Below are 115,343 nucleotides of genomic sequence, written 5' to 3'. Positions count from 1 at the left end.
TTATCATCTTGTGGATGGTTCATGATAACGAATCTCCTTCCAATTCGGCTTGCGCCTTGCTGAGAGCATTGGAAAGATCCGCAATCAGATCATCAATATGCTCGATGCCAACAGAGAAGCGTAAAAGACGGTCATCTACACCGATTTGCTGACGAATTTCAAGTGGAATATCCGCATGTGTTTGTACAGCTGGATAGGTCATAAGTGATTCGACACCGCCTAAGCTTTCCGCGAAAGCAATGAGCTGGATGTGACGAAGGATCGGTTCAACCAGTCTTGCATCCTTTACTTTAAAGGAGAAAATACCCGTGTTTCCACTGGACTGCTTATTCTGAATCGCATAACCAGGGTGTGTTTCCAACGCAGGGTAGTAAACTTCATCGATCAGCGGGTGTTCCAATAAGAATTGCGCGATCGCCGTTGCATTCTGTTCATGACGCTCCATGCGAAGCGCAAGCGTCTTCATTCCCCTCATAAGGAGCCAGCTGTCTTGCGGTCCAAGCACAGCACCAATGGAGTTGTGCAGGAAAGCCATCTGCTCCGAGAGCTCTTTGCCCTTGGTCACGATGAGACCAGCCAGTACGTCATTATGACCGCCGAGGTACTTGGTCGCGCTATGAATGACGATATCAGCACCAAGCTCAATTGGACGTTGAAGATACGGCGTTAACAAGGTGTTATCGACAATCGATACGATGCCCTTCTTGCGAGCCCATGTGCACACAAGCTCAAGGTCTGTAATCATCATCAGCGGATTCGTCGGTGTCTCAATGACAAGCCCTTTGGTATTCGGCTGGTACGCCGCTTCCAACCCATCTAAATCATTCGTGTCAACATACGTAGCGGACACACCGAAGCGCGACATGATTTTCTCAAGCAGCCGGTACGTTCCGCCATATAAATCCAAGGAAACAATCAGATGATCTCCTTGGCTGAAATAAGCAAAAATGGTTTGCAGCGCAGCCATTCCTGAGGAACAAGCAAAGCCCGCATCTCCAGACTCCAGCTGAGCAATAGCATCCTCGAGCACCTTGCGTGTCGGGCTTTTCGTACGTGCATAGTCGAATCCTGTACTTTGCCCAAGCTTTGGATGACGGAACGCAGTAGCTTGGTAGACTGGGAAGCTGATAGCTCCAGTAACGGGTTCTTGAATAGAGCCAATTTGGGCGAGACGACTTTCGATTTTCAACAAAGGGAGTTCCTCCTCAGGATATGGGTTCGAATTACAATTGTGAGCTTGCCAAGCTTTCGTTGATGTTAGCGTTCAGTTCAAATGGTGTTTCTTGATATACATAATAATTCAACCAATTGGAGAAAAGAAGATTCGCATGCGCTCTCCAAGTATTATAAGGCAGTCTGCTCGGATCATTATTCGGGTAATAATTTTTGGGGATCTCGATTGAAAGCCCTTTACTCACATCCCGATCGTACTCCCATTTCAATGAACAAGCATCATATTCCGAATGCCCTGTTACGAAAATATGCTTCCCATCACGCGTTGCGGCAATATAAACACCTGACTCTTCAGATTCTGATAAAATCTCCAAATCCGGACATTGTTCAATGTCTTCACGACGAATGTCGGTATGACGCGATTGCGGTACATGAAAGACTTCATCAAAGCCGCGCAGCAGCTTCGTATTCGGCACCTGAACAGTATGAGGAAATACACCGAACATCTTGTTCTCGAGCGCAAACTTTCGCACACCGAAATGATGATACAAGCCCGCTTGAGCTGCCCAACAAATATGCAAGGTAGAAGTGACGTTGTGCTTACTCCAATTCAGGATTTGCGTCAATTCCTCCCAGTAATTCACATCTTCGAATTCCATCTGTTCGACAGGAGCACCCGTGATAATCATGCCATCCAGCTTTTCATCTTTAATATCGTCAAATGTTTTATAAAACATTTCCAAGTGCTCGACGGACGTGTTCTTAGAAGTATGAGTTTTGGGATGCAGAAGCACGAATTCCACCTGCAATGGCGTATTCCCGATTAAGCGCAGCAGCTGCGTCTCCGTCGTTTCTTTGGTTGGCATCAGATTCAATAAAGCAATTCGAAGTGGACGTATATCCTGGTGATACGCGACAGATTCGTCCATGGTGAAGATGTTCTCTTGGTTTAAAATTTCTTTGGCAGGCAGGTTGTCAGGAATCTTGATCGGCATCCTGTTCACTCCTCTTCATAAGTTTTATTTGGAAAATAAATGCAAAAATGACCTTCTCTGGAATCAGAGAAAGGCCATAGAAAATCAAAGTCAATGTCCTTCTCTTATCTCCCAGATTCGCTTTAACAGCGTTTCCGCAAGAATTAGCACCGTGCATCCCTTTGCTTGCAAAGGTTTGTCGGTTGCCGCGGTGTCATAGGGCTAGTCCCTCCACCTACTCTTGATAAGAAAATGTAACGTATGCGATTAAAATTATCATACTATAAATTCAACCAAAGTCAAGGCATGAAACACTTGTCAAGAGAAATTAGGGCAAAGAAATTACATCGGTTTGTCCCCTTACGATTCAATTAATACAAAATGTATCGAATAAATATGTTTAAGCCATCTTAAAAACGGGTTATATGTTAGTAAAACAACGAAATATATAACAACACCCTATTTATCAATCATATTTCATGAAAAGAGGTCATTTATGTCAACCCAAACGATTGATAGCTTCTCCGCTTTTGCTTCGCTAAATCGGTTTTTCGCCCTGATTGAAACCACAAAACCAACGATTCAACAAGTAGAGGATGCTGCGGCCCTGTTATGCCGTATCTACGGTGCTAACAGTGAAGAAGAATTGCTGCAGCGCGGTGACCCTGAATTAATTGAGATTTACAAAGAAATTAAAAATAAAATTTTAAAAGCCGCCATGTAAATCATGGTGGCTATTTTTTTGACACCTACTGAGCATTATTTCCATACTTTATCTAAACAACAATCTACCCGTTTCAGCAAACTTTTATGGCTTGAAACGTGATATATGAAGGGTTATACTAGACAAGTATTCGACACGGATGAAAAAGGAGGGCATACGTTTGGACGGAGAACCGAGGAGTAGAACCTGCAAGGATCTTAAACAATTTAATAGCGTAGGGATGCAGTCGGTTATTCCTTCATCCGGAGCCTTGCTCTAAATGATGAACTAACCGACTGATTCCATTCAAAGGGGTGGATCAGATGAAAACACGGTGGGTTCAGAATGGCATTTTTACGTTGGTTGATGACGTATCTGTCGCCCTAACACCTCCAGAAAGAGGCTTTTATTGGATTGATGCAGGGGTAGAGGACTTAGAGATCCTTCAACCTTTGTTCCATCTTCATGATTTGGCCGTGGAGGATTGCTTAAGCGAAGAGGAACAACGTCCAAAAATTGAATTCTACGATTCCCATTATTTTATCGTTATTAATAGTATTCGATTTGATGATGAAGAAATTTTTCTTCGCGCACTTAATCTATTTCTAAGCAAACATGTCATTATCACCGTTACTAGACAAAAAATTAATGAACTTCGAGCTTTGAAACCTTTTCTCTGGGAAGAGGAAGTAAACAGCGCCGATCGTTTCCTATATCATCTGGTCGATCTTGTCGTCGATAATTATGTGGCGGTCGGTGACCGTATCGAGGCCAAGATTGAAAAGCTGGAAGAAGACATCCTGGTGGCAACGAAGAAGTCGCATTTGAATGAAATTATCGGTCTTCGTTCCGAGATTCTATGGCTCAAAAAGGTGCTAGTTCCTCAGCGTGATGTAATTGGAACACTTGGCAAGAAAGAGCTTAGACTGATTGACCATCAGCTGCAAAAATATTTCGGAGACATTTATGAAAATGCCGTAAAGATCGTGGATACGTTTGATACGCTTCGCGATCTCATGGGCAACTTACGAGAAGCCTATCAGTCTAGCGTCGCTAACCGTGCGAATGAGATCATGCGCGTCTTCACGGCAACCTCGACGATATTCATGCCCTTGACGTTCATTACCGGTGTTTTCGGGATGAACTTTGATAATGTTCTCGGCATGCAAATCGCACACGGTGATTCGATCGTGCTGGTCTTTATGGCGGCATTAGGCATTGGCATGTATGTGCTATTTCGTAAGAAAGAATGGCTGTAGATACCTTATGAACGCAGAAAGAGTGAGGGCTTCTTGAAGCAGTACGCTGCTATCAAGGAGCCCTTTTTGTCCTGTTTAAATCAGCTTAATTTTAACGAATTTCCGTTTTCCCACCTGAATAATATCCCCATCCTTTGGGGTTATTTGTTCATGAATATGTGAGATTTTCTGTTCATTGATTTTCACTGCCCCTTGTTCCACACTTCGTCTTGCTTCCCCGTTGGAAGCTTGCAGTTCTAGTAAAACGAGAAGCTTAATGATGGAGATTTGACCATCTTCCAGTTGGCTGATGCTTAGAGTCATTTCTTCGATGTCTTCGGGCAAAGCTCGCTTTTGGAACACGGTTATAAAATGCTGTTCTGCTTCTTCTGCCGCCTGCACACCATGATACATTTGCACATATTCCTTGGCCAGAGTCATCTTGGCATCTCTTGGATGGATGGCACCTGCTTCTAGCCCTTGTTTTAGATCAATCAGCGATTCATTTGAGATGGTCGTTGTTAACTCGTAGTATTTGGTCATGAGCGAATCCGGAATCGACATCGTCTTGCCGAAAATTTCGCTAGGAAGCTCATCGATGCCAATGTAATTTCGCAAGCTTTTGCTCATTTTTTGAACACCATCCAATCCTTCGAGCAGCGGCATCAGAATCGCTACCTGACTATCTTTCATCTCATAAGCACTTTGGAGCGTTCGGCCCATCAAAATATTGAAGGTTTGATCCGTTCCGCCCAGCTCAATGTCACTTTCAAGAGAAACTGAGTCATAGCCCTGCATTAAAGGGTAGAAAAACTCATGAACATGAATCGGCTGGTTAGCCGCGTATCTTTTTGCAAAATCATCCCGCTCTAGCATGCGTGCAACCGTTACTTTACCTGCTAGCTTCAGCACATCATCGAATTTAAGCGCTCCAAGCCAAGATGAGTTGTAGTAAAAGGTCGTCTTGGTCAAATCCAATATTTTGGATAATTGCGTCTGATACGTTTGCGCATTGTGCTTAACATCTTCCTCTGACAGCTGCTTGCGTGTCTCTGACTTTCCGGTCGGATCCCCGATACGTCCTGTGAAATCTCCGATAATGAGTTGAACCTCATGTCCTAAATCTTGAAATTGACGCAGCTTCTGCAAAACAACGGTGTGTCCAATATGAATATCCGGTGCAGATGGATCTAAGCCAAGCTTCACTTTTAACGGCTTTCCTGTAACCACTGCGTGCATGATCTTTTGCTTGAGAGCTTCCTCGGGCACAATTTCGGCAGCACCTCGTTTAATGATAAACAGTTGGCGTTCCACTTCCTGCTGCTGTTCTTCAGTAAGCTGATCCCATATCAACATCGTATTAATCCTCCTCATCATGATAAATACAAAAAAGACAACCTGCACGTCCACAAAGGGACGAGAAGGTTGTCTCGCGGTACCACCCTAATTAAAGAGAAGGGTTCGCGGTCTCAATCGCAAAATTCTCTTTCACTTAGATACATAACGACAAATGAATGCCGGGTAAAAGCTACTGATGCCCTGACGAGCATGTTCCCTTAACCAACTCAGAACTGTAATTCGGAGCCATACTTGCATCGGTTTGCACCCTACACCGACTCTCTGCAGCAGCGGCATTACTCCTACTTCGGGCATAGCCCATGTTCGTCATCGCTTTAATTGATATTTAGATTATTGACCATTTAATCATATAATCCTAATCAATGTCAATACTAGCTAGCTTGCAGCTTGAGAAGCAAACCTTTCCTTCTCCCTGCGGAAGCGCAAACGAAGCAAGCGCAGCCACTCATAGGCACGGTCAAGTTCTTTGCCTTTGAGCTCCTCCGTGCCGATGATGCGCTGCAGCACCGGCTTCAGGTAACGGTCACCTTCCGATTCGAAGGCATTCCAGGCTTTGATCTGTTCTTCTTCCAGGATCGAAGCAAGCTCCGCTTCCACAAGCGGATCCATATCGTATCCCTCTCGCTCCAAATCCTCGACCCAAAGCAGCAGTTCCCTGCGCGGCATAGTTAGCACTGCTTGCAAATCCGCCAAGCTTCCTCCGCCAGCAACAATCTCAAGAAGCTTGCGCTTGCTAACTTCACGGTCAAGCTCTGTACGCAGCTTTTGTTCCTTCTGTGCGTGGAGCCAAGCCTCAAACTTTACTGTATCTACGCTTTTAGCTACCCAATCTAAAGGAAAGCCATTCGAACGTGTATACTCAGTTGTGAGATTGAGCACATCTGCCGCGTACATGGTCGTCTTCTGCTCACCGAAGCCAGGAATTTGCTGCAGCTCTTCCTTGCTCTGGGGTAGAAAGACGGAGATCATGCGAAGCACACGGTTCGTGGCGAGAATATACGGTGCTTTCCCCTCACGAGCAGCTTGTTCACGCCTCCACGCGCGGAGCGTTTCGTACACTTCCTCACTTGGATTTTCTTCGCAGTAGTAAGTCAGCATCTGTGTCATTCTGGCTTTGCCTGACAGTCCCTGCGCTGATTCCAAATCCGTACTAACAAGCGGACGGTAACCGGAACGTACTTTATCCCGCAGTCCCTGACGGAAAGCACTCAGCATCTCATCCCAGCTCACCCCTTGATACCACTGATCTTGCTGAATTTTTCCAGCGCTATCAGGCTCATTCCAATAGACATTCCAAATGCCTTGTTCTTCCCCAATCGATACTTGGGCTGATGTAACGCGATGATCCCCCGCTTCTTTCTCCAAAGTGTTCAGAAATACAATGTTCATACCTTCTCCTCCAAACGATAACTAAAAATGGTTCAGAAAAACGAAAAAGCACCTCTTCAGCTTGTTAGCTGAAAAGGTGCTTCCCTTTTTCTAATATCCAAATCATACCATGTTTGTCAGATGGGCGCAAGATATGTTTTGTTGACGAGCATTTTTCGGTTATAATGAGTTGCATACTAGAAAGAGAATGGAGGGCCCTCATGTCTGATTATGACTTTTTATACGACCATCAGGAAGAAACAACAACGCGTTTCGTTTGTTTCGTTGGCAACGCACTGCACCGATTTGATCTCGCAATTATGACTACATCCCGTTATTTCGGCAAAAAGCTTGTTATTGATTTGCAATCCGGACGCAGCGCTGTTATTGGTCCAGATGATCTGGCTGAAGAAGGATATTTGGAACATGTGTATAAACTGAATGAGGAACAAGCGCTAGAACTTAATGAATTCTTGTCGCAAATTATAGGTTCCATTCATTTTACGGATATTTAAGCTGTCTGCGGGGGACACTGGAAAAAGCATAGCAACCTTATAAGGAGGCTTTATCCATGAGTGATAAGTTCCCTAACGACAAGTATAGTCACGCTAAAGGCTTTATTCCTGAGTACCGAGACGCTTTCACCGATTTGGAGACAGTCGAGTCCCAGCGCAATGACTTAATTCCCGAAGAATTTCCCGAGGGTCCTTATGGCACAAGCCTAAACACAGAATCACTCGGAAAAAGTAAACCATGGCGAGAAGATCAACGTCCGCCTAACCAATTCTCTTACGAAAATCGGGAGCTGCATGAAGGTATTAAGCGGGACTATCCAGGCGAAGACGATTATCGGAACGAACCGACGAATCAAGAATAAATCGTATAAAATTGAGCGAGCCAAACGTTTGATACTACAAACGTTTGGCTCGCTTATTGTTTATTGTTTTTGTAGATGTGAATAGAACCCATCATGTTGCAAAACGTACAACAATTTTCTTCACTTTCGTGTTTAAAGCGATCCAGAGTTGTAGAAAGTGCAACATATTTGCTTAATTGGGGCTTATTTGACTCTATTTAATGGAAATTGTTGTATGGTGTACAACATCTTCACCATCTATCCTTCTGAAGGGGGTTATTGTTGTATTTACTACAACAATCATACCTATTTACTTGTAAGAAGGGAAGTATTGATCCAAATGGAGATTCTTATTCTTATAGACTCCTAAACTCCTAGTGACCAAGAGGTTTAATCTCTTGGTCTTGGGTTCTTCGGTTCTTCGGTTCTTCTGTTCTTCTGCTCTTCTGCTCTTCTATTCCTCTGTTCCTGCACTTCCTTCTGCTTCCCAATTTTCTAGACTGCCTGATAATTATCCTCTAACAGCCAGAGGATACTAGTTACACCGCGTGGGTAATATTTACTTCCTTGAATTTCCCCGGATATGATTTGATCACTCCAGCTCCAAAACGACAACTGCGGATGCGTGAGCCAGGTGACATGCGCAGCATCAGCTGCAGTTCCTTGCGCTTCCCAGGGAAGCCCCAGAATTTGCCGTGCTACAAACTGACACAAATATATTTTACTCAGCCATGAGTTGTTGCTTGTGGATGAAAGTTTCCAACCGCCATCAGGGAACAAGCACACATCAGCTACGAGCACCGTTGTGAGATGCTTCTTCAGCGCTTGAATGTAAAAGCCATAGCGGCCATTTTCATCGAGTGCTTCTTTACAGCCAGTAAAGTAAGGGAAGACAAGACCTTCAATAGCCGGGATGATGCGAGAATCATTACCTTCACCAACAACAGCCGGAATGTACCCATCCTCGGTCACATAACCAACAAGCGTGGTTGCGCACTTCAGCGCTTGGTCTCCGGCAATTCGCGCGATTTTATCACGGCCATAACGGTTGAAAATACGCTCCATAGCCAAGTAAGACGCCCAACACTTACCAGCCAAATAAATGTTGTTACGAGCTTGCCCCAAGGATACGTCCAAACTATCATACGTGGTAATCTCCGCTCCCCCCATCGTACGCGTGCTATCCAGCGCCATGATGCCGTTACGCAGACTAGGATCAGGGTTATCCCTATTCAACATGCTTTGAAGGCATTGTTCGAGAATAGCTATATTTTGCTCCAACCATAGTTGGTCACCGGTCTGTTCTGCATAAGTAGCTGCGCATAAAACCCAATTCACAAGCTGTTCATGGGTCATATGTGAGAAACAGCCTTGCAGTCCGTACAGCTCATACGAAGAATAATTGGGTCTTGAGAGGGTATTGGCAACACCCATATCATGTGTAAAACTAATGCCACCCGGATATTCTGTAGAATCTCCAGGGAATCGTACTCTATCTTCATAGCTGTAGCGCTTAACGAACATATCCAGTTCATTTTTTACAGTCCACGGATTCAATTCAAGCTCATAAAATAATTGGTCAACGGTGAGATCAAAGGTGTTCATCATGCGGTATTCCCCTTCGTTCACGACCCAGAACGGCTCACCGTCCATATCCAGCAGCTGCGAGCTGCCATAATAGCTGCGAATCGCATGCGATAGCATGAACTTCTGGTCATTTGAAAGTTTGGATGCCCCGATGCGATCATTACTTTGATCCGCTCGTGCAGCTAGCTCATCGAAGTGATCTAATGCAAAGCGTCCTACCGCTTCAATGTCCTTAAATAAACGTGCATACATATACGAAGCATCATGACCGGCTGTCACAATGCCAGAACGGTGGAAACATATCGCGAAGCGATAAGTCCGTTTCTCGCCAGCAGCTGTGTCGGCAAAAAGTGCGCCTACGGCCCCCAGACCGAAAGTCAAATTTTCGATGGGATATACAGTCAAAATGTCCTCGATACTAAAATGCAGTGCCGAGCGCACATCAGGATCCTTAGAAACGATTGCGGTAATCCGACCTTGCCCAATGCCAGCCACCTGATCCATCGTATCGTCTAGTCGGCGCATCGAGCTGTATGGATCTGTCCCTTGATAACCAAAGAACATTCTTCTGGAAGAGGTTCCTTTCGTATTGTCCACAGTAATCTCAGCCAGCACAGCCGGAACTAAGGCAAGACGCAGCTCCTCTTCGGAACTAGCAGTAGGATCCGGTATAGATTGTGCTTGAGAGTATAGTCGAAAAGCCAGATCTCCCGCTGACCACGTATCTGTCCCCACTTCAAATTGTCTGGTGATCCCACTTTGTGCGAAAGGAAATACAATTTTAGGCTTATTCGGATTCGGGTCGGGATTCTCAATGTCATAACGTTGACTTTCAGTTTCGCCATCCGCACTATATTCAAAAAAAGGTAGAGCCTCGTAAGTACCTCCCTGATTGGTTTCCAAACCTATATAGATGTTTTGTTCAGGCGGACGGCCTTGTTCGAGGTCGAAGCCCCCTTTTTTCCCTGGGAATCCAAGTGTGAAACTTGCGAACGCTCCCATAGGTGAATGATGGGCATTAAAAAATAGATTTTTCGGCATAAATGACGCTCCCTTCAAACTTCATATGCCCTAATCATACATTCAGTTAAATCTTTATCCCATGGGCAAAACTTTCTTTCATTTGTGCAAAAAACACCTCATTCCAAGGCATCATATGGTACAATAAAGAGCAATTCGCTGTTACCATGAAGGAGAGAATTTCCAGATGCAGCCATTCCGTTCAGCATTGCCTTCTGGGCATGAACATAGCATTAGCGGCAGTATGCTTCCCGATTTGCAAGTTTCGTTTCGCGTTTTTGCTGCACATCGCAGAAAAGTGAATGCTCATTGGTCTTTCCCTGAACATAAGCATAGCCAATATGAAATTAATGTTGTACTCGAAGGCAGTCAGCATATGCGTGTAGAAGGTAAAGACTATCAACAGACTGAAGGGGAACTGTTATGGCTGACGCCCAACCAACGCCATAGCAGCTTAGGTGCACTGGATGGAGCTACGATGGAATATGTATGCATCCATTTCGAAGTGGACGACCCTTGGTTGCGCCAGCGGTTAAACCAGCTAACCCTTGTGCGATATCCAGTCGGCAGTACACTAGAGCAAGCACTTCGCCCTGTCATACAGGATGTTGGGTTAGCTGCCAAGGAGAGTGAAGGAACACAACTGAAGTTGTTGACCTTGCAGGCTTCTTTCCGTTTGTTTGGCGTTTTGATTGAGCTTCTGCTTCAAGAAGAGCAGCACATCTCCTCTCTTACTGCAACCACAGAGCTGGCTAAACAAATTGCGGCCTATATTGAACGTGAGTGTGCGCAATCAGATGAGGACAATAAGGAAGTTCAGGAACCGCTCCGGATTGAGCGGCTCGCTGAACAATTGGGTTACAGCTCCACTTACTGTAATCGCGTATTTCACAAAGCATACGGCATCTCTCCGCGTCAGTATGTCAGTATGATCAAACTTCGAAAGGCGAAACTGCTGCTCATGGATCCTACACTCACCATCGAGCAAATATCCGAGCAGCTCGGTTACAGAGATTTATCTCAGTTTAGTAAACAATTCAAACGCTGGACGAATATGTCTCCCACTGCTTATCGGCAGCTCTCCTATTAGTGCAGGCTCTAGAGAGCCAAAAAAGCCGACCTCCGTATAACAGGATGTCGGCTTTACCGTTTATTTATCTAGCATTTGCCAACTCTCATTCAAATCCGCACCAATACCGTCAACCACAACCTCCCTACCGTGTAAAAGAAAGTACAGGAAGCATTCTGGATAACATAACCGCACTTTGTGCACGGGTCGAAACGTCCGAAGGAGCAAAGCTGCCGTTCGAAACGCCTTCCATCAGCTTCATTCCAGTCAATCGGTTTACTGCCTCTTGCGCCCAGTCCGCAATTATGTCTTGATCCATAAATATGGGCTGTTGGTTGGCTGGCTCTTGATCTTTGCTGCCTGCGAATTGTATGGCTCGATAGATCATAAGCGCCATCTCCTGCCGACTAATGGTTCCATCAGGACGGAATGCGTTATTTTCATAACCGCTCACAATTCCCGATCCTACAGCCGCTGCAAGGGAATCACGATACCAAGCATCGCTCGGGACATCTTCAAAGCTGATCTTGCCTGATAATCCTGCGGTTTTCTCCAAACCTAGAAAACGGGTAAGGAGCACAGCGAATTCAGCACGTGTAACAGGTACATCCGGATGAAATTCCTCCGAAGACACTCCTTGAACAATTCGTCTATTGGCCATTTTCTCAATGTCATCCTTGGCCCAATGCCTCTGGGTATCCTTGAATGAAAGATGATTTTTAAGCAGCAAGTAAGTACTGTTCGTTCTACTGTAAATAATCACTTCATTGCCCTTTACAGAAAAGGGAACCGGTTCGTAACTAACACTTCCACTGCTATCAGTAGAAACGCGGACGGCAGCCAGATTCCCTTCCATGACTGGGATCTCCGTTTTGATTGCCCTAGCTACATAATGGGTAAATGAATCAATATCCATCATTTTCCCATCCGCCATAGACACTTGTATTGTAAAATCGATGGCAGCAAGCACCTTAAATCCAGATGATTCAGCATGCTGCTTAGCGCTATCATTCCGACTAATAATGATCTCAAGCTGCATGTTCTCCAGATAGACGTTCAATTGTGCAGCCCACTGGATGATGTCAATTTGCTGAATCGGCAGCAGATACGTCCCCAGCTTGGTATCAACCGAAATCGTCTGAATCGATTTAGCGTCAATCATTTTTTGAAGCGCTTTACTGCTCAGCTTTACATTTACCTGTTCGGCGTCTCCGCTTTCTACCGAGATGGCAAGCAAACTTGAGTCTGTGTTTTGCAATGCCTTGTCAATCTGTTTTTCATTTACAAATGTAAACGCTACCTGCTTGTCACCCACCGTTTTGATTTCCGTAACGCCTATATCAGCATTGCTTTCTTGTGTTCCCGTACTGAGCGTAAGATCGCTCAGGTCAGTATTGGAGGAAGGTTCATCTCCAATTGGCGGTTCCACTTCCTCCACGGTTGTCACACCCGGAGCCTTCAAGTAGTTCGTACCGCTGTTTTCCAGTATATTTCCTCTGAGCACAATATTAGTCCCCGCTTGAAGATGAATGCCATTTGCGTTCCCAGTAATCGTATTATTCAAAATCTGCACGTTCAGCGGATCGCCTTCACCGATATAGTTCGCTTTTTCATCCCCTTTGTCATGCTCTAAGAGGATAGCCCAATAATTGGTCGCCGTATTATTGCGAATTATGTTATTTCTAATCATCGTTCCTGGCCCGTTCAATACATTAATACCAGAAGCCCCATCTATATTCGTCGTGTTTTCAATGATATTGTTCGCAATGATCGTATCCGGTGTACCCATCGTAACCACAATACCTTCTCGAGAGTTTCGGATGATATTATCATGGATATGGTTTTTGGGACCGGACTTACTATGATTACTTGGCGCTGTACCCCCTGTATTACCAAGACCAACAGCTCCACCCGTGATAATATCGGTAATCAAATTTCCGTATATATCATTTAAATATTCCAGTTCTCCATGAAGATCAATCGCATCCAGCTTGGTCCTAGTAAACTGATTGTTGCGTATGGTGTTGTTATGCGCGACAAATTGAACGAGCGCTCCATGTCTTAAGTAAGGCCCCTCAAAAGACGAATTTTCCACCAAGTTCCATTTTGTATCATTGTCATACCCTAGCCGATTTACCTTCGCCATACCTTGGATTGCGACTCCATACCCTGACCCGCCTGGCCCTACATCAGTGGCATTGCGGAAGGTGCTGTTTCTTACAACGACATCATGACTGTTATCAATGCGAATTCCCATACGAGTAAATTTTTCAACCGTTACGTGATCTATGGTGATGTTGTAGGAAGGATATTCGCCATAGTTCGAAATAGCGATCATGCTGTCCGGTCCGCCATTTGCCGGATTATTTACCGTATGATCTGTTGTATAAGCGCCCGCCCAAGTGGAGGTTAGTGTCAGATTGGAAATAACCAGCTCATGCTGATTGGCTGCTTTTAATACCGTGCTGTTTTTAACTTTGTTAAGAGCCGTTTTCAACACTGCACCGGATTCACTTTCACCACGGAGGTTGACCCCCGTTTTCAATAATAGATTTGTAGTTCCGTCAGGAGCTGTATTCAAATTGTACGTTCCATTCGGCAGATAGACTTCGCCACCTTCAACAGCTGCGTTGATAGCCGCCTGAATGGCAGAACGGTCGTCAGCAGCGTTGTCTGCAGGATCCGCACCATAATCCAGCACATTTATAACCCTGCCTGATGTTACATGGGGCATATGAATAGGATGGTTCGTGCCATCCGCATTTGTCATCCCCGGCTCGGTAAAGGGCACAGCCCCCGGTGGAGGTCCGGGTACCACATAAGGAATATGGGCAACCGGCGTATCCCCGTTAGCGAATGGAGGATACACATGAACGTCCGTTATGCTTGTGAATGTGCTGCCATCCGAATTGCCATGGCCTGAAATTCGCACGTATCTGGCATCCGTATCAGGAATATCAAAGGCTTGCATAGTCGTAGTAGTGCCCTTACTGGAGCCGCTGAATCGCTGTGTCCAAGTTGTTCCGTCTTCAGAGGTCTCGATTTCGAAATTCGTTGATCGTACATCCCCCTTATAAAATCCAATACCAACATATCCGACGCGTTTGATGTCGTCCAAGTCGTACATAATCCATTGCCCATCACCCGATGAAGACCAGCGTGTGTACGAATTGCTGTCTATCGTGTTAATCTCGATGTTTCCATCGCTGCCGCTCGCGGTTACACCGATAACCGTTAGGGGTGTCAGCGGTGCCGAAAGCGTTGTTCTGCTAAAAGTCAGCGGAGACGTACTGATATTCCCTGCTGCGTCTACTGCTTCAACTTTGAACGTATACACTGCTCCTGGACTCAACCCAACAGCGTTATAAGAAGTGCTTCCATTTACCGCTGCCAGCAACGTATTATTTTGGTAAATCCGATATTCAATAACTTTCGTATTATCTACTGCAGCAGGCCAATACAAGTTGATGAAATCAGTCCCAAGGTTAGACACTGCTAAATGACTGGCGCTCAGCCATGAGGGCGGTGTGTTATCGTTCGAGATATCGACGACCTCCTTAACAACTAATCGAGGTCTTGGATTACTCGTGCCGTTAGCTTCCTTCGAATAGAGGTTTAAGGAAATACCCGTGTTTTCCGGATCTCCCACTACAAAGGCAACCTTGCCTTGGGTCAAATGGCTTCTGACATAATCGGATACATCCACACTGTACAATTCCGGGCTGGATCCTTTATCGGTCGACACCGTGAATTTGCCAATAAAAGCGGCATCAGCCAGATTATTGACCGGCGAGTTGCCCCATGTTAGACCTGTTTCCATCCATTCCGTATTCTCGATCCCATAAAGTGAAAGCTCCACATTGGTGTTGGAGCTGCCTCTTTTCCCGGCCACTTGAAATATATATTTGTAATCAGGATCGCTCAAGCCGGACAAATCATATTTAAAATAAACGTATTTTTTATTTGTGCTTCCTGAGGAAACACTGAATAGTCCGGCGCTTGTGCCCGTGGCTGAATTAAAATTCATACCTGCTTTGCTGCTGTCAATGAGTGCATCATCCGTTGGTAGTGGACTGCCTATTTCATTTTCAACCACCGTTCCAGGTCCAGAAGGTCGCTGTGGTACCACTGTTATTTCACTATCCGCATATACCTGCTGATTGACGGAGGTTGTCACGTTTGCCCGTATTTTCGTTGTACCCGGACCTACAGCTGACACCAATGCGCTTGTCAATCCTGACGAGGATACGGTTGCAACACTACTGTCATACGTTATCCATGTCACCGTTTGTGTTACGGCATCATTAGGCGTAAGCGATACAGTCAATTCCTTTGACCCGTTAACCTCCATTGTGAAAATGGAAGGATCCAAAACAGCTGAAACATTCGGTCCAGTCGGAGCAGGAGGATTAGGATCTTTTGGATTGCTGGGTGTATGGCCGTCTTTATATAAGATATGTTCTGTCACGGTCCTGTTCTTAACATGCTGATCCATAAATGCCCATGCCTCCGCATTGGCTGTTTCTGACGCTGTTCCTGTAAATCCGTGGCCTTGCCCAGGAACAACTTTGAAGTCAACAACAGGAACACCCGCTGCTGTTAGTTGATTAGCAAACGTAACACTGTCCGTATAGGGAATCGTAGAATCCGCGTCCCCATGCCGGATCCAGAATGGCGGATCATCCGGAGATGCATACGTACCGGGCATCGCAAGTCTCGCTTGATCTGGCACAGTGAAGGCTTTGTTCCCGCCTAGAAGCGCCGTTACTGAGCTATAGTTATTCGCAAAAGCAGTCGTGAAATCAGCAGGCCCAAACCAGTCAGCCACTGCCTGCACTTTATCTGAATATTCCTGCCAGCCTCCTGAGCCTTCCAAATCTGGCACATGTACCGTATTTCCATTATCGAGAACCACCTGATCACTCGTTAAGAGATCCCCCGAAGTTCCGAGCAGCGACGCAAGATGGCCGCCCGCCGATGAACCCCAAACACCGATACGGTCAGGATCAATATGATATTGAGAAGCATTTGCCCGCAAATAGCGAATGGCCAGCTTCACATCCTGGATCTGAGCCGGGAATGGCGCTTCAGGCGTAAGGCGGTAGTCAAGCGAAACGCCGATATATCCTCGCTTGGTCACATATCCGCATATGTTAGCTAACGCTTGTTTCCTGTCCCCGTGATTCCAGCCTCCGCCATGGATATAAACAACGACTGGCAATGGAGCAGCAGGCAGTGTATCTGGCACGGCAATCGAGGTATACAAGGGGCGGCTGCCGGCTGTTCCTATTTCAACATCTTCATACAAAGTTACACCTTTTGGTACAGGGAAAGGTACCGGGTCCGTGGATGGCGGAGGTGTGGGCACCGGTGTTACAGCAGGCGGGATTCCTGGAATAGCTTGCCCTTTAATTGACACACTGTCCATGTACATATTCGCCTGCATGGGATCCCCCACTCTGAATCTTATCTTCAGATTAGCGTTGTTGTTGGTAGCCCCCCCTAATACCCACGTTTTCAGTTTGTTGGATTCGCTGTTCTTTTGCTCAGAAGTGCCTGGGGCCAGCTTGAATTCTTCTAAAGTAGACCAACTGCTCCCTCCGTTCCCCGACCACTCCACGATCATACTTCCGCTAATATAAGATGACGCCCTTGTAAAGTAACTCAGCTTGATGTTTCCGTAACCAGTCGTATTGAGCGGTAAGGCTAGCGCATCATTAGCATCAATTTTGACAAAATTGGGCAGCGATGGAGCGCTCGTTGAAGTTGACGTTTTGGCGACGCTCCCCCCAGCACCTTCCTGTACCCATTGTGACGGTATGGTTACACTCCCGGCTGAACCGTAATTGTCAGGATCATCGAAATTGTCGGAGAAGAATTCGATCTCCGGTCCTTCAGGCTGTGGGGTTGAGGGCTCATCCGGTGCAGAAATGGCTGTGCCTCTAACTACCACATCATCAATATAGATGTTGCCTGTTAGCGTTGAGTCCACGCTGAATCTCACTCTGACATCCGGAAGATTATCAATAGGTGTGTACGTTGCTGCCGTAATGGTATACGTTCTTTGTTCAAAGGAGCCTTGCGCACTATTAATGGGATCCAAAGCAAACCAAGTGGAACCTCCGTTTGCGGAATACTCCACCTTTACGCTACCTGCTGTGACACTTGATTTGTACCAATAACTCAACTGAATATGTTGATATCCAACCGTACTTAGATGTAGGCTTAGCGAATCGGTCGCATCTATTTTTATGCCATAGGTACCCGTATGCATGCCGCTGGTTGTCGTCTTCACCAGACTTCCATTCAGACCGTCTTGCGTCCATAGCGATGGCGATGTTGTCGGGACTGCAACGCCATTACCATATTCAAAACTATCATAAAAGAGCTGTGTGTCTGTCGCCTCAGCCGAAAGCGTTTCCATTTCAACCATTGGTGAAATAACGCTCAGCAGCAGCATGATGCATACAACTATCCGTATCTCAATACTTCGCAGTAAGTACTTCATTTTATCTCCTCGCTTTACCTTGTTACTTATTCTTCGTTCTCGATAAGTTAACGCCATCATTTTTGTTAAATCTCTCCGTAGCTTCTTTGATGACATCATTGCCGCCTTTTTGCTTCCACTCTTCTAAAACTTTCGGATAGTCCGAGATCGGTTCCTTTCCATAAACCATTTTCAAAACATGAGTAAGAATAACAGGTGGAAGCTTATCTCCCGTTGGCGCGATATCAGGATTTTTCAAATATCCCTTCAGCTGCGGATCGAACTGGATACCGTCACGTCCTTCTTTGGCCAATACCGTATCATACAGCTTCATCAAACCTTGCCCCTCAGGCGTAAGACTCAAAGTTCCTTTGTTATAAGTTGTATCTTGAACTAACCAGAGTAAAACTTGTCTATAAGTCTCCTCATCAACATCCTTTGCGTTCGTTGGCGCTTTATAAGTAAGTTTTCCATTCTCTTCCGTGTAATTCTCCCCTTTAATACCAAAGGTAAAAAATTTCTCCGCCTCGTCACTAACCATCCAATCGAAAAATGTAATGATAGCCGCTGGATCCTTTGCACTTTTATTAAGCAAATAAGCTCTAGTCACGTTACCGACAAGCCTCAATCCGCCCTTGCCGTCAGGTCCAGTTGGAGATGAAATCAATTTCATCTTCCCGGTTGCCACACTTTCTCTCAACTGCTGATCCCATTGAATCAACAAGTTGGCATTCATGTTCCATATTCCTGCTTTTCCGGCTAAAATATCGTTTTTGAACTTGGTCGGATTGGTGGTTTCAAACTCTTTATTCATCAAGCCTTCATCCACCATCGTTTTATAGGTTTGAATGGCTTTTTGCATATTTTCTACGTTAAAAAACTTAGGAACGATTTGATCGCCCTGCTTCATAAAGAAGTTACCGAAAACATCATAAGCCCCGAAGAAAGCATCCGCGTACACGAAATCTTCTCGTCCCATATAGGGATTCTCAACACCAAGTTTCTTGAACGCACGCATAACGTTGAGATAATCTTCAACTGTTTTAGGCTCGGGCAGGCCCGTTTTTTCTAATAAATCTGTACGGATCCAGGTCGCTCTTCTGGACGGATTCGATAACCACTCTGGTATAGCGTATATATTCCCTTTGGCGTCCGTTTCTTTCTCCCATGCTTCTTTCGGTATTTTTTTCAAAAGGTTCTTGCCGTGCTTTTCCAATAAATCGTTTAAAGGCAGAAATACACCAGCCTGCACCGACCCCGCCAATTGCGGATTCGTCAAGCCCGAGCTCGCCTGAACAACATCGGGAATATCATGGATGGCGAACATCTGAATCATCTTCTGATCGAATTCTTTGTGTGACATTAAGCGGATGTCCAAATCCGTATTCGTTAGCTCCTCCAGCCTTTTTACCCATTTCTCTTCGTTAATGTTCGGATGATTTTCCGCGTACGAAATATTTCCGGACCGGAAGGATATCGAAAAGGCCGCCTTCCCACCCTCAGGCTTGCCTGCTGTTTCCTGCTTCCCTGCCTGCGAGCATCCTGCTGCGGTTGCTGCAAGCAAAGATGCACTAATTATGGATAAAAGCCATTTCTTTCTCATATCAATCTCCTCCTATTTGGAAATAACGCTATGTTTCAATTGCGATTCTCGCAGCTTATTTACAGTTGGAAGCATGAAACCTGCCAACTTTTCCCCCATTCGAATATGGCCATAATCAGAAGGATGAATGAGGTCACTTGTCAACGAAGTAAAGTCATCCATGATCTTGCTCCCGTCCAACAAGTGTAGGAAAGGGTGGCTTCTATTGGCTGTATATTGCGCTAAAATTTCGTTATAGCGTCTTTCAGATTCGCTGTAAGCATGGTTATAATCACTGAAATACGAAGCCCGATTTGGATAAATATAGGTTAGAAATACAGGCTTCTCCGGGTGCCGTTCAATGATGTAGTCCAGCAAATAGGAGGAGCGTCGTTCAAATTCCTCCGTAGAAACTACCGCTCGCATGTTGACACCGATCTCAAGATAGATCATATCCCAGTCATTGCGCTCCGCAATATGATCTGACAGTTCCTTTTCACAAAAGCAGGATCCGCTAAGACCCAAGTTAAGCGCATCAATTTCTAGACGTCGGGCCGCTTGCTGCACATAACCGTTGTAATGGCTTAAGGCCCCTGCCCCTTGCGTTATCGATGAGCCGTAAGCTAGAAGTGTCAACTGAGGCATCTCATGCTTATGAGGAGGCCTCACTTCAAACCCGAACGCATCGATATCATAGAATACTGCGCTAAACCGTTCGAAGAAAATACGCCAAACATTAGAAGAGAACGCCCTATTGTTCAGTTTCTCCGGGATCACTTGAGCAAACCTTTCAGGCTCTTCCAACTGGATGGTTGTTGCAACCCCCGCCTCTAACTCGTGAGAAGAATGGAAGAAGTCGCCTTTGAACACCAGCACTGAACCGTTCATATCCTGCGAAGCCAGCACCACTTGGACATACTTTGCTTCTGTAACAAATCGAAGCTCGCAGCCGTTCGACTGCACCGCCTTCGTTCTGCCCTTCTCCGTTAAACTGTGACGAACCTGCTTCGGAAACCGGTGTAACCGAAGTCCTGGCAGGTATGGCAGCTGTTCAAGTTCCGTGACATTGTGAAAATAAACACCATTATGCTGCATGTTAGTTACCCCACCAATCATTCCACATTATTTCTGACTCGTATCTAACTCGTATATTTATGATATCATCAATGTAAGCGCAGCCAATGTGGTTTTCTTTAGTTCGACTTGTGATTTTATGGGGTAGAAACAAAAAAGTACAGGCTCTTTTGGAAGAGCCTGCACCTGTGTTTACCTATGAAAAACCGTTAGGAGGAATGAATGATGTTACTTTCTTTAGCTTCAATCAACAATTGTTCCAATCTAGTGCTAAGCGCTGCACTATTTTGCAGACCAGACAAAAATAGCATAATATCACGCTGGATGCTTTTTAATTGGTAATTGCTGAGGCCCAATTCCGTAATTAACCGAAACGTCGGGACCATTTCTCTGTATGAAAAAAATTTAGATGGACGATACCCCGACTCCTCCCCCTCCCACTCCATGGCACGTCGGTGAGCGGTAATATTCAACGTTTTGCGTCGAAGCATTAATTGAATCTCATATGAGGTCAAAAAGTCGATTAACAGCTTTGCTGCCTCTTTGTTAGAAGACCGGCTGTTAACAGCTAGTCCATTAATTATGAGCAGCGTACTCGAATCCTGCAAACCTGGCAATGGGGAGACCTCAAAGGAAATGTTAGACGTTCGCAGCTGATTTAAGAAAAAATAGGTTGTCATAATAACCGAAACTTTTTCTTCCAGAAAAAGCGCTTCCGCATCAGCATTGCTTTCCGAAAGAATTCTTGGAAATACATCTGTCATTGCCAGCAGATCTCTGCATGCTTCTAGGCTTTCTATGATCTTGCTTCCGTGCAATCGGTAATTTCCGCTGTCATCGGTTTGAAAGCTGGTTCCACTCTGCAGCATAAAGATCGGCCAGCGGTTACGGGAGGGCAAATAAAAATAAAAGCCGAACCGTTCATTCTTCACAGATAATTGCTGACCATATGTAAAAAGATCACGCCATCCCCAACTGCTATCCGGCAGTGGAACTTGAGACTGTTCGAAATGCTTTTTGTTATAGCACAAAACGACAGGCGAATAATTAAACGGCCGAACGAGCGTGTGACCTCCTTGTTGAAACGGTTCCGTCAAAAACGGATACAAATCATCCATTTGCGTAATCGGCTCCAATAAATGGGTACAGTCATTTTCCACGAAATCCTGAAAATTATTATTATTAATCATTACGCAATCGAGGAGCTCCGCTTCCATATATTGCTTCAATGACTTGGAATAGCTACCCGAAGGCAGTTCTATTGGATGTACAACAATATGCGGATATTGCTTAGCAAACTCAACCAGCAGCTCTTCCATCTCGACAAGTCCGGCAAATGTTTGGACATATCCAAATTTAATAACCGTCTTTTGTTCGGAGGAGGGACTTATTACCCTATTTCCTACCCTGGCAATTTTCTCTATAAATCCTTCCTCTACGAGAATCTTGAGACCGTTGCGAACGGATGCATTACTGAGCTCGAATCGCTTTTCCAGATCACTTTCGGAAGGTAAGTAGCTGCCAATAGCCGCTTTACCAGACAGGATTTCTTGTCGCAGTGTAACAATCATATCTTCCAGCCGAACCCGAAAATGTTTACGGCTTAATCTCTTTTGCATCCAGGTACCTCGCAATCTTACTGTCTTTCTCTAACTTGTTTAATCATACTTAAATCCTTACGGGTCTACAAGCGATGGACGAATAGGTCTCACATAATAAAAAGCCGACCTCCGCATATCTGGAGATCGACTCTATAATTATTTACCTAGCAGCTCTAAATGTCTGCCAATATGAGAGCGAAGACCTTCAGCAAAGGCATCTTCTTGCTCAGCTAGTGTTTGGAAGAATTCGTCCGCAAATTGTTTGCTGCCATCGGCGTTCTTGGATTGAAGTAGCAAGCCGTAAGTGATGTGCAGCAGTTGGCGAGCATTATTTTCTTCCATATAATCCGGCAGATCGGCATCGCTCACTTCACCCAGTGTGACGATAGCGTTAATGTCAGTTGTTACATGATAGTAAGCTGTAGCCTCACTGAAATGATCAAGCGCATACTGATGCATGCGGCGGTATAGGGAAGGATTTACCTTCGCTACGACACGTACGGCTTCGAGCCAGTTCGTTCCAGCTGTTTTGATATGGAACAGGCCGTTCGTGTACTGCCCGATGAGCGGGAATACGCTGAATTTATCGCTGCCGGAATGAATGCTAAGCTTGTATTCGAAATGCACAGCAATCGCGGCATGGCTAGCTAATTCACGTTCAAACTGAGCGATATCGCCGATATAGTCAATTCCTTTCTGGAATTCACCACAGAAGCGCGGCGCCATACTGAAAATTGTAACCCCGCGATCACGAAGTTCGTTAGCTACCAAGTAGTGCGCTTCAGGAGATGTCGGCGTAGCCGTTTCATCGATAGAGATTTCAAAATCAACTGCGCGATCAAGCGTCGCGATATACTTACGGAAGATAGCTTCCATGAAATTAATCGCTGCATCATAGATCAGGACATCTTTCTGTAGAGCTTGACGTGTATAGTGGAGCGTTGCTCCAGGAACATTAGCTGCAGTCTCTAAGTATCGCTTTTCATAATGATTGCGCAAACTAGCTGGTAGCTGCTCGTATTTTGCAGCGATATCCGCTTCAGACATGGATTCAATGGTATTGTCGATATTTTCCGAGCAATCCAGTGTCAGCATTGTAAAACCAAGACGCAGCGCATACTTGATGTCTTCTTCTTTCTTCAAATGGTCGCCGTCTGCACCATACCCATCTTTGTAGCCTTCTTGAAATACAGCATAAGCAGCCGCATCCAAAACATCCTCATAGGTTCGGCCTGTTAGCGCGAGCTCACGAATACTTTGCTGTGCTAGGACAGGGCGAATGTCTCTGCCGCGAATCGTTTGAATATGTCCTGGGCTTGCAATCCCAAGTCGATCCCCTAAACCCATTGTAGCTACTTGTGTACCAAATGCTTGCGGAGCCGTATATGGAAGAAACTGGTTAAGTATCAGACGATTTTCGTGAGATAGAGATGCCACTTTGCCGCCGTCCACGTTTTCACCAATAAGTTGGTCGTATAGTTCGCCCTCGCCGGCAGCGATAAGCTTCTTTCCTGCCGTTGTTCGCACCATTAGAAGGGACGTATTACCTACTTGCGTGTAGGATGATGCATACACTTTCACATCTGGTGAAGAAAATGCCGTTATATTTCCTGATTTTATAGCTTCGATAAGCTGTTTCATTGTGTAAATCCTCCCTTGTTTTGCAAGCGTTTACTCATTTCTCATAGCTTAATCATATCGCAAGGTACGAAAATTTTCTCATCATCTCTTCTTATTTTTTATTAAAACTATTCATATTTTTCACTAAAATCATGGTATACTTCAAATAATCATAGAGAACCAAAGGAGTCCTACCTATGTCACGAACTGTCACCTTCGGCAATGAAGATGAAGGTCCATTTTATATCCAACATATTCATCGTTCTGGATCCTTCGAGAGGACTCAACACATGCATGACATGTACGAGCTTTACTATTTGTACGAAGGTGAGCGTATGTACTTCATTCGTGATCGTTCGTATCTCATTCTTCCTGGGGACCTTGTGCTTATAAATCGGCGTGAGCTTCATGCGACATCAGACTCGGACAACTTAGGACATGCGCGTGTAGTGATTAATTTTGATGATAGCTTTTTAGCAAATATCAAAGAGGAGGCTCCATTTCTTCTCGATGCTTTCACGTATGCTACACCCGTTCTGCGATTGGATCTGCCTACTCGGCGCTTGGTCGAAGACATTCTTGGTAAATTGATTCATGAATCGAAGGAGGCTCAGCTTGGGCAAAATTTCGCATTGCGGCAATATTTGACCGAGCTTCTGCTATTCACAGCACGCTTCGTCCTTATGCATCCGTCCACATCTCCTGAACACGTTTCACCTCTGCATCGGAAAATTTCCACCATCGTGAGATTTATCAATATTCATTATCCTGAACCTATCCGTCTGGAAGAGCTAGCTGAGCGATTCGAAATCAGCCCGGCCTATTTAAGCCGGATGTTCAAGGAAATCACCGGATTTTCGCTTGTTGAATATGTGAATCTCGTTCGTGTGCAAGAAGCGCAGCGACTATTGACAACTACGAAACTTAAAGTGATTTTGATCGCTGAGCAGGTAGGGTTCGGGTCACTTGTGCAGTTCGGACGCGTCTTCCGTCAAATGACCAAAACGACACCTCTTCGCTATCGGAAGGAATGAAATCGCAAGAGTTCAGTTTCACCTTAATCTAAGCATTACCAATAAACGCGGCTAACTAATTTCCAAAAAAGGTGCACTATTATCGATCCATTCTTTGGGCAAACTGCCGCACAGATCAGGCAATAAAAACAACAAGACCGCCCTCCTTCGGAAAAGCGGTTCCTGTAGTCTTATTTCAACCTGCTGTTTCTATTTCTCTAGCATACGTATGATTACCGTTACGGCTTCAGATCTGGTTGCCGTTTCCATCGGTGCAAACCGGTTGTTCTCCCGTCCATCGACGAGACCCAGTGCTACTGCATGAGATACATCTGAAACCGCCCAAGATGGAATTTGCGATCTATCGCTGAAGGATGGGGCAACAGACATATCTTCCCTTTGCGGATACGCTCTTAAAAGCATGATGACCATCTCAGCCCGGTTAATTGGTACATTGGGACGTAAGGAATTATCTTCATACCCTTGAAGAATTCCCGCATCAAGCGCTGCAGCCACTTCACCCGTTGCCCAATCCGGGATATCTGCCTGGTCAGCGAACTCACGTCCTGAAGATTTAATATTCAAGCCCAATGCGCGAACCAGCATTGTAGCAAATTGCATTCTTGTCGTTGGTTCGTTCGGCTTGAAACTGCCATCTTCATAACCGTGTACAATACCCCTTGCAGTAGCTTTGGAAACTGCTTCTGACGACCAATGGGAGACAACATCGACAAAGGTTTTCCCTGTCCTCGGCGGAGTCGGAGGTGTTGGTGTTGGCTGCGGTGCAGGTACTTGTATCGGCACAGGAGCTGGTATCGTTGGCAACGTTGATGATCCTGTTGACCCTGACGATGAAGATGAATGATCCATCTGGCGTCTTGCAAAAATAGTGTACACTTTGCTTTTCCCAGAAGTCAGCGCTACTTCAATCAGGATAACGCTCCCATTTTGACCAATGTCCAACGAATTGCTTTCTTCCCCGTTAGAGACAGATTGACGTGCATTGCCATCCAAACTTACCATCACAACTGAATCATTTGTTAGCGTGGCAGGGATGAGCTTCAGGCTGTTTGTTCCTGAAGGAACTGTTACCGTGTAGTAGGTTACATTTGAAGTGAAATTTGGACTCAGCGTGAGATCCGGCTTCAGCTGGAGATCGCTCAAACCTGGCTCGGTTTCTTCAATTGGACCCGTCAAACCTACATTCGGTCCGACAGCAGACGCTGTCAGCGGTCTATTGGTTGGCGTGATTCCAGGTGCATATTCGTCAGCTCCTGCATCGGAAATCATACGTCTCGTTTGTCCGTCCATGTCCTCCAGGGCAACATACATGCTCTGCGACGCATCGATGGCCGGACTGAGCCCTGATAGTCGGATTAAACCATCGCTATTGCGAACCAGCTTTAGATCTCCTTTATATGTCGAGCCGATAACGGTTGCATTAGCGGATACCGCTGCAATTCCGTCCACCATGTTGCCGACATAAGTCGGTCGATCTATATCCTTTATTAAGGATGTTTCATTAAATATCGTGCCTGCGTTGCTAAAGACCAGATTGTTGTAGATCTTCGTTCCAACTGGCTGGAAGGTTCTTCCGCCAATATAGAAGCCGTTCGTGTTGTTTCCGACATTTACCATTGTATTGTTAAATATTTGTACGTTGTACTGGCGCCAGTGCCCACGTAAAAGCTCTGTCTGGCGCTCTTCCGACAGCGTTCTTAACAACGCTGACTGATCCGGTCCTTCTCCCCATTTAACAGTTGGATTGATGCCGCCGTCCAAACCTGCGTCTACGGTGCCCCCGTCAAGCTGAATAATTCTGTTGGTAAGCCCTTCCATATAGTTGTTATAAATTTTATGATCATTACCATAAATACGAAATCCGCTCATTCCAGCCTTCTTACCATCGCCGATAATGAAATTGCCATAAAAGCTGTTGCGATGCCCGTGTCGTGCGACGATACCTCCGAACGAATTTCGAACCGTATTGTAGCGGATTATATTATCACTGCTCTTCACGGAGATAATCTCATCTTCAGCATTGAGCCCGTCGAACAAATTATACTGAATGATCATATGACCAGAAGCCAGAGACAACCCGGATAATCCGAGGCGAATTGCTTCCAAGCCATTTGACACGCGTGGACCAATGTCGTGGAAATGATTGTACTCGATCACATCGTACTCCGAAACCGTATACCCCGGCTCTCCGTTATATGTGATCACTGCGCCGAACCCTTTCTTAGGACCAATATCATTGTAAGCAATCCGGTTATGGCTGCTTATGCCCTCAACACGGATATAATGTCGGTTGGTTCCGTTGTCGGTCTCCAGAGTGGGATTTGTATGAGGGGTATCTCCGACATATACAGCTCCGTCAGGCGTGTATGTGCTTCCGCCGCCATATCGACAGCTATATTCAACCCCAATTAAACACCAAACTGTTTTGCTTATCGTATTTTCAGTAATGGTAAATCGGAAAGGCTGACCAGTCTCGTCAAGTGCAAAGGTGTTGCGCAGAATAGTCACATTGCTAGAGTTATGCAGTTCAACACCCGGGTGTACACCCGTCAAAGTAGAAACAAGGTCAGGGTCCACTCCTCTGTAATTCAGCGTCTGGTCTTTCACGGTTGTCCCAATTCCATTTCGGAATGTAAGTCCCGATACTTCAATATAGTTAGAATTTTCAATGTGCATATAGCTATTACCTGTAATAACTGCCTTACCCTGCTCCGCCGCAATAATACGAATCGGTAGTACAGCCGTACCCTGCTTATCTTTCACTACAAACGGTCCGTTCTGTTCATAAATCCCGTTTTGAAGCTCGATTACCGTTCCTTTAGCAGCTTGTTCAAGCCCATTCTGCAGTTGCTCAGCAGTACTCACTTTCACAACTTTCATCGGTGGCAAATCGCCCACAGGTTTATCGCCTGCTTGCAGAGGTCCACTTGGTTCCACAGGTTCAACAATATTTGGGGCTATTCCCGTAAATAGTGCAGTTTCTATAATACTATTCCAGTTACCCGAACTCCCACTGGCGGTGTTACCATATCCAACAATTCGCAAATAACGTGCAGAAATTGGGTTTGTCAAAACATAGGATTGCATAGCTGCATCCGTAGGTAGAAGAGCTCGACTCTTTCTTTTTGGTAATAAAATTTCGCTCGTCGCAAATTCAGGATCATTTGAGCCTAATATTTCGAAATTGGACTGCCGTTCTCTTGCGCTTAAGTAAGCAATATCTAAGTACGTAACTGTCTCAGGTTGTCCCAAGTCGAATTGTAGCCATTCTCCTTGACCGGAGGCCGACCAACGGTTATCATCTGTCAAAATACCATCCACTACATTGGTAGGGATATTAGTCGTATTCGGCTGATACGAACTAGCCGTGACAGTTCCTGCATAAAGATCGATTTTGCCGTTCTCCCCTTTAGACAAACGGCGGATCAAGTCAACATGATACTCATTTATTGCATCATCCTTTGACAGACTGATGGTTAGTTTGTTTACTCCCGGCACTAACGGTATTTGGGTGGGATCCGTCACCGACATCCCAGAGTTTACATAATTGTTCAAAGTTATCTTCACTGCGGCTCCAGCTTCCGCTTGTGCAGTTACTCGGATGTTCTCCGTGTTTTGCGAAACAACAGCCTCGTACCCGTTTGACTTGAATGGAACGAATGGTGTGTTCATTGTAATTTGTTGGGTTCCAACCCATAGTTCGAGTGAGGAAAGTTGAATTTCCGGTAACTTCTCAGCGAAGGTGAAATAGGTGCCATTGGATAAAGTTGCTTCGGCAACGTAATAATCTGCTCCCCCAACTTGAGCCAAACTCATTGGAATTGGCGTCGTATTCGCGAAACCGCTGCTATCGCTTTTTAACAGCACACCTCCTAGTGGAATTACACTTTTGGGAATGGCTATTTGCACTTGCCCGACATTTCCAGTATTCTGTACCTTCCATGTACGTGCCAACTTCTTAAAGCCCTGCCCATAGGATGTTGATGGGCTTGCACTTTCATTATCGCCCCAGAGCAGATATTGCTTATCCGTTAACGCTTGCTTCGCGCTGATTAATACTTGAGATGCAGCAGGACCATCACTGCTTCGGCTTTGCTTTTGGTCCAGCGCTCCCATTTGATCAAGCCCTATGCCAGCTACATTGTTTCCGAATTCAGCATTAACGGCTGCATCCCAAACAACCTGCGGTGAGAAACCAGCGGACAAGTAATTACCCTCTTTAAGAGGAGTACCGAACTTGATGGCCAAATACGATTCTACCTGACGCCTCTGCGTCGTCGTGAGTGGATTGGTGAAAATGATCATTTCACCGACTTGTCCATCGTAGCCAAAACCTCCAGCTCCTGAGCCATTGGAACCGAGAACCATAGGAGTAATCGCTCCAACAATCGGAAGACGGGGGCTAGTCGACTCAGCTACCACCTTACCATCGAGGGAAATAGACTGATAGACCGCGTTCCCGACCGCCCTATTCGCATCAAAATTGAATCCCCATACGTTATAATTCAATAAGGGAATTTGATAAGCTGCACTTATTCTCGGATCTCCAGTTCCCGATGCAGTAGCACCCGCATCAAAATAAGACGTACTCAATTTGGTATTTGTGGAATAATTCGGGATAAACGCCCCTAATTTCATGTTATTTTTTAAGGTTTGATAAAAAACAAGAGAGCTCTGGTCTGACCTAGACAATCCCCCCGTTACGGCGTAAACACTCGCATTATTAACTATTTCATTGTCTGCGAACAGGCCGTCAACATCTTGTAAAATACTTGACCCGCTACGGCCAAATTTAATTGTGGGTTGAAAATTTATGGCTTTAGGGTCAATAGAGCTTACAAACTTTGGTTTAGGACGAATCGCGGTTCCGACGATTGTACCGTCATTTATAAATTTATTTCCGTTCGAACTGCTGTCTCTCCATTCTGTAACATCGCCATTGGCATTATGAGTTACGCTGTCCGGATTAGCTTTAAGCCATAATCTTAATGCACTGGCATCCACCCCACCTGGCGTTCCTGTTGCTGCTGCACCTGCACCAGCACCGTCTTCTTCAGCATGTACTGGGGACCATAGCGGTACCCAGGCGATGATCAAAGTCATCGCGAGTACGATGTTAAGTACGCGAATTAATCGTAAACTGTTTTTTTTACCAAACGCTCTCGTCACAACAACAACACCTCTTCTCAATTGTCACTCCCACCAAGTTCGCTGCTTTATTCTGCTGTAGAGTGAATCCTCCTCCTATCGTATGGAAGCCCTTTCAAAAAATAAATCATTAAAAATTAAAATCATCATTAAATTGGCAACTAACAACCTGCATTTTCCAAAATGGATCATCATTTTTGGGTTTTTACATATGAAGGAGTGACTAACCTGAACGTAAAAAAAACAGGGACAACGGCTCATTCTTATGCCCTGTCCCTGCTCTATTTGTTTAACCAATTAATCTCATCAAACCTTTGAATTCCAATTCCTCGAACTTGCTAATAACCTTCTCCCGCTCCATCGACCAGCCGCATTCTTCCAGCGCACAAGCGACAGGCGCATCCAAACGAATCGTAGCCAAATCACGTGATAAATGCAGCATGTCGATCTCGGCTTCAATTTTGGCGCGAACACCTTTCGGCAGTAGCGCTAAATTTTCCAAAATCCCGGCGATGTCCTGATATTCCATGAGCAGTTTGGTCGCTGTTTTCTCACCAATTCCTTTTACCCCTGGATAGTTATCCGCCGTATCTCCTGTTAAACCCTTTAGATCGATAATTTGAGCAGGTGTTAAACTTTTCTCTTCCATCAAGGTCTCGAGTGTATACACCATATAGTTGGATTGACCTTTTTTCATAATAATAACTTCCGTATTCTCATTTACAAGCTGAAGCATATCGTGATCGCCTGTTAGAATCTGTACCTTCGTAGATGGACTATATGTACTTGCCAATGTGCCTATGCAATCATCCGCTTCGTATCCGATAACACCCACGTTTGGAATGTTGAAGCTGGCCGTTACTTCCTTCACTAAATCAAACTGAGGAATCAACTCCTCAGGAGCAGGTCCGCGATTCGCTTTGTAATTATCAAATTTCTCGGTACGAAACGTCTTACTTCCCATATCCCAGCAGCAAACAACATGTGTAGGTTTGAACGTCTGAATCGCATCTAGGAAATATTTAAGAAAACCATAAACCCCGTTAACCGGCATGCCGGCACTTGTTCTCATAATGTAACCACTGGAAGAAGTGGCGTAATAACCACGAAATAATAAAGCCATGCCATCGACAAGCAGCACAGATTCAGATGATGTTTCGGACAAAATAATCGCTCCTATTCTATAAATCATAACGTATAAGTTCTACGACTAGTATAGCATGGGAAGGGTTGGTCCGAACACAAAAAACCACTACTAGTAAAAGGTACCAGCAGCAGTTTTCCATTATTTATTTGTTTTTATCTGCTCGTATGCCATTTAATTTCTTGAATAAATTCAGTCACGGATTCTTGCAATCGATCTGCAATTTCATCGTCCAAGATGGCCTGTCCTCGATCACCCCACGTCACTTGCTTATCAAGTACACATATACACCTTGCAGAATGTTCCGCGCACCTAAAGCAGAAAGTACTGGTTTGAGCGCGTAATCTATCGCAAGCAAGTGAGAAATCGTCCCTCCAACAGCTAATGGAAGCACGACTTTGCACTCAAGGCCTTTTTGCGGGAGCAGGTCGAGGAAAGCTTTTAAAACGCCTGTATATGAGGCTTCCACTTTAGCCATTTGAATCACTCTCCATTAGGGTTGGGATGAAAAAAAGACTATGAACGTCAATACTTTTTGTTTAAAAGAAATTCCAACCCGGCAGCCACCGGAGGAAGAAGGAATATTTAGATGGAATGATCATCCCCGAAAGAATCGGATAGAAGAGAACAAATAGAACGAATACGGCAATTAAATATCCGTAAACCCATCTACTCTTATGAAGCGGTCCTTCTTCTAAATACTCTTTGATGTAATAGGTCAAGATCAGCACAAGGAATGGCACCATCGCAAAATAGTGATAAATAAATGTGAGCCTTGGCACTAATATCCATGGTAAATATTGTGAGCAGTAAGCGATTAGCAGCATCCGCAGCAACTTATCTTTACGTGTAATTGCAACATAAAACGAAAGGATGACGGCAATGAAGCCAGGCCACCAAACTAGCGGATTCCCGAATGAGACGATGCTCGAAAGCATGCCTTGCGGCATCAGTTTAGCTTGATAATACCAGATCGGGCGGAGCATCATCGGCCACTCCCACCATGGGGAAGAGAATGGATGCGTGGCGACCAAATCTTTATGATATTTGTACATGTGGACCTGATAAGTGACCACATCCTTCAGATTGTGCCCTGGCCCGGGAACCATCATGAACGGAATATAGGATAACGTATAAACACCTAGAGGTACAATGACGAACATGAGTACGCACCAGAGTAAAGTAAACAGCGTGTTTCGTATGAAAAGCTTCTCTACAAGCTGCAGTCGGCTGCGCTCCGGTTCTGTAAGTGGTGGCTCATTCTCCGCCTCACGCAGCAATCTTCGTGCGAATCGATATTCGTTGAATCGCTCTAATAAGGATAATAGCAGCAGTACCGCAAGTCCTGCACCGCCATAGATAACAATCCACTTGGATGCAGCTCCAATTCCGAAGAAAAGACCTGATAGCCCTAAAGGGATTAACGTAGTCCAAAGCTTTTCCCTGAAAAAGCTAAGCGTTGTGTAACGATGCATGAAATAGAACATCAGCATGATGAAGAATACGCCGTAAACATCTATCGTCGCGATTCGTGTCTGCGCAAAGTGCATGAAATCAAAGGTAAGCAAGAAAGCAGCAATAAAGGCGTATTCCGAACGGCCGAACATACGCTTAGCGAACACATACATAATTGGAATCATGCCGACGCCGAACAGCGTTCCGATGATTCTCCAACCAAACGGATTCAATCCAAACACATAAATGCCAATAGACATTAGTATTTTACCAAGTGGTGGATGCGTGCTTTCATACGGCTCTATTTGGTGAAGATGCTCATAGGCGGTTCTTGCATGATAGATCTCATCAAAGTAGGACCCATTCATATATGTAGGCGTGTACGGTACTATGGTAGACTCATCGAACAAATTAGCTGTCTTACCTTCATCAGCCGCGTTTACATCTTGTTCGGATACCTTAGCAATCGGTAAGATAGCTGGGCTGCCATCTCCAAAAATACCAATTTCATGAAGATGCAGCGCCGCCCCTTCCTGGGCATCAATAACCATTTTAACGTAACGCGCATCTTTCTTAGGCTCGACTGTGTTCCAAGTGAATACCTTGGTGTGGTCGGATTTCACCGCTATTTGATCCTGCCACTGCGTACCGTCCTGTGAAAACCAGAATGAATAAGACCCTTCACCTACGCCTGCAAAGGTGTTAATTCTCGTAATGTTGTGCGAGCCTCCAAGGTCAGCAATGACCGTTTCTCCTGCGCTTGTTGGCTTCCAGAACGTTGTAGGAGCCTTATGCCCACCTAGATGGAACAAAGCAATTATCGTATAGACCAATACTAAAGCGCCAAGATAAAGCGCATCCTTTTTCGTAAAAAAACGTCCCCTTGTGCTTCTATCCACCTCATCCCTACTTGGTTTGAAAATCGCATTCCACCGTTCGGACTCTGTGTGAATTTCTTGCTCTGTTGGCAGCGGAACTGGCTCCTCCACCTTCTGTGCTTGTTGTGATACCACGAAAAGCCTCCATCCCAATAAACATGCATAGGCAAACATCATAACATTGATGGCCGAAACAGCCAACATCAAAGGATCATATCGCGGAATGTGATAATCCTGATGAAAACTGCGTAAAAGCACATCGGCTATATTTATAAAATGAGTGATGCTAAAACCAATAAAAAGCCACAGAATCCGGCGATCCTTTAAGTATATGAAGCTGGTCAGCGCGAGTAATAACCCATAGTGCAAATAGCGCTCGTGCATTTTGGTCATACATATGAAAACGGCCGTGATAAATAAGAAAGCCACATACAGTAAGGCGCCACGACGTCCTTTGCTGCGAACATATAAATAGCACACATAGACGATGGATAACACCATCAGCACCCACCCAATCAATTGGTAAGAGATGTGCAGGATACTGCTATTCATATCGATAAAATTGCCACCTAATAGTGCCATAAGATTGAACGCGTTCAAAGAGGCATACGGATATGAAGCTAAGGTGCCTGAGTATAGTGCAATCAACCAGCCATACCCTCTGCCAATGGCAAAAGGGAGTGAAATCACGGCCATCGTTGCAGCTCCACTTAGAACACTCAACAACAATACCATCATGCTGCGCTTTCGTAAAACGTCGATAAGTAGAAAAATACCGAAAAGAAGTGCCTGTGGCTTAAGAAGAAGCGCTAGTGCTATAAAAACCGCAGCTTGTGGGAGTTTCCCCCGCTGTTGTAGTAACAAAGTTGCAAGAATAAATAACATAAAAAAGGAGTCAACCTGTCCCCATATCGCGGAGTTCGACCAAATCGCTGGATTGAAGGCAAATAAAGCAGCAATTAGAATGGCTTGTATCCATGTTCGTGCCCCGCCCGAGCGACTAACCGCTAGCTGAAACAAGAGGTAAGCCGTGACTAGGTCAGCCAGTATGGCAGGAAGCTTCAGAATGATCAATGACCCTGCACTCTCCCAGGGAATCGACAGCTTGTGGTGCAATAAGCCAACGAGATATAGCACATACATATACCCAGGAGGATAATCGAGAAAGTAGTCTTTGGCGTTCGTGTACAATCCGGATAAACCTACTGAATATGCGCGATCCGACCACGCTAGGAACGTCCGTACGTCAGTATCATAGCCCACCCAGAGGGGAGCTAGATATAATCTTAGTAATAACGCGGTTAATAGCAGTAAACCCAGAAGAAAGAATTTATTATAGGGAGCCCCCCACAATTGCTTGAACCAGCTTACCATGTCACATCTCCTTAGATTTAGACTACTACCATTATACCCGTCCACTCTCTTGCAGAAAAGGAAAAAAGCACCGACCCGGATAGGTCAGTGCTTGGGTTCAAGCTTTTCGATGCGCTCGCAAATTTCATGCAGCCAATCATAGTCTCCAGTGAGCGAAGCACAGAGCGATAAATTTTCCAGCTTCAAACGGTTCCATACATATGTCGCGTTAGCTTCCATACACAGCAGTAATTCATCTTGCTCTGCTCGTGTTAACTCTCGCGCTCTGCGTAATGTCCATAACTCCGCCATACGTTGATGAACGGCCAACATGGTCTGGGATACCCTCCTGCTAGTTAAGTAGCTACATTAAGCAGTATGGTCAAAAATGGAAGGAATGAAACACAGCAAAAAGACAAATGAGATCCATCTCTCATTTGTCTTTTGTTGGTTTTTATGAAGCTGACGAAGCCACATCTTCCTCATCCGTACTTCCGCTATCCGTGCCTTCAAGGAAGAATTGAACAAGCTTCACATGCTTTTTCAGCGATTTCTCGTGGATAAGATTGATCTTACCATTATCCAACGCACCAAAAACGTAGATCAATTCTTCATTGTCATGCGACCAATCGAAGCCTTCCAGAAGCTGCAAAGAATTCGTCCACTCCTCGTTATACTCTCCATTCGGGAATAAGAAGCGATTGGCATACAGCGCAATACTTTCTTGAATCACACGATTTGCAGATGTATACTGCGCCAAGCCCGGCTGCTCTGGCATCATCGGAAGGACCGTATTAAAAAATTGGTGCAATATTTCTACATACGTCGATGGATCGTGGCGAATTTTACGCTGAAGCTCATACGATGGCTGCATTCTGCCTGAAAAAAGCATCGTTGCTGTCGCATATAACCAACTAAAACACGTAAAGTTACGATTAAACGAAGTCAAATTGTTGCGACGCTCAACACCCGCTGCTTTAAGATACACATTATGATCGACAACCTGTTGAATAACCAGATTTAACGGATCAATGGAATCGAAGGAATGACCAAGCTCTTTACTCACCAGCTGTACTTTGGAGTTAATATCGCCGAACAACTGCTGCTCTTCTTCTTCAGTTAAGCCTATATAGATTTGCACAGCAAGCTGTGTTTCCATCAAATCTAGACGTCTTCCCTCAAGCTGATTAATTGTACCTTCAGTTTCCTCAACCTCTTGCCTAATTTCAGCATCCTCTGGAAACTTCCGTTGTTTGATCTTTAGCACCACTAATTTCTTCTCATACCGTCTAACTTCCTTTTGCATCTGATCATTCACATAGCCTAGGGCTAGGATACGATGCTGGCCGTCTAAAATAGACAGCTTGGATCCATGCTTCAGAAGGAATTCCTTCTCACCCTTGGACAGTTGATTCACTTCACGCAATGACAGCGTAACAGGTCCGAAGAACACATGATCGAGTTCGCGCTCCTGCAAATAGGTAGAGATTTTGCGTCTTTGCATATTGCTCAGCTTACGCTGAACCATAGGGTCAATCATCGTATAATTCAACAGATCCTGAACGCGTAAAGCTACAGTTGAAAGTCCGAACTTATCGCAAAAAGGATGAATGGTCATCTTAAGGCGTAATCCTTCCATTAGCTCACGTCCTCCTTGGAATTGTAAGAATCGGCATCGCTGATTAGAAATGCATTTTGATCTTGATAAAAGTTTTTGATATGGTTGTAGGCTTTCATAATGCGAGTCCGTCTCGGCAACCGATCCTTCTCTTCACCCGCGTAAATGTTGTTAAAATTCACATGAGGAAGTATTTTCAATACGTGCTCAAGTGCATAGCGATTAAATTTACCTGGTTTCGTAGCTTCTTCATGCATAAACATGGCTAGTGCAATTTGGATGTTCTCAGACCATACAATTTCACCCTTAGCTGGTTCAGGCAAGTAATTCAGTAAACCATTGAAATAGGTTCCCGCCAAGGATACAAGATCTTGCAGCTCTTTATCCTCATATTGATAGCCATTATTACGCGCTGCTGATTTCATTCTGCCTTCAAACAAAGCAATCAATATTTCGATCAGCAAGTGATAGGAGAACAAATACTCAGGTGACTTCCCGCGTTCAGAGAACATATCTACGGTCAATTTCTGCATAGCTGGCGCTTTGGCTGCAAGCTCCGACGCAGCCACGTGATAGAATCTGCGCTGATCGCGAAGTACCGCCAGGTTGCCGCCAAGCTTGCGCGGAAGCTTATTGATGTCGGAGAACAACTGACGCTCTTGACGAGCATTAATGTCCAAATAGGTCATGGTTGAGATAGGGAAAGCGTATAGACGGCGCAGCTTCTCTGTGATCTCTTCCATCTTGTCGTACTCACGACGATCCTTGGCACGAGCCATTTGACTTTGTAACGTCTCCATAATGCGTTGGAAAGCGGCCAAACGATGCTGACCATCCACAACATACAATTTCTCAATAGGCTGCAAACGAAGCGATTGTTGATCTTCGTCATAATGACCTGCACCTCTTGCCGAGAAAATGATTCCCGGGAAATAAATAGGTTGGCGATCTTCTAAATACAAATTAACGTAATCAATTAGTTTAGAAAGATTACGCGGAATAATCGCACGTTGAACTTCTAAATCAACTTCATAGATTGAAAATAGTTTGCTCATAGGCAGTGTAGCTGCAATTGTCGCTTGCCCAAAAGTTTGCCCCAAAATTCCGGGAATTTCTACGAACGATGAAGGCTTCTGCTCAGCTAAAAGCTCCGATAATGAGGAAATGGCATCCATATGCTTACCCCTTTCAACAAATAAGTTTTATTTCATTACGTAAACATCTATATGTCTCTCATTCTCCTATTTTTACCAAAATCTCTAATTTTCATTCTAATGTACGAAGCCAATCTCTTATTCGCTTTGCCGCCTCAAGTAATCGACCCTCTTCTTGTACCAATGCGATTCGTACAAAGCCTTCTCCCTCAGCCCCGAAAGCGTCTCCAGGAATAACGACAACACCAGCATGATATAACATTTCCCGGGAAATTTGTCGAGATGTCCATCCTTTTGGAATCGGAGCCCAGATGAACATGGTTGCCTTGGGTGGTGGTATGATCCAACCCGCTTCCGCTAGTGCCGAGATCAACACATTTCGTCTTCTTTCATACACATGGGCAACGGAGTGATTATGCTCCATGTCTTCCTCTAATGCTGCAATTCCAGCCGCTTGAATGGCACTGAATACACCGTAATCGATGTTTGATTTTAGTGTTTTAAGAGCATTCACTGCGCCTGCATTTCCGGTTAGGAAAGCGATTCGACAACCTGCCATATTAAAACTTTTTGACAGTGAATGAAACTCGACAGCAACCTCCTTAGCGCCTTCAATCTCCAAAATGCTGATAGGCCGGTAGCCGTCAAAAGCCATTTCGGAGTAGGCAAGATCGTGTACGACAAGCAAGTCATGCTTCTTGGCATAGGTAATCAAATGCTCAAAGAAAGCGCGATCTGCAACAGCAGACAATGGGTTGCTTGGATAGTTAAGCAGGATGAATTTAGCCTTAGCAGCCACGTCTACTGGAATGTCCTCTAATTGGGGTAAAAAGTTATGTTCTGCGCGCAGCGGCAACAAGTAAGGTTCGACTCCCGCCAGCACGAGACTTGCCGAATATATGGGGTAACCTGGATCAGGGACAATAGCAATGTCCCCAGGATCACAGAGTGAAAGCGCTAAGTGAGCAAGACCATCTTGTGAGCCCATCAGAGTTAATATTTCACTTTCCGGACTCAGCTCCACACCGAATCTATAGCGGTACCATCTGGCAACCGTTTCTCGAAACGCTAAACTCCCTTCCGATGTTGGATAACCGTAATGCGCGGGGTTACGAACGGCTTCAGTAATCGCTTCAATAATTCGATCAGAAGGAGGTAGATCAGGGCTTCCTATACCTAAATCTATGACGTCTACCCCTTGGTTCATAACCTCTCTCTTCCAATCTGCTACTTCTGAAAAAATAGCCGATCCTAGTTGACCAAGTCTCTTTGATCCTGTAATTTTCATGGTTTATATCCTCTTTATGATGAATTCACTTCATATCAGTAATTAATAGGAGTAGAACTTGAAACTTTAGTCGATAATTCCCACTTGATGAACAAGTCTTATCATATAAAGCAAAAACAAAACGAGCGCAAGATAAGCGATTCCGAATTTCCAGCGTGTTTTCGCAGGAACATCATAGTAACGCTCCTGTATCCCTAGAGGTGAATAATCCACTTTTATTTGTAACCCTAAATTAAACCCATTTTCTTTCTGCATACGTTCCACTTTGATTAACTGCACTCTTTTAATGATGGATTGCTGAGGCAATAAAGCATGACCCTCGAATCCGATCCCCTGCCAGTACATCACTATGGTTTGTCTACTTTCCCCCGGGCCCTGCAAATCCGAGTAAGTCGTATATTCTAAATCTCGTGTGTGATTTTCACCTGGAATGATATATCCCTGCTGGAGCAGATGATCAGCCGCAAAATCAAACCGAGTCGAAACCGAAAGAAGCTCTTCTCGATTTCTGAATTTCACGTATTTTTTATACAAATCCCAAGCAAACATGGCCCATATGGCAAAGAAAATAAGTTGACTTACACGGCTATTTATATAGAAAATAAATACCAAACCGCCGATTAAACCTAGAATCCATAACCAACGAGTTACTGCTGTAGAAATTCGCCCACCATCTAAAGGATGAATAGGGAGTAAATTAATTAAGTTTAAATAGAATGCGGCATAGGCAACCGAAACAATGACAGGAGAATCGGTATATACACCCAAACCAAAAGCGGCCACGCCACCAACGGTCCCAAGAATAGGGCCTCCTATGCCAATAAACGCTTCTGTTGCTGCATCGGTAGGATTCTTTTTCATTGTAATCAGTGCTCCAAGAAAAGGAATAAATACTGGCGCTGACACTGGAAGCCCCTTCATCTTGGCAGCGAAAACATGACCGAGCTCATGAATCAGAATCATCAGAACAATACCAATCGCAAAGGGCAATGGGGCGAGATAGGCATAGGCCCAAATTGTAATGAACATCGAGATGATGGCTCCGCCAGCTTTACCAAGCTTTAGTAAGCCTAAGAGCAGCTTCCCTTGGGATAATAGAACAGCTATGAAACCACCAATGGCTAGTGGTGACTTTTTACCTGACCGTTTCTTCTTCTCTTCCAACCTAAGATCACCCCTTCGCCCATACTTCGTCATACACTGCTTCCTTGAAGCCTACTGTTACTTTATGGCCATCGGTTACGATTGGACGCTTAATCAACCTGCCGTTCGAGGCAAGCAATGCGAGCATTTGCTCTTGCGACATGTTTGGAAGTTTGTCTTTCAGACTCATCTCTTTATATACTTCTCCGGACGTATTAAAAAACTTTTTGATTTCCAGACCGCTATCACTAAGCAGCTTAGCCAATTCCTTGGCAGAGGGCGGCGTATCGAATAAAGCGACATTTTCTGTAATATCTACATGATGATCTTTCAACCACTTTACGGCACTACGGCATGTCCCGCATTTATCGTAACAAAATACTTTTACTCCCATGATGTTTAAAGCTCCTTTAAGTCTAAGTTGATATGAAACGAACTACTTAAAATTCTGATCGAATTGATAAGGAAAGTCAAGTTATAACAAAGAAAAACCATCCTACACAAGGGATGGTTTCTGTTTATCTAGTTGCTTTCTTTCAGCCATGCCTGTAAAACAGATAAATCTGCAGGCAGTGGAGCATTAAACTCCGTCCACTCCCTTGTTCCTGGATGCACAAAGCCCAGTTTATAAGCGTGCAAAGCCTGACGACCCAGTCGTTCATTGACTTCTACTGCTGATAAACTCTGCTCAAACTCTGGAAGTGTGTACATTTTATCTCCGAGCAGCGGATGTCCCAAATGGCGCATATGCACACGAATTTGATGTGTCCGACCGGTTTCAAGCCATATTCGAACTAAAGCGGCATGCGCGAATTGTTCCACGACCTCATAATGAGTTACTGCCGAATAACCGCCCGGGGTAACGATACGAACATGCGGCAGTTCAGGATCGCGATCAATGGGTTCATTGATTGTTCCGCTTTTCGCTGTGACGAAGCCCCACACAAAGGCCAGGTATTCTTTTTTTACCTGATGCTGAATCATCTGCTCTGATATTTGCTGGTGCACATAGGGTGTCTTTGCGATTGCCAAAACACCTGAGGTTTCTTGGTCAAGCCTATGCACGGGACGGAAACGGCACGTAATACCCGCTTGCTGCCAGTGATACACGACGCCATTGGCGATCGTGTTCAAATAATGCCCATGCGTCGGATGTACGATGATACCGGCATCTTTAGCTAGTATCAATAGATGCTCATCCTCATGCAGAATGTGCAGAGGGATATCCTGCGGCAAGATATCCTCAGACTGCTCTTCTTCCATACGAATCTCTACACGATCGCCAGCCTTCACCTTAATATTGATATATTGTCTAACCCCATTCACCGTTATGCCCTTCTCGGTTAATTTAATGCGGGATAGCAATTTGCGAGAGACCATCAACCTTTTTTGCAGCACCGTTTTGAGAATGAAGCCCTCTTCCTCCGGCGGTACGATGTATACTAACGGTTCATAATAACTCATGATTTGCGTCTAAACACCTCAGCGCTGCGCACATACTCCACATCTGTAATACCTTCACGGTGATTCGCAGTGCGGGCAATGGTGAAGAACAAATCGGACAGTCGGTTCAAGTATCTGCGCACTTCTGGATTAATTGCTTGTGTTCGCGCAAGCGTTACCACCCTGCGTTCTGCTCTACGGCATACGGTACGGCAAACATGAAGTGTGGATGATACAGTACCTCCGCCCGGCAAAATGAATCGTGTAATATCCGGTGTTTCGGCATCGTATTTATCAATCCAAGTCTCCAGCATATCGACCATTTCTGCGGTTACTTTATAAGGGCGCAGCTCTTGCTTCAAGAGAGCGAGGTCTGAACCGCAATCAAACAACTCATGCTGCACCTGCAGCAAATCCGGGAGTAAATCGGGGTACTTCTCAGGATCCATAAAGCTCATCGCCTGACCCACATAACAATTCAGTTCATCCGTTGTGCCATAAGCCTCAACACGATCATCATCTTTATCCACACGGCCACCGATTACGCCTGTTTGCCCCGCATCGCCAGTTCGAGTATAAATTTTCATTTTAAACATCCTCCCTTTTCCAAGGCTTTGATATATCCATCATCTCATAAACACGATTCATATCCAAGTGACATCTAACGTGGTCAGCCAATCTATCGAAAGCAGCTTCTCGACGTTCTTTAAAACGAAGGCCACCCTCGATTAGGGATAATCCTTTATGCTTGCGAATACGATTTAACCAGGCTCTGCGGAAGTCATCATTATGTAAAATCCCGTGTAAATACGTCCCCCAAACACGCCCATGATCCGCAGCTGCCCCGTCTCCGTGCAGCACATTATCAGAGCTTTCATCATCGAAGCTGGTAAGAGCCTTAATCTGGAAAGGCGTTACCATTTCTTGCAAATAACGCGTCCGCCCCATGTGGATTTCATAGCCATCAATGGCAATTCCAGAGCTATTTTCAGTAAAAAGTGTGCTGCTTCCCTGAACTTGAACGGTCCGTTTATCGGAAGTAAAGACAGTCTCCGTTGGTAAAAGCCCTAGTCCCTCTAGCTCAGGATGATCTGATTCGTAGCCATTTGGATCAAGCAGCTTGGCGCCTAGCATCTGATAGCCTGCACAAATACCAGCGACCCAACCATTCTCTGATTGCGCGAAAACCTTCACTCGCTCTGCCAGACCAGATTCGTTCAAATACCGTAAATCGTCCATGGTATTCTTGCTGCCTGGGAGCAAAACGACATCCGGTTCACCCCATTCGGATAGGTGGGTAATATAGCGGAAATGGACATCTTTCTCCTCTTGCAGGGGATCGAAATCCGTAAAATTTGAGAGACGAGGCAAGCGAATAACCGCGATATCCAGCTGATCTGCCTGTTTCCCTTGAGAGCTCTCATTCCGTTTACTCTGCATGCGCTTAGAATCTAGTGACGCTGAGTCCTCATCCTCAATGCCTAACTGCGGCAGATAAGGAATAACCCCAAGAACCGGTTTCCCCGTCCTCTCCTCTAGCCAATCCAAGCCCGGTTTCAGCAGACTAACATCTCCACGAAACTTATTAATAATAAAGCCCTTAACACGGTCTCTTTCCTCCGGTGTCAAGATCTCCAAAGTGCCTACGATGGATGCAAATACGCCTCCACGATCAATATCAGCAACAAGAAGCACAGGAGCGTCCGCCCAACCCGCCAGCCGCATATTTACAATATCGCGGTCCTTCAGATTAACCTCAGCTGGACTTCCCGCCCCCTCTAGCACCACTACATCATATTGACTGCGCAGCCGGATTAAAGCTTCCTTCACGATCACTTCAGCCTGCGGCAAATAGGACTCTCTATACGTCCTTGCATCTAAATCAGAGTACGGTTTACCGTGAACAACAACCTGAGCAACCATGTCTTGCTTCGGCTTAAGCAGGATCGGATTCATATCCGTTGTGGCTAAAATACGACAGGCATCCGCCTGAACTCCTTGTGCTCGGCCAATCTCTTTGCCATCAAAGGTAACATAAGAATTAAGAGACATATTTTGCGACTTAAATGGTGCCGTTTGCCAGCCGTCTTGAACTAGAATGCGGCACAGTGCTGCTGTTAAAATGCTTTTCCCCACGTCGGAAGCTGTGCCCTGGACCATCAATGTTGCAGCTTGCATAGTCTTATTCGTCATCAGCTTGCCCCCGGTTCTGCATGAATTCTGCCAACATGTGACGTAACCCAGATATTAACCGTTCGTTGTCTTCGCGAAGACGTACCGCAACCCGGCAATAGCGTTTATTGAGACCTTCAAATAAAGACGCATCTCGGATTAATATCCCTTGGTGCCCCAAATGCTTCTGCGCCATCTTCACATCGATACCCATCCGCTCAGGAAACGAAAAAAGCAAAAAATTCACATCACTAGCCACGACCTCAAGACCCAATTGCTCGAGCTGCTGAGTGAGCCATGGCTTCTCTTCTTGCAGCCACTGCCAGCTGGACTGCTCAAAATCCAAATCATCAAGCACAGCAGTTCCGATGCGCTGCGCTAAATAGTTTACGCTCCACTGCACCTGAAGATGTTGAATTTGCCGAATCAGATCAGGGTGAGCCACCATAAAGCCTAAGCGTATACCCGGGATGGAATAAAATTTCGTCATCGAGCGGATGACGACAAGCTGCTGACTCGTGGAAGCAAGCTTGAGTAAAGTGTGTTCCTGTTCATTCGGTACAAAATCCATGAAGGCTTCATCAAGCACCAATCTACGGTTACTCTGCATAAGCATGTCCAACACTTGACGAGGGACCAGCTTTCCTGTTGGATTATTCGGATGCCCTAGAAAGAACAAATCCACAGCCGAATAAGAGGCTTCGATATCTTGCTGCTGCAATTCAAAATTGTGCATGTGCGACAGAGAGATGTTGTAAATACCGCCACCTGATTTATGGATCGCTTCTTCATACTCGCTAAAAGAGGGCCTCGCTAATCCTGTTACAGAGGGCTTTAACACTCGCGCGATCAGGTCAATCAGCTCCGCTGCTCCGTTGCCAACCAGTATGCATTCCACTCCGATATCATATTTCAACGATAGCTTGTTTCTAAGTTCACGCACGGCGGGGTCGGGATATTTGACCATATCACGCCACTCGTCTCTGAGAATATGCTTAACAACCGAAGGAGGACCTAACGGATTCATATTCGAGCTGAAATCCAAGAATTGCTCCTTTGGACGGCCAAAGGCTTCTTCTGCCGTCCAAAGGTCGCCTCCATGTCCATAGCGTTCTAGCATGATATTCACTCCTTTCTCTGAGTTGGAAACATTGGACAAACACTGAATAAATGAATCCTATTCTTGGTTGAATATGTTGTAGAAAGTGCAACAATTGCGGTCTAGATCGCACCTTTCTCCCTTCGTTGTTGCATAGTGTACAACAATCTGGCCCTATACAGGCCATTTCGCGACAAATGGGTTCGAATTGTTGTACAAACTGCAACTTCACCTTGGAAAATAGCCTTTAGGCGTGTGAATTGTTGTAGAAAGTACAACATTGGTAACCACCACTTTAGACTATTTACACTCACAAATCTGTTACGAAAATGGTTATGCCCAACAAAAGTAGCGTTTCGAGGAGTTCATTCAAAGCACCATATGTATCTCCGGTTAAACCGCCTAATTTACGGCTTATATACGTGGCCAAAATCCAACCTGTTAAAATCGTGCCTATAGCAAAGCTAAAAATGATAGTTATACCATAGGTTAAAGAGAAAGTTATCACATGAGAATCAGCTAGCCATGTTGAAAACAAAGCGACTATAAGCGTAGTAGTAAAGAGGGCTACTAATGCAGACATAATCACATGCCATTTGGTAACTCCGCGAAAAAAACTCCCTAATCCTGAGTCTCGCCGTGCATAGGGCCACCCTTGAATTGCTGCAACCATAAACCAACGACTCCAGATGGGAACGATGGCAAGTAAGAAGCATACACGACCCATTCCACCAGTACCTAGTAAGGTGTAAAGAAGCGAAAATTTGAGGAGCAGGTGGAGAACACAAACGATGACACCCATGGCGCCTACGCGGCTGTCTTTCATGATTTCTAGCATTTGCTCACGGGGTCTGTGACTAAGAATACCATCCGCGGTATCCATTAGTCCGTCTAAGTGCAGGCCGCCTGTTAAGACAACCCAGAACCCAAGCAGCAGTACGCCTGCGGGCATCGCAGGAAGGACGAGGCTTAACCCTTCGCCTGCTAGGAGTAAAAGAAGACCGATGACGAATCCCGCTAGCGGATAAAATATCACGCTTCTTTGGAATACTCGGTCTGTATAGTCAATTTGCACAGGAATCGGCAAACGGGTTAGAAACTGAAAGGCTGCTATGCAAGCACGCAGCCAGTCTAGTAAAACAGTACGAGTAGTATGCACAGCAATCCTCCCATCACTACAAAGCTGACGCCGTAGAGCATTCTCACGGCGTAGACAATATCCTGCTGCGCTAGCTCCCGCAGCGGCCAGCCCAGGCGAGCGCGCTCACTCGCAGCGCCGCCATAGACGTTCAGCCCGCCCAGCTCAATTCCGAGTGCCCCGGCTACCGCCGACTCCGGAATTCCGCTATTCGGGCTGGGGTGCAGGTGCGCGAAGCGGCGAATCGCTGCCGCTGCGCGCTTCGCCGAGAGGCCCGGCTGCAGCAGGGCGACGAGGATTAACAGGAGGCCGGTCAGCCGAGCCGGGATCCAGTTCATCACGTCGTCCCAGCGGGCCGACGCCCAGCCGAAATGACGGTATCTGTCATTTCGGTAACCGACCATCGAATCCAGCGTATTCGATGCCCGGTACAGCATCGCGAGCGGTGCACCGCCGATCAGCGCATAGAACAAGGGCGCGATGACCGCGTCGACGATGTTCTCCGCCACGGTCTCCACGACCGCGCGCGTCAGTTCTTCCTCGCCGAGCTCATCCGTATCGCGACCTACGATGTAGCCCGTGTACTTGCGAGCATCTGCGAGATTCCCTGAACGCAGCGGATTGTAAACTAGATAAGCGGCATCCTTTAATCCTTTAATAGCTATCGTTGTGGAAATGAACCACGTAGAGAACAAGTATCCGAGCCACTCATGTATCGAGTGAGCAGCAAGAGTAAGCAGCAGCATCACGTTAAAGCTAAGCACTACAGTAGAAACAGTAAGCATGACACCCTTAGTTCGCAGCCATCCAGACGATGATATAACCGACGTCTCTTTTCCTTTATGTAACATGCCTTCTACCCAGCGAATGAAGCGTCCGATGAGAATAACCGGATGTATCGGCCACTTCGGATCACCAATCAGCCAGTCCAGCGCAATGGCAGCAGCCGTCATACTAACGATTTCCTGCCAAGAATATATCCACATATTGATCACCGTTCCATGCCTAAAGACTTATTCTATTCCAGTCGATAAGCTCTGCTTTTTAGCTCCATGGGTATGCCCACCGTGACAAGGAATACCTGCTCACACACCTCAGCTAGTCGTTGATTCATTCGTCCTGCCAGATCACGAAAACTACGGCCAAGCGGGTATTCCGGCACAATGCCGTCACCTACTTCATTCGTAACCAAGATGAGGTGTCCACGGTAGGAGGACACTGCTTCTACGAGCTCGTCTATGCGTTTCATTACCCGAGCAGAAGCATCTATTTCTCCCTCATGATGGAGCAACCAGTTGGACAGCCAAAGTGTCAAACAGTCGACCAAGACCACGGCATCCTCCCCGCTCTCCTGCAAGCGGAGCAGTAACTCCCGCAGTTGGAAAGGCTCCTCCCGGGTATCCCATGGATACCCGGAGGCAAGCCTCATCTGCTGATGCAGCTCAACCCGCTCCTTCATTTCCTCATCGTAGATGTGGGAAGTCGCGATATAAATCCCTCGCTCACTGCCATGCATGGCGAGCTTCTCCGCGAAGGAACTCTTGCCGCTGCGCGCGCCGCCCGTAACCAAAACTGCCATGGCGCCTTCGCCTCCTTATCGATGCTTACTGTATAAGCTTACCTTTTAACGGCATGCCCCTACACGGCTAACCCCGCGACACGCCTGCGCTTTCGAATGTCGCCATTTCCTTCATGATCTTGCCTGCGGCATCGATCAAGTTAAAGACAAGCACCGCGCCTGTTCCTTCGCCCAGCCGCATATCCATCTGCAGCATCGCTGCGAGGCCAACCGCTTCGAGCAGCTTCGCATGCCCCTGCTCCTGCGATAAGTGCGAGGCGAGCATGTAGGACGCGGTTAGCGGTGCTAATCGGCTCGCCACAAGCGCAGCTGCCGACGAGATGAATCCGTCGACGACGACCGGACAGCGATTCTTCGCTGCGCCGAGAATCACACCAACAAGTCCGGCGATCTCCAATCCGCCGACCTTCATTAACACATCGAGCGCATACTCAGCGCTTGATCTGTTCACCTCATCCACACGAAGTCCATTCACATCCAGCGCCTTATTCACAACGGACACTTTATGCAACCATTTGCTATCGTCAATGCCTGTTCCGCGCCCAACAGCTATACTCGCATCCAAGCCCGTCAAAGCACACAGAATCGCGGCGCTGGCCGTTGTATTGCCAATCCCCATCTCTCCCATAGCAAAGAGCCGGTAGCCCTTTTCCACCAACTCGTCCACAACTTCTATACCAGCTTGTATGGCTTGGACAGTCTCATCCAGCGTTAATGCCGCTTCACGCGCCATATTACGCGTCCCTTTTCTTACTTTGCGAGAGACGAGATTAGGATGCTCCAGATCAGCATTTACCCCCATATCGACACAGACAACTTCAGCGCCGGCATGTCTGGCAAGTACATTGACAGCAGCCCCGCCATAAAGGAAATTAAGCACCATTTGAGGCGTTACTTCCGCCGGATATGCACTAATCCCTTCTTCACATACGCCGTGATCCCCGGCCATTACGATGACCGCTTTTTTATCGAAAATCGGCATCACATCGCCCGTAATTCCGGCAACCTGACGTGCAATATCTTCCAGTTTCCCGAGGCTTCCCTGTGGTTTCGTCAACTGATTTAAATGATCATTCGCTTGGTTCACTACATCTTGATAAACAGGCTTAATGCTATCTATAATCTCTTGCATCTTATTCATGATTGTGACCCTCCGATAGCTCATCTATTTTCCTGGCTGTAATAAAATTTGCGGCGCATCGTTAACGGGGTGCTGCAGGACAATCGGTTCAGTTCCATACACTTCGCTGATTAATCCGCTGGTAATGATTTCATCAGGTGTTCCTATCGCTGCAAGTTCGCCATTATGTATAACCATTAATCGCGTGCAGTACTGCGCAGCCAAATTCAAGTCATGTAGGACAGCTACAACCGTCAACTCGGATTCTCGCTGCCATTCCTTGATGTAGTCCATCATCTGTACTTGATATCCGATATCCAAGAACGTTGTTGGTTCATCCAGCATAAGCAGCTGCGGCTGCTGCGCCATCACTTTAGCAAGAGCGACACGCTGACGTTCACCGCCACTGAGGCGCTCGATTGTTCGATCAATCAGCGGTTCCAAGTGCAGCTTCCGGACAATCCTATCAATTAAACCTTCTGCATCAGCAGACTCCTCACCAAGCCAATTCTGAAAAGGATATCGGCCCATTTCCACCACTTCACGGACCGTGAAGCCTACTGGAGGCAGTGCATCCTGCTGGAGGACAGCAAGCCATCTAGCCAGCTCTTTTCGTGAATAGGAGGATACTAACCGGCCACCCAGGTCAACACTTCCGTTTTTAACAGGATCAATCCCTGATATTAGACGAAGTAACGTTGACTTACCGCTGCCGTTTGGCCCAATAATACCAAAAAATTCACCCTGCTTGATCTCAAAGCTGATGTTCTCAAGCACTTGCTGTTCCTTAAAGCTTTGGGAAAGGTGCTCCACTTTAATCATCTTGATCAACCTCTTAACGTTTTCTTATCCTTGTGGAGCAAATAAGCAAAAAATGGTGCGCCCAGAAATGCCGTGATGACCCCAAGTGGAATTTCAGTTGGACTCAGCAGGGTACGGGCAAGTGTATCTGCCCAGAGGACATAAATCCCCCCGCCAATGGCGGATAAAGGAATAATCAACCGATAATCCGGACCTACCAATAGTCGCACCAAATGCGGTACGATGAGTCCTACAAAGCCGATAACACCAGCAACAGATACCGCTGCAGCCGTTATGAAAGTTGCTACTATAAGCACAATCAGCTTCGTCCGCTCCACATTCACACCAAGATGTGACGCCTGCCGCTCACCAAGAGCCAGTAAATTTAACGACCTTGCATAGCTAAGCAGCACGACAAAACCGATAATTAAATAGGGTGAGATGATATAGGTATACGACCAACCTCGCATGGCCAAGCTGCCCATTAACCAGAAAATAATTTCATTAATGACTTGATTGGAAATAGACACCATGAATGATACGATTGCCCCTAGAAATGCCTGCATGACCACGCCTGATAAAATAAGCGTCTCCATCTTCAGCTTCCCTTCGATCTGGGCAAGCTTAAGAACCAGAAATAAAGAAATAAGTCCTGTCACAAAGGCAACAATAGGAATCGACCACTGCCCAAACCACGCTACTTGCAGTCCAAAATAGATTAAAAATGCGGCTCCAACAGAAGCACCCGAGGATACACCGAGTGCATAAGGATCAGCAAGTGGATTGCGCAGCACACCTTGAAAAGCTGCCCCTGCAATGGAAAGTGAGGCCCCTACAAGAATCCCCAGTAATACACGGGGAAATCGCACTTTATTAATGATTTGTTCCGACGACTGCGGCCAGGTTGCATCGATGTGATCTCCCAGCCAAGGAATGTGCTTGGCGAGAATACTGGCAATTTGCAAAACCGGGAGATTAGCGGTTCCCAGCGACAAGCTCGCCATAATAGAAAGAAGAAGGAGTATAACCCCTACTCCTCCCCATAGCATTAATTTTCTTTTCATTTTATTTCACCAGTTCGGGATAAATGCCTTTCGCCATTTCAAGCAATCCATCGGTCAGCCTTGGACCAGGACGGCTCAACATGTTCTGGTCGAGGCCAATCACCTGCTTGTTCTTCACGGCATCAATGGCATCCCAACCGCTTCGCGTACGGATAATTTCATCAAGTGGTTTCTTACTCTTACTATCGACGACCCCATTGGCGAATAAAATTACACCTGGGTTTTGTTGAATGATTTTCTCTTCGCTGATTTGATACCAGCCTTTTCCGTCTCCTGCGACGTTAATCCCGCCAGAAAGCTTGATCAATTCATCCATGTATTCGCCACTGCCCACTGTCCATCCCGGGGCAAATTCAATGTATACCTTTTTCTTGTTCTCTTGCTTGACGTCTTTCACTGCATTAACAACCTTTTGACGATCCGATTTCATCTTAGCAACCACTTTTTCCGCTTGCTCCTGATGATCTGTAATCAATCCGTAGGTTTGAATGTTCGCAATGGCATCATCCAAGGTTTTCGGCTCCACTTTAAACACGTTAATATTTAAAGCGCGCAACTTTTCTACCGTATCGGGTTTCATTGAAACTCCTGTGAACAAGACATTCGCATTGGCTGCAATAACTGCTTCTTGGTTAGGCTTCGTTATACTGCCAAGCTTCGGTTTCGTTTTGGCCGCTTCTGGATAATCATCGAAATCAGATACACCAACAATATTAGCCTCAAGCCCAATTGCAAAAAGGGCTTCAGTCTCTGCCGGAGACACGGATGCAATACGTTCAGGCGCCTTATCAAAAGTAAACTCCTTACCCGTAGCATCCTTTATCTTCAATGGATAGACCGTCTTTTTGGCTGCTGCTGGTGCCGAAGTTGCAGCAGGAGCTTTTGTTCCCTCCCCGCCAAGCTTAGATGGATCAGACATTTCCGTTTCCTTTTTGCCGCAAGCTGCGAGACTGATTGCTGTTACTAGAGCTAGCGTAAGAATAAGTGCTTTTTTTACTGAATTCCTTTTCATCTGACAAAACCTCTTTCTGAACTATTTATTTCGATTGACCCTAACAAAAAAGCCCCTTTGTTCTCGAAGGAACAAAGGGGACGATAAATCGCGGTGCTCAGCAACCCTAAGGTTGCTTCCTGATTTAACGCGATCCTTTTCCTCGAAGGATGTCGTAAACGGCACCATGGGCAGGTATCCTGACTCTCCCGGCAACTCATGCCTGGATTACAGTGGCGGGACCGTGCCGGACTTTAACCGGCTTCCCTTTTAAGTGGCAATCTCTTCTTAATGAGCTTAACCAACACCTATGGCTGCATATTTTACTATCAATCTATTTGTCGATTATAGACTTCTTGTTACTTTTGTGCAATTACTTTGAGCACTTGTTTCGACTCGTTCAACTTTGGAGCATTTTGGGGAATAAAAGCCACCAAGCCTTTTCCTTCAAAACCTTGTTCTTTCATCCATTTGTTTCCTGCAAGAGGAATACCATAAAGATGCTTTTCTGCAGGCTTGCCTTCTTCAGCTATTTGAATAACACCATCCGGATAATCTACCGGATTGATCGTATCATCCAAAGAAACGAAACCCGCTTGATTACTAAGTGATTTGAATTGATCTTCCGCAAGAATGAAGATGCCATTGCCTCCTGCAGCCAGCTCTACAATCATTTTTTCCATCGAGAATATAGGCGACGTATTAATTTTGACTGTAGGAACTTCGCCCACCTTGGACTTCAAGGAACTCTCCAGCTTGTCCCCCGCTTCACTTGGAAAACCATTAGTGCCCATTATAAATATAGATACATCCGGCTTCGGCCCGCCGCAACCCGTTAGAATCACCATAAGCCCCATCATCATAACTAACAGCCATTTCACTTTCATGTTGTAAGCGTACCTCCGTTTGTTATCTGAATCCATCGATAATCGCGAGAAAAGTCGGTTTTCACCGACTTTTTTTCCCATTATGCATATATTCATTTATTTTTTGGTCTAGGATTGTGCTCAATTCAACGACGGAATCCGATGTCATTTCTTCGCCATCAAAAACCATCTTTTCTAACCTGCGTCGTAGAGAATGAATCTCTTCTTCTAATAAGGTAAGGGAGTTTTGCTTCTTTGCACGCTTGGTCAACCAACTTTGTCCGAAATCCTGTTCACGAATTTGAAAATGTTTTTGATAGGTTGATAGTTGATATTCCATAAAAGCCATGCTCATCCCTCCTTACTATAAGAATACCAGTTTTCATCAATAATGAACATATTTATTTACGTTATTCATTACAGTTTTCTCATAAAATTCCCAATTCTCTCTAATGCTTCATTTAGTTGAGAAACACTATAGGCGTATGAACAACGTAAGAAGCCTTCTCCACCTAAACCAAACACATCTCCAGGCACGGCAGCAACCTTTGACTCAAATAAAAGCCGCTGTGCAAACTCTTCTGATGTTAATCCTGTAGCAACAATACTTGGAAATGCATAGAAAGCGCCTTGCGGCTCATGGCATTCGAGACCAATATCTCGGAACCCTTTTACGATCAGACGTCTGCGCTGGTTATAGGACTCGATCATCCGATCCTTCTCTTCCAAGCCATTCGTCAACGCCTCGTGAGCGGCTACCTGCCCCATGACGGGTGCGCACATCACAGTATATTGATGAATTTTGGTCATCGCGGAAATCAGCTCCTGGTGACCGCAGGCATATCCCATCCGCCAGCCTGTCATGGCAAAAGCTTTGGAGAAACCGCTAACCAAGATTGTCCGGTCTTTCATGCCAGGAATTGCTGCGAAGCTCACGTGCTTCTGACCATAAGTCAGCTCTGCATATATTTCATCGGAAATGACAATAAGATCGTTCTCTTCAATGACTTTGGCTATCGGAAGCCAATCCTCATAGGTCATAATACCGCCTGTTGGATTGCTAGGATAGCAGAGAATTAATATTTTGGAGCGTGGCGTAATCGCATCGCGAAGCGCTTTCTCAGTCAGCTTGAACTGGTCCTTCGCGAAGGTCTCGATCCCAACAGCTACGCCGCCGCTTATGCTCGTGATTGGGGAATACGAAATATAACAAGGTTCCGGTATAAGAATCTCGTCGCCCGGCGTTATCAAAGCTCGGAGAGCTAAGTCAATCGCTTCACTGCCGCCAACCGTAACAAGGACTTCATTCGATGGCTCATATTTCACTTTAAAGGACGTATGAAGGTAATCGGCAATCGCTTCACGAAGCTCAGGAATACCTGAGTTTGGCGTGTATTTCGTTCTACCGCGTTCCAAGGAATGAACAGCTGCTTCACGAACATGCCAAGGTGTTGAGAAATCCGGTTCCCCTACACCAAGAGAAATAATATCTTCCTTGCTGTTACTAACCAAATCAAAAAACTTCCGAATACCTGAAGGCTTCATTTCACGTACGGCAGGAGCGAGGTAGTCCTGCATCGATTTTACTTTGTTCTGCTGGATCGTTATCTCATCTTTGATCATGGCGTTCCCTCTTCTTTACGGCGAAACGAGCATCCGGTGATCGTCTTCCTGATCCTCGAATATAATGCCGTCTTGTTTGTATTTTTTTAATATAAAATTCGTCTTTGTTGAAAGCACGCGGTCAATCGGTGAAAGCTTATTGGACACGAAAGAAGCGACTTGTTTGAGGGAACTGCCCTCAATTTCGACAAGCAAATCATAGGCGCCAGACATGAGATAAACCGATTTGACTTCTGGATATAAATAGATCCGTTCCGCGATGGCATCGAACCCGTGTCCGCGTTCCGGCGTAATTTGCACTTCAATCAGGGCGGTAACCTTTTCGTCATCCACTTTGCTCCAGTTGACTACTGTTGCGTATTTGACGATGACCTTATCCGCTTCCATCTCGCTTATCGCTCGTGCAACCTCGGCCTCCGCCGTACCAAGCATTGTGGCGATCAGGTCCGCACTCCTGCGGGCATCTTCTTTCAGTAGTTCGAGAATATTAAGCTTCAAAGCATCCATGGTTAAACCTACCTTTCTGAAATCTGATTCGTTCATCCTTTAATCTTACAATGAATTGCTGTCCTAATTCAATTACTGAGCTTGTTTTAGTGCGGAATATTTTTGTATAATCGAAATTTCCGCCCCACAAATAAGAAAAAGGCCACCGGGATCTCCCGAGTAGCCCTCTGCCTACCAGTCATCATCAGGATTGCCCGTGAACCAAACTAACCTTCGATTCGGATTGCAGCAATTTGTTCATCATGCTTTCAATTTCACGATGCTCATACGTTGGACGCACATGGACATGACATTCTCCCGCCATACAACCGATTCCGACAAGCTTATTCTCATCATAAACTGAGATAACGTGCTCCGATTGGAAATCGTTCCAATTCACAATCGCTTGAGTTCCAAATGTTATGCATTCTTCTGTATATGTCTGTATAAATTCCTGGAATTGACCTTCTTCAGGAAGCGCATTAATATAGGCTAGTTTCACAGTATTTCCACCCTTCATTTCAAACCTTATCACACTTATAATTATACTCAATTTTGCATTTTTATTCAACATACTTTCATTATTTTTTAATAAAACAATGAAGAATGGCCCACCCGAATCATTTGGATCCGGTGGGCCGATTTTATATGTGCTAACTTATTCATGAATCAATCAAAAATGTCCATACTCAAATATCTTTCGCCTGTATCCGGTGCAATACAGAGCACTCTCTTGCCCGCTCCTAGCTTACTAGCTACCTGTATACCTGTCCACACCGAGGCTCCGGCCGAAGGTCCTACAAGTATGCCTTCCTTGCTGGCCAGATCTTTCATGGTTCGAATCGCATCTTCGTCAGTTACCTGCACGATCTCATCGTACACGTTTGTGTTCAGAATAGCCGGTACGAAGCCTGGACTCGTACCAACGAGTTTATGCGGACCTGGACTTCCTCCCGACAGAACCGGTGAACCCTTCGGCTCCACCACATAGATCTGGATATCCGGCAGCTTCTCCCGAAGCACCTCGCCCGTTCCAGTGATCGTTCCTCCCGTGCCTGAAGTTGCTACGAAAGCATCCAGACGCCCATCCATTTGCTCCAGAATTTCCGGAGCTGTTGTCGTCCGATGAATACTTGGATTCGCCGGATTCTCGAACTGCTGCGGGATATAACTGCCAGGTATCTGATCCCGCAGTTCCTTGGCTTTCTCAATCGCACCCGGCATCCGCAGCGCGGCGGGAGTGAGTACGACCTCTGCGCCATAGGCCTTGAGCAGTGTAATCCGTTCTTTGGTCATGTTGTCCGGCATGATTAGAATGGCCTTGTAGCCTCTGGCAGCCGCATTCATGGCAAGTCCAATGCCAGTATTACCGCTAGTCGGCTCGATAATCGTAGCGCCAGGACGAAGCAGTCCATCTTTCTCCGCCTGTTCGATTAAATTAAACGCAGCGCGGTCTTTTACACTGCCGCTTGGATTAAAGTATTCAAGCTTCACGTAGAGCTCCGCATCATTCGGACCTACCAATCGGTTAATCCGCACGGCCGGTGTATCACCAATCAGCTCTGTGATGCTATTCACCATTTTTTTATGTGTCAAGGGTTACCCCCTCCTCTTCCCAATAAAACAATCTATACCCACATTTTTATCGGGAAGCGCGAAAGATGTCAAGTTCTTATTACCGTTAACTGCTTCCTCATAAAGTACCAACTGACCAACGATGAGCTGCCAATGAGCAATAGCAGTACATTTATCACAAGCGGCGCCTTACTCCACGAAATGACACAAATGAATAAGAGCACACCGCACACACGCCCCATATTGAGGGAAAGCTCACGAAGTACAATGTACTCCTCCCGCTGCTTAGCACTGGCTTCATTTGAACCAATAAGATCGAATACTGCCGACACCATAGGTACCGAATACATCGGAAAGAAGAGCGAAGCTCCTATGCCGAAAATAAGTAAAGTGCTATACCCCATTTTCCAGAAAAAAGGAATAATAACGGCTACGATCATAGTTGCACCAATCAGCATACTGATTTTACGAAAACGTGGCTTTATAAATCGTCCCACCGCCCAGAAACTCACTAAGGATACCGCAGAAGTAATCAATACGAAACTCCCTAAGCTCGCTTCACTTGATGTGGATATATAGACGAGAAGTCCAATCATGAAACCAAAGACACCTTCTCGAACTCCTTGAAATACCAAGGCTAAGCATACGCGCTTCCAAGGTGTTTCAGCTTGCCTTAAACAACGAAAGGGAAACAACCATTCGTAAGTACCTTGTACTTTTCTTTTTTTCAAAAAGAAACTGATAACCACGCCTAGCAAAAAGATACCTAACGAGATGGAAAAGATTAATCGATACCCAGCACCATCTCCCAAACTCACGATGAGTAAACCGGATATCCATGGTGCGACTATGCCTGCGCCTGAACCCAATAGCCCAACCCAGCCATTGAACCTATCTCGATTATCGGGGTCCGTCACTTCAAAATAAACAACATTAAAAGCAACCCAGAATAACCCAGCTGAAATTCCCTGAACCATTCCTAACCAAACAAAATAGTGAATGCTGCTTGCTCCAAGCCATAATACCAGCATATAAAAGCCCGCGGAAAATGCTACACCGAGCCGTAAGCAGTTCATTTTATTGTGTTCCTTTACCCATTTCCCTGCTAACCAGAAGGTAACCGCCATTGTCAAATGCGTGGTTAACGTAAACCAACCGATTAAAGCGTAGTCATTTTTGGCCTTCCACAAATACACACCAACGAAAGTTCCCGACAAGGCATTTGCACTGCCAAATAACGAATGAACGATCAGTAAAAGAATCGCCTGAGCATCAAGCCTGCCTTTTTTCTGTGAACTCTTGACTTCGACGGCTCCACTTCCACGGTCTTCAAAATAATTGGTTTTAGTGCCTTCCTTTGCACTACCTTGTTTAACAAACGACTTACTCTGATCCTTTTGCATACTCCTCCTCACCTTTCCCCACAGATCGAAATAGCTCTTGTTAAGCTTCCCCAATCGAGTAAAAATATGAGGCAGGACATATAAAAAAACCGAATCCATAAAGGACTCGGTTTCACCGCTACTCCGATTTAATACGTTCCACCATGAGCAGTCGATCTGTATCAGATAAGATTTTCTCCACCTTAAAGCAAGATGGGCACACAAAGACATTCGAAGTAAAGGGACCTGTTAGGAAAGCACTTCCTAACGTTTTGGGAATAACTGGCGTGAAAGAAGTGCCACTCGTGACCTCGGTACCTGCAAACAACATCAGCTCATGACAGCTAGAGCATTCGGGTGCCTCTTCTTGTTCGTCCGTAATATGCTGAACTTTTTCTCCGTATTTATCAAGAGGTTCATCCGAATCATCCCAAGCCAATGATAAATCTTCATCCGAATCGGCATATTCTTGTTCATCAAAGCGGAGCGGTTGACCTGTTTGTTTTACCTTTAAATCAATGCTCCTATAATCGTTCAGTTCATTAAAACAGTGTGGACATTCGTCCTCTGGTCCAATCTCCGGATCCCAAAACGATTTCTGTTTGGCACCATGGACAAACTATTTCTTCATTGGTACTCATTACGTAATCCTCCAACCTAATGCATTCATGCATATTTCAATAAATAATAAACCCCTGCCGCCATAAATACAAACGCGATGGCAAACAAAGTGCCCCACAGGTATTTCATTGTTCAAGCCTCCAAGATTATGTATGATTCTAAGTTACACAAGCTCCGACCACGTAGGAAAGAGAGACAGACAGCGTCAAGGACAAGAAACCTACAGCGCGATTATCTTTTTTGATTTCTTCATCGATTTTGAAATAAGGTGTCAAGAATTCAAAAATGAAATAGGCAACCAGCAATAGTAAGAATCCGTACCCTGCCCAGATGAGGGAATTAATCATCGTGTCATTGTTGAGGATAGCGAATCGGAACAGATTACAAATCCCAAAAATCTTCCCGCCTGTTGCCATCGCTACAGATAAGTTGCCTTTTTTGATCTCAGCCCAGTCATCATATTTGGTGACCATTTCAAAAATCGTTAGAAATACAACAAGCGCGATCACAGCAACTGCAAAAAAGGCAAGCGTCGATAAATACGGGTTACTTAGCAATACATCCACCTCTTCATTCATATCGTCTCCTGCCTTCCTTCACGAAAGATAGAAGAGACTGAGTTTGACTCAGTCTCTAGCAGGTACTATTAGTATAACATTAGGATTGTTTTTTTTCAGCAAGCTTTGCTCTCATAGCCGCTAATTCGTCATCAATTCCGCTGCTGCTTCCACCAAGTTTGTCAAGCTCATCATCTAAGCTGCGGTTTTTAGCACGGATTTCACCGCTTGCTTGCGCTTCAGCTTCCATTTGAAGCACTTTCTCGCTCATACGGTCAAAACCTTTAGCTGCATTGTCTGTACCAAAACCAGACATCGCTTGGTTGATTTGTTTTTGAGCTTTTGCTGTTTCAGCACGAGCAATCAACAAATCCTTCTTGTTCTTCATTTTGTTGAACTCGTCTTTCATTTCGGTCAATTGACTGCGAAGTTGGTCAGCATTCGTTTTCGCAAGATCATATTGGCGTTTCAATTCATCGTAACGTCCTTGGTGCTCTTTCTTGTCTTCCAACGCGCGGCGAGCCAGGTCTTCATTGCCTGATTCAAGAGCTTTCATAGCTTGCTCAGTACGTTTAGTAACCATCTCTTCGGATTCTTCAAACTGAAGCTTGAATTTCTTCTCAATTGCGATCTGCTTAGCTACTGCAGCCTCAGCTTCCATGATATCTTCTTCCATATCACGAAGAAACTGATTTAACATCTTAATAGGATCTTCTGCTTTGTCCAGCAAGTCATTTACCGAAGCCATTGTCATATCGCGAAGTCTTTTAAAAATTCCCATCTTTGAATTCCTCCTAAGGTTTATAAACATGTATTTTAAAATTTGTGTATTGCGAATGCTAATTTTTTAATCACCGGTGCTTACACATATTCATACGCAGTCCCATAGAATGAGTTTCAAAAAGATGAAAAATTTAAAAAGTTATTTCAATTCGACGATTGTAACTCCTGCTCCGCCTTCATTATAATTCCCCATGCGGTAGCTCTTCACATGCTTATGACGGCGCAAGTATTCCTGCATGCCAGTACGCAGCACACCTGTTCCTTTACCATGAATTAAGTACACTTGACCCAAATTGCCCAAGAAAGATTCATCCAGGAATCGATCAGCCTCAATCAAGGCATCCTCCATATTGAGACCGCGCATATCCAGTTCCATCCGAATGTTATCATCTCGTGTTCTTTTGACCGTTGTAGCCACCTGATGAGCTGGCTTTTTCTGAGCTGTGCTGCCGATCTTTTCGAGATTCGACAAATCGACCTTCATCTTCATAATTCCCAACTGCACCGTTGCTTCTGTGGCGCTAACAATTTCTACGACGTGACCCTTCTGACCCAGGGTCACGACACGCACTTCATCCCCGGCCTCAATTCTCTCTGGCCGCTTCTTCGCCGCGCGAACTTGCTTTTCGCGCAGCTCCGGCGCCGCCTGATCAAGGCGGCGCTTCGCTTCTACCAACCGGTGATCCTTGACCCCACCGGCTTCCTCCTGCGCCATGCGCCGCAGCTCGGCGATGATTTCATCTGCCTCGCGGCGCGCCTTGGCGACAGCCTCACGCGCGTCGCGCTCGGCCTTCTCGAGCAGCTTATCGCGCTGCTCGTCGAACTTGGCCTGCTGAGTCTCTAACGTTAGGCGCATCTCTTCCGCCTCTCGACGCATCCTTTCAGCACTTTGGCGCTCAGCTTCTGCAATTAGGCGGTTCTCCTCAAGCGACGCGATCATTGATTCGACGCGCTTATCCTCCTCGCCAACCTGTGTTCGTGCATGCTCAATAATGCGCTTTGCTAAGCCAAGACGCTCTGCAATAGCAAACGCATTACTTCGACCAGGAACACCTACTAATAAGCGGTAAGTCGGACTTAGTGTTTGTATATCAAATTCCATACTTGCATTAATGGTGCCTTGCTTTTGATAGGCATAAGCCTTTAACTCCGAATAGTGTGTCGTTGCAATGATTCGGCAACCAATTTGATGAATATAATCCAAAATGGAGATCGCTAAAGCAGAACCTTCAGCAGGATCGGTACCTGCTCCAAGTTCATCAAGCAAAACCAAACTTTTTGGTGTCATATCCCTCAAAATACTTATAATATTCGTCATATGACTCGAAAACGTACTTAAATTCTGCTCGATGCTCTGCTCATCGCCAATATCCGCATAAATTGCATCGAAAACACATAACTGACTGCCTTCCTCAGCTGGTACAAACAACCCTGACATTGCCATTAAGCTAAGGAGTCCTACTGTTTTGAGGGAAACTGTTTTACCACCTGTATTAGGCCCCGTCACAATGATTTGTGAGAAATCATTGCCCAACTCCAAATCAAGCGGTACAACGGAATCAGCCGCGATAAGCGGATGCCGGCCTCGCTTTATTTTAATAAAGCCTCGATCATTTAATCTAGGCATTGTTGCTTTCAGTTCCCTAGCTAGACCAGCTTTAGCAAAAGTAAAATCAAGCTCAGCCAATTGATCAACATCCAGCACAAGCAAATCCACTTGTTCGGCAACAAGCTCAGTAAGTGCGCGTAAAATCTTCTCAATCTCAACTTCTTCCTTAAACTTTAACTCACGAATTTTGTTATTTAATTGAACAATAGCATCTGGCTCAATATATAGCGTCGCACCCGATGCTGACTGATCATGAATCATTCCGCCAAAGCTGGATCGATATTCCGATTTAACGGGGATTACAAAACGGTCGTTACGAATAGTGATCAATACGTCCTGTAACATTTTCTGAACAGATGAATTGCGAAGCATTTGTTCTAACCTCTCGCGGACTCTTCCTTCACCTGTGCGCAGTTCACTTCGCACACGTCCCAGTTCAGGGCTCGCACCGTCAACAACAACAGCATTTTCATCAATACAGCTATTAATTTTATCCTCTAATGGCTTATTTTCTATGAGTAATTCAACCTGCCCTTTGAGCATCGGAATCGCGTATTCTTCGTGAACCGCGAGAACAAATCGCTTTAACCTGCGTGTACCGAACATCGTCGTCGAAATATCAAGCAGCTCCGTAGGGTTTAACATCCCGCCAATTCTAACCCGGTGCAAGGAAGATCTAATATCACGAATCCCACCAAAAGGGGCATTCCCTTTCAATCGTTCTACATTAACAGCCTCATCGGTTGCTTGCAGCCGAAGCTTGACGAGTTCAAAATCACCTTTAGGCTCAAGCTTTTCCACGGCATCCTTACCAAGCGAAGTTGATGCATGATGAGCTAGTTTATGTAAAATCTTCTGATAATCTAATGTTTTAATTATTTTCTTATTCAACGATCCCAACCTCTTTTCTCTACCCTATATTATAAACCAAATCAAGCCTGATTAGCTACGGAGACAATCGTTATATGGAAGATGCTGCCTACCATAATATTCACTCGAATTGGATACACTAAGCTGTGCACCTATCCTCCTGCCAAAAGGATTGCAAGACTTAGACACACCAAGCATAGTTTGCAAAAAATCACTTCTTGTTATGAGAACTTATTCTCATCACAAAAAGAAGGAGGTTCACGAGATGCATCTTCTCGGACATCTGGTAAGGTTTATTGTTTCTGCTTTGGTTTTAATGTTTGTCAGCTGGTTAGTTCCAGGGTTTCAAGTCGGTGGTTTCTGGAGCGCATTTTTTCTAGCTTTGGTCATTGCTGTTGCTGCTTGGATCATTGAAGGGATCTTCGGCAAACAAATCACTCCCTTTGGCAGAGGAATCGTAGGCTTTCTGGTAAGCGCGCTTGTTATTTGGGCCGCCCAGTTTGTAGTGGGTAATGTATCTACGAGCATAATAGGTGCCGTTTTAGCTGCTTTAGTTATCGGAATCATCGACCTGTTCATCCCTGTGAAAACCCCCTTTGAACATGGGATCACAGGAAGACAGGATCGTCGGTAAAAACCTATCAGTTTCGATAACTGATATCCAATGCTAAAGCCCAAAAAAGATCGGTCTGCCGCGTATTCACTCGCCGGACCGATCTTTTCTATGATAACAATTTCTTTCACGAGTTTGTCACTGTTTTTTCGGAAGAGGTCGTGTACAATGATGAGGGAAACTAATACAATTCCGGAGGGATATATATGAAGAAATTATTCGTTCTTTTAATGGGAATAGTCATAGTCATTGCGATAGCAGCTTGTGGAAACAAAGATACGAAATCAGCACAATCCTCTACATCCCCCGCCGCTACCACACAAGCAGCAGGCCAGCAAGTTTTATTGAAAGCGACAAACTTCAAATTTGACCAATCCGAATATCGTGTCAAAAAAGGAGAGCCCGTTACAATTACGCTTGATAATGCTCAAGGCATTCATGGTGCTTCCATTAAAGAATTCAAAATAAACATCGATAATAGCAACAAAACAGTTACCTTTACACCAGATAAAGCGGGCTCTTTCCCAATTAACTGTTCCATCATGTGTGGCAGTGGTCACGCTAATATGAAATCAACATTGATTGTTGAATAGTTTAAGTCATCAGTTCATAAGTCCTTATCGCGGCAACAAAGCGGTAAGGCTTTTTTGTATTTGGATTTTGCATTAATTTGATGGTATAACATTGCTTCCATAAATCAACAACAATGGACGATGGAATAGGCTAAAACTAGGGAATCTAAACGGTAATTAACGTTAAGTCAAAGCACTTGACAATACCTTAAATAGACAGGAAACAAATAAACGGATAAGAAAGCATCCATCCACTTTCTAAACAAAACACCCTCAACATACTTTATTTTCTTGGAATTTGTAAATATATACGTACAAAAGTTGGTGTTGATCTTTCGAGAGTTAACAGTTGTACGCTTTCTTTTATTTGGGCTGGACTCTACTTTTTGTTCACGAATTCTGTCCGCACCTGAACCCATGCGTGAGTATTGCTTATAAAGAGCTAGTTGCAGCTTCTCCAGCATCAACTTAGCAGTTCGATAATTTACTCCAAGCAAGCTCGCAAACGCTGCAATCGAATAAGTTTGTTGTTCCTGGATCAATGCTCGAATAGCTTTGAACCAAATCATTAAGGAAAGCTTAGATTTATGCATAACCGTTCCAGCCGTTAATGAAATTTGCGTACGGCATTCTTTACACTCCAATAAATTACGAGTCTTCACAATATAAAATAAATGATAATCACAACTCGGACAACAAAACCCACCCGCCCACCGTCTTTTCGTCAAAAGTCTTACACAATCTTCCTCTGTCTTGAAAGTGTCATCCAACGATTCAAATAAATAAGCATCCATGAATTGACCCCTCTCAATTATAACGCGAAAATAATTCCCTATATTTGTATTATATAGAACATTTGTTTGTATGTAAAGAATTTTATGTATCCAAGATTAGTATCATGGGTTATTCATATTCTGTAGTATCTACAATGTAAAAATCATGAATCGACTAATCAATATCAAAAATTTGAAGCTATAGTTTTGAACCTTTGTAAGCAAAAGTACCGGTCTCGTTTCGACAGGGACATGGAATGTTTTGAGGCTTCGGTAAGGTTTTTTGATGATTGTAGATACCACAGAATACATAATTTTAGAGTATAAGGTTCGAGTGAAGACATTTTCGCAATTATCGGGTCAGCTGTTATTGCTATGTTGCGAAGGTTATTGTCCTTGATTTCACTGTTTTTTAGACTTCCTGGCTTCAATTAATGGAGTAATGATTGCGAAACTCGTTAGATGTTGTGGGTGCGGGTGCGGGTGCGGGTGCGGGTGCGGGTGCGGGTGCGGGTGCGGGTATGGTTGGGGCTGAGGGTGGGGGTGGCTGGGGGTGGGGGTGGCTGGGGGTGGGGGTGGCTGGGGGTGGGGGTGGCTGGGGGGTGGCTGGGACTGGGGCTGTGGATCTGGTTGCGGGTGGGGGAGTGGTTTTGTATTTCGTGACTTGTAGATACTACAGAACTCAAATGTTTAGTGGATGTAAGTCGGGATTGCTAGTGCTGGTACTCGTACGATTTGGTGAAAACTGATAAAAGCTGCCCATTCTGTATTAGAAATGTAGGCAGCTTCTATAGGGGGATTCCTTGTTTCCAGAGTTCTTGGAGTTTTCCTGCAATATTGGGTAATTCGTTAATTAAATATGGAGCTATGGTTGAGCTTGATAGCAGCTTTTGAAGTCCGTCTGAGGGCATGATGGTGATAACATTGACGGCTATAATGATGATCAAAAGTGCTTCTGCTAAGCCCAACAATGCGCCGCTCCAACGGTTGATGAAGTTCAGGCCTGGGGTTTTTGCTAGAATATTAAGTGCTCTGCCTACGATGACTAGTGCAAATTTTACGCCAAAAAACAATATTGCAAAGGCTAAAGCATTCAGGATATAGGTATCCAAATTAAGGCCTTTTACGATAAATTCGTATTTTTGGTAATTTTGATAGGTAGGCAGTGAAACTGCGTTTCGAAGCAGAGGGGCAAAATCCCTGTAAAAATAAAATGCAACGAGGTAGGCGAGAACAAAACCTGAGAGCGAAACAATCTGGGCAATAAATCCTCTAAAGTAACCTAGCAGCAGACCCAAAGCTACTATCGACAACATGACATAGTCTAATGTATTCATTGTCACTGTGGATTACCTGCCAGGGCTGTCTGTTTCTACAAGCTCGATCCACTCATTGTATTCATTCTGCAGCTTAGCATATTCCTCGCGCAGTTCTCTATACTCTTCTTTGATATTTTGAAGTTCTTTTTGCTGAGCTTCATCGTTCAAGCTTTGGCGCATTAGCTCTTCTTTTTCTCTGCGGGCCTGTGCTAAAATCCGTTCTTTTTCTTCTTCAAAATGTTGAGCAAGGGTACTTCGTTCTAATTGCTGCTGCTCTAGTAAGGCATCAATTTGCGCTTGATATTGGGTAATAATGGTTGATTTTTGGTCCTCAAGCTGTTGAATAATGTTTGTTTGTCGTTCTTGGAATTCCCCAACTAGATTGCCTTTATCTTGCTCAAAACGAAGAATCTTAGCATCAGCCTCGTCTTGGTAAAGGGCGGTTAGCGTTTCTAGTTCCTCTTGGTGCTTGATTGTAAGAGTTTCAATTTCCTCTTGATGTTGATTTGTAATTATATCTATTTTCTCATTATGTTGGTTTGAAATTGCATTTATTCTTTCTTGGAGTTGGTTCGTAATTGTATTTATTCTCTCTTGAAGTTGGTTTGTGATAGTTTCAAGTTCCGTTTGATGTTGGATTGTGATGTTTTCTAGTTCCTCTTGATGTTGATTAACGAGTGTTTCCTTTTCCACTAGATACTGGTTCGAAAGTTTAAAGATCTCTTCTTGCTGTTGCATGTTTATGATTTCTTTATCCTGCAGATGTAGCTGCATTAGTGCTTCTTTGTCTTGTTGATATTGCTGATGTAACATTTCTTTGTCTTGCAAGTGTATTTCTGAGAGAGATTGTTTTTCGACTCTGTGTTGTTCGTTCAGCTTTTGAAGCTGAAGTGCTTTTTGTTGTTTCTCTTGTTCGAATTGTTGCTTTGTTTGTTGGTGTTGTTGTTTTTCTTGGTCTAGCAGTTGTCTTACTTGTATTTGTTGACGTTTTTCTTGCTCTAGCTGTTGTTTGACTTGTTCAAGTTGTTGCTTGACTTGCTCTTGCTGCTGTTTAGCTTGTTCTTGCTGTTGTTTAGTTTGTTCTTGTTGTTGTTGTTTAGCTTGCTCTTGTAGTTGTTTTGCTTGTTGTAGTTGTTGCCTCAACTGCTCTTGTTCTTGTTTTGCTTTCTGCACTTCTTGTTTCATTTGCTCTTGCGTTTGGTTACCTTGTACTAGCTTAGCATTTTGTTCACTTATGGATGTCTGTTGTTGCTCATATTCTTGTTTCAATTCGTTAAAGTTTACGATTAATTTATCATAGGCGGCTTTGGTTGCTACTTGGTCCTTTTGGGCTTTGGTCAGTTCTTCCATGATTTCGTTCATACGGAAGCACTCATCTGCCATGTTCACGGCAGCCAAAACGGCGATTTTCTGTGAATCTAGCCGCGGATAACCTTTTGCAATACGAAACATTTGGTCGTTCACGTATTCAGCTACTCGCTTCATGTAATTGGTGCTGGTGCTAGCTTTTAATTTGTATTGGTGTCCATATATATCAACGGTAATCCTCGTTTTATCTTCAGCGTTCACTTTTTTATATCCTCCCTTAGATGAAAGGCTGGCCCTATCGAGTGTAATTTCGATAAGACCAGCCTGTTTTCCTGCAACTTAAATGAAAGTTACACTATTTTCTTAACTCTGCCTCATATTGTTGTTCAAGGGTTTGAACAACTTTGGCATGGAGCTCTGTTACTTCTTCATCCAGCAGTGTTCTCTCTGCGTGTCGGTATACGAAGGCAATGGCTACGCTTTTGCGATTTGCGCCTAAACGTTCTCCAGTATAGATATCGAATACTTGAATGGATTCTAACAAGTCTCCGGCAACTTCAGTGATGGTTTGTTCCATTAGACCTACTGGTACACTAGCATTCACTACTACAGCAAGATCGCGTCCAATTGACGGATAACGCGGCAGCAATTTATATACAATTGCATCTCCAGCAGCTTCTAAAATTGGGGAAAGCTCAACCTCAAGTACGTAAGTGTCATCAAGATCACGCTGCTGCTGCACTGTAGGATGCAGTTGACCGATTCGACCTATTGCTTGTTCACCTTCAGCTGTGTTTAAGAGGAGCTCAGCTGTTCGCCCCGGATGGAAACCATCTGGTGATGCAGTTTTATAGGTGAGTCCTTTAACGCCTAAGTAGCTTACAAGACGGTCAAAAACACCTTTGATATCATAAAAGTCGACAGCCTCGGACTTTTGTGCCCAATGTGCTTGACGGCGTTTGCCTGTCAATACAATGGAGAGGAGAAGCTTCTCTTGCGGCAAATCTGTTAGTGAAGATTCATCTGTAATAAATACTTTGCCGATTTCGAAAATAGCCACGTCATCCATCGTACGGTTACGATTGTAGCTTACTACGTCTAGCAGATGCGGCAGCAAGCTAGTACGCAGTTGGCTGCGATCCTCGCTCATTGGCATAGCGAGCGAGATTGGCTTAGCCGCTGGGTATAGACCCGGCAGCGACACGGTTTGATCCGGCTGTGTGAAGGAATAAGTGATGACTTCATGCAGTCCGCTTTGAGTCAGGAGATTCCGTGTGATACGACGGATCGACTGCTCTTTGGTCAAGGATCCGGGTGTCGTCACGCCGGTCATTAACGTTGTCGGGATGTTGTCGTAGCCGAAAAGGCGAGCTACTTCTTCGATCAAATCGACATCCCGTGTAATGTCTCCTCGGCGGCTCGGCACATGCACGAGCAGCTTGCCTTCGCCTGCCTGCTCGAATGTGAAGTGCAGGCGCTCTATGATTTGACCCATCTCGACCAAGGAAAGTTCAGTGCCGAGATAATTGTTCACACGGTCAGCAGCAAGCTCGATGCTGACCGGCTTGTGTGAGCCCGCTACGGCTTCTACGATGCCGTCAGCGACTTGACCTGCTGCGTATTGAGCTATTAACGCTGCAGCACGATTTAATGCCGGAATCACCGCTTCCGGGTTCACTTCTTTCTCGAAGCGAAGACTCGCTTCAGAGCGGAGCCCTAGCTGGCGCGACGTTCGGCGCACAGAGCTGCCTGCGAACTTGGCGGATTCAAGCAGAATCCGTGTTGTGCCTTCTGTCACTTCGGAGTTAGCACCGCCCATAACACCTGCAATCCCTACCGGTTTCGTGCCGTCCGTGATAAGCAGCATGTGCGGCTCTAGAGTACGCTCCACATCATCGAGCGTGACGAGTTTCTCCCCGGCTTCAGCGAGGCGTACATCGATGTGGCCATTGTTCAACTGCTCAGCATCGAAAGCGTGTAGCGGTTGGCCGTATTCAAGCATCACGAAATTCGTGATGTCAACGATGTTGTTGATTGGACGGATACCAGCCGCCATCAAACGGTTTTGCATCCACAGCGGAGAAGTGCCGACGCGTACGCCTTCGATAAGGCGAGCCGCGTAGTGCGAGCACTGCTCCGTCGCTGTGATCTTCACACTGATGCGATCAGAAGCTTTCACTGCGGCTGTTCCAGCCGCCCCGCGCGCTGCTTCCGCATCCGGCAGTTTGACGCTGCGTCCGAGGATCGCTGCGATCTCATAAGCAGCTCCGAGCATGCTCAAGCAATCGGAGCGGTTTGGTGTCAGATCAAGCTCTAATACCTTGTCGTTGATAGCAAGGACATCCAGAATTGAACTGCCGATTTCGGTATCTTCAGGCAGTACTAGGATACCTTCTTGAATTTCCTTCGGCAGCAGCTTGTCGTTCAGACCAAGCTCTTTGGCTGAACAAATCATGCCTTGTGACTCTACGCCGCGCAGTTTAGCGCGTTTGATTTGCAGTCCGCCAGGCAGCACTGCTCCAATCATAGCGACGGGCACCTTTTGTCCGGCATCGATATTTTTTGCCCCGCAAACGATTTGCAAGTCTTCGCCTTGTCCGGCATCAATGATACACACACTTAATTTATCTGCATCTGGGTGTTTTTCGCGTGATTTTACAAACCCAACGACTACGTTCGTTACACCCTTATTGCGATCTTCCACAATATCCACTTCGATGCCGCTTCGGGTAAGTTTTTCTGCTAATTCCTCAGCTGTGAAGCCTGATACATCTACATATTCCGATAACCATTGATAAGAAACCTTCATGCTTAACCCCTCCTTTTCCTGATGCTTACAAGTGTAAGAATTGCTTTAAGAACCGCAAATCGTTCGTGTAGAAATGACGAATATCTTCAATCCCGTATTTCAGCATCGCAATGCGCTCAACGCCCATTCCGAATGCAAAACCTGTGTATTCCTTCGGATCATATCCACCCATCTCCAGAACGCGCGGATGTACCATGCCCGCTCCTAGGATTTCTAACCAACCCGTTTGTTTACAAGTACGGCAGCCAACGCCGCCACACATTGCACAGCTGACATCAACTTCAACGCTTGGCTCTGTGAACGGGAAGAAGCTTGGACGCAAGCGAATTCTCGTCTCTTTGCCATACATCTCTTGAACGAATTGAAGCAACGTTCCTTTCAGATCACTCATCCGTACGTTACGGTCGATGACCAGACCCTCGATTTGGGTAAACATATGGGAATGTGTCGCATCGTCGTCATCGCGGCGGTATACTTTCCCCGGACAAATGATTTTGATCGGAACTTCCCCTTTGCGTTTCTCCATCGTTCTAACTTGAACAGGGGAGGTTTGTGTACGCATTAGAATTTCATCAGTAATATAGAACGAGTCCTGCATATCGCGAGCTGGGTGATCCTTCGGCAGATTAAGCGCCTCAAAGTTGTAGTAATCCTGCTCTACCTCTGGACCTTCTGCGACTGTGTAACCCATTCCAATGAAAATGTCTTCAATTTCTTGGATAACTTTGCTTAAAGGATGCACGGCCCCTTGCTTTGAAGGGCGACCCGGAAGCGTTACGTCAATCATTTCTGCACGCAATCTGTTCTCTGTTTCTTGCTGTTGGTACGCTGCTTGCTTTTCTTCAATAACGGTTTCGATAGCTGCACGAACGTCGTTCGCTACTTGGCCGATAACCGGTCTTTCTTCCGCACTTAATGCGCCCATACCGCGTAGCACCTCGGTTAGTGGACCTTTTTTACCCAAATATTTAATACGTAGATCATTAAGCTCCTGCTGACTTTGTACGCCGCTTAGCTCCTGCAGCGCTTCCTGCTTCAAAGCTTCTAACCGCTCTTTCATCGAAATCCCTCCTGAATTAGGCCCCTGAATCACCCTAAATGAAAACACAAAAAAGACTTTCCGCTCCCTTACAAGGGACGAAAAGCCGTGGTACCACCCTAATTAGATTCGTTCATTGGCAGATAGGCCAAATAAACGATTCTCACTTCATTTCAGATAACGGACGATGTGTCCGGTTCCCTCTAATGAGAAGCTGTTAGTAAGCTTCTGTTCAAAGGACTGCTCGGGAGCGAACTTCTGCAGCCTGATTCTCGGGGATAGCTCTCAATCGTTGGCTTTCCCTCCCTGTCAAGAAGCACTGCATACTCTTCTCCGTCAAAGCATTTTCACATATATGTACCAATTATTATATGCAAGATATGCCTGATATGCAAGTGAACTAGCCCCCAGGTATGAATTTCCCAGTTGACTTCGAATGATCAGCGGCGTATATTTTATTTAAATAGTTTAAACATTAATTCATATAAACATTTTATTGTTTAATAATTTCATACTTTAATTAAGATGTAAGGAGGATTTGGATATGGAAGATGAATTAATAGCTTATACCAATCGTTTCCGAACAACATTTGAAACGGCTCATCGAAAAATTAGCCACACCGTACTTACCCAGTTAGATTCAGAGTTAACGGGGCCACAATTATTCATGCTCTTCATGATATCTAAAGAAGGTACGCCGAAACAAACTCATCTCGCTGAGAAACTGGGCGTTAAACCAAGTGCGATCACCGTTATGATTGACCGACTTGTCCAAAGTGGGCATGTCATTCGTAAACACCATGAAACTGATCGACGTATTGTGTTGGTTGAAATAACCGAAACCGGAAAGGCCATACTCAAACAGGCGGAAGATGTCCAGAAAGAAGTGATTGCACGCGGACTATCCCAGCTTCCACCTGAAGAAATGCGTATTCTTGTGAGTGCCTTTGAAAAGCTTACTGATTTTTATTAATTCATCTTATTCAAGGAGTGGTATAAGTGGAAATCATACAAAAAACAGCTTCAGAGAATTCTATAGAAGCAAATGCAGCACCAGAACTCAAAAATCGAGGTCTCCTGCTTACAGGGCTTATTATTGCCATGCTATTTGGCGCATTAGACGGTACCATTGTCGGAACAGCTATGCCGCGTATCGTCGGTGAGCTCGGCGGCCTTGGGTTGATGGCTTGGCTAACGACAGCTTACATGCTGACTTCAACCGTGGTCGTGCCTATTGCCGGTAAATTGGCTGACTTGATCGGCCGCCGCGTTATCTATGTAACAGGTCTTATTATCTTCATTGGGGCTTCAGCTCTTTGCGGGATGGCTCAGAATATGACCGAGCTTATCTTGTTCCGTGGCTTACAAGGTATTGGCGGCGGTATTATGATGCCTATGGCAATGATTATTATCGGGGATTTGTTCACTGGTAAGCAGCGTGCCAAATGGCAGGGCGTATTCGGCGCGATTTTCGGTTTATCGTCAGTAGTCGGACCCCAAGTCGGTGGCTGGATCGTTGACGCATTAGACTGGCGTTGGGTATTTTACATCAACCTACCAGTCGGTATCCTTGCAGTTGTCTTAATTTCTATCGCATTACCGAAGCATAAAGCAATCGGTAAAGTAAAGTTCGATATTCCCGGTATAGTTACCATGATTACCGGGGTCGTCAGCTTACTGCTTGCTTTGACATTTGGCGGTAATGAATATGCTTGGTTGTCTTGGCAAATCATTGCTCTTTTCATACTAGCCATTGTATCTTTGGTATCCTTCGTTATTATTGAGAGTAAAGCACAAGAGCCGATTCTCCCTGTTCGTTTGTTTAAAAATAGAACTTTTACAACAATTAACGGCGTAGGATTCCTTATGGCAGTTGGTATGTTCGGAGCCATTATGTTCGTTCCGCTTTTCATGCAAGGCATCGTCGGTATCAGTGCTTCGGCTTCCGGTACAGTGATGACGCCGCTTATGATCACAATGATAGCGGCCAGCGTTATTTCCGGTCAATTCATCCATAAAATCGGAATTCGCAAACAAATGCTTTCCGGAATGATCATTATGGCAGTAGGCTTCTATCTTCTGAGTACTATGGGTATTGATACAACAAAATTACTTGCTTCCAGCTATATGCTTCTGTTAGGTCTCGGTATGGGTCTAGTCATGCCTATCCTTACACTAGCCTTACAAGAAAGCTTTCCGAAATCGGAGCTCGGTGTCGTCACGTCTTCCAGCCAGTTTTTCCGTCAAATTGGCGGTACCTTTGGTATGACGATTCTGGGTGCCATTATGAATCACAAATCATCTGTGCTGTTAGAGCAAGACCTAACCCCTGTCGTGAAGCAGCTTCCCGCGGAAGCAAGCGGACTTGCTACTTCAATGACTGACATGATTCATACGAATCCACAAGCTTTATATTCTTCCCTTCTTAATCCTGAATCCTTGGCCAAAATGCCAAAAGAATTCGTGGAGCACATGCTGCCAATTCTAAAAAATGCCCTGGTTACATCGCTTCACCAAGTGTTTATTGTAGGCTTAGTGTTCGTATTACTTGGGGCTGTTCTGACACTGTTTATCGGTAACATTAAAGTATCTGATCGTAAATCAAAGAAATCAGATGGCAAAAAGGAAGAACTTTCACCAGAACTCGCATAATACACAAAGGCTCTTTTCTCTTCATGGAGAGGAAAGAGTCTTTTTCTTTTTGACACGGAGCAAGCTATAGCGTTTAATAAACTTGGATACCTTAAAAAGGAGAGTGCTCGCCATGAAATATCGCAGACTTGGTAAAACGGATTTGAAAGTTTCCATTGTGGGTGTTGGGACTTGGCAGTTCGGCGGAGAGTGGGGACTTACCTACACGCAAGCTGAAGCAGATGCTATTCTCGATCAAGCAGCCGATCTTGGTATAAATCTGATCGATACAGCAGAATGCTATGGTGATCATCTTTCGGAATCTCTTATCGGTAATTACTTATCCCGCCGCAATCGCGAGAACTGGATCGTAGCTACGAAATTTGGCCACCATTTCCATGATCTGTTCACCCGAACAGATGACTTCAGTTCCGCAGGCGTTATCAAACAACTGGACGATTCTCTGAAAGCTTTGCAAACGGACTATATTGACTTATATCAATTCCATTCCGGACCTGATGATTTATTTGATAATGATGTGCTTTGGACAACTTTGGACAAACAAGTTCAAGCCGGGAAAATCCGTCATTTGGGAACATCCATTGGCAATAATGCTAATATTCATCAAACAGAAGCCTCCAGCAAGGTTAATTCCAAAGCCATTCAAGTCGTATATAATCGCTTGGATCGAGCTCCAGAAGAGCTTGTTTTCCCTTCCTGTGTGAATCAAGATCTTGGCGTTCTGGCTCGTGTCCCTTTGGCTAGCGGCTATTTGAGCGGTAAGTATAAGCCTGGTGCGGTGTTCGGCAACACGGATGTACGCCATCGTCATGATGCCGAGAGCGTGAAACAGAAGCTTGAGGACGTGCAGCGCATCCAAAAAGAAGAAGTTCCTGAAGGCATGGATATGGCCAAATGGGCATTAGCTTGGTGTTTGAAGCATGATGCCGTTACAACGGTTATTCCAGGCTGCAAAAATCCTGAACAGGTTATTTCGAATGCAAGCGCAACGGAGCTTATCAGTGATAACCACCCACAGGCTTGGAAGGCTTAAGAGAATGAGGAAGGAATGACTTCTGAATGAGTCATACACAACACGCAGAAACATGGAAGCATCTCAAGGCGCACTTGCCTCAGTGGGTTACGGAAAGCAAGGCACATACATCAGACGGACAGGTTGCTTCCTACATTCCTGAACTTGCTAACGCTCCGGCCGATGTTCTAGGTATCTGTATTATGGATACTGAAGGAAATATCTCTGTGGCCGGCGAATCAAATTTCCGTTTTACCTTACAAAGTATTTCAAAAGTATTTACGCTAATTTTGGCGTTGATGGATAACGGTGAAGAGATTGTTTTCTCCAAGGTGGGGATGGAGCCTACCGGAGACGATTTCAACTCGATGCTGAAGCTCGAACTCGTCGAGCCCGGCATCCCCTTCAACCCGCTTATCAATGCCGGGGCAATTGCGATATCATCCTTGATTGCAGGTAGTGATCCTAAGGAGCAGGTCGAACGGATTCTCCATTTCTTCCGAGATATCGCTCATAATCCTTCACTTGAAATCAATCAAAGTGTGTTTCGATCTGAGTCGGATACAGCCCATCGGAATCGTTCGTTAGCTTACTTCCTGAAAGACAACGGTGTGCTGGATAGTGAGGTTGACGACGTTCTCTACGTCTATTTCAGCCATTGTTCCATCGAGGTGAATTGTACCGACTTGGCTATAATGGCCCTCGTTCTGGCGCACAATGGCGTAGATCCGATTCGTAATCAACGCCTTATTCCGCGGCGATTCGTGCAGATCGCAAAGACGTTCATGTTTACCTGTGGTATGTACAATGCCTCTGGTGAATTCGCCATGAACGTTGGGCTGCCTGCCAAAAGCGGCGTGTCTGGCAGCATTTTGACGATGGTGCCCGGACAATATGGGATCGGCTTGGTCGGCCCGGCGTTGAACCGCAAAGGCAACAGCACAGCTGGTGTTCACCTTTTGGGTACGCTGTCGAAGGAATTTGATTGGAGCTTATTTTAGAGCTGTACGTTGTACAATTTCTTATATGCATAAAATGAACCCTCCCATTTGTTGGGAAGGTTCTTTGGCCTTTTAGGTTGTTAGAAAAATGTTCGCAGTCGCTTTATCCGAGCCTCTACAAGCCATATAGTTGGTCCACATTGAATTAGTCATTATGAATGCGCTTCCACTTCTATGATTTTCACCTCCTTTCAGCTTTAATTTGTCTCTATTTCGTTCGAAGTGATACATACGCCTCCAGTAACATAACGCCGCTTAGCATAACACTTAACTGAATTGAGCCCTCAGGAGGCATTCTCCAGTCTGTGCCAACGCGTCCTTTGTCGTCTATTCCATGCTCCATAAGTGTGATTGCATTTTGCTCAATAAGCTCTGCCGGCAGCTCAAATTCGGGGTAAGTCTCCACCAACTTCAGCAGGTACCGGATTAGTATCCCTTTGAATAAACCTGTATCGTTAATCCCCTCATCAGGCAGCATCCCCGCAGCAGTATCACACAATCGGTTCTTCACCGCGGTTGCCGTGCGGCATGCATCCTCCAGATAAGCTGAATCCCCTGTGCAGATGTATAGTTCGAGTCCGGCTCCGATGAAGACGCCCTGACAATAAGTAAACTGCCAGTCCATATCTATATTCTCATCGCCGAGTCGATTGATGCCATCCCACACGAATCCGTCAACGGAATCGGTTAATGTCCTTTTGTTCCAATCATAGATTTTTTGTGCCCAAGCCAGATCTGCCTCATCGCCAAATCGTTGAAATAGGCGTGCAGCTAGGATAGCGGCTGGAGCATTAGCAGGTGTGTTTTTGTAATCCAGTTGATTTTTTCGCCATGCAATCCCTCCACCCATATGCTCATTCCATCCGTCTCGGATGTCTTCCCACAAGTCGGCAACGCTTTCCCGGTACATCTGGGCACCTGTCATGTCGTAAGCCCTTAGCCAAGCCAGCGCCATCCACTGCATGTCATCATAATAGTGATGGCGAAACGTTCCTCCGTTAGAGCGAAGAATGCCGTGGAACAGCTGCTCTAATCGGTTCGAATATGCCTCATTGCCGGTTCGCGCATAGCCGTCAAGGATGACATCCGCAGCATGTGCTTGCCACCAATAATAGTAATTTTCGTCGGGGCGTTTGACAGTTAAACTGTCGTCCCATTGATTCATAATCTGTGTATCCGGATTCCAATAAAGCTTGTGCAAAGTCGTTTGCAGTTGTTCTGCCATCGCTGCCGCATTCATCTATCCCTCGACTCCTCTGTGCCTAAAAATAAAGGGGCAGATTTTCGGCTGCCCCCTGTTCTCAGTTCTATTTTAGCAATCCCTGCTTCTCCAGCTCAGCCATACGCTCCAGCAGCATAACACCGCTCAAATTCACGCTCAAATCCTCAGCAGGCTCAGGTGTTGCCGCCCATGATTTACTGAATATGACGCGCTGCTCATCTCTCCCGTACTTCCAGAGACTATCCGCATTCGTTACAAGAAGCTCAAGCGACTCCTTCTGACTAGGGTCCGCAAGAACAAGCTCCGCCAAATAACGGACATATATCCCTTTGAACAAGCCGCCGTCTCCATTGCTTTCACTAGGCAGCATGCCTGTTGCCGGACTTGTCAGCCTGAGCTTCGAAGCTTGGGCAGTCTTAGCCGCATCCGCCAGATATCTCTTGTCCCCAGTCGCCTGATACAGCGCTACCCCTGCTCCGATGTAAACACCTTGGCAATAGGAGAATTCCCAACTCTTATCAATCTTGCCGTCTCCCTCGCGGTTTTTCCCATCCCAGACGAAGCCTGTGTCCGGATCAACCAGATTGACCTTCTGCCAATCGTAAATCTTTTTCGCCCAAGCTAGATCCTCCGACTTGCCGAACTGTTTATACAATCTAGCAGCTAGAATGACTGCTGGAGCATTCGCCGGCGTATTCTTATAATCAAGCTGCGGCTTGCGCCATGCAATGCCCCCGCCTTGCTCTTCGTTCCAGCCCGTCTTAATATCCTCCCATAGCTCAAGCGCGGCTTCCTTGTATTTCTCTTCCCCGGTAGCGTTATAAGCACGGAGATAAGCTAGAGCCAACCATTCCATATCATCGTAAAAATCATTCGGCAATACGCCGCCATTGCGGTCCAAAATTCCCTGAAACATGTTCGCTAGGTAGCCCTTATACGCAGCATCGCCCGTTCTCGCATAGGCGTCCACTAGCGTATCTACACCATGCGCTTGCCACCAATAATGGAACTTCTCATTGCATAAATCGTTGCAAGGCGACAAATTATCGAATAAGTTCCGCTTTTCATTCCAATATTGCTTAAGCAGCCCGGCTTGCGCTTGATCCGCACGCTGCTCCCAGGTTTCTCTATTTGTACTCACTTGCACATCGGTTATCTTATTGTTTTTGTCCATTGTCTCCACTCCCCAGCTAGCAGCAATGATGATGCCTATCCCAACAACCATCAAGGCTATAATCATTCTTAATCGAATTGTCAAATCGCTTCACCTATAGGTCCGACTTGCGTACTATCCTTTTGTTCCTGTAAAAGCGATTCCTTGCACAAAATACTTCTGCAGCAGCAGGAACAAGATCAGAATCGGCACTACCGCAATTAAAGCACCTGCCATCAACGGGCCGAAGTCGACCTGTTTGTTATAAGTAAAAGCAGCTAAGCCTAGCTGAATCGTTTTCTTGGCAGGATCGTTAAGCATTATGAGCGGGCCGAGAAAGCTGTTCCAGCCTGCTTGAAAGGTGAATATGCCGAGTGTAGCCAACGCCGGCTTCGCAAGCGGAATATAAATGTTCCAAAAGATACGAAGCTCCCCGCTGCCTTCAATTCGAGCCACTTCCTGCAAATCACTAGGTAAAGAAACGAAAAATTGCCTCATAAAAAATACCGCAAAGGATCCCGACGCACCGGGCAAAATAATTGCCCAAAATGTATTGAGCAAACCATTGCCGCCACCGCCCAACCAATCATTTCCTCCCATGAAAGGAATATGCTTCAGCACGAAAAATTGCGGGATCATCGTTACAACACCAGGTATCATCATGGCAGCGAGCAGAATTTTAAACAATGTATCTCTTCCGCGGAAATGAAGCTTAGCGAAGGCATATCCGCTTAAAGAGCCGAACAGCAAGTTGAATAACACTCCCATGAACGCAAGGTAAAAGGAATTCCAAAAATACAGAGCAAATGGAACGAGCTCAAACGCCTTACGATAATGCTCAAACGTTATGCTGGAAGGAATCCATTGAATTGGCAGCATGAAAATCTCTTCATCCGGACGGATGGAAGTGATAAGACTCCATACAAACGGGACGACCATGACGATGCAGACAGCGATGGAAATGATATACATGATTGTCGTTTGCCAATAGGTTTGTTGTTTCACTTTCCATCCCTCCTAGATCACGGATTCCTCTTTGTTTAGTCTCATATTAATGAGCGAAAATACTAAAATAATAATTGACAGCGCAAACGCCATGGCATCGGCATAGCCCATCTGCAGCTGATTGAAGCCTTGCTGATAAATGTGATACACCGTTGTTTTCGTCGAGTTGGCGGGACCGCCCTTGGTCAATACGAACGCCTGATCAAACAACTGCAGCGCGCCTATGATGGCCATTGTACTTACGAAAAAGGTCGTCGGCCTCAGCACAGGCCAAGTAATATAGCGAAAGGACTGCCAAGCATTAGCTCCGTCCAGCTTTGCGGATTCATACAGATGATCGGGAACACCGTTAAGTCCCGCTAAATAAATGATCATATTCGCTCCAACCGATTGCCACAAGGTCACGAACACAATGGACAGCATGGCGTAAGGCATTTCAGCCAACCATGAAGGTCCTGTGATTCCAAACTTGCTTAAAATATCATTCACGATTCCGAACTCGGGGTTTAGCAGCCATATCCATACCGTCGCCGCAGCAACACCAGAAGTTAACGTTGGCAAATACCCAGCTGTACGAAATAGCTTTACGCCGAAGCGGCTGCGCATAAACAGCAAGGCCATCGATAAAGAGATGGCAATATTCAGCGGAATATAGAGGACAGAGTAAAACAAAACGTTCTTCAGAGTCGTCCAAAAGATGTTATCCTCTACCAAGCGTTTATAGTTATCCAATCCAACAAAATCGTTTTTACTCACAATGTCATAATTCGTGAAGCTTAAATAGAACGCCATGATGACCGGAATGATTGTAAAAATAATAAATAGCAAAATCGTTGGCGTAATAAAGAGATAACCCATCCTAGCTTGATGTCGACCCAGCTTGGTTATCGATGCCAAGAGAATTCCCCCTTCCACAAAAAGGGAGGGTTAACCCTCCCCCACATTTCTAATTACTTCCCTGCAGCGTTCTGATCCAGCAGCTTATCACCTTGCTCTTGCCCCTTCTTGAGCGTCGTGGCTGCATCCTGCTTGCCTTGAATAAACAGTTCAATATTCGGCATCAGACCGTCGCCTTCCATAACCGAGTATCCTGGATGCTGTGGACGAATCTTCGCGAATTCCAGGGTATCCATGAATGGCTTCCAGTTCGGATCGTCCTTGAAGAACGGATCCTGCAGCGCCGGTTTAAAGCCTGGCAGGTTTAAGCTTGTTTTCGCCCATAGCAGCGTGTTGTCTTTATTCGCTAACCACCACTTCTCGAATTCCCATGCCTCGTCTTTATGCTTAGAGCCCGCTGGAATAACGAGACCGAAGCCGCCCATTACGCTTCCTTTAGCGCCGCCAGGTCCAGTTGGTGGAGGCACAACACCGAAATCAAGATCCTTGCCGTATTTCTTATAAGTCGATAGCATCCATGGACCTGTATAGGTCATAGCTACTTTTCCGGTCACAAAAGCATCGGTGCCTTCGCCAAGACCTTTTTCAAACCCAACCTTATACACCTTATCTTTATTGATCAGCTTATCCCAGAAATCCAACACTTGTTTGCCTTGTTCATTATTGAAATTCGTTTTCTTCAGATCGCTGGTCAGCATAGAGCCGCCTGCTTGCTGCAGCCACATATTGAACAGGCCATTATCCTGCATCGACATACCGGAGCGAATCAGCTTATCGCCTTCCCATACCGTTAACTGCTTAGCTGCGTTTTGCAGATCATCCCAGGTTTTCGGCGGCGTCAGACCTTTCTCAGCGAACAATTTCTTATTATAAAACAGGGCGCGTGCATCAACCGTCAAAGGAAGACCATACAGCTTACCGCCAGAGGAAAGCTCCTTCAAGGCTTCATCGTAATAATCGCCACGGTTAATATTGTCTTTCTTCAAATAATCGTCGATTGGGTGAAGCACGTTTTTAGATGCATACAGCGAAGTACGCCATCTGTCCCAGAACATAATATCTGGTGAGCCCCCTGATGTAGCCGCTGTTAGAAACTTCGTGATCATATCTTCCTGCAAAACATATTTAACTTTGATCTTGTCTTGCGATTTATTAAAAGCATCTGCCATCATCACAAACTGCTTTTCGCCTTCACCGCCCCAGTCTCCCCAGAACGTAATTTCTACCGGTGCTTTGGTGGCGGCTGTCGATGCTGCCGGTGCTGTCGTGGTCTCAGGCTTTTTGCTTTCAGCCGTTTGATCCTCGCCAGTTTTTGTACTGCATGCTGCCAAACTGAACGTGAGCGAGAGAGCAGTTAAAACGGTCATCCATTTTTTCATGTTTCTTCCTCCCTTTTTAAGTAAACGTTACGAGTGCAGTTGCTATGTTAAAAGGGGTTCCACCCCCTGAATAACCTAGGATGAGTGCGATGCGTTCACGCGATCTTTCAGCAGCTTCTTAATCGATAAGCCACATACGTCTAATACCAACTCACTGAACATGGAGTTCGCCCAAGAGAACCATGGCCGCGTATATTGCGACGGATCGTCCACGTGGAAGCCCTCATGCATCAATCCCGTTCCTGCATCAGTGTCGGCCAATAAATCAAGGATACGAAGCTTCTCCTCCCTGCTTGAAGCCGTAAGACCTTGAACCGCAAGGGATATATGCCAAATGTAGCGATCCGGCGTATGCGGACTGCCGATTCCCTGAGCCGCTTTGCCCGAATAAAAGTAAGGGTTTTCATTACTAAGTATAAAGCTGCGTGTATGCTGATACATGGGATCGGATTCAGCAGCATATCCCAAGTAAGGAATGGAGAGCAAACTGGGTACGTTGGCGTCATCCATCAGATTGTAGTTGCCAAGTCCGTCCGTCTCATAAGCGAACATCGTACCGAGCTTGGGATGCTCGATCGTTCCGAATGATTCTATTCCCTGTTTAATCTCAGCGGCCAGCTTAAGCGATTCATGGCTGAGACTGGCATCCTGCCACACCTGCTCTGCGATTTCAGCGATATAACCCAGCACCACAACGGCAAACATGTTTGCGGGAATCAAATATCCGTACGAACAAGCATCGTCGCTAGGGCGAAAACCTGACCAAGTCATCCCTGTATAGCTAACTGGACTCCCCTTTCCATCTCTTGTTAACGTGTCTGTCGGAGGACAATGCAATCGCTGGAAGCGATAAGTAGACTTCGTCTCATGGTCTTGTTCAACGCGCCAAAGATTCAGTATCGTATGAACAGCGGATTTGTAGGCATCATTAAAATGTGCGGTTCTTCCCGTTGCTTTCCATAGTAAATAACTGAGCTGAATAGGATAACATAGCGAATCGATTTCGTATTTACGCTCCCAGATCCAAGGGCTCATTTGGGTCAAGTCCTGCTGATGACCAGCGTTGGTTGGCTCCATATTGAATGCATTGGCATACGGGTCAAGTTGAATATATTGCATTTGCCGCTTAACCACACCTTCAATCATATCCGCCAAGCTGGAATCCTCATTCGCCAGAAGCAGATAAGCTCGCACCTGAGCCGATGAGTCACGGAGCCACATGGCTGGTATATCACCGGTGATTACGAAAGTTGATCCATCTTCTAGGTTTTGAATCGTTGTTTGATACGTGTTGGAGAAGCAATCGCGGAACATGGCAGCTAGCATCGGCCGTTGTTCCTTCCGTAATTCGTTACTTACCTGCTCAATGAGTTTACTCATCGATGCAGGCAACTTAGCCTCATTCGTCATCGGGTTCGCTCCTCTCTATTCCGATAAATAAACCGCTTACATTTACGATTATATTGGTATGCATACAGTATGTCAATATATATTTATCATACTATTTATATACCATTTAAATCATATGATATACCAATTAAAAAGAGACTACTAGATTAGCAGTCTCAAGTTTCGATATCCATGATGATTTATTCACCATATCATTTGGAGGGTCCTGTTGACTCTCCAATGATTAGTTTGGCGTCCAGACTTATTTTATTGGCAACCTTCTCGCCTCGCTTCAGCTTTAGCACATTCTCTACAGCGAGCTTGCCGATTTCTTCTTCCGCTTGGATCAGATGGGTAAAGCGATAGCCGCTGCCAAGCGTCGTAGGAGGGCTATCAAAACAAATAATTGAAATATCCTCAGGTACCTGAAGTCCCATTTGTTCCACAGCAGCCTTGGCTAATAGAGCAATGTTGTATTCCATGGCGAACAAGGCGGTAATTTGCGGATTGCTTCGCAGGTGCTCTTTAATCATATCGATATCTTTATCCATATTAGGTGAATGAAATGAATTTGGCAGCGTAGAGGTGATGTCATCTAACCAGAGCGACCGGTCAACCATGACTCCGCGTTCCGCATGAGCTCGCACGAAGCCTTCAATGCGGTCCTCAATAGCTGTTGTATCCATAGGCGGCGGCGTAAGCAAGCAAATCTGCTTATGTCCCAAATCAAGTAAATAGTCAGCACCCGTGCGAGCAGCGGTTATGTTATCTGTACTAATCGAAGCTGCGGCTACCCCTTTGAGATGACGGTCAACAAGAACTAAGGGAAATTGCTGTATGACCAACTTAAGAAGTTCATCATTATAGAATTCCCCCTGTGCAGGAAACACAATAATGCCATCCACGCCTAATTCAAGAAACGATCGTATGGCTTTTACTTCATTCTCAGGCACACCAAACGATCTGCGCAATACTAGGAAGCTATCGTGCTCAGCGGAAGCCTGCTCCATGCCATAAATCATCTCCGTACCGAAGGTATTGCCGAAATCCGTTATGACTAAGCCAATCAAAGTATGCTTGGTTCTCTCACCCAAAGACGGTCCTTCAGACGCAATTCCCCCTCCTTCCATGACAAAGGAGCCTCTCCCTGGCTTACGCACGATGAGACGTTCTTCTGCCAGCATCTCTAGTGCCTTTTTACTCGTAATACGGCTCACGTTATATTCATCCGCCAGTTCCTTCTCGGAAGGAACGCGGTCTCCAACGTTATATTTACGTTGTATAATTTCTTCACGCAGCGTTTCGAATATTCGCTCGTAAATGGGTCTCGAATCCGTTGACAATGCTACCTACCCCCTGCACCCAACCAAATGCTATATCATACGATAACATTAATATATCATGATATACGCATTTTGGATAGAGTCCGGAACTTGATGACAAAAATACAATATTGTCACTTGATTTTTGTTTCTAACCTGTTATAATCAAATCAATATCAATCAAGTTTAAATCAACGGATCTGTATGAACCAATATGAGGAGGAACTACAATGGAGAAAAAATTAGAAGGTAAAGTAGCGTTAGTCACAGGAGCGTCTAGAGGAATGGGACGTGAGATCGCAGAGGAGTTGGCTCGAAACGGAGCCAAGGTTGTTGTAAACTACGCCAGTAATCCAGCGAAAGCTGCAGAGGTCGTTCATGGGATTGAACAGAACGGTGGAATCGCAACAGCCATTCATGCTGATATTAGCCGCGTATCTGACATTGAGCTCATGTTCCAGAAAACAATTGAAGCCTATGGCAAAGTAGATATTCTTGTCAATAATGCAGGCCTCATGATCACTAAGCCTATAGCTAATATCACAGAAGAAGATTTCGACAAGCAGTTTAATGTCAATGTCAAAGGTACCTTCTTCGCTTGCCAACAAGCAGCCAAATACTTAAGCGATAATGGCCGAATCATTAACTTCTCAACTTCTGTCCTCGGTAGTATGTTCCCGACATACAGCGTTTATGCCGGTACAAAAGGAGCAGTTGAACAGTTCACTCGCCAACTTGCGAAGGAATTTGGCCCGAAAGGAATTACGATTAACGCAGTAGCCCCCGGTCCAGTAAATACAGAACTCTTTACAGTTGGAAAAACGGAAGAGCAAATTGAAGGTATCCGCAAAATGAACTCTTTCGGGCGTATAGGTGAGCCTGATGATATTTCAGGCGTTGTCTTATTTTTGGCAAGTGAAGAATCCCAGTGGATAACAGGTCAAACGATCCGCGTCAATGGCGGGTTTATCTAGCCAAAGCGAATGGCGCGGCAATAATCAACGCAAAAAAGGGGCACAATGTGCCCCTCCCTACATAATCCATCACTATTGGATGGCTTGTTTAATACGTTGTAAAGCCTCGATCAGATCATCAATCTCTGTTTCATTTAAACGAATGGTTACATAATTAGGCGAGATGCCGCCATCGTTAATCTCCAGCAATGCCACCTCATCCTTGTCATCAAATTTGACCGACAAATTTTCTTTATCGAGTACTTGAATCCATGCCATTACCGCCACCCACTTTCAACCGTCATAATTTCAAACAATTTAATACACCATGAATTCTTTGGTGTACACCGTTTCATTATCATCCGCATCCATGACACGCATCTCTAATTCCCAATTGCCTCGGAACGGCAAGTATGCCCCCTGAGCTTTGTAGCTGAACTTCACAAAGCCGTAAGATTCTTCTTGAGTGCTATCCTCGTACATGGTTATTGGCACAGAAATAGGCGCCATTTCTTTATCGTCTAAATAATGAAGCAGCATGAGCACCTGCTTCGGTTTCCCTGCTTTTTCCGGGAGCCATACTTTCCCTACAAAGGTATTGGTTCCCTGGATTTTAGGCGTAATATCGGCAGATACATGGACCTTTTCACCCATCTGATGCCATTGCAGCGGCTCGTTGACAGGAATTGGCGCCATATAAGTGATGAGCCCTACCAACAGTACGATAATGACCATAAAGGTAAGATCAACCTTTATCCAGAGAACGGATTGTTTGGACTTCTGTTTGCGCAAATTAAGCCGAATAATAAAACCAATGAGTACAACAAGGGCAACAGCACCAATTTTCACAAGCAGCAATATTCCCCACGAAGTGTATAGCAAGTAACTTAAGTTTGGCAGGAACAACAAGACGGATAAGGATCCGGATAGCGTAAGTACAAGGATGGAGATCAAAGCCATTTTCGAAAATCGCTGCATATAGGAACTGACATCATCGCTTTTCTGACGCCATTTTGCATAGAGCAGCACTAATCCCCCAACCCAACATGCTGCTCCGACCAGGTGAATAAAATCTAGCCCGATTGTTGCCCATAAGGGAGTAAATGAAGCCGCGTGACCGCTAAAGCTTTTCACCGCTAGTAAACACAATGGCCATAATAAATCTAGCCACTTCCCCCTACCTATAAGTACAAATCCAAGGAAGGATAACACTAGCAAAAGCGCCCAGGAAATACCGATTGAGGTTGCACTAAATAGTTTCCATATCTCTTGGGCCCCACCGCCACCGAGTAGAGCTTCGATATGTGTGAAAATGAGCAGCAATAGGGCTACTAGTTGTGCACGCTGGAGATTGAGAGTCCAATTTGAAAGTGATTTTCGGGAATCTTTCCCGCTTGCTCCCAACATCCTTAACCAGATAACCCACCCAGTCAGCGCCAACATCATCAAGTACCACAGTCCGCGAGACGCATATTGTAGTAAATCTTTTGTTGTTAACTGACCCGTTCCATGATTGTGCCCCCCATATACAGAAGGCAGATCGAGAGCTTCTTCTTGCGGTGGATTGCCAATCGTTATCGGATAACTCCCTGCAACGGGGTGCCCGTCTGCGGAAATGACGTGATAGTTGATCAAATAAAAGCCCTCAGTTAACTTCGGCAGATCAAGAAATATACCTGTCTGCTCTTTGTTCATATAAGCTTTATTACTCGTAATCTCGTCACCATTATGATCCAATACTTTGATATAGAAGAGTCCTGCATCTAACTGTTCATTAAAAGTAACGGATATTTGAGGCGGTGAGCTTTGAAGCTTGGTGCCCGCTTCAGGTTGAGCCTGCACTAATGACGCATGAGCAGAAGCTGTCTGGGGAACAACAACTGCGTTCAAGAGAATTAAGGCGAACATGCATACAAACAATAAGGGCAAAAAGCGTTTGGCTGTGTAACGTAAAGATCTTTGCATACGTATGTCCTCTATTCCGAAATCGGTTTACGTCCAGCAAATCCATCCTGTTTGCCATGGTAATAACGAATTCTATCCTCTCCCTGTTTCCAACAAAGCAGTACTTCCTGTCCTTCCATCAACGCCGGAAAATCGACAAGACCTGTATCTATATCCTTGAGTTCTACACCCGTAAGCTGAAAATTTTGAATAAGCCCGCGCGCTTCGATTTGAAGGAATTCCAGCTCTGCTTCCATGACGAAAAACGGATCCTTCTCAGCGCCGGGTTTCTCCGCATGCTCGTTTTTCTTGATACGAAGCTCTGTATATTTTTCCTCAAACTGGATCTTCAATGCTTGCATTTTCTTCAATTCCTGATTAACAAACGGGAGCATTTCATTAGCCTCTTCTAAACTGAACCACTTTTTAACCGACATATCGCACCTCCGTGCCTTAATTTTATCAAAAAAACAAGACGTCTACGAATTCTACAAATGGGAATCAGGATGCTCATGCGAGTGCCCCTGCTCGTCCACATGAGTAACAGATAACTCCGCATATCCTACACCTTTGAGTACTTGAATTCGCTGTTGAAGCTCTCTAAGCTTCTGTACCTTACCGCGAACAACTAATATTTCTAAGCATTGTTGATGGTTTAAATGGATATGCATCGTTGAAATAATCGCATGGTGGTAATCATGTTGAAGTTCCATCAAGGTAATCGGCAAATCGCGAATATGATGGTCATACACCATCACGATCGTACCGGCAACGGTTTCGTCGGGTTGCATGCTGCTAGACGTTAACAGCGCTTTGCGCGTAAGATCACGTATAGCTTCAGATCGATTATCATAGCCCTGCAAGGCAATGAGCCGGTCATATTGCTCAATGAGAGATTGCGGCATGGAGATACCGAAGCGCACCAGATTTTCTTTGTCAGACATCCGCCCACTCCTTTTCGTGTAACATTTCCTATACCCTTACTCTAGCAGAAAGCAGCTCTGTCGCAAACCTTACCCGGCGCGAATTCGCAAAATAATCACAATATGATAAGGTGTATTCATCTATACATTCATTCAAAGGAGTGGGAATCATGTCCATACAGCCATTATCTTTTTCGATCGTTGATGTATTTGCCGAGCATAAATATGAAGGCAATCAGCTCGCCGTATTTCGTCATGCTGCCCACCTATCCACAGAGGAAATGCTTTCCATTACTCGCGAGATGAACTTCTCCGAAACAACGTTTATCCTGTCGGAAGAGCCTAATAATGGTGGATATGACGTGCGTATCTTCACCCCGAAAGAGGAGGTATCGTTTGCTGGTCATCCGACTCTAGGCACAGCGTACATCATTCAAAAAGATATCATAGGACACCCTGTCCAGCAAATTGTGCTTAACTTAAAAATCGGTCAAATACCGGTCACTTTTGATGAAAAGAATCCCGGCATGGCTTGGATGCAGCAGAAGCCGCCTATATTTGGAGAAATTATCGATCTAGATACGATCGCAGCCGTTCTAGGAATTCCAGCTTCGTCCATTGATTCACGCTACCCGGTTCAAGAGGTTTCTACCGGCCTACCAGCCCTTATTGTCCCACTAAAAAGCTTGAAAGACGTTCAGCGCTGTAACGTTAATCGCGATCTATATTTCCATCTTATTGAGAAGCTTTCAGCTAAAATGATTTTAGTCTTTTGTCCAGAGACTTATCAGGCATGCAACTCTTTAAATGCCAGGGTGTTCGGTGACTATTTTGGTGCTCCCGAAGATCCGGCTACCGGAAGTGCCAATGGCGATTTGGCCGGATATTTGATTAAATACCGCTATTTCGGCAATGAATCCATCGACATCCGCGTTGAGCAAGGCTTTGAAATCATGCGTCCTTCCATTCTTTATCATCGGGCATCTCAGAAGGATGATCTCATCTCTATTCAAATCGGCGGTAAAACCATATATACAGCAAAAGGCGAGTGGGTATAAGCAAAATAACAATAAAATGCCGGATCCTAATGAATAGGGCCCGGCATTTATTGGTTCAAACATGACAACAAATACTTCTCAATTTATGAATACGATAACCAACGTAAGGATTAATAAAATAATAGGCATACCTATTTTTGATACAGGATCCTTAATACGTAGATGGGTTATGACGGCTCCAGCCATAATAACGGCCAACAGCAATCCGCCAATAGCAATAAGACTGTCGTTCCAAATCCCTGCAACCAGGAGTGCGGCACCGGCAATTTCGAGCAAGCCAGTGATTACCCTAAACCACTGAGGCATCCCGTAACGTGTAAATTCATCCACCATTTGCTTTGAACCGAGCTTAGAGGCTCCAAACATCAGAAACCCAAGTGCTAAAATGATTTGAATAATAATAGATACCATATTCATCTAACTACCCCCTTTTTTACCTAATCATAAGTAACCTATGACTAGATATCCTAACAATATTATAAATAAATACTAACATTAGGATATTTATTTGTCAACCATTTTCAAATAGGCATTTAATTGAAAAAAAGTTATCCAGTAACGACTGGATAACTTGAATTCGATTGGTATTGTCTTATTTATCTTTACTGAGTTCTTGTGCTCCAAATCCTAGTTTCTTTAATAGATCGATCATCAGAAGTTTTTCCTCGTTGCTTATAAAGGAGAAATTCTGAGTTATAACGGCTGCATGTTTCGGAAAAATCTCATTAAATAGGGTTTCACCCTTCTCAGTAAGAGCGACATTGGAGGTTCTTCTATCCGTAGGACTTGATTGTCGTCTTACATAATCTTTCTGTTCAAGTTTATCTACCACGTAGGTAATACTCCCGCTTGGAATACTAAATATTTCACTAATCCTTTGAATAGGATGAGGACCTTTGTTGTAGAGGAGCTCTAGAATCATAAAATGGTCTGGACTGATTCCATGACTTTCGATATCTCGTTTGGTATTATCAGCAATAGCTTTGGAAGCTTTACTCCAGATTCGGAATAATCTTAAATCAAGCTGGCTTTGTTCGTCTCCCTGGTACATGATCGTTCCTCCTTTGGTGTAAATCCTTTCGTATTCTTCACTACTTCAAATTGTAATAACACTATGCTAACTTTAGGGTAATTTGTTTGTCAAGTCATCGGATTTTTCAGAAAAAAAAACTCCTCTTCAGGAGTTCATTATCGCAAGCCTATTTATTCGGATCTAAAGGTAAAATTAGATCAACCGTTGTTCCTATACCGATCTGACTCTTTATATGAAGACTCCCGTGATGTGCTTCAATGATTTTTTGGCTCACCATTAATCCTAATCCGGTCCCTTTTTCTTTTGTCGTATAAAAGGGTTCTCCTAACATCGCTATTCGTTCTTCAGAAATTCCACACCCCTGATCAATAAAACGAATAACGATTGTATCGTCGTCTACCTTCATAAGAATTTCAATAGTACCGCCATCTATCATTGCTTCAATTGCATTTTTAAGAATATTAATAACGACCTGTTTTAATTGATTTTCCTCACAATTGATTAACGGAATGTCCGAATCAAACGTCGTATGAATCTGCACATCACTAAGAATTGCTTGTGTATCAAGCAGTGAAATCACATCTTGAAGAATCTTCCGAAGATCCTTCATTTCAAAACTCACTGCTTGCGGCTTAGCAATTACCAAAAACTCGCTAACGATATAATTGATTCGATCCAATTCTGCTAACATGATTTGAAAATACTCATCATAATTATCCATTTTTGTTTGTAATAATTGGACAAATCCTCTAAGAGAAGTTAAAGGATTTCGAATCTCATGAGCAACACCTGCGGCAAGCTGACCTACTACCGATAGCTTTTCTGATTTAAGCAGCAGCTCTTCTGTCCTCTTACGTTCAGTCATGTCTTTCGCAATGCCATAAACACCATCGATCTTATCATTTATGATAATAGGAACCATCTTTAAGCTTAAATCGATACTATAGCCTTTTTTATTAGTGATGGCGACTTCTGTGTTGTTTGATTCGCCTTTTGCCGACTCTTCAAATAGATTCAATACTTTCGATTGATCACCGTCTACCATTAAATGACTAAAGGTTTGATGAAGCAGCTCTTCCTGCTGGTAGCCCGTAATCTTTTCAGTAGCAGAATTCATATGTAGTATTTGTCCATTTAAATCTAATACAAATATGGCATCGGGGTTATTCTCAACAAGTGACTTATAACTCTGCTCTCTTTCTTCGAGCAAACGTTGGGATCGTTTACGTTCAGTGATATCCCTACATATAAGTTGTACTGCCGGTTTACCTAAGTAAATAATAGGTACTGCTCTGACCTCTACATCAATTACTTGATGGTCTAAGCGAAGAAATTTCTGCTCAATGGGAGCTATCGATACCCTCCCCTCTTCAATCATCCTAATTCGTTCCTTGGCAAAATCGTTATAATCGGGATGCACCAATTTCATTACGGGATAATCAATAAGTTCCTCTGGGCTAGCTGCCCCAAATATTTCGGCACCAGCAGGATTGATATAGATTATTTTCCCTTTACTGTGAACAACTAACGGTTCTGGTGAGTGTTCCACAAGAATTCGGTATCGTTCATCACTTTCTGTAAGAGCCATTTTCAAACGTTTTACCCACAAATATAGAACCAATGCGGTGAGAAAAACATAAAATAAACCCTTAGTTGAATGAATGGTGATTACCCCTGATAAGTTAAGTATGTCTATAAATTTATCCGACAGGATAATCCATAGACTTCCCACAAGCAAATAGACCAAAGAGATTTTAAAAGGAGTTCTAAGATTTAGTGCCTTTGACCAATTATGCATATATTTCTTCCTTAACCTTCCTTTTTTCACTCAAACTGAACAAACAGGATCATTTACTAGCGGCCATTATATGTAGACGAATTTGATTATAGCATTTATTATTCAAAAAGATTATTGGATATTTATTACATTTGATAAAACCTCAAACAAATAAAAAGGAGTCGCCGACAAGCAACTCCTCCACTTGATTAAGCGAAAAAAAAGCTGCTCGCCATATAAATGGGAGAAGCAGCTTTGAGTTCTTTATTTGTTTTTTCACACTAATTTCATTAACTGTCTCACACGAACTTCCAACTCAACGAGCGAGAACGGCTTCGTCATATAGTCGTCAGCTCCCATTTGAAAGCCTTTGGCTAGATCATCTTCCTTCTTCTTGCCTGAAAGCATAAGTACCTTCATGTCCCGAACGGTTAGACGTGGATCCTTCTTTATCTGCGACAACAATGAGAATCCATCTAACTTCGGCATCATTCCATCGAGAATACAAGCATCATAGGAATTGGCGAGCAGTAAGCCGAGCGCGACTGCACCATCGGCAGCATGGGTAATTGTAATCGGTAAATGCTCTAAATGCGAAGTGAGAATCGCTCGTAAAATCGGATCATCATCCACAATGAGGAGATTTTTCTTATCAATTTGCGGACTGGCAGCCAACTTACGAAACTCTGTTCCTTCCTCCTCGACCGAAGCGCTAACAATCCTATCCTTGCCTTGTTGCTTAGCTTGATACATCGCATCGTCAGCCTTGGCCACCCAATCCGCAACCGTCATCCCCTCATGCCACTCTGCAACACCTGCTGAGAAGGTAACAGAGAAGGTTTGACCCTCGTACTGCGCAACTGCATTTAAACGCACTTTATTAAGTATGGATTGCATGGTTGCAACTACCTGCTCTACTGTTGTATTCGGAAGGGCAATAACGAACTCTTCGCCGCCAAAACGTGCCAACAGGTCTGTCGAACGCAAGTTCACTTGCAGCAAATGAGCCAAGCCTTGGAGCACCAAGTCTCCGACGTGATGCCCATAAGTATCATTGATACGTTTAAAGCAATCAATGTCTATAAAAACGAGCGAGATTGGTGCCGGATAGCGCTCAATACGCTGTAATTCCATACCAATCTGAAGATCGAAATAGCGGCGATTGAACACCCCGGTTAACGGATCGCGGAAGGCAAGCTGCTCGAAATTTTTTGTTCTTTTGAGCAATCCATAGATTCTTGCGGCCAATTCCTCGTACTGAAAGGGCTTCGTCACATAATCATCGGCTCCCAAGTGAAAACAGCGGACTTTATCATTCAAATCGTTACGTCCCGACAATACAATAAGCGGTAACCATTTCAATGTAGGATCCTCTTTGAGAAATTCAAAAAGCTCATACCCAGACTGAGGATGCATCATGAGATCAAGCGTCACTAAATCATACGTATGTTCACGTAATAATTTCATGGCGCTCTCCACATCTGCTGCTTCATCAACAATACAATCATCGAGTTGAAGACGGCGTGTCAAATAAGAGCGCAGCACCTCGTCGTCATCTACAAGAAGCAATCTACTCTTCATGGATCTAAGCAAAGAGCCGCCACTAGGATCCTGCTGTTCGTCCATCTTGATTTCTGTCACGCCGATATCATATTCCATATTCATTTCACGAAGCGAATGTATACTTCGTTCTGCGCTTTCTATGATCGGGTTGATCGCCAAGAGCAGCCCCTCTGCGTCATTATCCATGGATTGCGTCCATTCCCAGGCTCGAACCATATCCTCAGCCAGCTTACCGATCCTGACATAACCAAAAATAGGCGCACTGCCTTTAAGCGTATGTACGATGCGGTAAAACTGTTTTAAATCACCGGCTGCAGGCACTGACCGAATCGTATCAAGCAGCGAGTTAAGCTCCCTAAGCTGCTTTTCAAATTCACGAATAAACAACTTTCTGCCTTGTCTTAGAATTCTTGCATCTCTATCCGATTCTGACTTGGAGTCCTTCAACCCCTCTAGATTCGTATTATTCATGACAGCCATTCACCCTTTTTTATATATAAAATAATCTCTATATTGTTCGAACTAACGTTGTAATAATTGTCCGACCGTATCGATTAATTGAAGAGGGCTGAATGGTTTAACAATATAGGTGGTTACGCCTGCTGCTTTGGCTTTTTCTTTGTCCTTCTCTAAGGCCTTAGCCGTCAGCAAAATAACCGGTATATCCCGATTGGCATTATCGCTATGTCGCAGCCATTCACAGACTTCAACACCCGTCCGCTCCGGCATCATATAGTCAAGTATGATAAGATCGTAGGTTTCCTTTTGCAATTGCTCCATCGCTTGTTGACCATCTTCAACTTCCGAGATGGCATAACCTTCATCAGAAAGAGTTTCAGTAAGCAGAAAACGTAGCGCGATTTCGTCATCTGCAAGTAAAATTTTATAAACAGACATGGCGTTCTCCTCAACCTGTAGAATTACCACCAATTATAGCATCTAGTGTCGAAGCAAGGAACTAAAATGTTCCAAGTTTTACTATGAAAGATAAGGATTAAATTTAAAATGTTAACAAAAAAGAGCCAACAGAATTCTATCCTGTCGGCCCTTCCTTTCTTATTTAGCTTTCCACGATCCGCTCGTTATTTCACTAAGGCCGCTGACATCTTGCCAAATATATACCCAACCTTCTCGTGAGCCTTTCACGTCAGTAATCCATACGCGTTCATACTCATTGGAATGACCGGGTCCGTAATAATCTTCCAAAATGTCCATGGCCTTCAGTCCTGCTTCCGTGACCTCAAACCATTCACCGACAACGATATTTTCTTGCGATTCCTCATGTTCGGTAGGCAAAGCAAGTGCGGGGTAGTGACCAACATCGTACAAACGGCCGCGAACCGCACCAGGCTGAACGGAGAGCACAAAAGGCTCCGCAACATAGTGGTTGCTCTCTCCTACTAGAAGTGTCCCATAGACGAAAACTGAAATCATATACTCACTCCCTGTCGTTACCGCGGAGCTCCGCCAAGAATAATATCCAAGTGCCGAGAAGTGTCATACACTGTCTGCAGCGGACTTTCTGCGTACAGACCGACTTCAGCCGTCACTGTATCGGTATACCCGATGTCCTTTAGCGCCGATCGGACTGCCGTCCAATTGACATCGCCCGAGAGCAGCGGGACAAAACCATGACCGGTGCCTACACCTGGTCGGTAATCCTTGACATGCACTTTGAATATACGTGAACCAAGAATTTTGATCCACTGCTGCGGATAACCGTTATGCAAAATATTGCCTACATCAAAATAAACGCCAAGATAAGAAGATTGAAAATCGTCGACATAAGCACGCATTTCAAGCGGCGAAAGCAAAAATTTGTTCCACACGTTTTCGATGCCAATGCGAACGCGACGTCGTTCTGCTTCTTTCACCAGCAAAGCGAGTTCAGCACGGCTGCGGTCGTAGCACTCATCATACGAGGTCTCCTCGTTGACGGCTCCAGGTACGACAAGCACTGTATCGATACCTAGCAGCTCCGCTAGCTCCAGCTGTTTCTCGACAACGCGACGCCCCTGCTCTCGTACAGACGCGTCCGCCGAAGATAGCGGAGTGTGCCACAGCAGAGAGGTAGACAAGCTTCGCAGCTGAATACCGTACTCTTTTGCCATGCGGCCAATCTCCTCTGCCTCCGTCGCAGTCGTCTCCATGGTCAAACCAACACCGCCTAATGGATTGACATTCAGCTCAACCGCGTCATAACCAGCCTCACGGCTAATCGAGAATAGCTGCTGCAGCGGCAGCCCTTCAGGGAAGCACCATTGATTTACTCCTTTTAACATGCCTTAACCTCCTTCATGTATTTCAAAATGGAAACATTCGTACTCTTATGCTGAAGTGATCGTTATCGCTTGCTTCGCAACGGCCGAATCATTCGCCGCCAGTGTAACCTCGAGCGTCGCTGCCGCTTCGCTATAATCACCGAGCACTAGCTCCTGCCGTCCTGTTTTCACTGCTGCGACAAACGCCCGATTTTGCTCGAGGTAAAAATCCATCTCCGACGTCAAAGTCACGTCTTGCGTATCATCCACAATCCGAACCGTCATACCGCTAATTGACACGTAGAAGTCATGCCCGAAAAACTCCACATCCCCGCGTCCAATTTTACGGGACAAGCTTGTATTGCTAATCGTGCCTAGCGCCCCACTGCGCAGCCCGAAAGATACGATGCCCACATCATACACAGTTGCCTCTGGATGGATCCGATGGATGTGTCTCTGCTCATAATTCGCTTGGACGTAGTCAAACTCACCGGCCAAATAACGAATCAAGTCCACTTGATGTGTCGATTGCTCTACAAGTTGACCGCCCGAACGTTCCATAAGCCTCCACCAACTTACCTCCGGCATACCGCCAATTCGGTACGCGAGCACCATATCTACTTGCTTATCAGCCAAATACTGCTTTGCCTTCTGCACAGTGTCCAGATAACGCAGGCAATAGCCTGACGAATGGATGATGCCCGATTCTCGAATAATCTGTTCTTTACGACGTACCTCCTCCATATGTAAGCCGATTGGTTTCTCCGATAACAGATGTATGCCCCGTGCTGCAGCCGCTTCTTCAATCCCTTCCCTAGCAAAAGGTGGCGTGCATATATAAAGCGCATCGATTACCCCCGCGTCCATCATTTCTATCACAGTTTCGTACGTGTTTGCGCCGAAAGTTTCAGAGATCTCCCTCGCCCGATCCGCGTTCATGTCGCATACGGCCGTAATCACTGCGTCATCGATTTGCTGCAATGTTTTCATATGGTACTCTGCCATGCCGCCTACACCAATAAATCCGATTCTTACTTTTTCCATCCGTCGTGGCCTCCCTATGTGTTTACGTTTACTCCACTAGCATATCGAATCAGAAAGCTCTTGTATTTAGGGAAACCGAACCGCAATTTACGCAAAACGAAGGCTAGTCCAACATCGAACCGTGCTGCAACCGTTGACTTTTCCGCCAAGCCGTAGGCGGGAGACCCTCTTGTTCCTTAAACCACTGTGAAAAAGAATGCAACCTGAAAAAGCCTACCTGCTCGGCGATTTCACGCATATCCTTCTCTGTTGAGCTAAGCAGCCATTTTGCCTCCTGCAAACGGCACTGCTGCTGATATTGCTTTGGGCTAACGCCATACATTTGTTCAAAGACACGGCGAAAGGCGGGCTCCGTAAAACCGGCCATCTCTGCCAAATCAGAAATGTGAACAGATTCCTGCACATTTTCACGCATATAGTCAGCCGCTTTCGTCACCGTCATTCCCTGCAAATCCTGCTGCGAGTGTTCAAGCAAAAAAAGCAGCAGCACTTCCATCCATGCCGAATAATTAGCTTGCTTCTCCTTTAAGAACGATGCTTTCATCCGCAACCACTCCCGAAACAATCGCTCGAATCGTTCTTTGTCCAGTCGGGATAAAGCAAGGAATAAAGGCGATCTATCTGCACCGCCTCCGTCGCCAGTAAATCCGCTGCCTCCGAGCTTCGCGATCAGCTCCATCGTACGTGACGTTACGCCCTGCAGCAAAATAACCCCAAATCTCACATTCGTAACAGCTTCAAATCTGTGTGACATGTCTGAAGGGATAATGACGATATGCCCTGCTTCCATCCAGCTTCGCCTCGACCACTCGAACAAGCACCGTCCTTCTAGCACGATACTGACTTCAACGGCCGAATGACGGTGAAATCCATCATCATAAAAATCAGCATCATGTGTGCCGATAAAACTGCGGATATCCAGCTCATCTTGCATTTGTCTTGCTCCACCTCCAAAAAGCGATCGGGCGCTTGCTAACGTTTTCTTACTTTTTAATTTCAAGAAAATAAAGGGCATTTCCTTCAATTTGACAGCAATCTATACTAGGCAGGCTTAACGAAAAAAAAGCAGCACCTCTAGGGATGCTGCTTCTATGCCTGATTAGCTGTTAATTCGCGTGTTTTCACGATAATTTTGCGGATGCTGTCTTCCGATAAATGAAAGACTTTGATTAGTTCCATTACGGTGGAACCAGTTTGGTACAACCGGAAAATTTCTCGATTTCTACGCTCGATGATAATACGTGTTCCGTTATTTTCTCCCCATCCAGCGCGCTTCTGCTCTTTCTTAGGGATATATACAATTTCACCTTGGATATATTCTTGTAATTGTTTTAATAGGTTAGGGGGAAGAACGTCTTTCCCGTTCTTGTAACTCATGGATGAAAACCTCCTCAAATTGTCGAGCAAAGTTAAACTTTGTCTGATTTGCAGAGAGTATCTTCATCGCCCCATAACCTCCTACCATTCTCGAAAAATGGAATAAAAAAAACACGATCATAATCGTGCCTGTCGGTTGTATATGCAATTATACACTTCAGGTGAACGGTTATTCCACGAATGATATTCAGTTAGGAGACGAGTACCTCTGCGGCGGCCGCAACATTCATCGCTACTGTCATTGTGTTCATTAAAAAGCACTCCTTTCACCAGATAGTTTAATTTTTTGGAATTGGGTGGAGAGCAAATTCTCTCCTAATTAATGGTGTTCACTATGTGTTCACATTCTCATTATATGTAAAAAGCATCTCGCTGTCTACTCATTCAGGAAAAATATGCGGGGGCCTAGCGACCCCCGTTTGGAACGATGGACTCTGCTTACGCAGAGACCACCTCTGTTGTTGTTGTAATCACTTTGATCACTCCTTTCCGAAGTAATTAGCCGGCCGGCTACCTCTATATTTACTCATATTTCCAGCTTGTTCTCAAGTGAAAGAATAGTTATAAAGATTCTTTCCTAGGTGGCAATGATTGGATGTCTGATCGTAACCTGGGATCCGCGGTGTATCAGTCGAAGTGAAGGTGGTTGATTATCCAGATGACGCATTAACACTGAATATAGCTGGAGGTTTTCCCGTTAATGCATTTTCATCGGTATCCTAGTGAAATTAACAGGAGGAATTCCATTGTTTATCCTACAGGTCTCCCGTATTCTGAATATCTTCGGACGACTAGAGTTCCTGTTGCGGTGTGGGGAAATAAGCTGACTAATGCCCGAGCGCCATCACTGCGATGCCGCTGCTGTTTAGCAGCGCGCGGATGTCGCGCGCGAACTCCACGGCGTGTGCACCATCGCCGTGGATGCAGATCGTGTCCGCGCGCATGCTCAGATCCTCTCCCTCCTGGGAGAGGACCTTCCCTTCGCGGACGAGCCTTACGACCTGCGCCGCAGCGTCGGCGGCGCTGAAGAGCAGCGCCCCCGGCTGATCGCGGGGCGTTAGCGTGCCGTCCCGCTGGTAGCTGCGGTCCGCGAAGGCTTCGCTCGCGGTCCGCAGCCCCGCGGCGGCACCCGCCCGCAGCAGCTCGCTGCCGGGCGGGCCGAACAGCGTCAGCTCCGCGCTGACGCTGGCGGTCGCAGCCGCAATGGCCGCGGCGAGATCATGGCGCTTCGCAGCCATGTGATAGAGCGCGCCATGCGGCTTGACGTGCTGCAGGCGTCCGCCTTCGGCGTGGACGAACGCCTGCAGCGCACCGAGCTGATACAACGTCAGCTCGTATGCCTCCGCCGGCGTGATCACGATCTCGCGCCGGCCGAAGCCCTGTAGATCGGGTAGGCCCGGATGGGCCCCGATCGCAACGCCCTTGCGCAAGCACCGCTGCACAGTGCTGCGCATGGTTGCGGGATCGCCTGCGTGGAACCCGCAGGCGATGTTGGCGGAGCTGACGAAGTCAAGCAGCTCCTCATCCCGCCCAAGGCGATAAGCGCCGAAGCCTTCACCCATATCACAATTCAAGTCAATACGCAGAATTCTCACTCCCAGTCCTTCTATTTTCCAGCCCTTCAGCTCTCAGGTTTTCAGTTCTCAGTTCTCAGCTCTCAGCTCTCAGCTCTCAGCTCTTCAGCTCTTCAGCTCTTCAGCTCTCCAGCTTTCCAGCCCTCAGCCCTCAGCTCTGAGCTCTCCATCTCTTCAGCCCTCAGCTCTTCAGCTCTTCAGTCCTTCAGCTCTCCATCTCTTCAGCTCTCAGCCCTTCAGCCCTTCAGTCCTTCAGCTCTCCAACTCTCCAGCCCTCAGTCCTCAGCTCTCCAGCTCTCAGCTCTCAGCCCTTCAGCCCTTCAGCCCTCAATTCTCACCCACGATCCCGCACCCAAGCCCGAACCCCAGCCTCAAGCAGCCGCAAATCCATCGCCTGCAGCAAGATCTGCTCCTGGGCTTCACGGTGGCTGACCTCTCGGAAACGAAGCTTTCCGCCTGGTTTCACCTGAGCTACTAAAGGAAGATCGGCCGTGATGACATGCGCGATGCGCGGGTAGCCTCCGGTTGTTTGGCAGTCCGCCATCAGCAAGATGGGCTGTCCACTTGGGGGTACTTGAATCGTCCCTTGGACGACAGCTTCTGAGATCATCTCACTCGGTACGCCATCAGAGAGTTCAAGCCTCATCCCTTCCAAGCGATAACCCATACGATCTGATTGCGCGGTAACAATATAGCTTTGAGACATTAAGCTGCGTATGCTTGCGTCTGTGAAAAGAGCAGCTTCCTTCCCTTTTACGACTCTTACAACAGGATTTTCTTCATAGCCCGGACGAATAAAGGCACTCACTGACCCTATATGGTGAAGATAATCGCCTATCACCTCTTGTCTTACCGGCAAATCATCTCCAGCTTGTAATGCCCTCCCCTGATGGCCGCCTATTCCTGCACGTAAATAGGTGCTTCTGCTGCCCATCACAGGTTTCACCTCGAAACCACCATACACGGCTAAGTAGGCTCTGCACCCCTTAACTGCATAATGAACGTTTAACTGGTCTCCTTTACGGATCATAAATGGTCGCCACAATGGAACCCGAATACCATCCCTATCTGCTTCCATATCAGCTCCACATAGAGATAGCAGCATATCCTTTTGCGCAACCATGCTTGGTCCTAGCAGTGTGATCTCTAGAACAGCTGCGCCTCTATCATTCCCAACGAGTATATTGGCTGCTCGATGCGCAAAGAGGTCCATGGGGCCAGATGTAATGACGCCATACTTCCGTTGTCCGTACCGCCCCTCATCCTGCAAGGTTGATAATAATCCTGGCTTGATGACCTCAAAGCCCATTTCCCATGTTCCTCTCCTTTTCATATTGAAACTGCTCTGCCGTGATGGATACAAATCTTACTTGATCTCCTACCTTCAGTAGTGATGGATGATCAGACTCTGGACGAAATAAAGCCAACGGGGTACGACCAATCAAATTCCAGCCGCCCGGCGTTTCAAAGGGGTAGATGCCTGTTTGAGCGCCGCCAATGCCTACCGAGCCGACAGGTATCCTCGTCCGAGGTACCGGTTTCCTTGGTGTAGCTAGCTGGTCGTTCAATCCACCCAAATAAGGAAATCCAGGTGCAAAGCCAATCATATATACTGGAAAGATCTGTGAGGTGTGCAGGTGCACGATCTCTTCCTTGCTAACACGATGATAGGCCGCGACATCCGCAAGATCCGGTCCATAATCCTCACCGTAACAAACAGGGATATCAATAGTTCTCCCAAGCTCATTCATATGAACCTCATTTGTATGCTCAAAATTATCTAAGAGACTTTGTATATGTAATAAGACAATGTCATAGGGGAGTAACGTATTCGTCCAGCTGGCACGCCCATTTTTTCGGGTGGTTCCCTCTTCTGAATAGTGGCTGTAAACCTGGAAGCTGTCATAATATATCGTGATTGTTGTATATGCCGTTACCATTTCGATAAAACCTTCAAAACGATTATTCACTAGGTAAGCTGTTAATTGACGTACTCGATTCAGAATCGATAAATCAATATCTGAACCAAGCCTAATCACAATAGCCGAATCTCCAAGCATATGGCATTCGTAAAATAGTTTGGTCATGCAAAATGTTGCTTTTTGAGCCAATTTGCACATAGTTCAGGCCAAATGTAAGCTTCCTGATGATCAACAGCTATTCCAATACCATGACGTCCGCTCTCAAACACGTGCAGGTCAAAAGGTACTTTATGACGGCTAAGCGCTCCTGCAAAAAGCAAACTGTTCTCTACGGGTACGGCCGCATCATCAGCAGTATGCCACAGAAAAGTCGGTGGGGTATGCGCTGTTACTTGTTGCTCGTTGGATAGCAGCTTGACTAACTTCTCATCCGGTGTTTTTCCTAGTAAATTAAGCTTTGAACCTTCATGTCCATACTCACTGGAGAAGGTAATAACGGGGTAACACAGCACCATCACATCGGGACGACAGCTTTGTCTTTCGATCGGATCGACGGATTCCTGATCCCCTGCATCGTAATGTGTACCGGCTGTAGAAGCTAAATGTCCACCGGCCGAGAAGCCGAGAATACCAATGCGGTTCGAATCGATTTGCCATTCTTCAGCATGATGCCTTACTGTTCGAATTGCCCGCTGTGCATCTTGGAGTGGAACCGGGTGTTCGTAAGGAGCTACGCGGTAATTCAAAACAAGTGCTGTGATCCCAAGTCCGTTTAACCATTTCGCAAGGGGCTCTCCCTCATGAGCAGCACGCCTACCGTAGCCTCCTCCGGGACATACTATAACTGCAGAGCTCAAGCCTTCCTTAGACACAGGGTATAAAGTCAAACTCGGGCATCCTTGGTTATCGTCACCTATACTATCCTTGGATGCTCCGGGCCATAATTCAATCGTTTTTATCATACTCAATGTGAAACCCCCTATTTTCATTTTCGTACTAAGTTAATAATATCGAATCTTAATCAAGTAGCAAGGGTCTATTTTACAAATAAAGGAGATGTTCTTCATGATAGTAGCTACAACAGAAAACATCGCAGGCTATGAAGTCACGGAAGTGTTGGGCAGTACTTTTGGGGTCGTTGTGCGAGCCAGAGGGATCGGCGGCGATATTCTTGCCTCTTTAAAGGGACTTGTCGGTGGGGAAGTCACGCAGTATACCCAGATGGTAGAAGACGGACGAAAGCAAGCCATGGACCGATTAGTCAAAAATGCCGCAGCTATGGGCGCTGATGCCATCGTAATGATGCGTTTCGATAGCGGTGACATCGGACAAAATATGAGTGAAATCGTCGCTTATGGCACTGCCGTCCGGACACGAAGGCTATGAGTGGACTCGGTCCGATTTTACTTATTTATGGAACATGGATCGTCGGCTTTATCATTCTCCTTCTTCTGGGCTATCTCATTTATGACAAACGCTATAAAAACAACGGTTCAACGAACCCTAGCAAGCCTTCAAACGGCTTTGTCTCAACGTCAGAAGTATTCATTGATCCCAAGGATGGATTCACTTATCGGGTGTATTACAATCCTAGATCAGGGGACCGGGAATACATTCGCGAATCCTAACGCCATTCATCAAAAAAGCCGTACACAACTACACTCTCTCTTATGTGCGGCTTTATTTATAACCACAACCTAGTTCCAGATGACTTCCCAATTTTCGTTCACACTAGCTTCAATGGTACCGCGCTCCATGATGTAACCTGCCAATAGTTCAGCCACATCAGTAGGGATATCCTTGATCACCGGTTTATCTTGGAACATCGCATAATTGCCACCGCCTGCAGCCCGGTAATTATTCATAACCACATCATATAAGGCTTCGAGATCCAGCGGTTTCCCTTCATATTCCAGTTGTACGACACGCATGCCAATGGGGCGGGATATGTTCAATTTATAGGTAATCCCTTCCCACATATCATAGTTATAATGCGACGGCTTCGGGTCTCTAAACTTGCTGCTCACTTGAACTTCACCAGCTACTGTTAATTCAAAGTATTCTGCTGATTGCTCTAACGCATCCTTGATGTCTTGTCCGGAAATGCGTATCACTTTCAAAGTATTCGGGTAAATGTAGTTTGACACGATGTCCCTCATTGTTATGTCGGCTGGAAACCCAGGTGATACATTATCAAACAGTGCTGTATTTGAAATGGCTGCTCCCGAGAGCTCCATCTGAACACAATTGATGAACTCGATTAGCGCATTGTCCTTCAAGCGAATTTGCATGGGATCTTTGACGAGCATATCTCCGGACAGCTTACCAATTGGTTGGTCAAGCCACTCCTGTGTCTTCGCTTCATATGCGCTGACAAGCTCTATCAATTTCTTGTCCGCTTCCATATTAGCCACAGAAAGCAGCTCCGATTTCTTGGCATCGATGAGCCATTTGCCATCTACCATCGAGAGCTCTAATTCTACTTTACCAAGTGTTACACCGGCAGTTCCTGGTTGAACAATGACGACACCATTGATTTCTACTCCCGCAATGCTTCGGTGTTGATGCCCTGTAAGCAGAACATCTATCCCTTCTACTTCCATGCATAGTTGATAGCCCTGGTTCTCTCCCGTTAGAGGCTCCGTAGGCTCACCTGTCGTTAGATGTCTTTCAAAACCGCCATGGTAGGAGACTACAACGGCATCCACTTGTTCATGCTCTTTAAGTACCTTTACCCATTTTTTAGCCGACTCTAAAGCATCTTCGAACCGCAGACCCTTGATATGATCGGGATTTTCCCAATTCGGAATATAGGGAGTTGTCAATCCTAGAATTCCTATGCGAACGCCGTCCGATAACTCTTTAATCAAATATGGTTTTCCTAGGAACGGTTCTCCGCTTTCCGTATCCACAATGTTGGCACATAACCAAGGAAACTTTGATTCCTTAACCGCTTTACGCAGAACACGAAGTCCATAGTTAAATTCATGATTGCCAATAACGGCCGCATCATAACCCACATAGTTCAGACCAAGGACCATCGGGTCCATTGTCTCGTTATCTAATCTAGCATGATGATAAGCAAGCGGCGTTCCTTGAATCAGGTCCCCATTATCGATCACAATAACATGGGCTTCTTTCTTTCGTTCTGCAGCTATAAGTGCAGCCACCTTGGATAAACCCACATCGTTCGGTTGATTGTTTGCATAGTGAATAGGCAGCATATTTCCATGCAGGTCACTCGTTTCTAGTATAGTTACTCTACTTTTCTGCAGTTTACTAAGTTGAGTCAATTTCCCCACTCCAAAAATATTATTTTGTAACACTGTACATAACGACTGTCAGATTAACAAAAACTTCACACTATCTTCCATATATCTTATGATAATGTTATAGTACAACATATGTAAATTATATATTAAACGGAGGTCAAAAAAGAGATGAAAAAAAAATTAACTATCATTAGCTTGTCCATGATCGTTGCTGCAGGTGTTCTTGCAGGTTGTGCAAAAAAAGAGGAAACAGCTCCTGCTGCCTCCGCAACTGCTAAAGCTTCTGCTACTCCGGCTGCAGCTGCAGGCTTCGTACCTAAAGAGCTTAAAGTACAGTTCGTTCCTTCCCAAAATGCAGAGACGCTTGAAGCAAAAGCAAAGCCTCTTGAAAAACTATTAGGAGACAAACTAGGCATCCCTGTTAAGGTTTCCGTATCAACAGATTATAACGTTGTTATCGAAGCAATGGCATCCAAACAAGTTGATGTTGGCTTCTTGCCTCCAAGTAACTATGTTGTTGCCCATGACAATCGTAAAGCTGCAGACCTTCTTGTACAAGCAACACGTCTAGGTGTTGACGATACAACAGGCCAACCTACCAAAGATCTTGTTGATTTCTATAAATCAGAGATTCTCGTTAAAGCAGATTCCCCAATCAAGACTGTTGCTGATCTGAAAGGCAAGAAAATGGGCTGGCAAGGTGTTACATCCGCAGCTGGTTACGTTTACCCAGGATTCGTACTGAAAAAAGCTGGCGTAGATCCAGTTAAAGATGTAATTGGCGTTCAATTCCAAGGCCATGATAAAGCGGTTATCGCTCTTCTTAACGGGCAAGTTGACGCTGTAGGCGTATTCCAAGACATTCGTACGAATATGATTAAAGATTACCCAGATGTATTCAAACAAACTCGCGTTCTTAGCTTCTCTGATAAAATTCCTAATGATACCATCGCTGTTCGTTCGGATATGGATGCTGCATGGAAAAAGAAAATCGCGGACGCGTTTATCGCGATCGGTAACGACCCAGAAGGTCAAAAAGTCATTTTCGATGTTTACTCACACAAAGGCTATGTAGCTTCTGAAGATTCCAAATTCGACATCGTTCGCAGCGTTAATAAAGAAATGGGCTTGAAATAAGCTTAGTTCCCTGTGAATTGAAAATACCTCTACATGATCTTTTCGAATCATGTAGAGGTATTTTTTTGCATTCTACTCCGAACCTCCCTTGCATACTATGAATGTGGCACTTCCACGTAAATGTTTTTTTACTTTTGCATGACAAACGTTTACCTGGACCTGTCATATATCATAGTGAGGTGAAAAATTGGATGTTCGAAATGCTTATTAGTTACAAAAAAGAAGTCTCTATCCGATGCGGTAAAGACGAGATAAGGGGTGTCATTACGAATTACTATCCTACTTTTCGACTTTTGAAATTGAATAACGTCTTGATTCCTATAGAGCTGATCGAACAAATTGAGGTGTTAGAACCCGTCTTGGATTCATTAACCCAATCAAAGACCCACCGTGAAAATAGGTCACTTCGCTTGGTAGCCCAAGGAAGGCATTACAGCTAATGCTTAGATAAAAACGCATAAGCCTCCAACCCCACTATGATAGCTGGAGTTGGAGGCTTATTTTCAACTATATTTCACTTGTAAATACTTTCCCCTGCCTCATACAATGCGTTTGCGGAGTGTCCCTGAGATGTAGTCAATGACAGAGACGGTGACAATAATCCCAATGAGGATGATACCTACTCGCGGCCACTGCCTCGCGTTGAGCGCGAAGATGAGTGGCGTACCGATACCGCCTGCACCAATAACACCTAGCAATGTCGCTGAACGGACATTAATCTCAAAACGATATAAGGTATACGAAATGAAATCGGGAATGACCTGCGGCACCACGGCAAATGCCATCCGCTGCCAGATGTTTGCACCCACAGCCGTCATGGCTTCCGTAGGTCCCATATCCATATTCTCAATGGCTTCTGCATAAAGTTTGCCGAGCATCCCTACAGAATGAAGTCCTAAAGCCATAACCCCAGCAAAGGCATTAGGACCTACTGCTTTAATAAAGATCAAAGCCATAATAATCTCCGGTATTGTTCGTACGACACTCAAGAACAATTTTCCTGTGCTTGAAACGGCACGAAATCGACTCATATTAGCTGCTGCCCAGAAGGCAAACGGGAGACAGACAATAGCTGATACAAAGTTTCCTAAGTAGGAAATGGATAGGGTTTCAAGCAAGGATCGAAGTAAATCTTCTCCTTCTGGAATATAAACATATGCCCAGTCAGGATGCAGTAAACCGGATAACATGGATTTCGTGAGAATCCAAGTCGTTGGTTGGAAGCCCGTCAACTCAAGGCCAGTTAATGCCCATATGAACAAGGCAGCAACGGCAACCCCGCCGATTATCTTATACGTAGTTGAACGCGAAGCTGACATCGGTTTCGCGCTGCCTTTTAGCAAATAGGAACGGAATCGTGTACTGACCAAATCAATAAGAACAACAACTAATAAGGTATAGATAACAATGGCACAGGACTGATCGTAACGGAACAGATCTAGCGTATTTTTGAGCAGCAAACCAATTCCACCGGCTCCAACCAATCCGAGAATGGCTGAGGCCCGAATACTAACCTCGAATGTGTACAATAAATGAGCCAAGTACGTAGGCGCAACCTGAGGAATGACGCCGAATCGAATGAGTTTGAGTTTGTTAGCGCCAACAGCTGTCATCGCTTCAAGTGGTCCGGGGTCAATAGCTTCCGTTGATTCATAAGAAAGCTTAGATATAATACCAAAGGTGAAGAAAATTAGTGCAAGTGTACCAGCCGTTGGGCCAAAGCCTACCAATACAGCAAATAGTGCTGCGTAGAGCAGATCTGGAATTGTACGGAACAAATTCATGATAAGTCTAGCTGGATAGAACAACCATGGCGCCGTTGTAACATTACGAGCTGCTAATAGTGCCATCGGGAAAGCGAACATGGCTCCAATTGCTGTACCAATAATGGACATCTGCAGCGTTTGTGCCATTGGCTTCCATATATCAGCGAAAAACAGCCAATCCGGCGGAAACATCTCGGCTATGAATTTAAGAATCTCCGGAGTACCTGTAACGAGCTTCGTCAGCGTCGCATCTGTCTGATAAATACTCCCAATCAGGAAAAGCACCATGATCAGAGCAATGAGATAGATTTTCGTACGAGGAGGTTTCTTGACTGTCGCTGCACTCATTCCTCCAGCACCCCCAAGAGCTCGTCTTTCTTAATCGCACGGCCATAAATCTCGGAGAATACATCATCCGTTGCTTCCGAAACGGGTCCGTCGTATACGACCTTACCTGCACGAAGCCCGATAATTCGAGTGGCATATTCACGTGCAAGGTCAATAAAGTGAAGGTTAACGACAGTCGTTATGCCGAGCTCTGTATTGATCCGCTTCAAGTCGTCCATAACTTGTCTCGTCGTTAGTGGATCAAGGGAGGCTACTGGTTCATCTGCTAAAATGATTTTCGCTTCTTGTGCCAGCGCTCTCGCGATGGAAACACGCTGTTGTTGACCGCCGGACAATTCATCGGCGCGTGAATAAGCTTTTTCCCGAATATTGACTCTCTCCAGCGCTTTCATGGAAAGCTCGATATCGTGTTTGGGGAACAAACCAAGAACTGTGCGCAGGGTGGAATGGTAGCCTACTCGTCCGGATAATACATTTCGAATCACGGTTGAACGCTTGACCAGGTTAAAGGTTTGGAAGATCATTCCGATATCTCTGCGCATGCGGCGTAATTCGGCACCGTTCGCCTTTGTTATGGATTTGCCATGAATTAATATTTCTCCATCAGTCGTCTCATGCAAACGGTTAATCGCACGCAGTAAGGTGGATTTACCCGCTCCTGATAGACCTACAATAACAACGAATTCTCCGGGATGAATAGTTAAGTTAATATCATTCAAACCAACAGTTCCGTTAGGATATACTTTGGAAATATGCTTAAACTCAATCATATAAGTCCTACTTTCTTTTACAGATTATCTGAAGTTCAGACAGACTACTTTCAACGTATTTCGGCAAAATCCTTTTTTCTTTGATAACCTTTAGAAAATATTCATATTCCATTGTTATCCATAACAAAAAAGTGGCCTCATAAGCTGCATGAGACCACTTTTATCACGATGATTTAGACTTTTGCACGCCAGCGTTCTTCAATCTTCATCCCTTTCCAAACCGCAATGGAAATCGCCCACGCCACCACGAACAGACCAACTAAGATATAACCCAATGTCCCGAAATCAATCTCCTGCAGCCACGTCCAGAAGGTCCCTTCCAATTTGAATTCTTCGGAGAGAACTTGACCTAGCTCGATCACGCCAATAATTAAAGCAGCAATGACGGCCAGTGCGGTCACTGTTAAATTGTAATAAAGCTTACGTACCGGTGTATGAAATGCCCATTTGTAGGCTTTGGTCATGAACATCCCGTCCGCTGTATCGAAGAGGCTCATCCCTGCCGCGAACAGCAGTGGAAGTGAAATGACGCCAATGAAAGGGATAGCCTCCTTCGCCGCATGGGCAGAGATCGCTAGCAGCGCAATTTCGCTCGCTGTATCAAAACCTAAACCAAAGAGAAACCCTAACGGGTATACATGCCAGCTTTTGCCTATGAAAGAAAAAAGAGGTTTGATCATTCGAGCAATGAATCCGCGGGACTCGAGAAGCTCCTCAAACTCTTTATCGTCATTTGTGCCGCCACGAAATTTCAAGAACATTTTATATAGATTGATAAGAATGAGCAAATTTAAAATACCAATAATGACAAGAAACAGACCGGAAACCGAAGCGCCGATAACTCCCCCAAAACGCTGCATCCAAGGAAGCTCACGCGCTGCCCATTGTACAGAGAATGCAGTCACAATGGCCATGATGAAGACGACAGAGGAGTGTCCCAATGAAAAGTAGAAACCAACACCTAATGGATTCTTCTTCTGCTGAAGGAGCTTGCGCACGGTATTGTCGATCGCCGCAATATGGTCAACATCGAAAGCATGCCGCATTCCTAATGTATAGGCGAGAAGTCCAATCCCCCAAAAGGCAGGCGTCATTTTCGCTACACTATATAATCCGATAAGCCCAAGTATATGTAGGAGGACGATCACACCAACGTATCCAGCCCAGCTTCTTCTCTGCTGTAGTATTGATTTCCACATCATTGACACCATGCCTTTCTTTTCGTGTTACGATTTAATAATAATGTAGCACACGTGTGCATGACTTGAGAAGTACCTACCTCATTTTTTTGTGAAGAAATCTAACACATATCTGATATAATAGATACCGTTCCAAAGATGGACTACGGAAGGAATGGATCGGCCCTTATGTCTCTTCGTATTTTCAAGCTTTTTACGATTATAGTGCCTGTTCTCATCATCGGCGGCTTTGAGTATATACGTCATGAATTTTTACTTAATTATTTAACCATGGAAGCTGGTAATTTCACGATTACCATCATTACTTTGCTGCTTTCCTATCTCTTTGCTTCGTGGATGTTTCAAAGTATTGAGCGCAGCAATGAGAAAGTGACAATCGGTGAAGCCCGCAGAGCTGTGTATGAAGAACGTGAGCGTTTGGCCAGGGAACTGCATGATGACTTGGCTCAAACTCTTTTCTTCCTTAATGTGAAGTTGAAACAAGGAGATTTAGAAGAAGCCAAAGCGGCGGTGTCCGAAATCGATAACTCGCTGCGACAAGCCATTTTTAATCTGAGAACACCACCGGAGGAAGGGGCTAACTTCCAGCAGCGCATCCATAAATTTCTGGAGAATTGGCAATTGGTGACGGGTATTGAGCTTCATGAGAAGTTAACCGTGGAAGAGAACAGCTTCTCTTCTGGAGAAGAAGTTCAGCTTTTCGGCATTATACAAGAAGCGTTCACCAATATACGTAAGCATTCGATGGCAACGCAAACTTCAATCGTTCTGGAAGCCCAACCTGAGGCATGGCGACTACAGATTACTGATAACGGAAATGGGTTCCATCACGGAATTTCAAAGGGGAAGACCTATGGCATTGAGTTAATGCAGAAGCGTGCGGCCGAACTTGGTGCATCTTTCGAGCTTAAGATGAAGGATCCTGACGAGATGGCAGCGGGAACTACACTTTTGGTACAAGCAGATAGGAGGAGGAACTAATGCCGAGCAATCAGCCGTTCCGCGTACTCATCGTTGACGATCATCCACTGGCAAGGAAAGCGATTCGCAGCATGCTGGAGCCTGTATCCGACTTCTATATCGTGGGAGAAGCGAACAGCGGTGAAGAAGCTATTCTTCTTTGCGGCGAGGTCGCGCCTGATGTCGTTTTGATGGATATACATATGTCCCCTATGGATGGACTTGAAGCAACGCGGCGCATTAAGCAAGCATATGGGGCTATACGCATCGTCATGCTCACCGTGTCCGATGATGTAGCTGACCTCTTTACAGCGCTGCAATTCGGAGCTCAAGGCTATTTGTTAAAAAACATGGACCCTGACGAATGGCTCACTTACCTTCGAGCGCTGCTCGACGATAATTCAGAAGCCGCCAGAGGGATGGCGGATAAGCTTTTCCAAAGGTTCCGCGCACCCATTGGTACGCATACAGAAGGCCCGACACCAAGCATGCTGACCTCTCGGGAACAGGAAATTACCGCCTATGTTGCCTTAGGGGATAACAACCGGCAGATTGCAGAGAAGCTGCTGATATCCGAACATACGGTTAAAAACCACATGAAAAACATATTGGTAAAGCTTGGACTCGAGAATCGTGTCCAGCTCACCGCATTCGCCATTAAGCACGGACTGACACGAAAAGGACAAAACTAACCCTCAAAAATAGCCCAGTCGAGTCATACTCTTATGCTTGTCGATCAGGTAATATGGACAACATGATAAGAGTTAACTTGAAGGGGGAATACGTTTATGTTTAAAAAACTGATGTTACATGCAGGTATTATGTTGATTGGCTCCATGCTTCTCGCGGGTATCGCCAGCGCCCACGTTACTGTATATCCGAAAGAATCCACACAAGGCAGCTACGAGAAATTTACGGTACGTGTGCCTTCAGAGAAAGACATTCCTACTGTGAAAGTAGAAGTGAAATTCCCTATGGATGCTGTAGCGGTTTCTCGCTTCGAGCCCAAAGCAGGTTGGACCTACGAGCTAACCAAAGATTCCGCTGGTAAAATTACAGGTGTCACCTGGAAAGCTACCGGAGAAGGACTTGCTAGTACGGAATTCGGAGAATTCAATATGCAAGGCAAGGTAGCGGATGCTGCTACTGAGATCGTGTGGAAAGCCTATCAAACTTATAAGGATGGCAGCGTGGTTGAATGGGTCGGCGCTAATGGATCTGACAAGCCTGCTTCTGTAACGACAGTCAAAGCCAAAACAGCTGCTGGTGCTACGACAGATAGCCACGGACAGGTAATAGCTGGCAGTGCTGCAGCCAGTGGCACGTCATCCAACACTCCTCTCTACCTCTCCATTGCTGCAGTCGTACTTGGAGCTTTGTCCCTGATCGTTTCGCTAACAAAAAAGCGTAAATAATAAAAAGGCCTTGAGCGCTCTGTGATAATAACAGATAACTCAGGGCCTTTATTTATTTCATTAAGCTTGTTTTCGTTGGTAGATCCTGAAGTAATACTCGTAAGGATTTTTCTCGTTCCGTTCGCCTTGTTCACTGGATACCAACGTCCATTCGGACAAGTCTAGTTCGGTCATAAACGTATCTGCTTCAAACTCATGCTCGATGTGCGTAATGTACATGCGGTCCACGACGGAAGTAAACAGTCGGAAGATTTCCGCCCCGCCGATGACGAACAGTTCCTGATCATGGAAGCCGTCCACCGCTTCTTGCACAGAGTGAATGACTTCACAGCCTTCCGCTTGGAACTGTAGATTTTGAGTGAGAATGATGTTGCGTCTGCCCGGTAATGGCTTTCCAATAGAGTCGTACGTCTTCCGCCCCATAAGAATAGGGTGACCCATCGTCACGGTTTTGAAAAACTTCAGATCCCCTGGTAAATGCCAAGGCAGTGTATTATTCACACCGATGGCTCGGTTGCGATCCATTGCAAAAATAAATGAAATACTCATGCAGGAGCCCCTCCCTTCGTCACATGTTGTTTATACAGCCACAGGTGCTTTAATCGTTGGATGCGGATTGTAATCCAGCATTTCAATATCACTAACGTCGAAATCAAATATAGAAGCGACATCCTTGTTCAGCTTGAGCGTAGGCAATTCTCGCGGCTCGCGGCTGAGCAGGGTTTGAATTTGGTCCATATGGTTCGAATAAATATGGGCATCTCCGATCGTATGTACGAACTCACCTACGCCTAACCCGCATTCATGTGCAATAAGATGCGTCAGCAGTGCATAGCCAGCGATATTGAAAGGTACGCCGAGGAACGTATCTGCGCTGCGTTGATATAATTGGCAGGACAGCTTGCCCTCCGCCACATAAAACTGAAACAAGGTGTGACAAGGCGGAAGCGCCATACTGGGTACATCCTCCGGATTCCATGCAGATACGATGAGACGGCGAGAATCAGGGTTCGTTTTGATCATATGAATAACTTCTTTTAGCTGATCAATCGTGCCTCCCTGCGTTGTCGTCCAATCCCTCCATTGTTTGCCGTAGACATCCCCTAGCTCACCGTATTGCTTGGCAAATTCGTCATTCTCGAGCACCTTTTTCACAAACTCATCCATTTGCTCATCGTATTGAAGCTTGAAGGTCTCGTCTTGCTGTGAGCGTAACCCGAAATTACGCATATCCGGTCCCGAATAATCTGCGCTCTCCACCCATTTCTTAAATGCCCATTCATTCCATATGTGGTTATTATGTTGTAACAGATAACGAATATTCGTGTCGCCTTTAATAAACCACAACATTTCACTAGCGATTAAGCGAAAAGGCACCCTTTTCGTCGTTACCAAAGGAAATCCTGCTGCAAGATCGAAGCGCATCTGTCTGCCAAATACTGAAATTGTCCCTGTTCCCGTTCTATCTTCCTTTTTCGTACCATTAGTAAGAATATCTTGTAATAGTTCCTGATAGGCTTTCAAGCTTACAAACCTCCATCTCTATGTTACACATGTATTTATCTATTTTACCCGCATAGAACCCTTTTGGCTACCTGTCTGCAATCGTGAATATACGGAAACTTTCGTATTAAAAAGTGGCCTCTCCACGAAATTCCATTAGCGACGAGGATGCATTTTGCTTGCGTATATGGTACATTTCTAATGAAAAAAACAAGAGGTTCGCGAACTCCCTCTCTAAAAAACTATGAAATGAGGAACCACCCATGTCAGCAGGTAGAAGCAATGAAGATTTGAAAGAGATTACCTTACTAGGCAATCAAGGAACCAAATATGTGTTTAACTATGATCCAACTTTATTAGAAGCATTCGATAACAAGCACCCGAACAGGGATTACTTTGTAAAGTTTAATTTCCCTGAATTCACTAGCTTGTGTCCAGTAACTGGACAACCTGATTTTGCTACACTCTACATCTCATATATTCCGAATATTAAAATGGTGGAGAGCAAATCACTTAAGCTGTACCTGTTCAGCTTCCGGAATCACGGTGATTTCCACGAGGACTGCGTCAATATTATTATGAATGATTTGATCGAGCTGATGGCGCCTCGTTATATCGAGGTTTGGGGCAAATTTACCCCGCGCGGCGGTATTTCTATCGATCCTTACTGCAACTGGGGTCAACCCGGCACGAAGTTCGAAGCGATGGCTGAGCATCGATTGATGAACCATGATCTTTATCCGGAAAAAATCGATAATCGCTAATTGGCAGATTATAAGTATTAAGCTTAATCAGTCCCTTGGGTATTAGGGAGTGGTTAGGCTTTTTTTGCTGAATCTATTTAAGTTGGTAGAAAAGTCCGTTTGAATCGGACCATTCTGCAAAAAGAACTCGTTCATGATGGCTGATTCCACTCAGCTGCAAAAGCTGCTTCAGCCATTCCGGGTCACGGCCGAGACGCTCCAGCGCTGCTTCATTGATACTCCCATTCTCAATAATACTCTCTGGCAGGCAGACCCTTTTCTTAGGAGAATCTTCTTCTCCATTGTTTTGGCTTGCCGCATCATTTTGGCGGAGCACACTAATACTGCCATTCGTCTCGAACAACGCATAAGCAACATCCCTCATAGAGAACACATTATTTTCCCGCAGCAGCATACTTAGTTGAGCAAAGTCCAGATTGTTACGCTTCATCGCCTTGAAGTTAATAACCCCATCACGGATAAGTAAATCTGGTGTTCCAGATGCATATCGTGAAATCCAAGGGACAGCCCATATAAACTTCTCGAGGCCAAGCGCAAGCAGTGTCCAGATCACAAGTGCGAATACAAGGTGGCTAAAATGAACATTGACATCATAAATCGTATTTCCAACTAACTCACTGAGCATTAAGGAGGAGACAAAATCAAATGCCGTAAGCTGAGATATCTCTTTCTTTCCCAGAAGTCGTGTCATGATCAGCAAGCCAACCAAAGCAACAACCAACTTTACGGCAATGCTTACATACATAGTAATTTCCATCATCATCACTCCCAGATCTGTCACTTAAAAAGGTATGACCCTTACAAAGGCAAAGTAATTGTGACAGTCGTACCGACGCCTTCCTCACTTTCGTAGATCATTTCCCCATTCATCGTTTCTATAATCCGAATGCTAACCGCAGTCCCTAATCCCGTTCCAACATCTTTCGTTGAATAGAACAAATTACCGATACGAGAGAGCTGATCTTTCGTCATTCCCTTGCCATTATCAATAACTTTGATTTCGGCTCGGCCAACCAATCTTTTTAAGCTTACCTGCACCTCTCCTTTGGCGGGCGTCGCTTCAATGGCATTTTTAATCACATTCACCAAGGCTTGCTGCAATTGTCCACGATCCGAAAAGATATAAATATGATCCTCAAGACTGTCCATAATCTCAACACCATTCTTCATCGCCATTGGCGTTAGAAGCACAATAATGTTGTTTAATACATCAGAAAATGAAAAAGATTCTAATTTGGTTAGTTTCGGCTTGGAAAAATTTAAATAATCATTAATAATCGATTCTGCCCTTGCTAATTCCTCCATTGCAATATTCAGGTATTGTTGATTCTTCCCTTGCTCGTTCGGACGCATAAGCTGCAGAAACCCTTGAACAACCGTTAAAGGATTACGAACCTCATGTGCAATGGATGCAGCTAACTCGCCTAGTGTTTTCATTTTTTCCGCTTTTTGAATTTGAACTTTCATTTTAAATCGTTCTTCATGTATTTCTTGCAGCAAGGATGATAACCAGGTTCCTAAAACTAGGAGTAGGCCAAAAGAGATTATAGCAGGAATAATAGCAAGATCAAACGTTTCAAAGCCTTTATAAAGAGACACATAGCTCATTA

General features: G+C 45.2%; 104 protein-coding genes, 3 riboswitches and 2 other annotated features (2 of these 109 only partly in view). Of the genes, 23 read left to right on the top strand and 81 right to left on the bottom strand.

Annotated elements, in window-relative coordinates; all coding sequences use genetic code 11:
- The 3 genes in view from QFZ80_RS02530 to metA are tightly spaced (at most 34 nt apart) and all read right to left on the bottom strand, a layout consistent with a single transcriptional unit that may run on beyond the window.
- A protein-coding gene (locus QFZ80_RS02530; protein WP_171691880.1) for a trans-sulfuration enzyme family protein crosses the window boundary here: on the bottom strand, positions 1 to 23 show its 5' end (the start). Its footprint begins 1,150 nt before the window's first position; the window shows 23 of its 1,173 coding nt (coding positions 1-23); the start codon lies at positions 21 to 23; the stop codon falls past the left edge of the window.
- Complete coding sequence (locus QFZ80_RS02525) at positions 20 to 1,189, bottom strand: aminotransferase class I/II-fold pyridoxal phosphate-dependent enzyme (RefSeq protein ID WP_307555724.1); 1,170 nt, start codon at positions 1,187 to 1,189, stop codon at positions 20 to 22. The genes QFZ80_RS02530 and QFZ80_RS02525 overlap by 4 nt, the downstream gene beginning before the upstream one ends.
- A gap of 34 nt (positions 1,190 to 1,223) precedes the next feature.
- Positions 1,224 to 2,168: a homoserine O-acetyltransferase MetA gene (metA, locus tag QFZ80_RS02520; protein ID WP_307549184.1), complete on the bottom strand. Its 945-nt coding sequence runs from the start codon at positions 2,166 to 2,168 to the stop codon at positions 1,224 to 1,226.
- A 101-nt stretch (positions 2,169 to 2,269) separates the two neighbouring features.
- A riboswitch (SAM riboswitch) is annotated at positions 2,270 to 2,398 on the bottom strand.
- Between the two features lie 245 nt (positions 2,399 to 2,643).
- Between metA and QFZ80_RS02515 the strand changes: the two genes are divergently transcribed.
- Positions 2,644 to 2,871 (top strand): hypothetical protein, encoded by a 228-nt coding sequence (locus QFZ80_RS02515; RefSeq protein ID WP_307549186.1) that lies wholly within the window; start codon positions 2,644 to 2,646, stop codon positions 2,869 to 2,871.
- A gap of 302 nt (positions 2,872 to 3,173) precedes the next feature.
- Entirely contained in the window at positions 3,174 to 4,109 is a 936-nt protein-coding gene (gene corA, locus QFZ80_RS02510) for a magnesium/cobalt transporter CorA (RefSeq protein WP_307549188.1), read from the top strand.
- 75 nt (positions 4,110 to 4,184) lie between these two features.
- Here the strand turns inward: corA and tyrS are convergent, their stop codons facing one another.
- Together tyrS and QFZ80_RS02500 are read right to left on the bottom strand one after the other, a co-directional pair.
- A complete protein-coding gene (tyrS, locus tag QFZ80_RS02505; RefSeq protein WP_373459997.1) occupies positions 4,185 to 5,444 on the bottom strand; it encodes a tyrosine--tRNA ligase in 1,260 nt (419 codons plus the stop codon).
- A gap of 53 nt (positions 5,445 to 5,497) precedes the next feature.
- Positions 5,498 to 5,766 (bottom strand) — a binding site (T-box leader).
- Between the two features lie 56 nt (positions 5,767 to 5,822).
- Positions 5,823 to 6,836 (bottom strand): HRDC domain-containing protein, encoded by a 1,014-nt coding sequence (locus tag QFZ80_RS02500; protein WP_307557081.1) that lies wholly within the window; start codon positions 6,834 to 6,836, stop codon positions 5,823 to 5,825.
- 200 nt (positions 6,837 to 7,036) lie between these two features.
- Here QFZ80_RS02500 and QFZ80_RS02495 point away from each other — a divergent pair, with 200 nt between their 5' ends.
- Together QFZ80_RS02495 and QFZ80_RS02490 are read left to right on the top strand one after the other, a co-directional pair.
- On the top strand, positions 7,037 to 7,330 hold the full coding sequence (locus tag QFZ80_RS02495; protein WP_171646239.1) for a DUF3055 domain-containing protein: 294 nt from the start codon (positions 7,037 to 7,039) through the stop codon (positions 7,328 to 7,330).
- Between the two features lie 56 nt (positions 7,331 to 7,386).
- The gene (locus QFZ80_RS02490; RefSeq protein ID WP_307557079.1) at positions 7,387 to 7,692 is read left to right on the top strand and encodes a hypothetical protein; all 306 of its coding nucleotides are present in this window, start codon (positions 7,387 to 7,389) and stop codon (positions 7,690 to 7,692) included.
- A gap of 474 nt (positions 7,693 to 8,166) precedes the next feature.
- Here QFZ80_RS02490 and QFZ80_RS02485 read toward each other — a convergent pair whose 3' ends face one another.
- The gene (locus QFZ80_RS02485) at positions 8,167 to 10,299 is read right to left on the bottom strand and encodes a glycoside hydrolase family 52 protein (protein WP_307557077.1); all 2,133 of its coding nucleotides are present in this window, start codon (positions 10,297 to 10,299) and stop codon (positions 8,167 to 8,169) included.
- A gap of 166 nt (positions 10,300 to 10,465) precedes the next feature.
- Here QFZ80_RS02485 and QFZ80_RS02480 point away from each other — a divergent pair, with 166 nt between their 5' ends.
- The gene (locus QFZ80_RS02480; RefSeq protein ID WP_307549196.1) at positions 10,466 to 11,368 is read left to right on the top strand and encodes a helix-turn-helix transcriptional regulator; all 903 of its coding nucleotides are present in this window, start codon (positions 10,466 to 10,468) and stop codon (positions 11,366 to 11,368) included.
- A gap of 124 nt (positions 11,369 to 11,492) precedes the next feature.
- Here QFZ80_RS02480 and QFZ80_RS02475 read toward each other — a convergent pair whose 3' ends face one another.
- The 5 genes from QFZ80_RS02475 to QFZ80_RS02455 all read right to left on the bottom strand — a co-directional run bounded on the left by QFZ80_RS02475 (position 11,493) and on the right by QFZ80_RS02455 (position 23,732).
- The gene (locus QFZ80_RS02475) at positions 11,493 to 17,855 is read right to left on the bottom strand and encodes an S-layer homology domain-containing protein (protein ID WP_307557075.1); all 6,363 of its coding nucleotides are present in this window, start codon (positions 17,853 to 17,855) and stop codon (positions 11,493 to 11,495) included.
- Between the two features lie 22 nt (positions 17,856 to 17,877).
- Positions 17,878 to 19,437, bottom strand: coding sequence for an extracellular solute-binding protein (locus tag QFZ80_RS02470; protein WP_307557073.1), 1,560 nt, complete (start codon positions 19,435 to 19,437; stop codon positions 17,878 to 17,880).
- A 12-nt stretch (positions 19,438 to 19,449) separates the two neighbouring features.
- The gene (locus tag QFZ80_RS02465; RefSeq protein ID WP_307557071.1) at positions 19,450 to 20,511 is read right to left on the bottom strand and encodes an SGNH/GDSL hydrolase family protein; all 1,062 of its coding nucleotides are present in this window, start codon (positions 20,509 to 20,511) and stop codon (positions 19,450 to 19,452) included.
- 188 nt (positions 20,512 to 20,699) lie between these two features.
- Positions 20,700 to 22,109 (bottom strand): extracellular solute-binding protein, encoded by a 1,410-nt coding sequence (locus tag QFZ80_RS02460; RefSeq protein WP_307549206.1) that lies wholly within the window; start codon positions 22,107 to 22,109, stop codon positions 20,700 to 20,702.
- A gap of 138 nt (positions 22,110 to 22,247) precedes the next feature.
- Positions 22,248 to 23,732, bottom strand: coding sequence for a tagaturonate epimerase family protein (locus QFZ80_RS02455; protein WP_307557069.1), 1,485 nt, complete (start codon positions 23,730 to 23,732; stop codon positions 22,248 to 22,250).
- 176 nt (positions 23,733 to 23,908) lie between these two features.
- On the opposite strand from QFZ80_RS02455, the gene QFZ80_RS02450 reads away from it, so the two are divergent.
- The gene (locus QFZ80_RS02450) at positions 23,909 to 24,745 is read left to right on the top strand and encodes a helix-turn-helix domain-containing protein (RefSeq protein ID WP_307549210.1); all 837 of its coding nucleotides are present in this window, start codon (positions 23,909 to 23,911) and stop codon (positions 24,743 to 24,745) included.
- A 189-nt stretch (positions 24,746 to 24,934) separates the two neighbouring features.
- Here the strand turns inward: QFZ80_RS02450 and QFZ80_RS02445 are convergent, their stop codons facing one another.
- From QFZ80_RS02445 to QFZ80_RS02290, 32 genes are all read right to left on the bottom strand, one after another.
- Positions 24,935 to 29,935: an S-layer homology domain-containing protein gene (locus QFZ80_RS02445; RefSeq protein WP_307557067.1), complete on the bottom strand. Its 5,001-nt coding sequence runs from the start codon at positions 29,933 to 29,935 to the stop codon at positions 24,935 to 24,937.
- A 247-nt stretch (positions 29,936 to 30,182) separates the two neighbouring features.
- Positions 30,183 to 31,058, bottom strand: coding sequence for a 5'-3' exonuclease (locus QFZ80_RS02440; protein WP_373459996.1), 876 nt, complete (start codon positions 31,056 to 31,058; stop codon positions 30,183 to 30,185).
- A 241-nt stretch (positions 31,059 to 31,299) separates the two neighbouring features.
- The gene (locus QFZ80_RS02435; RefSeq protein WP_373459995.1) at positions 31,300 to 31,515 is read right to left on the bottom strand and encodes an NAD(P)H-dependent oxidoreductase; all 216 of its coding nucleotides are present in this window, start codon (positions 31,513 to 31,515) and stop codon (positions 31,300 to 31,302) included.
- 61 nt (positions 31,516 to 31,576) lie between these two features.
- Positions 31,577 to 34,744 (bottom strand): glycosyltransferase family 39 protein, encoded by a 3,168-nt coding sequence (locus QFZ80_RS02430; RefSeq protein WP_307557065.1) that lies wholly within the window; start codon positions 34,742 to 34,744, stop codon positions 31,577 to 31,579.
- Positions 34,745 to 34,828: 84 nt separating this feature from the next.
- Positions 34,829 to 35,056, bottom strand: coding sequence for a DUF7667 family protein (locus tag QFZ80_RS02425; protein ID WP_029194101.1), 228 nt, complete (start codon positions 35,054 to 35,056; stop codon positions 34,829 to 34,831).
- Positions 35,057 to 35,177: 121 nt separating this feature from the next.
- Positions 35,178 to 36,362: a DNA sulfur modification protein DndB gene (locus tag QFZ80_RS02420; RefSeq protein WP_307549219.1), complete on the bottom strand. Its 1,185-nt coding sequence runs from the start codon at positions 36,360 to 36,362 to the stop codon at positions 35,178 to 35,180.
- The gene (locus QFZ80_RS02415; RefSeq protein WP_307549221.1) at positions 36,362 to 37,516 is read right to left on the bottom strand and encodes a DNA sulfur modification protein DndB; all 1,155 of its coding nucleotides are present in this window, start codon (positions 37,514 to 37,516) and stop codon (positions 36,362 to 36,364) included. Before QFZ80_RS02415 ends, QFZ80_RS02420 begins: the two co-directional genes overlap by 1 nt.
- Positions 37,517 to 37,607: 91 nt before the next feature.
- Positions 37,608 to 38,783, bottom strand: a complete 1,176-nt coding sequence (locus QFZ80_RS02410) for an aminotransferase class I/II-fold pyridoxal phosphate-dependent enzyme (RefSeq protein ID WP_307557063.1) — start codon at positions 38,781 to 38,783, stop codon at positions 37,608 to 37,610.
- Between the two features lie 66 nt (positions 38,784 to 38,849).
- Positions 38,850 to 39,980, bottom strand: a complete 1,131-nt coding sequence (locus QFZ80_RS02405; RefSeq protein WP_307549224.1) for a site-2 protease family protein — start codon at positions 39,978 to 39,980, stop codon at positions 38,850 to 38,852.
- Complete coding sequence (locus QFZ80_RS02400) at positions 39,955 to 40,320, bottom strand: arsenate reductase family protein (RefSeq protein ID WP_373459994.1); 366 nt, start codon at positions 40,318 to 40,320, stop codon at positions 39,955 to 39,957. Before QFZ80_RS02400 ends, QFZ80_RS02405 begins: the two co-directional genes overlap by 26 nt.
- 128 nt (positions 40,321 to 40,448) lie before the next feature.
- Complete coding sequence (locus QFZ80_RS02395; protein WP_307549225.1) at positions 40,449 to 41,390, bottom strand: RluA family pseudouridine synthase; 942 nt, start codon at positions 41,388 to 41,390, stop codon at positions 40,449 to 40,451.
- The gene (locus QFZ80_RS02390) at positions 41,387 to 41,956 is read right to left on the bottom strand and encodes a cob(I)yrinic acid a,c-diamide adenosyltransferase (RefSeq protein ID WP_057304810.1); all 570 of its coding nucleotides are present in this window, start codon (positions 41,954 to 41,956) and stop codon (positions 41,387 to 41,389) included. Before QFZ80_RS02390 ends, QFZ80_RS02395 begins: the two co-directional genes overlap by 4 nt.
- Before the next feature lies 1 nt (position 41,957).
- Positions 41,958 to 43,562 carry a cobyric acid synthase gene (locus QFZ80_RS02385; RefSeq protein ID WP_307557060.1) on the bottom strand — a complete coding sequence of 535 codons (1,605 nt, stop codon included), beginning with the start codon at positions 43,560 to 43,562 and terminating at the stop codon, positions 41,958 to 41,960.
- On the bottom strand, positions 43,552 to 44,661 hold the full coding sequence (gene cobD, locus QFZ80_RS02380; protein WP_307557058.1) for a threonine-phosphate decarboxylase CobD: 1,110 nt from the start codon (positions 44,659 to 44,661) through the stop codon (positions 43,552 to 43,554). The genes QFZ80_RS02385 and cobD overlap by 11 nt, the downstream gene beginning before the upstream one ends.
- A 289-nt stretch (positions 44,662 to 44,950) precedes the next feature.
- Positions 44,951 to 45,799 carry an adenosylcobinamide-GDP ribazoletransferase gene (cobS, locus tag QFZ80_RS02375; protein ID WP_307557056.1) on the bottom strand — a complete coding sequence of 283 codons (849 nt, stop codon included), beginning with the start codon at positions 45,797 to 45,799 and terminating at the stop codon, positions 44,951 to 44,953.
- Complete coding sequence (gene cbiB / locus QFZ80_RS02370) at positions 45,772 to 46,764, bottom strand: adenosylcobinamide-phosphate synthase CbiB (RefSeq protein WP_307563991.1); 993 nt, start codon at positions 46,762 to 46,764, stop codon at positions 45,772 to 45,774. Before cbiB ends, cobS begins: the two co-directional genes overlap by 28 nt.
- Before the next feature lie 32 nt (positions 46,765 to 46,796).
- Positions 46,797 to 47,357: a bifunctional adenosylcobinamide kinase/adenosylcobinamide-phosphate guanylyltransferase gene (gene cobU, locus QFZ80_RS02365; RefSeq protein ID WP_307557054.1), complete on the bottom strand. Its 561-nt coding sequence runs from the start codon at positions 47,355 to 47,357 to the stop codon at positions 46,797 to 46,799.
- Between the two features lie 67 nt (positions 47,358 to 47,424).
- Positions 47,425 to 48,498 (bottom strand): nicotinate-nucleotide--dimethylbenzimidazole phosphoribosyltransferase, encoded by a 1,074-nt coding sequence (gene cobT, locus QFZ80_RS02360; protein WP_307557052.1) that lies wholly within the window; start codon positions 48,496 to 48,498, stop codon positions 47,425 to 47,427.
- Between the two features lie 24 nt (positions 48,499 to 48,522).
- Positions 48,523 to 49,299 carry an ABC transporter ATP-binding protein gene (locus QFZ80_RS02355; protein WP_307557050.1) on the bottom strand — a complete coding sequence of 259 codons (777 nt, stop codon included), beginning with the start codon at positions 49,297 to 49,299 and terminating at the stop codon, positions 48,523 to 48,525.
- A gap of 5 nt (positions 49,300 to 49,304) precedes the next feature.
- Positions 49,305 to 50,342 (bottom strand): FecCD family ABC transporter permease, encoded by a 1,038-nt coding sequence (locus QFZ80_RS02350; protein ID WP_307549237.1) that lies wholly within the window; start codon positions 50,340 to 50,342, stop codon positions 49,305 to 49,307.
- A 1-nt stretch (position 50,343) separates the two neighbouring features.
- Positions 50,344 to 51,354 (bottom strand): ABC transporter substrate-binding protein, encoded by a 1,011-nt coding sequence (locus QFZ80_RS02345; RefSeq protein WP_307549239.1) that lies wholly within the window; start codon positions 51,352 to 51,354, stop codon positions 50,344 to 50,346.
- 152 nt (positions 51,355 to 51,506) lie between these two features.
- Positions 51,507 to 51,660: riboswitch (cobalamin riboswitch) on the bottom strand.
- 32 nt (positions 51,661 to 51,692) lie between these two features.
- Positions 51,693 to 52,220, bottom strand: coding sequence for a hypothetical protein (locus tag QFZ80_RS02340; protein WP_307557048.1), 528 nt, complete (start codon positions 52,218 to 52,220; stop codon positions 51,693 to 51,695).
- Positions 52,221 to 52,281: 61 nt separating this feature from the next.
- Positions 52,282 to 52,548, bottom strand: coding sequence for an aspartyl-phosphate phosphatase Spo0E family protein (locus QFZ80_RS02335; RefSeq protein WP_307549242.1), 267 nt, complete (start codon positions 52,546 to 52,548; stop codon positions 52,282 to 52,284).
- A 68-nt stretch (positions 52,549 to 52,616) separates the two neighbouring features.
- On the bottom strand, positions 52,617 to 53,822 hold the full coding sequence (locus tag QFZ80_RS02330; protein WP_307549243.1) for an aminotransferase class I/II-fold pyridoxal phosphate-dependent enzyme: 1,206 nt from the start codon (positions 53,820 to 53,822) through the stop codon (positions 52,617 to 52,619).
- A gap of 15 nt (positions 53,823 to 53,837) precedes the next feature.
- On the bottom strand, positions 53,838 to 54,329 hold the full coding sequence (locus tag QFZ80_RS02325) for an Lrp/AsnC family transcriptional regulator (protein WP_171690787.1): 492 nt from the start codon (positions 54,327 to 54,329) through the stop codon (positions 53,838 to 53,840).
- 184 nt (positions 54,330 to 54,513) lie between these two features.
- A complete protein-coding gene (locus tag QFZ80_RS02320) occupies positions 54,514 to 54,810 on the bottom strand; it encodes a hypothetical protein (RefSeq protein WP_307549246.1) in 297 nt (98 codons plus the stop codon).
- 167 nt (positions 54,811 to 54,977) lie between these two features.
- On the bottom strand, positions 54,978 to 55,889 hold the full coding sequence (gene cysK / locus QFZ80_RS02315; RefSeq protein WP_307563989.1) for a cysteine synthase A: 912 nt from the start codon (positions 55,887 to 55,889) through the stop codon (positions 54,978 to 54,980).
- A gap of 83 nt (positions 55,890 to 55,972) precedes the next feature.
- A complete protein-coding gene (locus QFZ80_RS02310; protein WP_307549247.1) occupies positions 55,973 to 57,286 on the bottom strand; it encodes an MFS transporter in 1,314 nt (437 codons plus the stop codon).
- Between the two features lie 118 nt (positions 57,287 to 57,404).
- Positions 57,405 to 57,704, bottom strand: a complete 300-nt coding sequence (locus QFZ80_RS02305) for a hypothetical protein (RefSeq protein ID WP_307557045.1) — start codon at positions 57,702 to 57,704, stop codon at positions 57,405 to 57,407.
- A 340-nt stretch (positions 57,705 to 58,044) separates the two neighbouring features.
- The gene (locus QFZ80_RS02300) at positions 58,045 to 58,464 is read right to left on the bottom strand and encodes a DUF350 domain-containing protein (protein WP_307549251.1); all 420 of its coding nucleotides are present in this window, start codon (positions 58,462 to 58,464) and stop codon (positions 58,045 to 58,047) included.
- A 79-nt stretch (positions 58,465 to 58,543) separates the two neighbouring features.
- Complete coding sequence (locus QFZ80_RS02295; protein WP_057304793.1) at positions 58,544 to 59,224, bottom strand: PspA/IM30 family protein; 681 nt, start codon at positions 59,222 to 59,224, stop codon at positions 58,544 to 58,546.
- A 141-nt stretch (positions 59,225 to 59,365) separates the two neighbouring features.
- Positions 59,366 to 61,726: an endonuclease MutS2 gene (locus QFZ80_RS02290; protein ID WP_307557043.1), complete on the bottom strand. Its 2,361-nt coding sequence runs from the start codon at positions 61,724 to 61,726 to the stop codon at positions 59,366 to 59,368.
- A gap of 244 nt (positions 61,727 to 61,970) precedes the next feature.
- Between QFZ80_RS02290 and QFZ80_RS02285 the strand changes: the two genes are divergently transcribed.
- Both QFZ80_RS02285 and QFZ80_RS02280 read left to right on the top strand, forming a co-directional pair.
- The gene (locus QFZ80_RS02285) at positions 61,971 to 62,339 is read left to right on the top strand and encodes a phage holin family protein (protein WP_307549256.1); all 369 of its coding nucleotides are present in this window, start codon (positions 61,971 to 61,973) and stop codon (positions 62,337 to 62,339) included.
- Positions 62,340 to 62,524: 185 nt separating this feature from the next.
- Entirely contained in the window at positions 62,525 to 62,911 is a 387-nt protein-coding gene (locus QFZ80_RS02280; protein ID WP_307549258.1) for a cupredoxin domain-containing protein, read from the top strand.
- 167 nt (positions 62,912 to 63,078) lie between these two features.
- Here QFZ80_RS02280 and QFZ80_RS02275 read toward each other — a convergent pair whose 3' ends face one another.
- Positions 63,079 to 63,684: a transposase gene (locus tag QFZ80_RS02275; RefSeq protein WP_307557041.1), complete on the bottom strand. Its 606-nt coding sequence runs from the start codon at positions 63,682 to 63,684 to the stop codon at positions 63,079 to 63,081.
- A gap of 425 nt (positions 63,685 to 64,109) precedes the next feature.
- On the opposite strand from QFZ80_RS02275, the gene QFZ80_RS02270 reads away from it, so the two are divergent.
- Positions 64,110 to 64,412 carry a hypothetical protein gene (locus tag QFZ80_RS02270; protein ID WP_307557040.1) on the top strand — a complete coding sequence of 101 codons (303 nt, stop codon included), beginning with the start codon at positions 64,110 to 64,112 and terminating at the stop codon, positions 64,410 to 64,412.
- A 39-nt stretch (positions 64,413 to 64,451) separates the two neighbouring features.
- Here QFZ80_RS02270 and QFZ80_RS02265 read toward each other — a convergent pair whose 3' ends face one another.
- The 4 genes from QFZ80_RS02265 to pheS all read right to left on the bottom strand — a co-directional run bounded on the left by QFZ80_RS02265 (position 64,452) and on the right by pheS (position 70,159).
- Positions 64,452 to 65,000 carry a CvpA family protein gene (locus QFZ80_RS02265; protein ID WP_173185386.1) on the bottom strand — a complete coding sequence of 183 codons (549 nt, stop codon included), beginning with the start codon at positions 64,998 to 65,000 and terminating at the stop codon, positions 64,452 to 64,454.
- A gap of 12 nt (positions 65,001 to 65,012) precedes the next feature.
- Positions 65,013 to 66,551, bottom strand: coding sequence for a cell division protein ZapA (locus QFZ80_RS02260; protein WP_307557038.1), 1,539 nt, complete (start codon positions 66,549 to 66,551; stop codon positions 65,013 to 65,015).
- Positions 66,552 to 66,645: 94 nt separating this feature from the next.
- Positions 66,646 to 69,099 carry a phenylalanine--tRNA ligase subunit beta gene (gene pheT / locus QFZ80_RS02255; RefSeq protein WP_307557036.1) on the bottom strand — a complete coding sequence of 818 codons (2,454 nt, stop codon included), beginning with the start codon at positions 69,097 to 69,099 and terminating at the stop codon, positions 66,646 to 66,648.
- A 25-nt stretch (positions 69,100 to 69,124) separates the two neighbouring features.
- Positions 69,125 to 70,159, bottom strand: coding sequence for a phenylalanine--tRNA ligase subunit alpha (gene pheS, locus QFZ80_RS02250; protein WP_307557034.1), 1,035 nt, complete (start codon positions 70,157 to 70,159; stop codon positions 69,125 to 69,127).
- 70 nt (positions 70,160 to 70,229) lie between these two features.
- Positions 70,230 to 70,487 (bottom strand) — a binding site (T-box leader).
- A 195-nt stretch (positions 70,488 to 70,682) separates the two neighbouring features.
- Between pheS and QFZ80_RS02245 the strand changes: the two genes are divergently transcribed.
- The 4 genes from QFZ80_RS02245 (at position 70,683) to glsA (ending at position 74,803) form a co-directional block, all read left to right on the top strand.
- A complete protein-coding gene (locus QFZ80_RS02245) occupies positions 70,683 to 71,111 on the top strand; it encodes a MarR family winged helix-turn-helix transcriptional regulator (protein ID WP_307549268.1) in 429 nt (142 codons plus the stop codon).
- Between the two features lie 62 nt (positions 71,112 to 71,173).
- Positions 71,174 to 72,790: an MDR family MFS transporter gene (locus tag QFZ80_RS02240; RefSeq protein WP_307563987.1), complete on the top strand. Its 1,617-nt coding sequence runs from the start codon at positions 71,174 to 71,176 to the stop codon at positions 72,788 to 72,790.
- A gap of 112 nt (positions 72,791 to 72,902) precedes the next feature.
- Positions 72,903 to 73,823 carry an aldo/keto reductase gene (locus QFZ80_RS02235; RefSeq protein ID WP_307557031.1) on the top strand — a complete coding sequence of 307 codons (921 nt, stop codon included), beginning with the start codon at positions 72,903 to 72,905 and terminating at the stop codon, positions 73,821 to 73,823.
- Positions 73,824 to 73,849: 26 nt separating this feature from the next.
- Positions 73,850 to 74,803, top strand: a complete 954-nt coding sequence (gene glsA / locus QFZ80_RS02230) for a glutaminase A (RefSeq protein ID WP_307557029.1) — start codon at positions 73,850 to 73,852, stop codon at positions 74,801 to 74,803.
- Positions 74,804 to 75,011: 208 nt separating this feature from the next.
- On the opposite strand, the gene QFZ80_RS02225 is transcribed toward glsA, so the two are convergent.
- The 7 genes from QFZ80_RS02225 to QFZ80_RS02195 all read right to left on the bottom strand — a co-directional run bounded on the left by QFZ80_RS02225 (position 75,012) and on the right by QFZ80_RS02195 (position 83,191).
- On the bottom strand, positions 75,012 to 76,043 hold the full coding sequence (locus tag QFZ80_RS02225; protein ID WP_307557028.1) for a glycoside hydrolase family 76 protein: 1,032 nt from the start codon (positions 76,041 to 76,043) through the stop codon (positions 75,012 to 75,014).
- Positions 76,044 to 76,110: 67 nt separating this feature from the next.
- Positions 76,111 to 77,283: a glycoside hydrolase family 76 protein gene (locus tag QFZ80_RS02220; RefSeq protein WP_307557026.1), complete on the bottom strand. Its 1,173-nt coding sequence runs from the start codon at positions 77,281 to 77,283 to the stop codon at positions 76,111 to 76,113.
- Between the two features lie 30 nt (positions 77,284 to 77,313).
- Positions 77,314 to 78,150, bottom strand: coding sequence for a carbohydrate ABC transporter permease (locus QFZ80_RS02215; protein ID WP_307563984.1), 837 nt, complete (start codon positions 78,148 to 78,150; stop codon positions 77,314 to 77,316).
- 45 nt (positions 78,151 to 78,195) lie between these two features.
- Positions 78,196 to 79,041, bottom strand: coding sequence for a carbohydrate ABC transporter permease (locus tag QFZ80_RS02210; protein ID WP_307563982.1), 846 nt, complete (start codon positions 79,039 to 79,041; stop codon positions 78,196 to 78,198).
- A gap of 92 nt (positions 79,042 to 79,133) precedes the next feature.
- Complete coding sequence (locus QFZ80_RS02205; RefSeq protein ID WP_307557024.1) at positions 79,134 to 80,459, bottom strand: ABC transporter substrate-binding protein; 1,326 nt, start codon at positions 80,457 to 80,459, stop codon at positions 79,134 to 79,136.
- Positions 80,460 to 80,534: 75 nt separating this feature from the next.
- Positions 80,535 to 81,869 (bottom strand): glycoside hydrolase family 125 protein, encoded by a 1,335-nt coding sequence (locus QFZ80_RS02200; RefSeq protein WP_307557022.1) that lies wholly within the window; start codon positions 81,867 to 81,869, stop codon positions 80,535 to 80,537.
- Positions 81,870 to 82,060: 191 nt separating this feature from the next.
- Entirely contained in the window at positions 82,061 to 83,191 is a 1,131-nt protein-coding gene (locus QFZ80_RS02195; RefSeq protein ID WP_307549282.1) for a GntR family transcriptional regulator, read from the bottom strand.
- 209 nt (positions 83,192 to 83,400) lie between these two features.
- Between QFZ80_RS02195 and QFZ80_RS02190 the strand changes: the two genes are divergently transcribed.
- On the top strand, positions 83,401 to 84,144 hold the full coding sequence (locus QFZ80_RS02190) for an SDR family oxidoreductase (RefSeq protein ID WP_307549284.1): 744 nt from the start codon (positions 83,401 to 83,403) through the stop codon (positions 84,142 to 84,144).
- Positions 84,145 to 84,216: 72 nt separating this feature from the next.
- Here the strand turns inward: QFZ80_RS02190 and QFZ80_RS02185 are convergent, their stop codons facing one another.
- From QFZ80_RS02185 to nikR, 4 genes are read right to left on the bottom strand one after another with little or no spacing between them, the layout of a single operon-like run.
- On the bottom strand, positions 84,217 to 84,402 hold the full coding sequence (locus QFZ80_RS02185) for a hypothetical protein (protein ID WP_307557020.1): 186 nt from the start codon (positions 84,400 to 84,402) through the stop codon (positions 84,217 to 84,219).
- Between the two features lie 39 nt (positions 84,403 to 84,441).
- Complete coding sequence (locus tag QFZ80_RS02180) at positions 84,442 to 86,088, bottom strand: copper resistance CopC/CopD family protein (RefSeq protein WP_307549287.1); 1,647 nt, start codon at positions 86,086 to 86,088, stop codon at positions 84,442 to 84,444.
- Positions 86,089 to 86,099: 11 nt separating this feature from the next.
- Positions 86,100 to 86,504 (bottom strand): DUF2203 domain-containing protein, encoded by a 405-nt coding sequence (locus QFZ80_RS02175; RefSeq protein WP_307549288.1) that lies wholly within the window; start codon positions 86,502 to 86,504, stop codon positions 86,100 to 86,102.
- A 51-nt stretch (positions 86,505 to 86,555) separates the two neighbouring features.
- On the bottom strand, positions 86,556 to 87,011 hold the full coding sequence (gene nikR, locus QFZ80_RS02170) for a nickel-responsive transcriptional regulator NikR (protein ID WP_307549290.1): 456 nt from the start codon (positions 87,009 to 87,011) through the stop codon (positions 86,556 to 86,558).
- Positions 87,012 to 87,166: 155 nt separating this feature from the next.
- Here nikR and QFZ80_RS02165 point away from each other — a divergent pair, with 155 nt between their 5' ends.
- Complete coding sequence (locus QFZ80_RS02165; protein WP_307555741.1) at positions 87,167 to 88,048, top strand: PhzF family phenazine biosynthesis protein; 882 nt, start codon at positions 87,167 to 87,169, stop codon at positions 88,046 to 88,048.
- Positions 88,049 to 88,126: 78 nt separating this feature from the next.
- On the opposite strand, the gene QFZ80_RS02160 is transcribed toward QFZ80_RS02165, so the two are convergent.
- From QFZ80_RS02160 to QFZ80_RS02095, 14 genes are all read right to left on the bottom strand, one after another.
- Positions 88,127 to 88,465, bottom strand: a complete 339-nt coding sequence (locus tag QFZ80_RS02160) for a DoxX family protein (protein ID WP_307549291.1) — start codon at positions 88,463 to 88,465, stop codon at positions 88,127 to 88,129.
- 175 nt (positions 88,466 to 88,640) lie between these two features.
- Positions 88,641 to 89,099: a MarR family winged helix-turn-helix transcriptional regulator gene (locus QFZ80_RS02155; RefSeq protein WP_307549293.1), complete on the bottom strand. Its 459-nt coding sequence runs from the start codon at positions 89,097 to 89,099 to the stop codon at positions 88,641 to 88,643.
- A gap of 148 nt (positions 89,100 to 89,247) precedes the next feature.
- Positions 89,248 to 90,879, bottom strand: coding sequence for a PAS domain-containing sensor histidine kinase (locus QFZ80_RS02150; RefSeq protein ID WP_307557018.1), 1,632 nt, complete (start codon positions 90,877 to 90,879; stop codon positions 89,248 to 89,250).
- Positions 90,880 to 91,134: 255 nt separating this feature from the next.
- On the bottom strand, positions 91,135 to 92,892 hold the full coding sequence (locus tag QFZ80_RS02145) for a response regulator (protein ID WP_307557016.1): 1,758 nt from the start codon (positions 92,890 to 92,892) through the stop codon (positions 91,135 to 91,137).
- A gap of 51 nt (positions 92,893 to 92,943) precedes the next feature.
- On the bottom strand, positions 92,944 to 93,318 hold the full coding sequence (locus QFZ80_RS02140) for a response regulator (RefSeq protein ID WP_307549298.1): 375 nt from the start codon (positions 93,316 to 93,318) through the stop codon (positions 92,944 to 92,946).
- A gap of 159 nt (positions 93,319 to 93,477) precedes the next feature.
- Positions 93,478 to 93,855, bottom strand: coding sequence for a gamma-glutamylcyclotransferase family protein (locus QFZ80_RS02135; RefSeq protein ID WP_307549301.1), 378 nt, complete (start codon positions 93,853 to 93,855; stop codon positions 93,478 to 93,480).
- A 17-nt stretch (positions 93,856 to 93,872) separates the two neighbouring features.
- Positions 93,873 to 94,703, bottom strand: a complete 831-nt coding sequence (locus tag QFZ80_RS02130) for a sugar phosphate isomerase/epimerase family protein (RefSeq protein WP_307549303.1) — start codon at positions 94,701 to 94,703, stop codon at positions 93,873 to 93,875.
- A 45-nt stretch (positions 94,704 to 94,748) separates the two neighbouring features.
- Positions 94,749 to 95,726, bottom strand: a complete 978-nt coding sequence (locus QFZ80_RS02125; RefSeq protein WP_307557014.1) for a Gfo/Idh/MocA family protein — start codon at positions 95,724 to 95,726, stop codon at positions 94,749 to 94,751.
- A gap of 103 nt (positions 95,727 to 95,829) precedes the next feature.
- Positions 95,830 to 96,660 carry an AraC family transcriptional regulator gene (locus QFZ80_RS02120; RefSeq protein WP_307549305.1) on the bottom strand — a complete coding sequence of 277 codons (831 nt, stop codon included), beginning with the start codon at positions 96,658 to 96,660 and terminating at the stop codon, positions 95,830 to 95,832.
- A 155-nt stretch (positions 96,661 to 96,815) separates the two neighbouring features.
- On the bottom strand, positions 96,816 to 97,103 hold the full coding sequence (locus QFZ80_RS02115) for a CD3324 family protein (protein WP_029194044.1): 288 nt from the start codon (positions 97,101 to 97,103) through the stop codon (positions 96,816 to 96,818).
- Positions 97,104 to 97,930: 827 nt separating this feature from the next.
- Positions 97,931 to 98,692 carry a LamB/YcsF family protein gene (locus tag QFZ80_RS02110; protein WP_307555742.1) on the bottom strand — a complete coding sequence of 254 codons (762 nt, stop codon included), beginning with the start codon at positions 98,690 to 98,692 and terminating at the stop codon, positions 97,931 to 97,933.
- Positions 98,693 to 99,011: 319 nt separating this feature from the next.
- Positions 99,012 to 100,010: a 5-oxoprolinase subunit C family protein gene (locus tag QFZ80_RS02105; protein WP_307557012.1), complete on the bottom strand. Its 999-nt coding sequence runs from the start codon at positions 100,008 to 100,010 to the stop codon at positions 99,012 to 99,014.
- On the bottom strand, positions 99,976 to 100,764 hold the full coding sequence (pxpB, locus tag QFZ80_RS02100; protein ID WP_307549309.1) for a 5-oxoprolinase subunit PxpB: 789 nt from the start codon (positions 100,762 to 100,764) through the stop codon (positions 99,976 to 99,978). The genes QFZ80_RS02105 and pxpB overlap by 35 nt, the downstream gene beginning before the upstream one ends.
- The gene (locus QFZ80_RS02095) at positions 100,761 to 101,561 is read right to left on the bottom strand and encodes an alpha/beta hydrolase (RefSeq protein WP_307555744.1); all 801 of its coding nucleotides are present in this window, start codon (positions 101,559 to 101,561) and stop codon (positions 100,761 to 100,763) included. The genes pxpB and QFZ80_RS02095 overlap by 4 nt, the downstream gene beginning before the upstream one ends.
- A 103-nt stretch (positions 101,562 to 101,664) precedes the next feature.
- On the opposite strand from QFZ80_RS02095, the gene QFZ80_RS02090 reads away from it, so the two are divergent.
- Both QFZ80_RS02090 and QFZ80_RS02085 read left to right on the top strand, forming a co-directional pair.
- On the top strand, positions 101,665 to 101,985 hold the full coding sequence (locus QFZ80_RS02090) for a heavy metal-binding domain-containing protein (protein ID WP_029194039.1): 321 nt from the start codon (positions 101,665 to 101,667) through the stop codon (positions 101,983 to 101,985).
- On the top strand, positions 101,982 to 102,227 hold the full coding sequence (locus tag QFZ80_RS02085) for an HD family phosphohydrolase (RefSeq protein ID WP_307549312.1): 246 nt from the start codon (positions 101,982 to 101,984) through the stop codon (positions 102,225 to 102,227). The genes QFZ80_RS02090 and QFZ80_RS02085 overlap by 4 nt, the downstream gene beginning before the upstream one ends.
- A 69-nt stretch (positions 102,228 to 102,296) precedes the next feature.
- Here the strand turns inward: QFZ80_RS02085 and QFZ80_RS02080 are convergent, their stop codons facing one another.
- Positions 102,297 to 103,874, bottom strand: a complete 1,578-nt coding sequence (locus tag QFZ80_RS02080) for a bifunctional metallophosphatase/5'-nucleotidase (protein WP_483874741.1) — start codon at positions 103,872 to 103,874, stop codon at positions 102,297 to 102,299.
- A gap of 165 nt (positions 103,875 to 104,039) precedes the next feature.
- Here QFZ80_RS02080 and QFZ80_RS02075 point away from each other — a divergent pair, with 165 nt between their 5' ends.
- Positions 104,040 to 105,008, top strand: a complete 969-nt coding sequence (locus QFZ80_RS02075) for a phosphate/phosphite/phosphonate ABC transporter substrate-binding protein (protein ID WP_307557008.1) — start codon at positions 104,040 to 104,042, stop codon at positions 105,006 to 105,008.
- A 191-nt stretch (positions 105,009 to 105,199) separates the two neighbouring features.
- A complete protein-coding gene (locus QFZ80_RS02070) occupies positions 105,200 to 105,448 on the top strand; it encodes a hypothetical protein (RefSeq protein ID WP_307549316.1) in 249 nt (82 codons plus the stop codon).
- A gap of 99 nt (positions 105,449 to 105,547) precedes the next feature.
- Here QFZ80_RS02070 and phnE read toward each other — a convergent pair whose 3' ends face one another.
- The 3 genes from phnE to QFZ80_RS02050 all read right to left on the bottom strand — a co-directional run bounded on the left by phnE (position 105,548) and on the right by QFZ80_RS02050 (position 109,094).
- The gene (gene phnE / locus QFZ80_RS38785) at positions 105,548 to 107,122 is read right to left on the bottom strand and encodes a phosphonate ABC transporter, permease protein PhnE (protein WP_373459992.1); all 1,575 of its coding nucleotides are present in this window, start codon (positions 107,120 to 107,122) and stop codon (positions 105,548 to 105,550) included.
- Positions 107,119 to 107,892, bottom strand: a complete 774-nt coding sequence (phnC, locus tag QFZ80_RS02055) for a phosphonate ABC transporter ATP-binding protein (protein ID WP_307549318.1) — start codon at positions 107,890 to 107,892, stop codon at positions 107,119 to 107,121. Before phnC ends, phnE begins: the two co-directional genes overlap by 4 nt.
- A gap of 173 nt (positions 107,893 to 108,065) precedes the next feature.
- Entirely contained in the window at positions 108,066 to 109,094 is a 1,029-nt protein-coding gene (locus QFZ80_RS02050) for a HoxN/HupN/NixA family nickel/cobalt transporter (RefSeq protein ID WP_307549320.1), read from the bottom strand.
- 165 nt (positions 109,095 to 109,259) lie between these two features.
- Between QFZ80_RS02050 and QFZ80_RS02045 the strand changes: the two genes are divergently transcribed.
- The 3 genes from QFZ80_RS02045 (at position 109,260) to QFZ80_RS02035 (ending at position 111,466) form a co-directional block, all read left to right on the top strand.
- Positions 109,260 to 110,072 (top strand): sensor histidine kinase, encoded by an 813-nt coding sequence (locus QFZ80_RS02045; RefSeq protein ID WP_307549322.1) that lies wholly within the window; start codon positions 109,260 to 109,262, stop codon positions 110,070 to 110,072.
- The gene (locus QFZ80_RS02040) at positions 110,072 to 110,743 is read left to right on the top strand and encodes a response regulator (RefSeq protein WP_307549324.1); all 672 of its coding nucleotides are present in this window, start codon (positions 110,072 to 110,074) and stop codon (positions 110,741 to 110,743) included. Before QFZ80_RS02045 ends, QFZ80_RS02040 begins: the two co-directional genes overlap by 1 nt.
- A 96-nt stretch (positions 110,744 to 110,839) precedes the next feature.
- A complete protein-coding gene (locus QFZ80_RS02035; RefSeq protein WP_307549326.1) occupies positions 110,840 to 111,466 on the top strand; it encodes a YcnI family copper-binding membrane protein in 627 nt (208 codons plus the stop codon).
- Positions 111,467 to 111,526: 60 nt separating this feature from the next.
- On the opposite strand, the gene QFZ80_RS02030 is transcribed toward QFZ80_RS02035, so the two are convergent.
- Complete coding sequence (locus tag QFZ80_RS02030) at positions 111,527 to 112,015, bottom strand: dihydrofolate reductase (RefSeq protein ID WP_307557005.1); 489 nt, start codon at positions 112,013 to 112,015, stop codon at positions 111,527 to 111,529.
- Positions 112,016 to 112,045: 30 nt separating this feature from the next.
- Complete coding sequence (locus QFZ80_RS02025; protein ID WP_307557003.1) at positions 112,046 to 112,990, bottom strand: thymidylate synthase; 945 nt, start codon at positions 112,988 to 112,990, stop codon at positions 112,046 to 112,048.
- A gap of 187 nt (positions 112,991 to 113,177) precedes the next feature.
- Positions 113,178 to 113,221, top strand: a riboswitch (PreQ1 riboswitch).
- A gap of 11 nt (positions 113,222 to 113,232) precedes the next feature.
- Between QFZ80_RS02025 and queF the strand changes: the two genes are divergently transcribed.
- Entirely contained in the window at positions 113,233 to 113,733 is a 501-nt protein-coding gene (gene queF, locus QFZ80_RS02020; protein ID WP_029198588.1) for a preQ(1) synthase, read from the top strand.
- A 73-nt stretch (positions 113,734 to 113,806) separates the two neighbouring features.
- On the opposite strand, the gene QFZ80_RS02015 is transcribed toward queF, so the two are convergent.
- A complete protein-coding gene (locus tag QFZ80_RS02015) occupies positions 113,807 to 114,490 on the bottom strand; it encodes a DUF421 domain-containing protein (RefSeq protein WP_307557001.1) in 684 nt (227 codons plus the stop codon).
- Positions 114,491 to 114,531: 41 nt separating this feature from the next.
- Positions 114,532 to 115,343, bottom strand: the 3' portion of a protein-coding gene (locus QFZ80_RS02010) for an ATP-binding protein (protein WP_307556999.1). Its footprint extends 433 nt past the window's final position; only the last 812 of its 1,245 coding nucleotides appear in the window; its start codon lies beyond the right edge, outside the window; the stop codon is at positions 114,532 to 114,534.

Source organism: Paenibacillus sp. V4I7 (assembly GCF_030817275.1).
Lineage (GTDB): Bacteria > Bacillota > Bacilli > Paenibacillales > NBRC-103111 > Paenibacillus_E.
This window is presented reverse-complemented; position numbering and strand designations above follow the sequence as displayed.

Bases quoted from the DNA above. Each gene is read 5' to 3' on its own strand.
- metA (WP_307549184.1), bottom strand. From the start codon at position 2,168: ATGCCGATCAAGATTCCTGACAACCTGCCTGCCAAAGAAATTTTAAAC.
- QFZ80_RS02515 (WP_307549186.1), top strand. From the start codon at position 2,644: ATGTCAACCCAAACGATTGATAGCTTCTCCGCTTTTGCTTCGCTAAAT.
- corA (WP_307549188.1), top strand. From the start codon at position 3,174: ATGAAAACACGGTGGGTTCAGAATGGCATTTTTACGTTGGTTGATGAC.
- tyrS (WP_373459997.1), bottom strand. From the start codon at position 5,444: ATGTTGATATGGGATCAGCTTACTGAAGAACAGCAGCAGGAAGTGGAA.
- QFZ80_RS02500 (WP_307557081.1), bottom strand. From the start codon at position 6,836: ATGAACATTGTATTTCTGAACACTTTGGAGAAAGAAGCGGGGGATCAT.
- QFZ80_RS02495 (WP_171646239.1), top strand. From the start codon at position 7,037: ATGTCTGATTATGACTTTTTATACGACCATCAGGAAGAAACAACAACG.
- QFZ80_RS02490 (WP_307557079.1), top strand. From the start codon at position 7,387: ATGAGTGATAAGTTCCCTAACGACAAGTATAGTCACGCTAAAGGCTTT.
- QFZ80_RS02485 (WP_307557077.1), bottom strand. From the start codon at position 10,299: ATGCCGAAAAATCTATTTTTTAATGCCCATCATTCACCTATGGGAGCG.
- QFZ80_RS02480 (WP_307549196.1), top strand. From the start codon at position 10,466: ATGCAGCCATTCCGTTCAGCATTGCCTTCTGGGCATGAACATAGCATT.
- QFZ80_RS02475 (WP_307557075.1), bottom strand. From the start codon at position 17,855: ATGAAGTACTTACTGCGAAGTATTGAGATACGGATAGTTGTATGCATC.
- QFZ80_RS02470 (WP_307557073.1), bottom strand. From the start codon at position 19,437: ATGAGAAAGAAATGGCTTTTATCCATAATTAGTGCATCTTTGCTTGCA.
- QFZ80_RS02465 (WP_307557071.1), bottom strand. From the start codon at position 20,511: ATGCAGCATAATGGTGTTTATTTTCACAATGTCACGGAACTTGAACAG.
- QFZ80_RS02460 (WP_307549206.1), bottom strand. From the start codon at position 22,109: ATGCAAAAGAGATTAAGCCGTAAACATTTTCGGGTTCGGCTGGAAGAT.
- QFZ80_RS02455 (WP_307557069.1), bottom strand. From the start codon at position 23,732: ATGAAACAGCTTATCGAAGCTATAAAATCAGGAAATATAACGGCATTT.
- QFZ80_RS02450 (WP_307549210.1), top strand. From the start codon at position 23,909: ATGTCACGAACTGTCACCTTCGGCAATGAAGATGAAGGTCCATTTTAT.
- QFZ80_RS02435 (WP_373459995.1), bottom strand. From the start codon at position 31,515: ATGGCTAAAGTGGAAGCCTCATATACAGGCGTTTTAAAAGCTTTCCTC.
- QFZ80_RS02430 (WP_307557065.1), bottom strand. From the start codon at position 34,744: ATGGTAAGCTGGTTCAAGCAATTGTGGGGGGCTCCCTATAATAAATTC.
- QFZ80_RS02425 (WP_029194101.1), bottom strand. From the start codon at position 35,056: ATGTTGGCCGTTCATCAACGTATGGCGGAGTTATGGACATTACGCAGA.
- QFZ80_RS02420 (WP_307549219.1), bottom strand. From the start codon at position 36,362: ATGGAAGGATTACGCCTTAAGATGACCATTCATCCTTTTTGCGATAAG.
- QFZ80_RS02415 (WP_307549221.1), bottom strand. From the start codon at position 37,516: ATGGATGCCATTTCCTCATTATCGGAGCTTTTAGCTGAGCAGAAGCCT.
- QFZ80_RS02410 (WP_307557063.1), bottom strand. From the start codon at position 38,783: ATGAAAATTACAGGATCAAAGAGACTTGGTCAACTAGGATCGGCTATT.
- QFZ80_RS02405 (WP_307549224.1), bottom strand. From the start codon at position 39,980: ATGACGAAGTATGGGCGAAGGGGTGATCTTAGGTTGGAAGAGAAGAAG.
- QFZ80_RS02400 (WP_373459994.1), bottom strand. From the start codon at position 40,320: ATGGGAGTAAAAGTATTTTGTTACGATAAATGCGGGACATGCCGTAGT.
- QFZ80_RS02395 (WP_307549225.1), bottom strand. From the start codon at position 41,390: ATGAGTTATTATGAACCGTTAGTATACATCGTACCGCCGGAGGAAGAG.
- QFZ80_RS02390 (WP_057304810.1), bottom strand. From the start codon at position 41,956: ATGAAAATTTATACTCGAACTGGCGATGCGGGGCAAACAGGCGTAATC.
- QFZ80_RS02385 (WP_307557060.1), bottom strand. From the start codon at position 43,562: ATGACGAATAAGACTATGCAAGCTGCAACATTGATGGTCCAGGGCACA.
- cobD (WP_307557058.1), bottom strand. From the start codon at position 44,661: ATGCTAGAACGCTATGGACATGGAGGCGACCTTTGGACGGCAGAAGAA.
- cbiB (WP_307563991.1), bottom strand. From the start codon at position 46,764: ATGTGGATATATTCTTGGCAGGAAATCGTTAGTATGACGGCTGCTGCC.
- cobU (WP_307557054.1), bottom strand. From the start codon at position 47,357: ATGGCAGTTTTGGTTACGGGCGGCGCGCGCAGCGGCAAGAGTTCCTTC.
- cobT (WP_307557052.1), bottom strand. From the start codon at position 48,498: ATGAATAAGATGCAAGAGATTATAGATAGCATTAAGCCTGTTTATCAA.
- QFZ80_RS02355 (WP_307557050.1), bottom strand. From the start codon at position 49,299: ATGATTAAAGTGGAGCACCTTTCCCAAAGCTTTAAGGAACAGCAAGTG.
- QFZ80_RS02350 (WP_307549237.1), bottom strand. From the start codon at position 50,342: ATGAAAAGAAAATTAATGCTATGGGGAGGAGTAGGGGTTATACTCCTT.
- QFZ80_RS02345 (WP_307549239.1), bottom strand. From the start codon at position 51,354: ATGAAAAGGAATTCAGTAAAAAAAGCACTTATTCTTACGCTAGCTCTA.
- QFZ80_RS02340 (WP_307557048.1), bottom strand. From the start codon at position 52,220: ATGAAAGTGAAATGGCTGTTAGTTATGATGATGGGGCTTATGGTGATT.
- QFZ80_RS02335 (WP_307549242.1), bottom strand. From the start codon at position 52,548: ATGGCTTTTATGGAATATCAACTATCAACCTATCAAAAACATTTTCAA.
- QFZ80_RS02330 (WP_307549243.1), bottom strand. From the start codon at position 53,822: ATGATCAAAGATGAGATAACGATCCAGCAGAACAAAGTAAAATCGATG.
- QFZ80_RS02325 (WP_171690787.1), bottom strand. From the start codon at position 54,329: ATGGATGCTTTGAAGCTTAATATTCTCGAACTACTGAAAGAAGATGCC.
- cysK (WP_307563989.1), bottom strand. From the start codon at position 55,889: ATGGTGAATAGCATCACAGAGCTGATTGGTGATACACCGGCCGTGCGG.
- QFZ80_RS02310 (WP_307549247.1), bottom strand. From the start codon at position 57,286: ATGCAAAAGGATCAGAGTAAGTCGTTTGTTAAACAAGGTAGTGCAAAG.
- QFZ80_RS02300 (WP_307549251.1), bottom strand. From the start codon at position 58,464: ATGAATGAAGAGGTGGATGTATTGCTAAGTAACCCGTATTTATCGACG.
- QFZ80_RS02295 (WP_057304793.1), bottom strand. From the start codon at position 59,224: ATGGGAATTTTTAAAAGACTTCGCGATATGACAATGGCTTCGGTAAAT.
- QFZ80_RS02285 (WP_307549256.1), top strand. From the start codon at position 61,971: ATGCATCTTCTCGGACATCTGGTAAGGTTTATTGTTTCTGCTTTGGTT.
- QFZ80_RS02280 (WP_307549258.1), top strand. From the start codon at position 62,525: ATGAAGAAATTATTCGTTCTTTTAATGGGAATAGTCATAGTCATTGCG.
- QFZ80_RS02275 (WP_307557041.1), bottom strand. From the start codon at position 63,684: ATGGATGCTTATTTATTTGAATCGTTGGATGACACTTTCAAGACAGAG.
- QFZ80_RS02265 (WP_173185386.1), bottom strand. From the start codon at position 65,000: ATGAATACATTAGACTATGTCATGTTGTCGATAGTAGCTTTGGGTCTG.
- pheT (WP_307557036.1), bottom strand. From the start codon at position 69,099: ATGAAGGTTTCTTATCAATGGTTATCGGAATATGTAGATGTATCAGGC.
- pheS (WP_307557034.1), bottom strand. From the start codon at position 70,159: ATGAAAGAGCGGTTAGAAGCTTTGAAGCAGGAAGCGCTGCAGGAGCTA.
- QFZ80_RS02245 (WP_307549268.1), top strand. From the start codon at position 70,683: ATGGAAGATGAATTAATAGCTTATACCAATCGTTTCCGAACAACATTT.
- QFZ80_RS02235 (WP_307557031.1), top strand. From the start codon at position 72,903: ATGAAATATCGCAGACTTGGTAAAACGGATTTGAAAGTTTCCATTGTG.
- glsA (WP_307557029.1), top strand. From the start codon at position 73,850: ATGAGTCATACACAACACGCAGAAACATGGAAGCATCTCAAGGCGCAC.
- QFZ80_RS02225 (WP_307557028.1), bottom strand. From the start codon at position 76,043: ATGAATGCGGCAGCGATGGCAGAACAACTGCAAACGACTTTGCACAAG.
- QFZ80_RS02215 (WP_307563984.1), bottom strand. From the start codon at position 78,150: ATGTATATCATTTCCATCGCTGTCTGCATCGTCATGGTCGTCCCGTTT.
- QFZ80_RS02210 (WP_307563982.1), bottom strand. From the start codon at position 79,041: ATGGGTTATCTCTTTATTACGCCAACGATTTTGCTATTTATTATTTTT.
- QFZ80_RS02205 (WP_307557024.1), bottom strand. From the start codon at position 80,459: ATGAAAAAATGGATGACCGTTTTAACTGCTCTCTCGCTCACGTTCAGT.
- QFZ80_RS02200 (WP_307557022.1), bottom strand. From the start codon at position 81,869: ATGACGAATGAGGCTAAGTTGCCTGCATCGATGAGTAAACTCATTGAG.
- QFZ80_RS02190 (WP_307549284.1), top strand. From the start codon at position 83,401: ATGGAGAAAAAATTAGAAGGTAAAGTAGCGTTAGTCACAGGAGCGTCT.
- QFZ80_RS02185 (WP_307557020.1), bottom strand. From the start codon at position 84,402: ATGGCATGGATTCAAGTACTCGATAAAGAAAATTTGTCGGTCAAATTT.
- QFZ80_RS02180 (WP_307549287.1), bottom strand. From the start codon at position 86,088: ATGCAAAGATCTTTACGTTACACAGCCAAACGCTTTTTGCCCTTATTG.
- QFZ80_RS02175 (WP_307549288.1), bottom strand. From the start codon at position 86,504: ATGTCGGTTAAAAAGTGGTTCAGTTTAGAAGAGGCTAATGAAATGCTC.
- nikR (WP_307549290.1), bottom strand. From the start codon at position 87,011: ATGTCTGACAAAGAAAATCTGGTGCGCTTCGGTATCTCCATGCCGCAA.
- QFZ80_RS02160 (WP_307549291.1), bottom strand. From the start codon at position 88,465: ATGAATATGGTATCTATTATTATTCAAATCATTTTAGCACTTGGGTTT.
- QFZ80_RS02155 (WP_307549293.1), bottom strand. From the start codon at position 89,099: ATGTACCAGGGAGACGAACAAAGCCAGCTTGATTTAAGATTATTCCGA.
- QFZ80_RS02150 (WP_307557018.1), bottom strand. From the start codon at position 90,879: ATGCATAATTGGTCAAAGGCACTAAATCTTAGAACTCCTTTTAAAATC.
- QFZ80_RS02145 (WP_307557016.1), bottom strand. From the start codon at position 92,892: ATGAATAATACGAATCTAGAGGGGTTGAAGGACTCCAAGTCAGAATCG.
- QFZ80_RS02140 (WP_307549298.1), bottom strand. From the start codon at position 93,318: ATGTCTGTTTATAAAATTTTACTTGCAGATGACGAAATCGCGCTACGT.
- QFZ80_RS02135 (WP_307549301.1), bottom strand. From the start codon at position 93,855: ATGATTTCAGTTTTCGTCTATGGGACACTTCTAGTAGGAGAGAGCAAC.
- QFZ80_RS02130 (WP_307549303.1), bottom strand. From the start codon at position 94,703: ATGTTAAAAGGAGTAAATCAATGGTGCTTCCCTGAAGGGCTGCCGCTG.
- QFZ80_RS02125 (WP_307557014.1), bottom strand. From the start codon at position 95,726: ATGGAAAAAGTAAGAATCGGATTTATTGGTGTAGGCGGCATGGCAGAG.
- QFZ80_RS02120 (WP_307549305.1), bottom strand. From the start codon at position 96,660: ATGCAAGATGAGCTGGATATCCGCAGTTTTATCGGCACACATGATGCT.
- QFZ80_RS02115 (WP_029194044.1), bottom strand. From the start codon at position 97,103: ATGAGTTACAAGAACGGGAAAGACGTTCTTCCCCCTAACCTATTAAAA.
- QFZ80_RS02105 (WP_307557012.1), bottom strand. From the start codon at position 100,010: ATGAAAAGGAGAGGAACATGGGAAATGGGCTTTGAGGTCATCAAGCCA.
- pxpB (WP_307549309.1), bottom strand. From the start codon at position 100,764: ATGACCAAACTATTTTACGAATGCCATATGCTTGGAGATTCGGCTATT.
- QFZ80_RS02095 (WP_307555744.1), bottom strand. From the start codon at position 101,561: ATGATAAAAACGATTGAATTATGGCCCGGAGCATCCAAGGATAGTATA.
- QFZ80_RS02090 (WP_029194039.1), top strand. From the start codon at position 101,665: ATGATAGTAGCTACAACAGAAAACATCGCAGGCTATGAAGTCACGGAA.
- QFZ80_RS02085 (WP_307549312.1), top strand. From the start codon at position 101,982: ATGAGTGGACTCGGTCCGATTTTACTTATTTATGGAACATGGATCGTC.
- QFZ80_RS02075 (WP_307557008.1), top strand. From the start codon at position 104,040: ATGAAAAAAAAATTAACTATCATTAGCTTGTCCATGATCGTTGCTGCA.
- QFZ80_RS02070 (WP_307549316.1), top strand. From the start codon at position 105,200: ATGTTCGAAATGCTTATTAGTTACAAAAAAGAAGTCTCTATCCGATGC.
- phnE (WP_373459992.1), bottom strand. From the start codon at position 107,122: ATGAGTGCAGCGACAGTCAAGAAACCTCCTCGTACGAAAATCTATCTC.
- phnC (WP_307549318.1), bottom strand. From the start codon at position 107,892: ATGATTGAGTTTAAGCATATTTCCAAAGTATATCCTAACGGAACTGTT.
- QFZ80_RS02050 (WP_307549320.1), bottom strand. From the start codon at position 109,094: ATGATGTGGAAATCAATACTACAGCAGAGAAGAAGCTGGGCTGGATAC.
- QFZ80_RS02045 (WP_307549322.1), top strand. From the start codon at position 109,260: ATGTCTCTTCGTATTTTCAAGCTTTTTACGATTATAGTGCCTGTTCTC.
- QFZ80_RS02040 (WP_307549324.1), top strand. From the start codon at position 110,072: ATGCCGAGCAATCAGCCGTTCCGCGTACTCATCGTTGACGATCATCCA.
- QFZ80_RS02035 (WP_307549326.1), top strand. From the start codon at position 110,840: ATGTTTAAAAAACTGATGTTACATGCAGGTATTATGTTGATTGGCTCC.
- QFZ80_RS02030 (WP_307557005.1), bottom strand. From the start codon at position 112,015: ATGAGTATTTCATTTATTTTTGCAATGGATCGCAACCGAGCCATCGGT.
- queF (WP_029198588.1), top strand. From the start codon at position 113,233: ATGTCAGCAGGTAGAAGCAATGAAGATTTGAAAGAGATTACCTTACTA.
- QFZ80_RS02015 (WP_307557001.1), bottom strand. From the start codon at position 114,490: ATGGAAATTACTATGTATGTAAGCATTGCCGTAAAGTTGGTTGTTGCT.